The sequence below is a fragment of the Cronobacter condimenti 1330 genome, assembly GCF_001277255.1.
In the GTDB taxonomy this organism is placed as follows: Bacteria; Pseudomonadota; Gammaproteobacteria; order Enterobacterales; family Enterobacteriaceae; genus Cronobacter; species Cronobacter condimenti.
In genome coordinates this window covers 3,333,597-3,448,939 of record NZ_CP012264.1, presented here as the reverse complement: position 1 = coordinate 3,448,939, position 115,343 = coordinate 3,333,597, and the positions used below count along the sequence as shown (strand labels likewise).

The window sequence follows — 115,343 nt, the reverse complement described above, 5'->3', positions numbered from 1 at the left end:
AGGGGCTGGACGATTATATTTGTAAACGATTCAGCTTGAACTGTCCGGAAGCTAACCTGTCTGAATGGGAACAGGTTATTTATGAAGAAGCGAATCCGGCGGGCGAAGTCACTATCGGTATGGTCGGCAAGTACATTGAACTGCCGGACGCCTATAAGTCGGTTATTGAGGCGCTCAAACATGGTGGCCTGAAAAATCGCGTGACCGTCAATATCAAGCTTATCGATTCGCAGGATGTTGAAACCCGCGGCGATGAATTGCTGAAAGGTCTGGATGCAATCCTTATCCCGGGCGGCTTCGGTTATCGCGGCGTGGAAGGCAAAATCGCCACCGCGCGCTACGCCCGTGAAAACAACATTCCTTACCTCGGCATTTGCCTCGGTATGCAAGTGGCGATGATTGAGTTTGCACGTCATGTCGCCGGTATGGAGAACGCCAACTCCACGGAATTTGTGCCAGACTGTAAATACCCGGTCGTGGCGTTAATCACCGAATGGCGGGATGAAAACGGTAATATCGAGACGCGTACTGAAAAGAGCGATCTCGGCGGAACGATGCGTCTGGGTGCGCAGCAGTGCCAGCTGTCTGATGACAGCCTGGTGCGCAAGCTTTATGGCGAACCTACGATTGTTGAACGTCACCGCCACCGTTATGAAGTCAACAATATGTTGTTGAAGCAAATTGAAGCAGCTGGTCTGCGTGTTGCAGGCCGTTCCGGCGATGATCAGTTGGTCGAGATCATCGAAGTGCCGAATCATCCGTGGTTCGTCGCCTGTCAGTTCCACCCGGAATTTACTTCCACGCCGCGTGACGGGCACCCGCTGTTTGCAGGCTTTGTGAAAGCCGCCAGCGAGCACCAAAAGCGTCAGGAGAAGTAAGCAGAGTTAGAACGGCAACGCGCGACTTTATCGCGCGTTGTTTGTCTGGAGTTTTAGTTTAACTTGTACTGAGGAAAATCTAATGTCCAAAATCGTTAAAGTCATCGGTCGTGAAATCATCGACTCCCGTGGTAACCCGACTGTTGAAGCCGAAGTTCATCTGGAAGGCGGTTTCGTAGGTATGGCTGCTGCCCCGTCAGGTGCTTCTACTGGTTCCCGCGAAGCGCTGGAACTGCGCGATGGCGACAAATCCCGTTTCCTGGGCAAAGGCGTAACCAAAGCGGTTGGTGCGGTTAACGGCCCGATCGCTCAGGCTATCGTTGGCAAAGATGCTAAAGATCAGGCTGGTATCGACAAGATCATGATCGATCTGGACGGTACTGAAAACAAATCTAACTTCGGTGCGAACGCTATTCTGGCCGTTTCTCTGGCTGCTGCTAAGGCCGCTGCTGCTTCTAAAGGCATGCCGCTGTACGAGCACATCGCTGAGCTGAACGGCACCCCGGGCAAATTCTCTATGCCGGTTCCGATGATGAACATCATCAACGGCGGCGAGCACGCTGACAACAACGTTGATATCCAGGAATTCATGATCCAGCCGGTTGGCGCTTCCAGCGTGAAAGAAGCTATCCGCATGGGTTCTGAAGTATTCCATCACCTGGCGAAAGTGCTGAAAAGCAAAGGCATGAACACCGCTGTGGGTGACGAAGGTGGCTACGCGCCGAATCTGGGCTCCAACGCCGAAGCGCTGGCCGTTATCGCAGAAGCGGTAAAAGCAGCAGGCTACGAACTGGGCAAAGACATCACTCTGGCGATGGACTGCGCAGCGTCTGAATTCTACAAAGACGGCAAATACGTTCTGGCTGGCGAAGGCAACAAAGCCTTCACCTCTGAAGAGTTCACTCACTTCCTGGAAGACCTGACCAAACAGTACCCGATCGTATCTATCGAAGACGGTCTGGACGAGTCTGACTGGGACGGTTTTGCATACCAGACCAAAGTTCTGGGCGACAAAATCCAGCTGGTGGGCGACGACCTGTTCGTAACCAACACCAAGATCCTGAAAGAAGGCATCGAGAAAGGCATCGCTAACTCCATCCTGATCAAATTCAACCAGATCGGTTCTCTGTCCGAAACTCTGGCTGCAATCAAAATGGCGAAAGACGCGGGCTATACGGCTGTCATCTCTCACCGTTCTGGCGAAACCGAAGACGCGACCATCGCTGACCTGGCGGTAGGTACTGCGGCAGGCCAGATCAAAACTGGTTCTATGAGCCGTTCTGACCGTGTTGCTAAATACAACCAGCTGATCCGTATCGAAGAAGCGCTGGGCGAAAAAGCACCGTTCAACGGTCGTAAAGAGATCAAAGGCCAGGCATAATCGCCAGACCTTTCTCAAAGAGAAATGCCAGTCGAATGACTGGCATTTTTTTTATTTAAAATCGACTTCCATTTGCTGTGGAATGCTTAATCCATTCGTGGTCTGCACACAGCGATCAATATAATCGGTGAAACGCGGCGGTTTTGGCATGCCGAGCTTCAGCAGTTTATCGTTGCAAAAGCGCACATTCAGCGTGGCAAAAGCGCCATATAAACGCATCGCTTTCAGCATCAGGCGTTCATTACACGGCCCGAAAATATCTTTCAGTTCGCGGCGCATTTTCACTAACGCTTCATAACTTACCTGCGCATAATTATCAGCAACAGGTGCCTTTTTCTGTGCCTGCGCCATCGCGATATCAATATCAGCAAAGCGAACGCTATTCTCTTCTCCCGCAGAGATATGGACCACCTCGCCCCGGGCTATCTCTTTTTGCAGCAGCAGCAATAATGCCTCAGCGCAATAATCCACGGGGATCACATCCACACGATCTTCCAGCGAGCACATAAATTTCTGTAGCATCAGCCCCATGCTGAAAACCCAAAAAATGCTGGTAGAAGGCTGGCAGCCATGGTGGGTATGACCCACAACGATAGAAGGACGGGCGATCACCAGCGGCAGTTGTGGGCACTGCTGGCGCATCAGTTGTTCGATGGTTGATTTCGAATGCGTATAGGCCACCAGGTGCTCGGCATTTTCACGAAACTCTGCGCTTTCCGGCACCAGTGAATCTGGCTCAGGCGTACAGGACATGGCCGTGCCCACGTGCAGGAACCGCTCCAGACCTGCAACCTGCGCCATGCGGTGTGCGAAAGCCAGCGTCCCTTCAACATTCACTTTCCAGATAAGGGGATTATTGCCAAACGAGGCTACCGCCGCGCAGTTAATCACGTGCGTCACGCTATCGAGGCGGACGTCATGCAGGAAACTTTCCGGCTCGCCTAAATCACCGCACACTATCTGCGTGGCCGTCAGCGTCGAAAGCTGCGCTTCACTAAGGTTAAACTTGCGCATATTGTTAAGCACGCGCGCCAGCCCGGCTTCAGCATCCCCGGCACGTACCAGCAGCAATAAATTGACCTTTTCATTGCGTTGAAGAATTTTCTCTATTACTGCCCCGCCCAGAAAACCCGTTCCGCCCGTTATTAATAATGTTTTCATTTGTATTATTCCAATGGGTTAATGGGGCGGATTGTAGGAGCAGAAAAGTAAACGCCAGATAAATAACGGCGTGGCATAAAAGAGGAGAAATTAAGGTTATTTTAAGGAAAGTCGCAAAGGGGATTGTTCTCTGACAGAAAAACAAAGAAAAAAATCCCGGCGCAATAAATAAATTATTTATCTTTTTGAATGTAAAAAGTTTTTATCGCCATACCTCTCCGCGCCAGGGCGAGAAAGAAAATGGCAAACGCTAAGAAAAATTACGTTTGGTTACATTCTTATTGATATAAAAAAGGCGCTGCAGAGATTATTCGTATCCTGCAACGCCGGCTATCAAAGTAATAAAGGTAACGTTGCGCTGGCTGTCTGCTGGCTGGTTTCCCGGTAATGGCTGTCCAGCGCCATCAGCGAAGCGGTTAATAACTCGACCAGCAGCATCGCACCGACTTTGGCATTCAGCGCGCCTGCATTGAGCGGCCCTTCAGGTTTGGCGGCGACCAGCTGCATATCGCTTATTGAGGCCAGCGGGCTTCGCGGCGTGTTGCTTAATGTTAAGATGGGCGCACCGGCCTTACGGGCAAGTTTAACGGCGTGCAACAGATCGCGGGTGGATCCAGAACTGGAAATAGCAATCACCAGATCCGTCTGGCGCAACATGGTCGCGTTCATCGAGGCCCGGTGCATATCACTAAACACCTGCGCTGGTTTACCAAGACGCAATAACTTGTAATGCAAATACTCGCCCACAATCGCGCTTGCGGCGACGCCGTAAATCTGCACTGAACTGGCCTGATGCAGTACGCGCGCGGCCTCTTCCAGCTTTGCGCGGTCAAGTAGCTGGGCGGTGTCGCGCAGCGCCTGTACCGATTCTTCCACCAGCGCATCAAGCGCGTCGCCGCCTTGCGCGCGCGGCGACTGCCCGCGTTGCACATCCAGCGCCAGCGCCATTTTGAATTCGTTATACCCTTTGCACCCCAGAGTGCGGCACAAGCGAGTCACGCTGGCTTCGCTTGTCTCACTTTCGCGAGCCAGCTCCGTGATAGTCAGGTAGAGCACGCGCGCAGGGTCGCCCAGCACATACTCACCCAGTTTGCGCTGGGTAGGACTAAAGGCAGAAAGCTCCTGGCGAAGCTTAAGCAGTAAATTTTCATTGTCAGACATAACACGATCCTGATGCAGCGCCGAATAGAAATGAGTGTGCGGGAAAGCCCGCCATCGATGCTAGCCATTTTAAAAAAGTATGATCGCCTTCGCTATTGTTGATGATAATTTTCACTGAATAAATTTAATGTGATAAATATTTTCATCATAACAACAGCGGGGAGCGTACTATGGCATTTTTCAGCGGAACATCTTCAGGGCGCTGGTTCGAAAAAGCGCAGCGTTTTGGCAAATCTTTTATGCTACCCGTCGCCGTTCTTCCTGCGGCCGGGCTGTTGCTCGGGGTAGGCGGCGCGCTGTCTAATCCCAATACGCTGACTGCATATCCGTTTCTGGATGTCGGCTGGTTGCAGGCCATTTTCACTGTCATGAGCAGCGCGGGTGCTATCGTCTTTGCGAACCTGTCGGTACTGTTTGCCGTCGGTGTGGCGGTGGGGCTTGCGCGGACCGATAAAGGCACAGCGGGTCTCGCCGCGTTACTGGCGTACCTGGTAATGAATGCCACTATTAATGCGTTACTAACTCTGAGCGGGCAGCTCGCGCAAAGCAATCCAGGGGCGGTCGGGCAGGGGACGGTGCTCGGTATCCAGACGCTGGAAACTGGTGTGTTCGGCGGTGTGGTTATCGGGCTTGTGACATGCGCGCTGCATCAGCGATTCAATAAAATTGCACTGCCGCAGTTTCTGGGGTTTTTCGGCGGGTCACGTTTTGTGCCCATTATCAGCGCGCTGGCGGCTATTCTCATTGGCGCTGCGATGACGGTCATCTGGCCGCATTTCCAGAAAGTGATTTTCGGGCTGGGTGGTCTGGTCGATGCGACGGGTTATCCTGGCACACTGCTTTATGGCTTTATTCTGCGCATGCTTGGCCCGTTCGGTCTGCATCATATCTTCTATTTGCCCTTCTGGACGACCGCGCTCGGCGGCAGCGAAATAGTCAATGGCCAGCTGGTAGAAGGGACGCAGCGCATTTTCTTCGCCCAGCTCGCGGACCCGACGACCCAACAGTTCTATGTCGGGACCTCACGGTTTATGTCAGGGCGCTTTATCACCATGATGTTTGGCCTTGTAGGCGCCTGTCTTGCGATGTATCACACGGCCAGACCAGAGAATAAAAAGCGCGTTGCCGGGCTGCTGTTATCCGCGGCGCTCACCTCTTTTTTAACCGGCATTACCGAACCGATCGAGTTCTCTTTCTTGTTTGTCGCGCCGGTACTCTATGTCATCCATGCGTTTTTCGACGGGCTGGCTTTTATGCTGGCGCATATGCTGCACATCACTATCGGCCAGACTTTCTCGGGCGGCTTTATTGATTTCATTCTGTTTGGCGTTTTGCAGGGCGAAGCGAAAACACACTGGCTCTATGTGCCGCTGGTCGGCGTGCCGTGGTTTTTCCTTTATTACTTCACGTTTCGTTTCCTGATAACGCGTTTCGATTTCGCCACGCCCGGACGTGAAAAAGAGACGCAGGAGAACGTGTCGGTGACGGGCAGCGAGCGGGCGCAGGCCATTGTGGCCGGGCTTGGTGGTCATGAAAACCTGCAGGAGGTGGATTGCTGCGCCACGCGGTTACGCGTCACGGTCAATGATGGCGGCAAAGTCAGTGAGTCAGCGCTTAAGGCGACCGGCGCCCGCGGCGTGATCCTGCGCGGTAATGGCGTCCAGATTATCTACGGCCCCCATGTCACGATTATCAAAAACGAAGTGGAAGAGTTATTAAGCTGAGGTCAACGATGTTAGAGCAAATCAAAGGAAAGCTGGTGGTCTCCTGTCAGGCGCTGGAAAACGAACCGCTGCACAGTCCGTTTATCATGGGCAAAATGGCACTGGCGGCGGCGCAGGGCGGAGCGGCAGGGATCCGCGCCAACAGCGTGGCGGACATTGCGGCGATAAAACAAAACGTGACGCTGCCGGTGATTGGCATCATCAAACGGGATTACCCGGGCAGCGACGTTTTTATCACGGCGACAATGCGAGAAATTGATGAGTTGATGACAGTGGGGCCTGACATGATCGCGCTTGATGCCACCGCGCGTCCGCGTCCGGGCGGTGAGACGCTGGAATCGCTCGTGAAAACGATCCGCCGCGCTTATCCGCACGTGCCACTGATGGCCGATGTCTCAGACGTGAAAGAAGCCGTGACGGCGCAAGCGCTGGGCTTTGACTGCGCCGGCACGACCCTCTACGGTTACACGGCGCACACCCAGGGGCATAGGCTGCCGGAGCATGATTTTGCCCTGTTAAACGCCGTGCTGGCCGCTGTCACGATCCCGGTTATTGCCGAAGGCAACGTCGATACACCCGAAGGGGCGGCACGTTGTCTGGCGTTGGGCGCACATGCTGTGGTCGTTGGCGGTGCGATTACTCGTCCGCAGCAGATTACCCGGCGTTTTGCTGACGCGCTGCGTTCACCAGTTATCTGAAGCGCCGCCGCCGTCGCTTGAGCCGCCATCGCCAGAGCTCACGCTGTCGTGGCTGCTGTGATGGCTGCCACTGTCGCCGCCGGATAAATGATGAAGATGCTGATTGGCAAGCCAGGCTGACGAGTTATCGCCTGATGACGTCCCGTTGCCTGCGCTAAACAGGCGCTGGGGGAAAGCGAACGCCATGATAATCACCATGGTTAACAACAGAATCGGCGTTGAAAAACTGAGCCACAAAAACGGCACGATCCAGGGGACAAAATCGCTGGTGATGGCAAGCGCTGGCGTCAGCAGACACGACGTGCCGAAAAAGAGCGTTATTAGCGTTTTCTTTTTACGCTTGAACAACAGAACCGCCAGTGTGATGGCGAGAAACGGCAGCCCTTCCCAGTAAGAAAATCCTAACAGGAACGACTTGAGCCATAACCACGACGGCGAGGCCGCAGTCGGCAGCGATTTGCCGCTGAGCACCGCGTCGATACCGGTCAGGCCGTGCCGGATGCCTTCGGCCAGCTCGCCCGCCCTGAACCAGGGGAGCATCTGCTCTTTAATGATTTGGCTCGCCAGCGCGTTGGTCAGTGTGGTTTCCAGGCCGCGACCCACCTCGATACGCACTTTACGATCCTCCCAGGCCACCAGTATCAGCACGCCATCGTTGCGCTGCGGACTGCCCAGATGCCAGGTATTGAACACGCGCGTAGCAACGCTTTCCAGGTTATCGCCCTGTAAGGTTGGCACGATCAGTACCACCGTTTGTGCGTGGGTGCGGGTATATATCGAGGAGACGTCCTTGAGCAACGTGGCGTGCTCCTGTTCCTCCAGGATGCCAGCCGGATCGTTAACCAGGCTTTGCATCGTCGGTACGGGAAAGTTTTGCGCCTGAACGGTAAAGCCCGCAAGCGTTAGCGATACCGTCAGAAAAAATAACGTCAGTGTGCGTACCATTGCTTTTACTTGTCCTTGTTTTCGCAGGGTCGTCAGTCGTCATAGTAACCGCCGCCCGGCAAAGCTGCCAATGACCTGGAATTTAGGGGCTGTGGTGCGTAAAGCCGCGCCGCAGCGGCCAGGATGGCGCAAATGGCACATGATAGTCTGGCGGTTATCTGTAATAATTACCGTTTTGGTAATAAACCGAGTGAATCATGCAGTACCCGATTAATGAGATGTTCCAGACCCTGCAGGGCGAGGGTTATTTTACCGGCGTGCCCGCCATTTTTATTCGTCTGCAGGGATGCCCGGTAGGCTGTGCCTGGTGCGACACCAAACACACCTGGGAGAAGCTCGCGGATCGGGAAGTGTCGCTTTTCAGCATTATCGCGAAAACGAAAGAGAGCGATAAATGGGGCGCTGCGAGCCCGGAAGATCTGCTGGCAGCGATTGAGCGCCAGGGATATACCGCGCGCCATGTGGTGATAACGGGCGGTGAGCCGTGCATCCACAATCTGCTGCCGTTAACCGAGATGCTGGAAGCGCAAGGTTTTAGCTGTCAGATTGAAACCAGCGGTACGCACGATGTGCGCTGCACCACCGGCACCTGGGTGACCGTCTCGCCGAAAGTGAATATGCGCGGCGGTTATGACGTGCTGGACCAGGCACTGATGCGTGCTGATGAGATTAAGCACCCGGTTGGGCGTATGCGCGATATCGAAGCGCTGGATGAGTTGCTGGCGCGCCTGCATGACGAGCGCCAGCGCGTGATTGCGCTCCAGCCGATAAGCCAAAAGGACGACGCGACACGCTTGTGTATTGAAACCTGCATCGCCCGTAACTGGCGGTTGTCGATGCAAACGCACAAATATTTGAATATTGCATAAAAAAAGGAGCCAACGGCTCCTTTTTTTATGCGTGATTGGCGGCGGGTAAGCAAAGCGCCACCTGCCAACAGATGCTACTAAACCTTATTCGCCGCGATATACGCAGCCCGCAGTACAGGTTTCTTTGATCATCACGGCGCTCAGCAGCGGCAGGCGTGGTTTCATTTGATCCCAAATCCAGCGCGCCAGCACTTCGCTGGTCGGATTCTCAAGGCCCGGAATATCGTTCAGATAATAGTGATCCAGGCTATCGTAAATCGGCTTAAACGCGGCTTTCAGCTCGGCGAAATCGATAATCCAGCCGGTATGCGGGTCCACCTCGCCCGTAATCTCCAGGCGCACCATAAAAGAGTGTCCGTGCAGGCGACCGCACTTGTGGCCTTCAGGAACGTGGGGCAGTCGGTGAGCGGCTTCGAAGATAAAATCTTTAAACAGGGTGGTAGGCATAACACAGTCTCAGTTTTGCTAAAAAAACCGCCGCATAGTACCGGAATTGACCGTTTTTAGCATTAACGAAAACCGCCCTGTGCGATAACCCCGCTATCGGTGCGCCGTTATTTTTTTATTTCATTAATTATCAGTACCTTAATTAACCTGTTTTAACGCTCAGGCTTATTGGTAAAAGCGGTTAGTCCGTTTGGTTATTTATTATTTCCATCCCTTCTTTAATTGTTATTATCGCCGCCGTTAACCTTACTTTCTCTTCTGTTTTTGCAATGAAAAACAGCTTTGCTACTGGAACATAACGACGCATGACGAATCAGGCCCCACCGAACGCTTTGCTCCCGCTCAGCCCGGAGCAGCTGGCTCGCCTTCAGACGGCGACTCATGATTTCACCCCCACGCAGCTGGCCTGGCTTTCCGGCTACTTCTGGGGAATGGTTAACCAACAGCCCGGTGCTGCCGTGGTGCAAACGCCCGCGGCGCCTGCGTCGGTCATTACGCTTATTTCCGCTTCTCAGACCGGTAATGCACGCCGCGTCGCCGAAGCGTTGCGCGACGATTTGCTGGCGGCACAGCTTAACGTGAACCTGGTGAATGCCGGCGACTACAAATTCAAACAAATCGCCCAGGAAAAGCTGCTGGTCATCGTCACCTCCACGCAAGGGGAAGGGGACCCGCCGGAAGAGGCCGTCGCGCTGCATAAGTTTCTGCTCTCTAAAAAGGCACCGAAGCTCGACGGCGCGGCCTTTGCGGTCTTTGGGCTTGGCGACACCTCTTATGAGCGCTTCTGCCAGTCCGGTAAAGATTTCGACGGCCGCCTTGCGGAACTGGGCGCAGAGCGTCTGCTCGATCGCGTCGATGCTGATGTCGAATACCAGGCGGCCGCCCAGGCATGGCGCGCGCGCGTGGTTGAGGTTCTGAAAGCTCGCGTGCCGAAAGAGGCGCCCTCTCAGGCGGCGTTAACCGCCAGCGGCACCGTCAATCAGGTGGATTCCACGCCGTACACCAAAGAAGCGCCGCTTACCGCCACGCTTGCTGTGAATCAGAAAATCACCGGCCGCGATTCGCAAAAAGATGTGCGTCATATCGAAATCGATCTTGGCGATGCCGGGCTGCGCTACCAGCCGGGCGACGCGCTTGGCGTCTGGTATCAGAACGATCCGGCACTGGTGCAGGAACTGCTTGAGCTGCTGTGGCTGAAAGGCGATGAGCCCGTCACGGTGGGCGACAAAACGCTGCCGCTTAGCGAGGCGCTGCAGTGGCATTTTGAGCTGACGGTTAACACCGCAGCTATCGTTGAGAACTACGCCACGCTGACCCGCAGTGAAACGCTGCTGCCGCTGGTGGGCGATAAAGCGAAGCTTCAGCACTACGCTGCGACGACCCCCGTCGTCGATATGGTGCGTTTTGCGCCAGCCCAGCTTGATGCAGAGCAACTGCTCGGCCTGCTGCGCCCGCTCACGCCGCGTCTCTACTCCATCGCCTCGTCGCAGGCGGAAGTGGAAAGCGAAGTGCACATCACCGTGGGCGTGGTGCGTTTTGATATCGAAGGCCGCCAGCGTGCGGGCGGGGCCTCCAGCTATCTCGCGGATCGTCTTGAAGAGGACGGCGAAGTGCGCGTGTTCATTGAGCACAACGATAACTTCCGCCTGCCCGCCACGCCGGAAACGCCGGTCATTATGATTGGCCCTGGCACCGGCATCGCGCCATTCCGCGCCTTTATGCAGCAGCGTGAGGCGGACGGCGCCACCGGTAAAAACTGGCTCTTTTTCGGCAACCCGCACTTTACTGAAGATTTCCTGTATCAGGTCGAGTGGCAGCGCTATGTCAAAGAAGGCCTGTTAAACCGCATCGACCTTGCCTGGTCCCGCGATCAGGAACATAAAATTTACGTACAAGATAAAATCCGCGAGCAGGGCGCGGAGCTGTGGCGCTGGATTCAGGAAGGCGCGCACCTTTATGTCTGCGGCGACGCCAATCGCATGGCGAAGGATGTCGAGCAGGCTTTACTGGAAGTGATTGCGGCTTACGGCGAGATGGATGCCGAAGCGGCGGATGAATATTTAAGTGAGCTGCGCGTTGAGCGCCGTTACCAGCGAGACGTCTACTGATGAGCGAAAAATACCCAGGACCTTTGGTGGTCGAAGGAAAACTTTCCGATGCGGAACGCATGAAGCGTGAAAGTAACTTCCTGCGCGGCACCATTGCCGAAGATTTACATGACGGGCTGACCGGTGGGTTTAATGGCGACAACTTTCTGCTGATCCGTTTCCACGGGATGTACCAGCAGGACGATCGCGATATCCGCGCCGAGCGTGCGGCCCAGAAGCTGGAGCCGCGTCACGCCATGATGCTGCGCTGCCGTCTGCCGGGCGGCATCATGACGCCGCAGCAGTGGCTCTCCATCGATAAGTTCGCCGAAGAAAACACGATTTACGGCAGCATCCGTCTGACTAACCGCCAGACGTTCCAGTACCACGGGCTGCTGAAGAAAAACGTGAAGCCCGCGCACCAGATGCTGCACTCCGTGGGCCTTGATGCGCTGGCGACCGCCAACGACATGAACCGTAACGTGCTGTGTACGTCTAACCCGGTTGAGTCGCAACTGCATGCCGAGGCGTACGAGTGGGCGAAGAAACTCTCTGAGCATCTGCTGCCGCGTACCCGCGCTTATGCGGAAATCTGGCTTGATAAAGAAAAAGTGGCGACCACCGATGAAGAGCCGATTCTCGGTGCCACTTATTTGCCGCGCAAGTTTAAAACGACGGTTGTGGTTCCGCCGCAGAACGATGTCGATCTCCATGCTAACGACATGAACTTCGTGGCGATTGCGGAGAACGGCAAGCTGGTGGGCTTTAACCTGTTGGTCGGCGGTGGGCTTTCTATCGAGCATGGCAACAAGAAAACGTACGCCCGTACCGCGACCGAGTTCGGCTATATTCCGCTGGAGCATACGCTTGCCGTGGCGGAAGCGGTGGTAACGACCCAGCGCGACTGGGGTAACCGTACCGATCGTAAAAACGCGAAAACCAAATATACGCTGGAGCGCGTCGGGCCGGACGTTTTCAAAGCCGAAGTGGAGCGCCGCGCGGGCATTACGTTTGCGCCAATTCGCCCCTATGAATTTACCGGTCGTGGCGATCGCATCGGCTGGGTGAAAGGCATTGATGATAAATGGCACCTGACGCTGTTTATCGAAAACGGCCGCATTCTTGATTTCCCAGACAAGCCGCTCAAAACTGGCCTGAAAGAAATCGCGAAAATCCATAAAGGCGATTTTCGCCTGACTGCTAACCAGAACCTGATTGTGGCGGGCGTGCCGGAAGGTGACAAAGCGAAGATCGAACAGATCGCACGCGCGCATGGCCTGATGGAAAGCGTCACACCACAGCGCGAAAACTCAATGGCCTGCGTGGCATTCCCGACCTGCCCGCTGGCGATGGCGGAAGCGGAGCGTTTCCTGCCGCAGTTTATCGACAAAGTGGATGGGATCATGGCCAAACATGGCGTTGCGGACGAGCACATTGTGTTGCGCGTCACCGGCTGCCCGAACGGCTGTGGTCGTGCGATGCTGGCGGAACTGGGTCTGGTCGGCAAAGCGCCGGGGCGTTACAACCTCCATCTTGGCGGTAACCGCATTGGCACCCGTATTCCGCGCATGTACCGTGAGAATATTACCGAGTCCGAAATCCTCGATACCATCGATGAGCTGGTCGGCCGCTGGGCGCAGGAGCGCGAAGCGGGCGAAGGGTTTGGCGATTTCACCGTACGAGCCGGGATTATTCGTCCGGTACTCGACCCGGCACGGGATTTCTGGGAATAAGCTCCTAACCCTCGCCCGGGGCGAGAGCGTAACCGGCGCAGATTCAAATTAACCATGGCTGTCTTCCCCCTCTCGCTTTTAGGGAGAGGGGCGGGGGTTACCATTAAAGACGCGAGGTTTACATGTCCGTACTCGATCTCCAGACGCTGAATGCGCTTGAAAAAAACGAACGTGCCGAGGCGCTCGCTGATACCAACGCGCAGCTTGAGGCGCTTGACGCCGAAGCGCGCGTCAGCTGGGCGCTCGACAACCTGCCGGGCGAGTTCGTGCTTTCATCAAGCTTCGGTATCCAGGCGGCAGTCAGCCTGCATCTCGTCACGCAACAGCGCCCGGATATTCCGGTCATCCTCACCGATACCGGCTATCTCTTCCCGGAAACGTACCGCTTTATCGATGAACTGACGGATAAGCTCAACCTGAACCTGAAAATCTACCGTGCGGCACAAAGCCCCGCCTGGCAGGAGGCGCGCTATGGCAAACTGTGGGAACAGGGCGTTGAGGGTATCGAGAAATACAACGATATCAACAAAGTGGAGCCGATGAACCGCGCGCTCAACGAACTCAACGCGCAGACCTGGTTTGCTGGCCTGCGCCGCGATCAGTCCGGCAGCCGGGCGAATTTACCGGTGCTTGGCATTCAGCGCGGCGTCTTTAAAATTCTGCCGATTATCGACTGGGACAACCGCACGGTGTATCAATACCTGCAAAAACACGGGCTGAAATACCACCCGTTGTGGGACGAAGGCTATCTGTCGGTGGGGGACACGCACACCACCCGTAAGTGGGAGCCAGGCATGGCGGAAGAAGAGACGCGCTTTTTCGGTCTCAAACGCGAATGCGGCCTGCACGAAGGCTAACGAAAAGCGCGCCCGGGGGCGCGCTTTTTACTTCTCGGCTTTCGCGAGCGTTTTCACAAGCGGCAACAATACCCGCATCACGTCGCGACAGCGCTTCTCAATACGGCCCGGCAGCGCCTTATCCAGATATTGCAAATTATCCTCGCGGGCATGATGGGCTACCGCGCCGATGGCGTGACGGCCACGATGGCGGGTCGGGTCGTTTACTGCAGAAATCGACAACACCGGAATACCGGCTTTATCAAAGGCCGCGGCGTCGTTATCTACAGGCATCGCACTACTGGCGGCAACCGGGATGCCGAAGCGGCGCGCCAGTTTCAGCGCATTGTCGCGCGTAAGCGCTCGCACGGCCGCGGGTGTGCTCTTACCACTGGTGAAGGCGAGTTTATCGCCCGCGACCAGTTGGCTGAGGTTAATGACCAGCAGCGTCTGTTTTTTTTCAATCGCGCTCATGCGCTTAAGCAGATTCTCCGCGCCCATGCCGCCTTCTTCTTCACCGCTGGTCGCAATAAAGCGCACGCCATAGCGCGTCGGGACATCCTTCAGGCGCTCCGCCAGCTCCAGCATCACGCCTATGCCTGCCGCGTTATCATCCACGCCCTGCAGCGTCAGCCCACCCAGATTATGATCGACATCGGCGTCATTGAGTGGCGCGTAAGTGTCCAGGTGCGCCATGACGATAATCTGCTGCGGCTCGCTGCCCTCATGGGCGGCGATAACAGTGCTGCCGGTGACGTTCTGCCAGTTGGTACGGTTATCTCCGGCGGTATAGATATAGCGGCTGTGAAACGCGCGAATATCACTTCGGTAGCCAAGGCGTACGAACTGCTGGCGCAGATAATCGGCGGCAAGCATCTCGGCGGGCGAGCCGGTCATGCGGCCAGGGAACAGGGTAGCCATGTGACGAGTTTGCTCGCTGGCGATATCACCGGGATGTAGAGTTTGCGAAACAGCGGGCAGGGTGAAGCATACGCTCAGCGCCAGGCTCAGAGTGCCGCGGCGCACTGCGGAAAACATAGAATATCCTTACTCAAAAAAACACGACCAGATAATGGCGCTTAGTATGAAACTGTGACGGCGGTTACACAATTGAAATGCGGTTAAACGCCCGAAATTTCACGGCTTAAGCACTTTTTGAGATTTGTATTTCTGGTGCCTTATTCCTTTGTGGAACTATAAATGCCAATTCGTAATTTCATCTGTTATCAGCCTCCCCCTATAGTCCCCTCTGGTCCCCTGTTGTTAGCGAGTTGTATCGCCGTGGAATATCTCCCGTTATTTGCTCAACTGAAACAGCGCCCGGTACTGGTCGTCGGCGGTGGCGAAGTCGCGCTGCGTAAAATCGCGCTGCTGCGTCGGGCGGGCGCCTGTGTCTCGGTGGTGGCGAAAAAGCTCCATCCGGAACTGGCGGCGCTTGAGCAGGAAGGCGCGCTGCGCTGGCTGGCACAGGCGTTTGAACCCGCGCAGCTTGATGCCGTGTTCCTGGTTATCGCGGCGACCAACGACGCGGCGCTTAATCGCCGGGTGTTTGACGAAGCCAACGCCCGTCAGCGGCTGGTGAATGTCGTAGACGATCAACCGCTGTGCTCCTTTATTTTCCCGTCGATAGTCGACCGCTCGCCACTGATTGTGGCTATCTCGTCAAGCGGCAACGCGCCCGTGCTGGCGCGGCTGTTGCGCGAGAAAATCGAATCCCTGCTGCCGGTGAGCCTCGGACGAATGGCCGAAGTAGCGGGCAGTTTTCGCGACCGTATTAAAGCGTGCATACCGACGACCGACGGACGCCGTCGCTTCTGGGAGAAAGCCTTTCGCGGACGCTTTGCGAGCCTCATGGCCGCAGGCGACACCCAGGCTGCCGAAGCGGTGCTTGAAGCCGAACTCGACGCGCCGCAAACCGCACAGGGCGAAATTTTTCTGGTGGGCGCAGGGCCGGGTGACGCCGGGCTGCTGACGCTTCGTGGGTTGCAGGTGATGCAGCAGGCCGACGTGGTGCTCTATGACCACCTGGTGAGCGACGGCGTGCTGGATCTGGTGCGCCGCGACGCCGACCGGATTTGTGTTGGCAAACGCGCCGGCGCGCATGCCGTCGCCCAGCATGAAACCAATCAAATGCTTGTCGATTTCGCCCGTGAAGGCAAAACCGTGGTACGCCTGAAAGGCGGCGACCCGTTTATTTTCGGGCGCGGTGGCGAAGAGCTGGAGGCGGCGAAAGCCGCAGGCGTGCCGTTTCAGGTGGTGCCCGGTGTAACGGCCGCGAGCGGCGCTACCGCCTATGCGGGCATTCCACTGACCCATCGCGATTACGCTCAAAGCGCCGTTTTCGTTACCGGTCACTACAAACCCGACAGCACTCCATTCGACTGGGCGTTGCTCGCGAAAAGCCGTCAGACGCTCGCCATCTATATGGGCACCATGAAAGCGGCAGAAATCAGCCAGCAGCTTATCGCGCATGGCCGTGACGCTAAAACGCCGGTCGCCGTAATAAGCCGCGGCACGCGCGAAGACCAACGCGTGCTGACCGGCACGCTCGACGCGCTCAGCGTTCTTGCGAAAGACGCGCCGATGCCTGCGCTGCTTGTCGTGGGCGAAGTGGTGCAACTCCACCAGCAGCTCGCCTGGTTTCAACATTCAACCGACGCGGAAGACATTCGTTCTTCCGTGGTGAATCTGGCTTAAGGAAAGGTTATGGATCAAAAACGACTCACTCACCTGCGGCAACTGGAGGCGGAAAGCATCCATATCATTCGTGAAGTGGCCGCCGAATTCTCAAACCCGGTGATGATGTATTCCATCGGTAAAGACTCCAGCGTGATGCTGCACCTGGCGCGTAAAGCGTTTTATCCAGGCACGCTGCCGTTCCCGCTGCTGCATGTAGATACCGGCTGGAAGTTTCGTGAAATGTACGAATTCCGCGACCGTACCGCCAAAGCCTACGGCTGTGAACTGCTGGTGCATAAAAACCCGGAAGGCGTGGCGATGGGCATTAACCCGTTCGTGCATGGCAGCGCTAAACATACCGACATCATGAAAACCGAAGGGCTGAAGCAAGCGCTGAATAAATACGGTTTCGATGCGGCTTTCGGCGGTGCGCGCCGCGACGAAGAAAAATCCCGCGCGAAAGAGCGTATCTACTCCTTCCGCGACCGTTTCCACCGCTGGGATCCGAAAAACCAGCGCCCGGAGCTGTGGCACAACTACAACGGTCAGATTAATAAAGGCGAAAGCATTCGCGTCTTTCCGCTCTCCAACTGGACCGAGCTGGATATCTGGCAATATATCTACCTGGAAAATATCGAAATCGTTCCGCTGTACCTGGCCGCCGAGCGCCCGGTGCTGGAGCGCGACGGCATGCTGATGATGATCGACGACGATCGCATCGATTTGCAGCCGGGTGAAGAGATCAAACCGCGCATGGTGCGCTTCCGTACTCTTGGCTGCTGGCCGCTGACGGGCGCCGTGGAGTCTAACGCGCAGACGTTGCCGGAAATTATCGAAGAGATGCTGGTCTCCACCACCAGCGAGCGGCAGGGCCGCGTAATTGACCGCGACCAGGCAGGCTCAATGGAGCTTAAAAAACGTCAGGGTTATTTCTAAGGAGCCGCCATGAACACCACTATCGCACAACAGATCGCCAAAGAAGGCGGCGTGGAAGCCTATCTGCACGCCCAGCAGCACAAAAGCCTGCTGCGCTTTCTGACCTGCGGCAGCGTGGATGACGGGAAAAGTACCCTGATTGGCCGCCTGCTGCACGATACCCGCCAGATTTATGAAGATCAGCTCTCGTCGCTGCACAACGACAGCAAGCGTCACGGTACCCAGGGCGAGAAACTCGATCTGGCGCTGCTGGTAGACGGCCTGCAGGCCGAGCGCGAGCAGGGCATTACTATTGACGTGGCGTACCGCTATTTCTCGACTGAAAAACGTAAATTCATTATCGCGGATACCCCAGGGCATGAGCAGTACACCCGCAACATGGCGACCGGCGCGTCCACCTGCGATCTGGCGATCCTGCTGATGGATGCCCGTAAAGGCGTACTGGATCAGACCCGCCGCCACAGCTTTATCTCGACGCTGCTCGGCATTAAGCATCTGGTCGTGGCCGTTAACAAAATGGATCTGGTGGATTTCAGCGAAGAGACCTTCGAGCGCATTCGTCAGGATTACCTGAGTTTTGCCGAACAGTTGCCAGGTAATCTGGATATCCGCTTTGTGCCGCTCTCCGCGCTTGAAGGCGACAACGTGGCGATGCAGAGCCTGAATATGGCCTGGTATACCGGCCCGACGCTACTGGAAGTCCTCGAGAATATTGAGATCCAGCGTGTGGTTGATGAGCAACCGCTGCGCTTCCCGGTGCAGTACGTCAACCGTCCGAACCTGGATTTCCGCGGCTACGCAGGCACCGTTGCGGGCGGCGTGGTGAAAGTGGGCCAGCGTGTGAAAGTGCTGCCGTCCGGCGTGGAGTCCAGCGTGGCGCGCATCGTGACCTTTGACGGCGATTTGCAAGAAGCGGGCGCGGGCGAGGCCGTCACGCTGGTGCTGAAAGATGAAATTGACATCAGCCGCGGCGATCTCGTGGTCGATGCTTCCGGCCACGTTGACGCGGTACAAAGTGCGGCGGTCGATGTCGTGTGGATGGCGGAGCAGCCGCTCGTACCGGGCCAGAGCTACGACATTAAAATCGCCGGGAAGAAAACCCGCGCGCGCGTTGACAACATTCAGTATCAGGTTGATATCAACAACCTGACCCAGCGCGTTGTGGAGAATCTGCCGCTGAACGGCATTGGCCTGGTTGACCTGACGTTCGACGAGCCGCTGAACCTCGATAAATATCAGGAGAACCCGGTGACCGGCGGCCTGATTTTCATCGACCGTCTCTCAAACGTCACCGTGGGCGCGGGCATGGTGCGCGAGCCGCAACAGAATGTGTATCAGGAACCTTCCGCCTACAGCGCGTTTGAGCTGGAACTGAATCAGCTGGTTCGCCGCCACTTCCCGCACTGGGGCGCGCGCGACCTGCTGGGGGGAAAATAATGGCGCAGCATGACGAAAACGTCGTCTGGCACGCTCACCCGGTGACGGCGGCGCAGCGCGAGCAACTCCACGGTCATCGCGGCGCGGTCTTGTGGTTTACGGGGCTTTCGGGCTCCGGTAAATCCACCGTCGCGGGGGCGCTTGAAGAGGCGCTCCACCAGCTTGGCGTCAGCACCTATCTGCTCGACGGCGACAATGTGCGCCACGGGCTGTGCCGCGATCTGGGCTTTAGCGATGACGATCGTAAAGAGAACATTCGCCGCGTCGGTGAAGTGGCGAAGCTGATGGTAGATGCGGGGCTGGTCGTGTTGACCGCATTTATCTCGCCGCACCGCGCCGAGCGTCAGATGGTGCGTGAACAGCTAGGCGAAGGGCGCTTTATCGAGGTGTTTGTCGATACGCCGCTGACGGTGTGTGAAGCGCGCGATCCGAAAGGGCTTTATAAGAAAGCCCGTGCGGGTGAGCTGCGCAACTTCACCGGCATTGATGCGGTGTATGAAGCGCCACAGACGCCCGAAATTCATCTCGACGGTCAACAATTGGTAACAAATTTGATTGCGCAATTGTTAGACCTGCTGCGTCGCGAAGATATCATCAAATCCTGAGACCGCGCCGGGAGTGCTTTTCCCGGCCTGTCACGTCACAGGATAAGCTATGCGTAATACCACGAACATGATTGTCTCCCAGGCGGATACCGCGCCTGCCGTCGAAGAAACCACCTGGGCCTGGCCTGGCGCCGTGGTGGGCTTTATCTCGTGGCTGCTGGCCCTTGGCGTTCCCTTTCTCCTCTACGGCTCTAATACGCTCTTTTTTCTGCTCTACACCTGGCCGTTTTTTCTGGCGCTTATGCCGGTGGCCGTCGTGGTAGGCGTGGCGGTGTTCTCGCTACTGGAGCGTAAGCTGGTCTACAGCACACTCGCTACGTTAATAAGCGTCGGGATGATGTTCGGGCTGCTCTTTATCTGGCTGGCGAGCTGACGTTTCGCGTTTTTCACACTCTCTCAACAGGCGCATGCGCATCGGCGCGCTTTCTGTGGTACATTCTGCCGCTGTTTAATTTCTTAACCTGCACGTCGTAGCAAGCCGGGTAGAGTCCGGCGGGAAGTTATGGGATGATAAAGCCGTTTTTCAGGGGGCAGAATGGGTAAACTAACGCTGCTATTGCTGGCTTTGCTGGTCTGGCTACAGTATTCGCTGTGGTTTGGAAAAAACGGCATCCACGACTATTCCCGCGTAGCCGACGACGTCGCAGTGCAGCAGGCTACCAACGCCAAACTCAAAGCGCGTAACGATCAGCTTTTCGCCGAAATCGACGATCTCAATGGCGGTCAGGAAGCTATCGAAGAGCGCGCGCGCAACGAATTAAGCATGACCAAACCGGGCGAAACCTTCTATCGTCTGGTGCCGGACGCCGCAAAACGCGCCGGTGGGCCTGCGCAAAATAATCGATAACCAGAAGCGGGTTTTTCACATGGCGCCTTCCTTTGCGGACGTGATTGCCGTGGTGCCGGCGGCCGGAATCGGCAGCCGTATGCAGACGGAATGTCCAAAACAATACCTCACTATCGGGAACCAGACGATTCTCGAACACGCGGTCGCGCCGCTGTTGCAGCATCCGCGCATCAGCCGGGTGATCATCGCTATCAGTCCCGCTGACACCACCTTTGCCCGGTTGCCGCTGGCGGCGCATCCTGATGTTCAGGTCGTGCGCGGCGGCGCGCAGCGTGCCGACTCTGTTCTGGCGGGCCTTCAGGCCGCAGGCGACGCGCGTTGGGCGCTGGTGCATGACGCCGCGCGCCCGTGTTTAGACGCACAAGATCTGGTGCGCCTGCTGGCGCTGACCGAAACCAGCAACGTGGGCGGCATTCTTGCGGCTCCGGCCTGCGACACCATGAAACGCGCGGAGCCGGGCAAACCGGCCATCGCACATACGGTGGATCGCGAAAACCTCTGGCACGCGCTGACGCCGCAGCTTTTCCCGCTTGAACTGCTGCGCGACTGCCTGACGCGCGCGCTCACAGAAGGCGCGACGATCACGGATGAGGCCTCCGCACTCGAATATTGCGGGTTTCATCCGGAACTGGTCACGGGCCGCTCAGACAATATTAAAGTTACCCGCCCTGAGGATTTGGCTCTGGCGGCGTTTTATCTTACCCGGTTAACCTCAATGGAGACGGCATAATGCGCATCGGACATGGTTTTGACGTACACGCCTTTGGAGGCGTCGGCCCGATTATTATTGGTGGCGTCCGTATTCCTTATGAGCAAGGTCTGCTGGCGCACTCTGACGGCGATGTAGCGCTCCACGCCCTGACCGACGCGCTGCTTGGCGCGGCGGCGCTTGGCGATATCGGCAAACTCTTTCCGGATACCGACCCGGCGTTTAAAGGCGCCGACAGTCGCGAGCTGCTGCGTGAAGCCTGGCGTCGCATTCAGGCGAAGGGCTACACGCTTGGCAACGTCGATGTCACCCTCATCGCCCAGGCACCCAAAATGGCCCCGCACATCCCGCAAATGCGTGTGTTTATCGCCGAAGATCTGGGATGCCATATGGATCAGGTGAATGTGAAAGCGACCACCACTGAAAAACTCGGCTTTACCGGGCGCGGCGAAGGCATCGCCTGCGAGGCCGTCGCGCTGCTGATGAAGGCTGGCGCATGAGTGATTTCAACACGCTGACCTGGCTGCACGGCCAGCCGCATGGGCAGGGGCGTCTTAAAACAAGCCCAACGGATTTTCGGGTCGTTGAGGATTTAGGCTTCGCGCCGGACGGCGACGGCGAACATCTGCTGGTGCGGATTCGCAAAACCGGCTGCAATACCCGTTTTGTGGCGGATGCGCTGGCGAAGTTTCTTGGCATTGCGGCACGCGAAGTAAGCTTTGCGGGGCAAAAAGATAAGCATGCGGTTACCGAACAGTGGCTGTGCGCGCGCTTACCCGGCAAAGAGATGCCCGCCATGCGCGCGTTTACGCTTGAAGGCTGCGAGGTGCTGGAATTCGCGCGTCATCGCCGCAAGCTGCGCCTTGGCGCGCTGAAGGGCAACCGTTTTTCGCTGGTGCTGCGCGATATCACCGATCGTGACGAGGCGCAAACGCGGCTACAGGCTATTGCTGAAAAGGGCGTGCCGAACTACTTTGGCCCGCAGCGCTTCGGCATCGGTGGGAGCAACGTGCTGCAGGCAAAGCGCTGGGCGCAAACCGGGCAGCCGCCGCGCGAGCGCAATAAACGGGGTTTCGCGCTCTCTGCCGCCCGTAGCCTGATGTTTAACCGGCTGGCAAGTGCAAGACTGCAAAAACCAGAGGCGCATCAGGTGGTCGACGGCGATGCGCTACAGTTAGCCGGGCGCGGAAGCTGGTTTGTCGCAACGGCCGAGGAGCTGCCTGATTTACAGGCGCGCGTGGAGAGTGGCGATCTGCTGATTACCGCGGCGCTGCCCGGCAGCGGCGACTGGGGCCCGCAACGCGCGGCGCTGGCGTTCGAGCAGGAAACTCTTGCGGATGAAACCGAACTGTTATCGTTGCTGACCCGCGAAAAAGTGGAAGCCGCGCGCCGCGCGATGCTGCTGTTTCCACGCGAAATGCGCTGGCATTGGCAGGATGATGCCACTCTGGAGGTGAGCTTCTGGCTGCCGGCTGGCAGTTTCGCCACAAGCGTCATCAGGGAGCTTTTCAATACCTCGGACGAGCACGCGGATATCAGCGAATAGCAAACCGTTCTGCGCGGTTGTCTTAGCGACGCATTAAAAAACCGCCCCCTGGGGCGGTTTTTTGTTGCGTCGCTTCCCCGAACAATCCGCGGCCGGCTTGTTTAAGCTTGATATTCAGCCGTATTGTTGTCCCTTCCCTGAAGAGCCCTGGTTTGGCGTTCTGGAGAAAAATGAACTAATAACTGATGACGCGACGCTGGGGCATTATCGCGTTTGCTCATGTAACAACATGATCTTGCAAAAATCGACCCTACCGGACAGCGGCATCGCGCGTTAGAATGCCAGCGAGCGGCTATCCGGCCTCCTGTCTGAAAAGGTTCAGCGAAAGCGAAACAGGATAAAAAACGGACAAGCTTTAAGGGATAACACTTCAATGTTTAACACCAGAAAGGGAATAAGCGCGTTATGCGGATATTGCTGAGTAACGATGACGGGATCCACGCGCCGGGTATTCAGGCGCTGGCGAAGGCGCTACGTGAATTCGCCGACGTGCAGGTAGTGGCCCCCGACCGCAATCGTAGCGGCGCTTCTAACTCTTTAACGCTTGAATCTTCACTTCGCACGTTTACCTACCCTAACGGTGATATCGCGGTGCAAATGGGGACGCCAACCGACTGCGTATTTCTGGGCGTAAATGCGCTGATGCGTCCGGGGCCTGACGTCGTGGTTTCCGGCATTAACGCCGGGCCGAACCTTGGCGATGACGTGATTTACTCCGGTACCGTCGCGGCCGCGATGGAAGGCCGTCATTTAGGGTTGCCTGCGCTCGCGGTTTCGCTAAATGGTCATGAGCATTACGACACTGCCGCAGCCGTCACCTGCACGATTTTGCGCGCACTCGCACGCGAGCCGCTGCGCACCGGTCGTATTCTGAATATCAACGTACCCGATCTGCCGCTCGATCAGATCAAAGGCATTCGTGTCACCCGCTGCGGCAGCCGTCATCCGGCCGATAAAGTGATTCCGCAGGAAGATCCGCGCGGCAACACGCTCTACTGGATTGGCCCGCCGGGTGAGAAGCTCGACGCAGGCCCGGATACCGATTTTGCGGCGGTGGATGAGGGCTATGTCTCCGTTACGCCGCTGCATGTCGATTTAACCGCGCACAGCGCGCAGGACGTGGTGACCCGCTGGTTAGCCAGCGCCGGAGTGAGCGGGCAATGGTAAACAATCGTGTTCAGACCCTTCTGAATCAACTGCGTGCTCAGGGCATCAAAGATGAACGCGTACTTGAAGCTATCTCGCGCGTGCCGCGTGAGAAGTTTGTCGATGAAGCGTTTGAGCACAAAGCCTGGGAAAACGTGGCGCTGCCGATAGGATCCGGGCAGACCATCTCTCAGCCGTATATGGTGGCGCGAATGACCGAGCTTCTGACGCTCACGCCCGCCTCAAGGGTGCTGGAAATCGGCACCGGCTCTGGCTACCAGACGGCGATTCTGGCCCATCTGGTACATCACGTCTGCTCGGTCGAGCGCATCAAAAGCCTGCAATGGCACGCCAGACGGCGCCTGAAGCAGCTTGATCTCCACAACGTTTCAACCCGTCACGGCGATGGCTGGCTGGGGTGGCAAGCGCGCGCCCCGTTTGACGCTATTATCGTGACGGCCGCGCCGCCTGAGATCCCGACGGCACTATTGTCGCAGCTGGACGAGGGCGGCATTCTGGTTCTTCCCGTGGGCGACGAACAGCAGGTGTTAAAACGTGTTCGTCGGCGGGGGAGCGAATTTATTATCGACACTGTAGAAGCCGTGCGCTTTGTTCCTTTAGTGAAAGGGGAACTGGCGTAAACCAGGAATTTTTCCTGTGTTTTTAGCGCGCTTCTGGCGTATGGTGAGCGAAAATCGCGTCGGCCAGACGCCGAATACAGCGGTCATCATCGTTTTTATAGAGAAGTAAACCATTCCAGGGGGATAAATGAGCGCGGGAAGCCCAACCTTCACAGCACGCCGAGTCGCGGCGCTGTCACTGATTTCGCTTTGTCTGGCGGCATGTAATTCAAATAACTCCTCCGCACCGGCGCCCGTCAGTTCTGTTGGCGGCAGCGCGAGCAGCAGCGCAGGGGCCAGTTCCGGCACAGGCGGCGGGATGATTATGCCGCCATCAAATATCTCAACGCAGCCCCGCCAGCCGACTATCCAGCCGGCACCGGTTCAGCCGCAAATCAGCCAGCCGCGCCAGGCGCATGTGATCCCCGATCAGCCGGTTCAGACACAAAATGGCCGCATTGTTTACAACCGTAAGTATGGGAACATTCCGAAAGGTAGCTATACCGGCGGCAGCACTTATACCGTTAAGCGCGGCGATACGCTGTTTTATATCGCCTGGATTACCGGGAACGATTTCCGCGATTTGGCCCAGCGTAACCACATCGAAGCCCCGTATGGCCTGAATGTTGGGCAAACGCTGCAGGTTGGGAACGCGTCCGGTACGCCAATTACCGGCGGAAATGCTATAACGCAAGCGGACGCGAGTGCGCAAGGAATAGTCTCAAAACCTGCGCAAAATAGCAGCACAGTGGTTGCTTCCAAACCGACAATTATTTATTCTGAGGATTCAGGTGAACAGAGTGCTAACAAAATGTTGCCTGGGAATGTGAGCTCTGGGGCAGTCGTAGCTCCTTCCACAGCACCTGCCGTTAGCGCTCCAGAACCGACCGTAAGCAGCACGACCAACAGTGTACCTGTCGCTACCTGGCGCTGGCCGACTGAAGGCAACGTTATCGAGAACTTCTCCGCCGCAGAAGGGGGGAATAAAGGGATCGATATCGCAGGCAGCAAAGGACAGGCAATCGTCGCCACCGCAGATGGTCGCGTCGTCTACGCCGGTAGTGCGCTTCGCGGTTACGGTAATCTTATTATCATCAAACACAACGATGATTACCTGAGTGCCTACGCCCATAACGACACTATGCTGGTCCGGGAACAACAAGAAGTTAAGGCGGGGCAAAAAATCGCTACCATGGGTAGCTCCGGAACCAGTTCAACACGCTTGCATTTTGAAATTCGTTACAAGGGGAAATCCGTAAACCCGCTGCGCTATTTGCCGCAGCGATAAATCGGCAGAGTGCGCTTCTTCAGGCGCTTTGCTCAGGGATCACGGGTAGGAGCCACCTTATGAATCAGAATACGCTGAAAGTTCATGACTTAAATGAAGACGCGGAATTTGATGAGAACGGAGTAGAGGCTTTTGACGAAAAAGCCTTGGTAGAAGAGGAACCCAGTGATAACGACCTGGCTGAAGAAGAGCTGCTGTCGCAGGGTTCAACACAGCGTGTATTAGATGCAACTCAGCTGTATCTGGGCGAAATTGGTTATTCTCCTCTGTTAACAGCTGAAGAAGAAGTTTACTTCGCGCGCCGCGCTCTGCGTGGTGATGTAGCCTCCCGCCGTCGCATGATCGAAAGTAACTTGCGTCTGGTGGTGAAGATTGCCCGTCGTTACAGCAATCGTGGTCTGGCACTGCTGGATCTGATTGAAGAGGGCAACCTGGGGCTGATTCGCGCCGTTGAGAAATTTGACCCGGAACGCGGGTTCCGTTTCTCTACGTATGCGACGTGGTGGATTCGTCAGACTATCGAACGGGCAATCATGAACCAAACCCGTACGATCCGCCTGCCGATTCACATCGTGAAAGAGCTGAACGTCTATCTGCGTACCGCGCGTGAGCTGTCCCATAAACTGGACCACGAGCCGAGCGCGGAAGAAATCGCTGAACAGCTGGATAAACCGGTTGATGACGTTAGCCGTATGCTGCGTCTGAACGAGCGTATTACCTCTGTTGATACCCCGCTGGGCGGTGATTCAGAGAAAGCGTTGCTTGATATCCTGGCTGATGAAAAAGACAACGGCCCGGAAGACACCACGCAGGACGATGACATGAAACAGAGCATCGTCAAATGGCTGTTCGAACTGAACGCCAAACAGCGTGAAGTCCTGGCGCGTCGTTTCGGTCTGCTCGGCTACGAAGCGGCAACGCTTGAAGATGTGGGTCGTGAAATTGGCCTGACTCGTGAACGCGTTCGCCAGATTCAGGTTGAAGGCCTGCGCCGCCTGCGTGAAATCCTGCAGGGCCAGGGGCTGAACATCGAAGCGCTGTTCCGCGAATAACCTTTCCCATCAAAAAAGGCCAGTCGTCTGACTGGCCTTTTTCCTTTCTATTTTCCCGAAAATTTACGCTTGTCGCGTTTCATGCAGATGACGCCAGCGCGGCTCGCCTTCATGCAGTTCAAACACCACCGTAGACCAGCGCACTGTCGTTTCCTGCGCTATTCGCTGCGTTTCCCGATACCCGACCACCGCACCCGCAGGCCATTCGGCGATAAGCGACAAACTATCGACCTCAATCACAATCCCCGGTCGGCTGCCGCCCGCGCTGGTGAAAAACGCACGTAACGCGGCGGCATCAAGCGGCGCGCCGCTTAGCGGGATCATCGAATAGTCAGCGCTAAAGCGGAGCAGCAGCGACTCAACGTCGCCTTTACCCTGACCGAGCCAGCGTTCAATCGCCACATGGGCGTCCAGGACTTCCGTAAACCAGCGGTTCATCACTTCTCCTTCTCTGATAAAAATGACAGAACGACCGCCGCAGAAGGCAGTCGCCACGCGAAAAAGACCGGCAGCAGCGTCAGCGCCGCCGCAAGCGTAAAGGTGGCGCGCCAGGCGGCGGCAGGTGCGAGCAGATGCATCAGCACGTTCAGGGCGACGCTGATAAGCGTGACGCCCAAGCAGAAGCTGAGCTGGCGGTTAATATTCCACAGCGCGCTGGCGTCAGGCATATCCGCGTTCGCGGTGTGCAAGAATGCGCTGCTCTGCGCCGTACTGCTGCACAGGCTGCCGCCTGCACCCATCAAACTAAACGCGGTAACCAGCAGCGCCCACGGGCTGCCTGGCGCGATCTGCGTCAGCAGTACGATACCTGCCGCTTGCAACAGGCAGCCGGTAATAATAAGCAGACGCGGGCCGAGACGGTTAAAGAGGCGGGCGGTTGCGGAAATCGCCATAAACGACGCCACCGACCACGGCACCATCAGGGCGCCGCTGGCGGCCGCAGAGAGCCCGGCGACCGTCTGTAGCCAGAACATGCCGACCACGTTCACGCCAATAAACATGCCAGGCACGCACTGATAGACCAGCATGGAGAAGCGCATCAGCGGCTCGCCCATGAGATGCACCTTCAGTAGCGGTGCGGCGTGATGGCGGCAACGACGCAGCATCCAGACCATAAGCGCTGCGCCGCCTGCGAGCGACATCGCTGCCCGCAGCGGCTGCGCATGCTCACTAAGCCCGTTCAATCCGTATAGCAGCAGCAATAGTCCGCCCGCGCCGGAAAGCGCGCCCGCGATATCAAACGAGCGGCGAGCGGCAGGGGTCGCGTCCGGTTTCAGCCAGCGCCAGGCCATCAGCAGCGCCGCCAGCGAGAGCGGAAGACTGGCTAAAAAGATCCAGTGCCAGCTGGCGGCCTGCACCAGCACGCCACCGAGCGCGGGCGACAGCGCAGGGGCCAGCAGGCCCGTGAGCATCACGGCAGACGACAGCCGCGCGCGCTCATGCTTCGCAAACAGCTGCCACGCCAGCGCCTGGCCCGTCGGGATCAGCAGGCCGCCGCCCGCACCCTGAATAACGCGCCAGAAGATAAGCGACGACAGCGACGCTGACATACCGCAGGCGGCGGTGGCGAGGCTGAAGAGCGTCAGCGAGAGTAAAAATACGCGCCGCGCGCCCAGACGCTGCGTGAGCCATGCGCTGAGTGGAATCACCACCGTCAGCCCGGCGATGTAACCATTACTAATCCAGGCAAGCTGCGTCACCGTCGCGTTCAGCGCCTCGCCGATAGCGGGAAAAGCCACCGCCGCGATAAACATATTGATCAAGTCGAGAAAAAAGCCCAGCAGATAAATCAGTGTGACGCGGTTGCGGTAGGTCATGGTATGCCCTCAGTGGAAGAGGGGCACTGTAAACGCCCGGCGCGTCAGGAAAAACCGTGGCCGGGTTGATATACTGTCAAAACTTTTTTGACAATTAACGTAATAACGATGCTTAACTTATCGCGGCTGGCGACCTTCGTCGCCGTTGTGGATGCCGGTAGCTTTACCGGTGCCGCCGTCGCGCTCGGCCAGACCAAAGCGGTAGTGAGTTTTAATCTCCGCCAGCTTGAGGCTGAGCTTGGCGTGACGCTGCTGCTGCGCTCGACGCGTCGCCTGACCTTAACCGATGCGGGCGATCGGCTTTATCAGCGCAGCCTCACGCTTTTGAAAGATGCCAATGCGCTGCGTGAAGAGGTGCAGGCGAGCCATCAGGGTTTTAGCGGCGAGCTGCGCGTCACCACTACGCCGGAATACGCAGACCATGTGGTCGGTCCGGCGCTGGCGGCGTTCAGCCGGGCGCATCCGGCGCTGCGCATCCGCCACTTTTCTTCCTCTCAGCCTGCCGATTTAATTTCGCAGCGCGTTGATGTCGCTATCCGGCTCGGCACATTGCAGGACTCCGCTTACCGCGCGGCGCTGATTTCGCGCTTTGCCATTTTCCCGGTCGCGTCACCGGAATGGCTTGAGCGCTACCCGGTCTCGTCGCTCGAAGCGCTCAGCAAGGCCGACTGGCTGGTGCATACCCGGCTCGCGTCGCCGCTGCGCTGGGAACTCACCGGCCCGGACAACGCGCCGGCAGGGTTTGTCATCACGCGCCCGCCCGCGATTGCCGCCGACAGCGCTGGCGCGTTAATGACCTTTGCGCTGGAAGGCTGCGGCGTGGCGCTGCTGCCAGAATGGCTGGTGACCGACGCGCTGGCGCGGGGGACGCTGGTGCGTCTGCTCCCGGCGTACCGTTTTCCGGCGCAGGGCGTCTATGCGGTCTACCCCGATGCACGGCATGTTTCCGGCAAGGTACGGGGGTTTATCGATTTTCTGCGCGCCCGCGCCGCAGGCGAGTTATAGCGTTATTCGTCAATCATCCTTGCGATAAGCGCGGCGAACTGCGCCCGCTCGTCGGCGGTGAGCTTGCCTAAAAATGCTTCGTCGACGGCATCGCCTTTTGGGATGCTCGCGTTAAGCAGCGCTTCGCCCTCGGGCGTCAGGAAAATAAACCGGCGGCGTTTATCCTCCGGCGCGCTTTCACGACGCACAAGCCTCCGGCTTTCCATCCGACTCAACATCTCGGCAAGCGTCGCTTTCGTGCTGACGGCGGCCTCTATCAATGCGACCTGTTCAATTCCCGGGTTTTCAGCAATTGAGCGCAGCACCGCATATTGCGGCTTGGTCAGCTCAGGCAGCGCCAGTTGCCACTGCGACGTATGTCGCTGAAAAAGCTGGCGTAATAAGTGAAATGCTTGTTGTTTGACGGCCATGCCTACCCCGCAATCAGATTCTCCTTCCCATCATACCTGCTCATCTGCCGAAAGCTAACGCGGCGGCTTTTAACAAAAAGTGTGAACGTATACGAACGAACTTGTCAGCCTCCTCACGTCGGCGTACTTTGAATTCATAAGTTCGTGTACGAACAATGTCAAAGGGGACGCATGAGACTGATAGTCGGAATGACAGGCGCGACCGGCGCGCCGCTGGGTGTTGCACTGTTACAGGCGTTGAAAGCGATGCCCGAGGTAGAAACGCATCTGGTGATGTCGAAATGGGCAAAAACCACCACTGAACTGGAAACGCCGTTCTCCTGGCAGGATGTCGCGGGGCTTGCCGATGTGGTGCACAGCCCGGCAGATCAGGCGGCGACTATCTCATCCGGATCGTTTCGCACAGACGGAATGGTGATTATTCCGTGCAGTATGAAAACCCTGGCGGGCATTCGCGCCGGGTATGCCGAAGGACTGGTGGGGCGTGCCGCCGATGTGGTGCTGAAAGAGGGGCGCAAACTGGTGCTGGTACCGCGCGAAACGCCGCTTAGCACCATTCATCTGGAAAACCTGCTGGCGCTCTCTCGTATGGGGGTTGCCATCGTGCCGCCGATGCCCGCCTGGTACAACCATCCCGGGACGCTGGACGATATGGTCAATCATATTGTCGCCCGCGTGCTCGATCAGTTTGGGCTTGATGCCCGCAATGCCCGCCGCTGGCAAGGGTTACGCCCCGTCAAAGACTGACATCCATTTATCATGAGGAGGAATACGCATGGCGTTTGACGATCTGCGCAGCTTTTTGCAGGCGCTTGAAGAACAGGGACAACTGCTGAGAATCAGCGAAGAAGTACAGGCGGAGCCGGATATCGCCGCTGCCGCCAACGCGAGCGGACGCATCGGTGAAGGCGCGCCCGCGCTCTGGTTTGACAATATTCGCGGCTTTACCGATGCGCGGGTGGCGATGAACACCATCGGCTCATGGCCAAATCATGCGATTTCGCTGGGCCTGCCGCCCACGACACCAGTGAAGCAGCAAATCGACGAATTTATCCGCCGCTGGGACACCTTTCCCGTCGCGCCAGAGCGCCGTGATAATCCACCGTGGGCGCAGAACAGCGTGGACGGTGATGACATCAACTTGTTCGATATTCTGCCGCTCTTTCGCTTAAACGACGGCGACGGCGGATTCTATCTCGACAAAGCGTGTGTAGTGTCGCGCGATCCGCAGGATCCTGACCACTTCGGCAAGCAGAACGTCGGCATTTACCGTATGGAAGTGAAAGGCAAGCGCAAACTCGGGCTGCAACCCGTGCCGATGCACGATATTGCGCTGCATCTGCATAAAGCGGAGGAGCGCGGCGAAGATTTGCCGATCGCCATTACGCTTGGCAATGATCCGATCATCACGCTGATGGGTGCCACACCGCTGAAATATGACCAGTCGGAATATGAGATGGCAGGCGCGCTACGTGAAAGTCCGTATCCGATAGCGACCGCGCCGCTGACCGGTTTCGACGTGCCGTGGGGCTCAGAGGTGATCCTTGAAGGTGTGATCGAAGGTCGCAAACGTGAGATAGAAGGGCCGTTCGGCGAGTTTACCGGGCACTATTCTGGCGGGCGCAATATGACCGTTGTGCGGATCGATAAGGTTTCTTACCGCACCAAACCGATTTTTGAATCGCTCTATCTTGGTATGCCGTGGACCGAAATCGATTATCTGATCGGGCCTGCGACCTGTGTGCCGCTCTATCAGCAGTTAAAAGCAGAATTCCCGGAAGTGCAGGCCGTTAATGCGATGTACACCCACGGTCTGCTTGCGATTATCTCCACGAAAAAACGCTACGGCGGTTTTGCTCGCGCGGTCGGGCTGCGGGCAATGACGACGCCGCACGGGCTGGGCTACGTGAAGATGGTGATTATGGTCGATGAGGATGTCGATCCGTTCGATCTGCCGCAGGTGATGTGGGCGTTGTCATCAAAGGTTAACCCGGCAGGCGATCTGGTGCAGCTACCGAATATGTCGGTACTGGAGCTGGATCCGGGATCAAGCCCCGCGGGCATTACCGACAAGCTGATTATCGATGCCACGACGCCCGTTGCGCCGGACAACCGCGGCCATTACAGCCAGCCGGTGAAGGATCTGCCCGAGACCCCGATGTGGGTGGAAAAATTAACCGCCATGCTGGCTAACCGCAGAAAATAAGGAGTCGAGATGATTTGTCCACGTTGTGCCGATGACACCATCGAAATTATGGCGACCTCGCCGGTAAAAGGCGTCTGGACGGTGTATCAGTGCCAGCACTGTCTGTATACCTGGCGCGACACCGAGCCGCTGCGCCGCACCAGCCGTGAGCATTATCCTGAGGCGTTTCGGATGACGCAGAACGATATTGATAATGCCCCGGAAGTGCCCACCGTGCCGCCGCTGCTCTCAGAGGATAAGCGGTAATATACGCTCAGCCTGACCTCTTCCCGCAGGGAAGAGGGTGAAAAGCCGGTATGCGTAATATTACTGGGGAACGGTGGGGGCGCTGCGCTTAACCCGCCCTACAGGTATTAACAGAGGTGATGTAGAAGGCAGGGCGGGGAGCGCAGCGCAACCCGCCGTTGCGTTACACGAGGCTTTTTAACCGGTAAATCCACTCCAGCGCCTGACGCGGCGAAAGCGAATCCGGGTCAAGATTTTCCAGTGCCTCAACCGCCGGGTTTGTCTCTTCCGCAGCGCTCAACAGCGACATCTGCGTGCCATCCACCTGTGTCGCCGCCGCATTACCGGAAAGGCTCTCCAGCTCGCGCAGTTTCTGGCGCGCGCGCTTAATCACCTCTTTCGGCACACCTGCGAGCGCCGCTACCGCCAGCCCGTAGCTCTTACTGGCCGCGCCGTCCTGTACGCTGTGCATAAATGCAATCGTATCACCATGCTCAATGGCATCCAGATGCACGTTCGCGACGCCTTCCATTTTCTCCGGCAACTGGGTCAGTTCGAAATAGTGCGTCGCGAACAGTGTCAGCGCCTTGATCCGGTTAGCAAGGTTTTCTGCGCATGCCCACGCGAGTGACAAGCCGTCATACGTCGACGTCCCGCGGCCAATTTCATCCATCAGCACCAGGCTATGTTCGGTCGCGTTATGCAGAATGTTGGCGGTTTCGGTCATCTCCACCATAAACGTCGAGCGACCAGAAGCCAGATCGTCCGCCGCGCCCACGCGGGTAAAGATCCTGTCGATCGGGCCGATTTCCGCTTCTTCTGCAGGTACAAAGCTTCCGATATAGGCCATCAGCACAATCAGTGCCGTCTGGCGCATATAGGTGCTTTTACCGCCCATATTCGGCCCGGTGATGATAAGCATTCGGCGCTGCGGGCTTAACGACAGCGGGTTGGCGATAAACGGCTCGTTCAGCACGCGCTCTACCACCGGATGACGGCCTTCCACCAGACGAATGCCCGGTTTATCGGTAAGCGTCGGGCAGCGGTAGTTGAGCGTATCGGCACGCTCGGCGAGGTTTGCCAGCACGTCGAGTTCTGCCAGCGCGGCGGCGCTTTTTTGCAGGTCCGCCAGGTGTGGCAACAGCAAATCGAACAACTCATCGTAGAGCTGTTTTTCCAGCGCCAGCGCTTTGCCTTTTGAGGTCAGAACTTTGTCTTCATACTCTTTCAGTTCCGGAATGATATAACGCTCGGCGTTCTTCAGCGTCTGGCGGCGTACATAGTGAATCGGCACCATATGGCTCTGACCGCGGCTCACCTGAATAAAGTAGCCGTGCACTGCGTTAAAGCCCACTTTGAGCGTGTCGATGCCGAGCTTATCGCGTTCGCGAATTTCCAGCTTGTCCAGGTAATCGGTCGCGCCATCCGCCAGCGCCCGCCATTCGTCGAGCTCTTCATGATAGCCTGGCGCAATCACGCCGCCGTCACGCACCAGCACCGGCGGCGCTTCAATAATGGCGCGCTCCAGCAGCGTTCTCAGATCTGCGAATTCACCCATCTGTTCACGCAGCGTCTGCACAGACTCCGCGTCGATATCGGTCAGCAACGTGTTGAGCAGTGGTAATTGCTGGAAGGCGTGACGCATCCGCGCCAGATCGCGCGGGCGTGCAGTACGCAGCGCAAGGCGCGCCAGAATACGCTCCAGATCGCCCACCTGTCGCAGCACCGGTTGAAGCTCAGCGCTGTATTCCATCAGCGCGGCAATCGCCTGCTGGCGGTGGCGCAGCACCGCGGTATCGCGCACCGGCATATGCAGCCAGCGTTTCAGCATGCGGCTGCCCATCGGCGTCACGGTGCAGTCCAGCACGGAAGCCAGCGTGTTATCCACGCCGCCTGCCAGGTTCTGAGTGATTTCCAGATTACGGCGCGTTGCGGCGTCCATAATGATGCCGTCCTGCTGGCGCTCCATCGTAATTGAGCGGATATGCGGCAGGCTGGTGCGCTGCGTGTCTTTCACGTACTGCAACAGGCAACCGGCAGCGCACAGGCCGCGCGGCGCGTTTTCCACGCCGAAGCCCACCAGATCGCGCGTACCGAATTGCAAATTCAGCTGCTGGCGTGCGGTATCGAGCTCAAACTCCCAGAGCGGGCGACGGCGCAGGCCACGACGGCCTTCAATCAGCGCCATCTCGGCGAAATCCTCTGCGTACAGTAACTCTGCCGGGTTCGTGCGCTGTAACTCCGCGGCCATGGTTTCCCTGTCCTGCGGCTCGGTTAAGCGAAAACGGCCAGAGCTGATATCAAGCGTCGCATAGCCAAAGCCTTTCGCATCCTGCCAGATGGCCGCGAGCAGGTTGTCCTGACGCTCCTGAAGCAGCGCTTCGTCGCTGATAGTGCCAGGCGTGACGATGCGCACCACTTTGCGCTCAACTGGCCCTTTTGACGTAGCCGGGTCGCCGATTTGCTCGCAAATCGCCACCGATTCGCCAAGGTTAACCAGCTTCGCCAGATAGTTCTCTACAGCGTGGTGCGGCACGCCCGCCATCGGAATCGGTTCACCGGCTGAAGCGCCGCGTTTGGTCAGTGAAATATCCAGCAGCTGCGACGCGCGTTTCGCATCGTCATAAAAGAGTTCGTAAAAATCGCCCATGCGGTAAAACAGTAAGATGTCAGGGTGCTGCGCCTTGAGCTTCAGATACTGCTGCATCATTGGGGTGTGGGCGTCGAAGGTTTCGCTTGTGCTCATCGGTTTTTAATGTCCATTAGCTTAAATTTTAATGAGTGAGTGATAGTTTTTGTTCTCATTGAGTTCACTTTGTCTCACTGGACCTTATGAAATCCTACATATAAATGTTGGTTAAAGCGTCGTTTGCCAATCTACCGCCTGGTGATAAATGGCCACATACAGCACAACCAATATTGGTTTCATAAATACGCAGGGAGCATGATAACGGAGTCTTTAGGGCAGGCAAACTGTCGTCCAGCCAGCAAGACCGTCCATTGTCTCTGGCAGAGGCGGAACACCTTAAAGCGGCGCGTGTTAACTTTTCAGTTCTGCGGAAATGGCTACTGTCAGTTTCGTGAAAACCCGGGCGGCAAAACTCTGATAGGCGTCCCGGCGGCGCATAAGCACGGCTTTACGTTGCAGGCGCTCGGGTTCAAGCGCTATCGCCACGAGAGGAGCATGCGCAAAGGCCGTTTTCGCAGGCAACAATGTCGATAACGATGTTCTGCGAACGATGTCTATCACCGCGCCAAGCGCATTGGCTTCCACCACAACCTTAGGGTGAATGCCGTGTTTACGGCAGTAGTTATCGATCTGTTCGCGCGTCGCGAACTCGGTACTGAGCAAAACAAGCGATTCCGCATTCAGGCGCTCCAGCCCTACCGATTTTTCATGGGCTAACGGGTGCCCGGGGCTGACGACAAGCGCAAGCGTCTCATCCAGCAACGGGACTGCCTCAATATCGGGGCTGTGGGCGTGCTCAAAAGCGATTCCCACATCGAGTTCATCCGCCAGCAGGAGTTCTTCCATGTGTTCCTGCGAAATTTCCTGCAGGCTGAGTGTAATCTCTGGATACCGGGAGTGAAAAGCCTCGACCACCGGCCCCACCAGATAGGTGGTGAACGTGGGCGTCACGGCCACGCGCAATGAGCCACGGCTGAGGTCGCGCACGTCATGAATGGCGCGCTGAGCTTCCTGCAATTCCTGAGACGCCCGGCGAACATACTGCAGATAGGCCGCGCCGGCATCCGTCAGGCGGGTCACACGCCCGGAGCGGTCAAACAACCGGGCGCCAAGACTTTCCTCAAGCTGCTTTACCTGCTGCGACAGGGCAGGCTGAGAGACATGTAAGGCCATCGCTGCTTTCGTGAAGCTCAGATGCTCCGCGACCGCCAGGAAATACCGGATGTGTCTGGCGAGCATAGCCGCTCCTATAAGATTTTCTGATTCGCCCCATAATAATTGCGACTTTTACCTAATGTCATGCGTTACGTAATCTTTGTCTCATCCCAGAGACATCGAGATTGTGACCATGAAAGACATCATTGACGGTTTTCTGACGTTTCAGAAAAGTGCGTTTCCCGAGCGGGTAAAGCTCTTTAAGGAGCTGGCTACGCAGCAGAGTCCCAGGGCGCTGTTTATCTCCTGCTCTGACAGTCGACTGGTGCCAGAACTGGTCACGCAGCGCGAGCCGGGCGATCTCTTTGTTATTCGCAACGCCGGAAATATCGTGCCCTCGTATGGCCCGGAGCCGGGCGGTGTTTCAGCCTCTGTGGAATACGCCGTCGCCGCGCTCCAGGTCGCCGACATTGTTATCTGCGGCCACTCTGACTGTGGCGCAATGACGGCTATCGCAACCTGTAAATGCCTGGATCACATGCCCGCTGTGGCTAGCTGGTTGCGATACGCCGATTCCGCGCGTGTGGTCAATGAGGCGCGAGAGCACCAGGATCCGCTGGCGAAAGTCGCAGCGATGGTGCGCGAAAACGTCATCGCGCAACTGGCTAACATCCAGACGCATCCGTCGGTTCGTCTGGCGCTGGAAGAACGTCGCGTGACGCTTCATGGCTGGATCTATGACATTGGAAGCGGGCGCATTGATGCCTTCGATGGCCGCTCCGGCACCTTCGTGCCCCTCGCAGAAAACCCCGACGTTTACGCCGTTTCCCGAAAAGCCAGGCGTGTTGCCTGACCCCTTAACCTGCCACTCCCCAGGAGATAACACCATGATCCAGACGCAAGCCACCCAGACTGCCCGCATGGCACTTACCGAAACCATCATTCTGGCTAAAGCCCGCAAAGGCCTCTCTTACGCTGAGATAGTCGACGGCACGGGGCTGTCAGAAGCCTTCGTCGTCGCGGCTCTGCTCGGACAGCACGCGCTGCCTGCCAGCGCGGCACACGTTGTGGGGAAGAAACTCGATCTCAGTGCGGATGAAATTACGTTATTGCAGTCAATACCCGTTCGGGGAAGCGTCGTGAATACCCTGCCAACTGACCCCACCATCTACCGTTTTTACGAGATGATGTCGGTCTACGGCACGACGCTTAAAGCGCTGATTCACGAAAAGTTTGGTGACGGCATCATCAGCGCCATCAATTTCAAACTGGACGTTAAGAAAGTCGAGGATCCTGAAGGGGGGCATCGTGCCGTCATCACCCTCGACGGCAAATATCTGCCTACCAAACCTTTCTGATGGCTGCCTGATAAGCAGGCCTGGCGACTGAAAATGACCCGGGCCTGAAACACAAATCAGGACAGAAAAAAGTCACCGGGCTAAACCCCGCCTACGATTAATCCTCTCGCGTATTGTGCCTATCACTGAATGGAGCCTGTTGCTCACTCAGCGCGTTCAGAATAAAAAAGCGCTCTGCGCTTCAGCGCGCCGTGTCCAGATTGTCTGGCTGAGAAAGCCCCGGCAGGAACCGTCGCCCTGGGCCTCTCAGGAAAGTACAGCCTTACAGCCCCAGATCTGACAGGCCCGGATGATCATCCGGACGACGGCCCAGCGGCCAGAAGAATTTGCGTTCGCTTTCTTTGATGGGCATATCGTTGATACATGCGAAGCGGCGCTGCATCAGGCCGTCTGCCGCAAATTCCCAGTTTTCATTGCCATAAGAGCGGAACCAGTTACCGGAATCATCATGCCATTCATATGCGTAGCGAACGGCAATGCGGTTACCGTCGAACGCCCATAATTCTTTAATGAGGCGATACTCATGTTCTTTTTTCCACTTACGATCGAGAAAGCCTTTTGCTTCTTCACGGTTATTGGCGAACTCCGCGCGGTTACGCCATTTGGTATCCAGCGAGTATGCCAGCGAGACTTTCTCTGCGTCGCGGCTATTCCAGCCATCTTCAGCGAGCCTGACTTTTTCAATAGCCGTCTCGCGGGTGAAGGGAGGAAGTGGCGGACGAACGTGTGAATCAGACATGGTGGTGCCTCCAGTTAAAGTGGATATTTCAGTGAGTCGATTAAGCGTGGGACTCAGGCTTCTATGGCGAAGCCTGTTTCAGTAACAGCTGAGCCATGTCTCTTGCATCGTCGGCGGCGCGGTAATCACCCATCACACGTGACATAGTGATGGCGCCTTCAATCAGTATGAGTAACTGTCTTGCCAGAGGTAATGACTGCTCTTTATTCAGCTGGGCGGTAAGCTCAACGAGGTAATCCAGTAATTTCTGTTTATGCAATCTGGCAATATGACGAACCGGATCGGTTGGGTCTCCGATTTCGCCCGCCGTGTTGATAAATGCACATCCGCAGTACCCCTCTGACTCAAACCAGCCTTTAAGCACGGTGAATATATTGAGGATGCGGGCTTGCGGGGTCTCCGCTTTGTCACATTCAGTCCTGAACCATTCCATCCAGCGAATATCGCGTGCGCTCAGTGCTGCGGCCGTCACGTCTTCCTTGTTCGCGAAATACCGGTAAATGCTTTTCCGGGCCACGCCTGACGTCTTCACCAGAAGATCCATGCCGGTAGCCTGGATCCCGTTCTGATAGATGAGTTGCTCGGCAGTGGCGAGAATTTTCTCTCGGGTGTTAGTCGTGTTTTTGTTCATAGGATAAAAGTAGAACGATCGTTCTCCTTCGGTCAAGTGTTAGACAAAATCTTTTTGATTTTACGTGGCGGGTGTGTGTAAAACGAATCTGGCGTTAAGGGTGTCCGAGCGCTCTTACGGGGCGTGAGCTCGCTCAGGGCGTTCAGAAGTCCTCAGGAAAGAGGCGCTGGCAGAATCGTTATCGTGCGTAAGTGAAGGGGCGCTGGCACCCGAAACAGAAAATGTTATGCCCGCGAATGTGGTTGAAGGGGGACGGCAGCTCAGGCCCCTTGCATCGCCTGGGCCAGCTACCGCTATTTCAGAATGATAACGCTGCGCTCACCGTCCAGAGATAACGTAAACCCGCCATTCCGTGCTGCGCTGAAGCAGCGGATATGGTCTGTTACCTTTGAGGAACACTATGTACAGCCTGACGTTAGTTATCCTCCCAGAAGGATAACCAGAGCATTTTTCAAACCATTGCGCCTCGGGGAGCTTATATAACCGGATGATAAATAGCTAAAAAAACCGCATTTTGCCAGGAATTATCTCAATTCAAAATGCCCCCGAGATCCTCCGTTTGCAAAACTTTACATTAAGAGCAAAATACCGCCATTCATCTTTATAGGTTATTAATTTAATGGCATATATCGCAGTCACTCCGTCAGCCTATGTCGGTAAGTCGGTGGGGAATGGTCAATGCGTGGCGTTCACACAAAAAGCGGCGAATATGCCGCGGACGGCAGCATGGAAACGGGGCGCGTTAGTAAAAGGCAATACGACGCTTGCACCCGGTACGGCGATTGCCACCTTTGATGCCGATGGTCGATACGGTAACCATACTGATGGACGTTCCCACGCAGCTATTTATCTCGGCCAGGATTCCTCAGGGATACAGGTTCTGGATCAGTGGATGACGTACAAAAAGTTGCCTACTGGCGAACGAGTGGCGACACCGCACTGTGTCAGTAAACGCACCATACGGTTTCATAAAGCCCCGCGCGCGGAAAACAACGGAGATAATTACTATGTTGTGGAATAAGGCACTTTTGCTCAGCGCAGGATTATTTTTATCCGTGAGCGGCGTTCAGGCCACCCCAACGGTATGCCCGTCCTACCCGAAGCCGCAGGATAAAACCCATGTTTTAAACGATGCCAGTTTATTTGTCGGGCCACCGAAAGATTTAGTCGATCTGATGCCGGATAATGACCGGGAAACGGTGTGGACATTGCCTGATTATCAGGATGAAGCCAAAGAGCATAAAACATCGCTTTATTTTATATGCCACTATAAAAACACAAAGCAGACCATCGAGTTAACCGTGCCGGCGAGCGCCAAAAAATGTGCTGTTACTTATGATAAGCACAGCAACATTATCGCTGCGTGTGAATAAAGGCTAATTCAACGGTAGTGTTATTGCTGAAGAGACAATAAGGCTACCGGCTTTAAGTTGATAAAAATAACGCGTTCATTTTGACACTGACTCAACCAACGTTTCGCGGCACTGAGTCTTTTCGCATACACCTCTTTTTACCCGCCCTGAAGCGCGTCCAGATATTTTATCGGCGTGCCGCTTCCCCCCATGCAGGCCGACAAACTGACTGAAACGGTTGGGTGCTTCATCTCACTTTTTAAGCCCTGGCCAGGACAGTGACGAAGGCCGCACGAAGTTAACGATCGACGAGACGAGACAGGCTGTTATCTTTTTGTTTTAAATCATGGCGGCCCTCGCATATTTCAGCAGTGTGGATAAAGTTTGCGCACACCATTCCGATAACACCTACACAATAGCGCTCATTTCAGGGGATGGTTGATAATGGTAAAAAATATAAAAGTGGTTAGCGGGATAATTATTATCCTGTTGACCTTTACTTTATTGCAAATGGTCACCGGAAGTCTTTTTTATTCGGCGGTCAATAATGACAGAAATAATTTCCAGAACGCGACTTTACTTAATTATCAGCAGGAACAGCTAGGTGACAGCTTCCAGACGCTGGTAAAAACCCGCGTGACGGTGAACCGTGTTGCGATCCGTTTTTTGAAAAACCAGCGCGACCCGGCGTCGCTTGCTTCTATTAACAAGCTGCTGGCGACGGCGTCGACTTCACTCACCAAAGCTGAAAAGCACTTCGCGCAATATAAAGCCTCCCCGCGCCTGAATGGCCAGGATGAAGCGACAGCGGGTCAGATCGCGGAAAAATACCAGGCGCTGCATGACATTCTTCAGTCGTCTATCAGCTATCTCGGCGCCAATAACTACGAGGCTTACGGCAATCTCGACGCGCAAAAAGCGCAGGATGAGATGGAAGATGTCTACACTACCTGGCGTGCGCAGAATACGACGCTGTTGCAGGCGGCCGCGCAGGAAAACCAGCAGAGCTTTACCGGTATGCTCTGGACGCTCGGTGTCATTGCTCTCATCGTTATCCTTGCTATCGCCACCATCTGGCAGGGGTTACGTCATCTGCTGCTGGGGCCGTTGCATGACGCGATGGCGCACATCCGTGCGATTGCAGGCGGTGATTTAACGCGCCCGATTGTGGTGGAAGGACGTAACGAAATGGGTCAGCTCGCGGCGTCGCTTCAGGAGATGCAGCAGGCGCTGGCCGGTACCGTCACCGCCGTGCGCGATAGCTCAGAATCTATCTACACCGGCGCGGGCGAAATCTCTGCTGGCAGTAACGATCTCTCGTCACGTACTGAGCAGCAGGCCGCATCGCTGGAAGAGACTGCCGCCAGCATGGAGCAGTTGACCGCGACCGTGAAACAAAACAGCGATAACGCGCGTCAGGCCTCGCAGCTTGCGAAAAATGCCTCGGAAACTGCCGATAAAGGCGGGCGTGTGGTCGATAACGTGGTGCAGACCATGAAATCCATCGCCGAAAGCTCACAGCAGATTGCGCACATTACCAGCGTTATCGACAGCATTGCCTTCCAGACCAACATCCTGGCGCTGAACGCCGCCGTGGAAGCGGCGCGGGCGGGCGAGCAGGGCCGTGGCTTTGCGGTGGTAGCAGGGGAAGTGCGCACGCTTGCCAGCCGCAGCGCACAGGCGGCAAAAGAGATTAAAGCGCTGATTGAAAACTCGGTGAACCGCGTCGATACCGGCTCGGGCCAGGTGCAGGAAGCGGGCGATACGATGAGAGAGATTGTCCAGGCGGTCACGCGCGTAACGGACATTATGGGTGAGATAGCTTCGGCGTCTGATGAGCAGAGCCGCGGCATTGAGCAGGTGAGCCTTGCCGTATCCCAGATGGACAGCGTCACGCAGCAGAACGCCTCGCTTGTGCAGGAATCTGCAGCGGCGGCGGCGGCCCTTGAAGATCAGGCCGAGCAGTTACGTCAGGCCGTGGCGGCCTTTAAGGTTTCTCGCGGCGTTATCAGCGCACCGAAGAGCGCAGGCGCGCCACCGCTTGCCCGTGTTGAGCCGGTGAAACCTGTACTGGCTACACCTGCGGGCGGCGATAACTGGGAAACGTTCTGATTCGTTAACCCTGCGTCAAAAATAAAAAAGAGTGGCTTGCCACTCTTTTTTTATGCCTGTTTTCTTGCATTCAGCTAATGGAGACTTTGAAAAAACTGCTTTTGATATTGTTGGTAAACCAGCTCTCTTTCTCATTGCTCATCAGAAAGGTTTGCCAGGTCTTTGCCGGTACGCCGAGGAACTGCTCCACGCGCCCGTTGGCGTACTCAATTTCCATAATTGAACAGGTCGGGTCATAGCCCGCGCTTTTAAACGTTCTCGACTGGACAGGATGTCTTTTCATTTCAGCCCCTTGCTTTGAAAGCCATTGAGCCGTTATCGGCGCTGTTGGCGCTACGCTTGACTACCAGAACTGGCGGGGTGGCAGAATAACCCGAGAATATATTGTTGTTGCGTGACCTGATTACTATGTGTATTTTTATTCACATTGAGTGCATAAAAATGAGGGTTGCGATTATGGTTAAATCTTTGCTTAAGGCCGGTTTGTTAATGGCAGCCCTGACGGGCAGCGCGTTTGCGGCGCAGGAAACCTATGTGGTCGGCGCGGGCGGCACTTACCGTCCTTTCGAATTTGAAAACAGCCAGAAACAGCTCGAAGGCTTCGATATCGACATCATCAAAGCCATCGGCAAAGCTGAAAATTTCAATGTGAAACTGGTGAACACGCCGTGGGAAGGCATCTTCGCCACACTGGGCTCAGGCGATCGCGATATCATTATTTCCGGTATCACTATCACTGATAAGCGCAAGCAGATGGTCGATTTTTCGGCGCCTTATTTCCCGGCGGAGCAGTCCATCGTGGTGCCGACTGATTCCCGCGTGACGTCGCTTGCCGCGCTTAAAAATGAAAAAGTGGGCGTGGTGAACTCCAGCACTGGCGACATCGTGGTCTCCGACACGCTCGGCAAAAACAGCACCGCGATTAAGCGTTTTGACAACACTCCATTGATGCTTCAGGAGCTGTTTGAAGATGGCGTGAGCGCGGCCGTAGGCGACGTAGGTGTGGTGAAGTACTACATCAAACAGCACCCGGAGAAACAGTTCAAACTGGTGCCGGATGCGAAATTTGAACGCCAGTATTTCGGGATTGCAGTGGCTAAAGGCAACGACGAATTGCGCCAAAAGATTAACGCGGGCCTTGCGAAAATCGTCGCTGACGGCACCTACGCAAAAATCTACAAAACCTGGTTTGACGACAACGTACCGACCCTGCCTGCGCAGTAAGGCACCCGTTTAACCCCATCATTTTGCGGCTGACCGATTTTGTGTCAGCCGCCTCTTTTCTGGAAATGGACATGTCAGGATTTCATTGGGAGATAATCCAGGAATATGGCCCGCTCTTTGTGCAGGGCGCCTGGATGACCATCAAATGCACCATTATCTGTGTGATCCTCGGCACGCTGTGGGGTCTGACGCTCGGGCTGGGACGCATGGCCCACGCCGGGCACGGGCCGTGGAAATTTGTGCTGCGCTATCTGGTTCAGTTTCCGGTGCGCTTTTATGTCAGCGCTATCCGCGGCACGCCGCTCTTCGTGCAGATTATGGTGGTGCACTTTGCACTGGTGCCGCTGTTTATCAATCCACGTGATGGCTGGCTTGTGGAAAGTGGGCTGATGAGCAGCGAGTTCGCCCGAATGTTGCGCTCGGATTACGGCGCGTTTCTCTCCTGCATCGTCGCTATTACGCTTAACGCCGGCGCGTATGTGTCGGAGATCTTCCGCGCCGGGATCCAGTCGATTGATCATGGGCAGATGGAAGCTTCCCGTGCGCTCGGTATGCCGTGGTGGAAAACCATGCGCAAAGTCATTCTGCCGCAGGCGTTTCGCCGCATCCTGCCGCCGCTTGGCAATAACGCGATAGCGATTGTAAAAGATTCATCGCTCGCCTCCGCCATCGGCCTTGCCGATTTGGCTTATGCGGCGCGTACGGTCTCCGGCGCTTACGCAACATACTGGGAACCCTATCTGACCATTTCGCTGGTGTATTGGGTAATTACCTTCCTGCTATCGCAACTGGTGGCGCGGCTGGAAAAGAGGTTCGGCAAAAGTGATTCACGTTAATAATCTGCATAAGCATTTTGGCGCAAGCCACGTTTTGCGCGGCATTAGTTGCGACATCCAGCCCGAAGAGGTGGTTTGTGTGATTGGTCCTTCAGGCTCCGGCAAGAGCACGTTTTTGCGCTGTCTTAACGCGCTGGAAACGGCAGAGCAAGGGGAGATCACCGTCAACGGTTTCGCAGTACATGACAGAAACGCGAACGTAAACCAGCTACGTGAAGGCGTCGGCATGGTGTTTCAACGCTTCAATCTTTTCCCGCATATGACGGTGCTGGAAAACCTCATCATGGCACCAATGAGCCTGAAAGGGTTAACTCACGCCCAGGCGGTTAAACTCGCGGAAGAATTACTGGCCAAAGTTGGTCTTAGCGATAAGCGCGACGCGTGGCCTGCGAGCCTTTCAGGGGGGCAGCAGCAGCGTGTGGCTATCGCCCGCGCGCTGGCGATGAACCCGTCGGTGATGCTGTTTGATGAACCCACCTCCGCCCTCGATCCTGAACTGGTGGGCGAAGTGCTGGCGGTGATGAAAAAGCTCGCGGAGGAGGGGATGACGATGGTTATCGTGACCCATGAGATGGGCTTTGCGCGTGAAGTTGCTGACCGCGTGATTTTCATCGACGGCGGCATCATTCAGGAAGAAGGCCCGCCAGCGCAGCTGTTTACCGCACCGCAAAACCCGCGTACTGCCGCTTTTCTCAGCAAAGTTCTGTAATTCGTACGCAGGCGGTGAAATTTCCCGCCTGCGCCTTTGCGCCGCGCTTCCTCGCCTGGCCCCAGATGATCTACCATTACTGCCATTCGTTCTGAACAGCCATATGGATATCTCATGTTAAAGCGTCGCTATGTCGCCCTGTTGCCGCTGATGATGGCGCTCGCCGCCTGCAGCAGCAAGCCTAAGTCTCAACCCACCGCTCCACAAACCGCAGGCGCAAGCCAGGGCGGTTTCCTGCTCCAGCCGCAGCACGACATGCTGCTTGCGTCGGGGGATTTCACGGGAAATCCGGCTGCGGAAAATTTCATCAATATGATGGTCAGCAAGCACGGGTTTAACCGTCAGCAACTGGAGGAAGTACTTTCACAGGCGAAACGGCTTGATTACGTTCTGCGTCTGATGGACCGACAGGCACCGACCACCCAGCCTGCACCGGGGCCGAACGGCGCATGGCTGCGTTATCGCAGTAAATTTATTACGCCGGATAACGTGCAGAACGGCGTCGTGTTCTGGAATCAGTATCAGGATGCGCTGAACCGTGCCTGGCAGGTCTACGGCGTCCCGCCGGAAATCATTGTCGGGATTATTGGTGTGGAAACCCGCTGGGGCCGCGTCATGGGTAAAACACGCATTATCGATGCGCTGGCGACGCTTGCCTTCAACTACCCACGCCGCGCGGACTATTTCGCCGCCGAGCTGGAGACGTTCCTGTTGATGTCGCGCGATGAAGGCGACGATCCGCTGGCGTTGAAGGGCTCGTTCGCAGGCGCAATGGGCTACGGCCAGTTTATGCCATCCTCGTACAAAGAATATGCCGTGGATTTTAACGGCGACGGGCATATCAACCTCTGGGACCCGGAAGATGCTATCGGTAGCGTCGCGCACTACTTCCAGCAGCACGGCTGGGTGAAGGGCGATCTGGTTGCCGTACCGGCGAACGGCCAGGCGCCTCAGCTTGAAAACGGTTTTAAAACCAAATATAGCGTCAGCCAGCTGGCGGTTGCGGGCTTAACGCCGCAACAGCCGCTTGGTAATCATGCAGAGGCCAGCTTACTGCGCCTTGATATCGGTAGCGGCTATCAGTACTGGTATGGCTTGCCGAACTTCTACACTATTACGCGCTATAACCACAGCACGCACTACGCAATGGCGGTCTGGCAACTCGGCCAGGCGGTGGCGCTCGCCCGGGTTCAATAAGTCGTTTTCCCCGCCTGTCCGGGCGGGGAAAAGAAACCGCCCTGCAAACCTTGAATTCGCCTCGTAAAACCCGATGTAACTGCCTGCAACGCTTAAAAATGGCTGTGGGATGATCGGAGTTACGTTTACAATCGGAGCCGTCATGACAGATAAAGAATTAATGCAGTTAAGTCAGCAGCTTGGCGCTGCGCTGAAGGCGCAGGGAGCAACCGTGACGACCGCAGAATCCTGCACCGGCGGGTGGGTGGCGAAAGTCATAACCGACATCGCGGGCAGTTCCGCCTGGTTTGAACGCGGTTTCGTGACCTACAGTAATGAAGCTAAAGAACAACTTATCGGCGTGGACGGCGCGACGCTTGCCGACCATGGCGCCGTCAGCGAGCCGGTGGTGAAGCAGATGGCGCAAGGCGCGCTGAACGCGGCGGCGGCCTCATATGCCGTGTCTGTCAGCGGTATTGCAGGGCCGGATGGCGGCAGTCCTGACAAGCCTGTCGGTACCGTCTGGTTCGGCTTTGCCGACAACCAGGGAAGGGTAGAAACGCACCTGCAACGCTTTGATGGCAATCGAGATTCCGTGCGCCGCCAGGCAACAGCATTTGCACTGCAAACCCTGTGGCAACATTTTATACAAAACACTTGATACTGTATGCTCATACAGTATAATTGCACCAACGAAACATATTCGCAGCGTGGCGCAATTGGGCTCACCCTGCATGACAGGAGTAAAAATGGCTATCGACGAAAACAAGCAGAAGGCGTTGGCGGCAGCACTCGGCCAGATTGAAAAGCAATTCGGCAAAGGCTCCATCATGCGTCTGGGTGAAGATCGCACCATGGATGTGGAAACGATCTCCACCGGCTCTCTCTCCCTGGACATTGCGCTGGGTGCGGGCGGTCTGCCAATGGGTCGTATCGTAGAAATCTACGGCCCGGAATCTTCAGGTAAAACCACGCTGACGCTGCAGGTCATTGCCGCTGCACAGCGCGCCGGTAAAACCTGTGCGTTTATCGACGCAGAGCATGCGCTTGATCCGGTTTATGCCCGTAAGCTTGGCGTAGACATCGACAACCTGCTCTGTTCTCAGCCGGATACCGGCGAGCAAGCGCTGGAAATCTGTGATGCGCTGGCGCGCTCCGGCGCAGTTGACGTACTGGTGGTCGACTCCGTAGCGGCGTTGACGCCGAAAGCGGAAATCGAAGGCGAAATCGGTGACTCTCATATGGGCCTTGCAGCACGTATGATGAGCCAGGCGATGCGTAAGCTCGCAGGTAACCTGAAAAACTCCAACACCCTGCTTATCTTCATCAACCAGATCCGTATGAAGATTGGTGTGATGTTTGGTAACCCGGAAACCACCACTGGTGGTAACGCGCTGAAATTCTACGCTTCCGTGCGTCTCGACATCCGCCGTATCGGCGCGGTGAAAGAGGGCGAAGACGTAGTCGGTAGCGAAACCCGCGTCAAAGTGGTGAAAAATAAAGTTGCTGCGCCGTTTAAACAAGCTGAATTCCAGATCCTCTACGGGGAAGGTATTAACTTCTACGGCGAACTGGTTGACCTCGGCGTGAAGCACAAGCTCATTGAAAAAGCGGGTGCATGGTATAGCTACAACGGCGAGAAAATCGGCCAGGGTAAAGCGAACGCAACTAACTTCCTCAAAGAGAACAAGCCGATGGCTGACGAAATTGAGAAGAAACTGCGCGAGATGCTGCTCAATAATCAGGATGCTACGCCTGACTTCACCGTCGACAATAATGACGACGGCGTTGAAGAAACTAACGAAGAGTTTTAATCTCAAGGGCTGCTGATGCAGCCCTTACTTTTTCTGACGTGCCAACTGTTCACTCCTATGACTGACGCTACCCCTCGCCGTTCCGCCTATTCCCGACTCCTTGACCGTGCCATGCGCATCCTTGCTATGCGCGATCATAGCGAACAAGAACTGCGTCGCAAACTTGGCGCTGTGCTACCCGGAAGACAAGAGGATGAGCAAGCGCAGGTGACGCCGGAAGATATCGAGAAAGTCATCGCCTGGTGCCACGAGCAACGCTATCTGGATGACGAACGTTTTGCAGAGCGCTATATCGCGAGCCGGGGCCGTAAAGGTTATGGGCCGCAGCGCATTCGGCAAGAGCTCCAGCAAAAGGGCATCCCGCGCGTATCGTGTGATATCGCCTTTGCCGCCTGTGAAGTGGACTGGGAGGCGCAAGCGCGCGATCAGGCCGAGCGCAAATTTGGCGCGCCGCTGCCGCGCACCTTCCCTGAAAAAGCGAAAGTGCAGCGGTTTTTGCTCTATCGCGGCTATTACATGGAAGATATCCAGGCGATCTACCGAAATTTTGAGTGATGACCCCATGCGGGGTTTTACTTCCCTGTAAAGAAAACTTATCTTATTCCCACTTTTTTCCGTTGAGCTCGGCCTGGCGGCAGCGTGCTGCGCCATTCGGGCGACACATTTCGTTAGCTTGATTTCAGGATAATTATGAGCAAGAGCACCGCTGAGATCCGTCAGGCGTTTCTCGACTTTTTCCATAGCAAGGGACATCAGGTAGTTGCCAGTAGCTCTCTGGTCCCTAATAACGACCCGACTCTGCTGTTTACCAACGCCGGGATGAATCAGTTCAAGGACGTGTTCCTTGGTCTCGATAAGCGTAATTATTCCCGTGCGACGACCGCGCAGCGCTGCGTGCGCGCCGGTGGTAAGCACAACGACCTGGAAAACGTCGGTTACACCGCCCGCCACCACACTTTCTTCGAAATGCTGGGCAACTTCAGCTTCGGTGACTACTTCAAACACGACGCCATTCAGTACGCCTGGGAACTGTTAACGGGCGCGCAGTGGTTTAACCTGCCAAAAGAGCGCCTGTGGGTAACCGTCTACGAAACCGATGACGAAGCTTACGAAATCTGGGAAAAGGAAGTTGGTATCCCGCGCGAACGCATTATTCGCATCGGTGATAACAAGGGTGCGCCTTACGCGTCTGATAACTTCTGGCAGATGGGCGATACTGGCCCGTGCGGCCCGTGCACCGAGATTTTCTACGATCATGGCGACCACATCTGGGGCGGTCCTCCGGGAAGTCCGGAAGAAGACGGTGACCGCTATATTGAGATCTGGAACATCGTATTCATGCAATTCAACCGTCAGGCTGACGGCACCATGGAACCGCTGCCGAAGCCGTCCGTGGATACCGGTATGGGCCTTGAGCGCATTACTGCGGTATTGCAGCATGTCAATTCTAACTATGAAATCGACCTGTTCCAGAAGCTGATTGCGGCTGTGGCGAACGTCACCGGCGCGACAGATCTGAGCAACAAATCTTTGCGTGTTATCGCCGATCATATCCGCTCTTGCGCATTTCTGATCGCCGATGGCGTTATCCCGTCTAATGAAAACCGCGGCTATGTGCTGCGTCGCATCATTCGTCGTGCGATTCGTCACGGCAATATGCTCGGTGCGAAAGACACCTTCTTCTACAAGCTGGTAGGACCGCTGGTAGAAGTAATGGGCGCGGCAGGTGAAGAGCTACAGCGCCAGCAAGCTCAGGTTGAGCAGGTGCTGAAAACCGAAGAAGAGCAGTTTGCCCGCACGCTGGAGCGTGGCCTGGCGCTGCTCGATGAAGAGCTTGCGAAGCTTAAGGGCGATACGCTCGATGGCGAAACGGCTTTCCGTCTGTATGACACATATGGCTTCCCGGTTGACCTGACCGCGGATGTCTGCCGCGAGCGTAACATCAAAGTTGACGAAGCGGGCTTTGAAGCAGCCATGGAAGAGCAGCGCCGTCGTGCGCGTGAATCCAGCGGCTTCGGCGCGGACTACAATGCGATGATTCGTGTTGATGGCGCCTCCGAATTTAAAGGTTATGACCACACTGAACTGACCGCCAAAGTGACCGCGCTGTTTGTCGACGGTAAAGCCGTTGAGCAGATCGCCGCCGGTCAACAGGCAGTCGTTGTGCTCGATGAGACGCCGTTCTATGCGGAGTCTGGCGGCCAGGTCGGCGATAAAGGCGAACTGAAAGGTAACGGATTCACTTTTACCGTGAACGACACACAAAAATATGGCCAGGCTATTGGCCATATCGGCGAACTCGCCAGCGGTGTCCTGAAAATCGGTGAGGGCGTTAAAGCGGAAGTGGACGAAGCGCGCCGCAACCGTATCCGTCTTAACCACTCGGCGACGCACCTGATGCATGCCGCGCTGCGCCAGGTGCTTGGCACCCACGTTGCGCAGAAAGGCTCCCTGGTAAATGACAAAGCGTTACGTTTCGACTTCTCCCACTTTGAAGCGATGAAGCCGGAAGAAATTCGCAAGGTTGAAGACCTGGTGAACGCGCAAATCCGTCGTAACCTGCCTGTTGAAACTAACGTCATGGATCTGGAAGCAGCGAAGGCGAAAGGCGCAATGGCGCTGTTCGGCGAAAAATATGAAGACCGCGTACGTGTATTGAGCATGGGCGATTTCTCAACCGAGCTTTGCGGCGGTATCCACGCCTCGCGTACGGGGGATATCGGCCTGTTCCGCATCGTGTCTGAATCCGGTACGGCCGCAGGTGTTCGTCGTATCGAAGCCGTTACGGGCGAAGGCGCACTGGCACTGGTGCATGCACAGAATGATCGTCTCAATGAGCTGTCCCATCTGCTGAAAAGCGACAGCCAGACGCTGAACGATAAAGTTCGTGCGATGGTTGAACGTACCCGCCAGCTGGAAAAAGAGTTGCAACAGCTTAAAGAGCAACAGGCGGCGCAGGAGAGTGCGAATCTCAGCAGTAACGCTGTCGACATCAATGGTGTGAAGCTTTTGGTGAGTGAGCTTCATGGCGTTGAGCCGAAAATGCTGCGTACCATGGTTGACGATCTGAAAAATCAGCTCGGCTCTGCGGTAATCGTGCTGGCAACCGTGGCAGAAGGCAAAGTCTCGCTGATCGCGGGGGTATCGAAAGATGTGACGGATCGCGTGAAAGCTGGCGAGCTGGTGGGCATGATTGCTCAGCAGGTTGGCGGCAAAGGCGGCGGTCGCCCGGATATGGCGCAGGCTGGCGGTACCGATGCCGCGGCGTTGCCTGCAGCGCTTAGTAGCGTTGAAAGCTGGGTAACCGCGAAGCTGTAACAATCGAAACGGCACGACAGACGCCATAACCCTTTGTTGTTATGGCGTCTTTATCTGTGTCGGAACTATAACGATAAAGTCGGGTTGATTTTTTTCTGGATCGGCTAAACTTAGGTTTAACAGAATGTAATGCCATGACCGCTTACTCATCAGGTGTTTGTCATCGCTTACTTTTTGGCGTTATATGATGGATAATGCCGGGATACAGAGAGACCCGACTCTTTTAATCTTTCAAGGAGCAAAGAATGCTGATTCTGACTCGTCGAGTTGGTGAAACCCTCATGATTGGGGATGAGGTGACCGTGACAGTTCTTGGGGTAAAAGGCAACCAGGTACGTATTGGCGTGAACGCCCCCAAAGAGGTATCTGTACACCGTGAAGAGATCTACCAGCGTATCCAGGCTGAAAAATCGCAACAGTCCAGTTACTGAGTTGTCGCGTCTCGCTCACACAGGCGAGGCGCATCCCCTTTCTTGATTTTCCCTTTCTTTTACCGTTTCTTGTGTTCCCCCGATGCCTTTTTCCGCTTTTATCTGCGCGGCCATTTACGGGCGTACCATTGCATTTGCGTTGATAAAACAGCCTTTTTGTTGGTAAAGCAGGCGGATTGGGCGGTAAATGTGCAAACGATGCAGAGTCGGGAAAAATTGTTTGACTTATAAGTCTCAGAAAGTAATATGTGCGCCACGCAGCGACGATGAGACGAAACAAACTCTTCGAAGCACTCGTAAGAGGCGTGTGGTGAGGTGGCCGAGAGGCTGAAGGCGCTCCCCTGCTAAGGGAGTATGCGGTCAAAAGCTGCATCCGGGGTTCGAATCCCCGCCTCACCGCCATTTTGCATCCGTAGCTCAGCTGGATAGAGTACTCGGCTACGAACCGAGCGGTCGGAGGTTCGAATCCTCCCGGATGCACCATATTTATTCATGATGTCAGCTATGACGCGTGGATCCGCAGTAAAGCAGTAATCCCGATGCATCCGTAGCTCAGCTGGATAGAGTACTCGGCTACGAACCGAGCGGTCGGAGGTTCGAATCCTCCCGGATGCACCATATTTATTCATGATGTCAGTAATGACGCGTGGATCCGCAGTAAAGCAGTAAATCCCGATGCATCCGTAGCTCAGCTGGATAGAGTACTCGGCTACGAACCGAGCGGTCGGAGGTTCGAATCCTCCCGGATGCACCATATTTATTCACGATGTCAGCAATGACGCGTGGATCCGCAGTAAAGCAGTAAATCCCGATGCATCCGTAGCTCAGCTGGATAGAGTACTCGGCTACGAACCGAGCGGTCGGAGGTTCGAATCCTCCCGGATGCACCATATTATCCGCGGTATCAGCGATGGTGACGTGACCTGGTGAGCGATGATTATCGCGATTATCCAGGGAGGATAACGCTGCTTCAGCAGCAGCCCGCAGGGTAAGGCGAAGCCGAATAATCCTCCTGGATGCACCATATTTATCCACGGTATCAGCAATGATGACGTGAGCTGGTGAACGATAATTATCTCGATTATCCAGGGACGGTAGTACTGCTCCAGCCGCGGCCCACACGTTAGATGAAGCCGAATAATCCTCCCTAATGCATCAAACTCTCTTCCTGACAAACGCTGCGCTTCTCCGAATACATTCCCCCCCCTTGTTAGATTCCAGGTGTTGCCCACTTTAAAAGTGTTTTCAGGCGGTTACCTTTCACACTATCGTCATTTTCATCATTATCCTCTCCCTGATATCCGTGCCTTCCACTTGCCTTAACAGCGACAAAATTAATGGTTTAAGCTAAAGTAACAATCCTTGCGGTCAGGTAATGAGGACAAGATGTACGAGCGTTACGACGGGCTTATTTTTGACATGGACGGCACGATCCTCGATACCGAGCCTACGCACCGGAAAGCCTGGCGCGATGTTCTCGGCCGCTACGGCATGCAGTTTGACGAACAGGCGATGGTCGCGCTGAATGGCTCACCCACCTGGCGTATCGCGCAGGCCGTCATTGAGCTAAATCAGGCTGACCTCGATCCTCATGCGCTGGCGCGTGAAAAAACGGCAGCGGTACAGGCGATGTTGCTGGATACCGTACGTCCGCTGCCATTAATTGACGTCGTCAAAGCCTGGCATGGTCGCCGTCCAATGGCTGTCGGTACCGGCAGCGAAAGCGCGATGGCAGAAGCGCTGCTACAGCATCTTGGGCTGCGTCACTATTTCACTGCGGTGGTCGCCGCCGATCATGTGCAACACCACAAACCCGCTCCCGATACTTTCCTGCGCTGTGCGACGCTCATGGGCGTTGCGCCTGAAAAATGCGTCGTGTTCGAAGACGCGGATTTTGGTCTTGAAGCGGCGCGGCTCGCGGGAATGGATGCCGTGGATGTGCGTCTGCTGTGAGCGACGCACTGTCGCTTTTTTCGCTCTTCACCAGCAGTTTTTTGAGCGCCACGCTGCTGCCGGGCAGTTCCGAAGCTGTTCTGGTGGCGTTGCTGATAAGCGCAAAAAGTACGCCCTGGCTTTTAGTGATAACCGCAACAATAGGTAATAGCCTTGGAGGGTTAACTAACGTTATTCTTGGGCGGCTGTTTCCGCTGCGCGAATCGTCGCGCTGGCAAGCGCGGGCGCAGGGTTTACTGCAACGCTTTGGTGCGCCGGCGCTGCTGTTAAGCTGGCTACCTCTGGTCGGCGATCTGTTGTGCCTGCTGGCAGGGTGGTTACGGCTTCCCTGGGGGCGGGTGATTTTTTTTCTGTGCCTTGGAAAGGCGCTGCGTTATATCGTCATCGCGGCAGCGACTTTACAGGGGATGACGTGGTGGCACTAATTGGATTGTTTGAGCGACCTTTCATCGTCAACCTTTACCATTACAATTATGCTTAATAAAAATATTTTCGACACGACAGGCGGGAGGTCAATTTGATCCCGGACGTATCACAGGCGCTGGCCTGGTTAACCGAGCATCCTGAGGCATTAAAAGGCATTCGCCGTGGGCTGGAGCGCGAAACGCTGCGCGTCACGCCTGAAGGTGAGCTGGCGACCACGGGGCATCCGGAAAGCCTGGGTGCCGCGTTAACCCATAAGTGGATCACGACGGACTTTGCCGAAGCCCTTCTGGAATTTATTACGCCCGTAGACGGCGATATCGACCACATGCTGACAGTCATGCGTGATATCCATCGTCATAGCGCCCGCGCGCTTGGCGACGAACGTATGTGGCCGCTCAGCATGCCTTGCTATATCAAAGAAGGGCAGGATATTGAGCTTGCACAGTATGGCACCTCGAATATCGGCCGCTTCAAAACGCTGTATCGTTCGGGGCTGAAAAACCGCTACGGCGCGCTGATGCAAACGATCTCCGGCGTTCACTACAACTTCTCGCTGCCGCTGGCGTTCTGGCAGGCGAAGTGTCAGGTCGAAGATGCTGAAAGCGGCAAAGAGGCGATTTCAGCCGGTTATTTCCGGCTCATCCGCAACTATTATCGTTTTGGCTGGGTGATCCCGTATCTGTTCGGCGCGTCGCCGGCCATCTGTTCGTCTTTCCTGCAAGGCAAGCCGACCAAACTGCCGTTTGAGAAAACCGACTGCGGCATGTACTACCTGCCTTACGCCACCTCGTTGCGCTTAAGCGATCTGGGTTATACCAATAAGTCGCAAAGCAATCTCGGGATTACGTTTAACGATTTACACAGTTATGTGGCAGGATTAAAGCGCGCTATCAAAACCCCGTCTGAAGAGTATGCGAAGCTGGGGCTTAAGAAGGATGGCGAGTATCTGCAAATCAACACAAACATTTTGCAGATCGAAAACGAGCTGTATGCGCCTATTCGTCCGAAGCGCGTAACACGTGATGGCGAATCGCCGTCGGATGCCCTGCTGCGCGGTGGCATCGAATATATCGAAGTGCGCTCACTCGACATCAACCCGTTCTCGCCAATTGGCGTGGATGAAAACCAGGTGCGCTTCCTGGATCTCTTCATGGTCTGGTGCGCGCTGGCGGATGCGCCAGAGATGAGCAGTGATGAACTGCTTTGTACCCGCACCAACTGGAACCGTGTGATCCTTGAAGGCCGCAAGCCAGGGCTTACGCTTGGCATCGGCTGCGAAACCGCACAGTTTCCGCTGGCACAAGTGGGCAAAGACCTGTTCCGCGATTTACGCCGCGTGGCGAATACGCTCGATAGCATTCATGGCGGCCAGGAATACCAGCAGGTTTGCGACAGACTGGTCGCGTGTTTCGACGACCCGGATCTCACCTACTCAGCGCGGATCCTGCGCTCAATGATTGAGAACGGTATCGGTGGCACGGGCCGGATGCTGGCGGACCGTTATCGCACGATGCTGCGCGAAGAGCCGTTACAGGCGTTGCAGGAAGAGGATTTCCGCAAGGAACAGGCAGCGTCGCTGGCGCGTCAGCGTGAGATTGAAGCGGCGGATAGTGAGCCGTTTGATGAATGGCTGGCAAAACAGGCGTAACAGAAAAGAAAAAGGCCACATCGCTGTGGCCAAATTGTCATCTCTGAACTCAGTGATGATGATAACAAATGCGCGTCTTTCATAAGTTCAGACCCGGCCCGCAAACATTAGTTCATTTTTATTTTAAAAAATCACTTATCGGAGGTGATCAGATGCCATTGCTTGATAGCTTCACTGTCGACCATACCCGTATGGAAGCGCCTGCGGTGCGTGTGGCGAAAACCATGAACACGCCGCATGGCGATACTATCACCGTCTTTGACCTGCGTTTCTGCGCGCCAAACAAAGAAGTGATGCCGGAAAAAGGCATCCACACGCTGGAGCACCTTTTTGCGGGCTTCATGCGCGATCATCTGAACGGCAACGGCGTTGAGATAATCGACATCTCCCCGATGGGCTGCCGCACCGGTTTTTACATGAGCCTTATCGGTCAACCGGACGAGCAGCGCGTTGCTGACGCCTGGAAAGCGGCGATGCAGGATGTATTGAAGGTGAAAGAGCAAAACCAGATCCCTGAGCTGAACGTATACCAGTGCGGTACTTACGAGATGCACTCGCTTGATGAGGCGCAGGACATTGCCCGCCACATCATCGAGCGTGGCGTTGGCGTGAACAGTAACGATGCGCTGGCGCTGCCGAAAGAAAAATTGCAGGAACTGCACCTGTAAAAATAAAAGCGAAATAATAAAAAAAGGGAGCCTGACAGGCTCCTTTTTTATTATATGATTGCCACGACGGTTATATTTATTACGCGCGATGCAGCTTTTACGACTTAAAACAAATTTTTATCCAGACCGTCAGAAATAATCGCCAAATAAACTATCGCATTAACATTATTTACACCCTTAACGATAACGAAGCGTGGTGACGGGCCGCGTTCCCGCTTCGCATAGCGTCAGTTTTACTGTTGCCGTTACAGTAAAACCATGAGCAAGAATATATGCTGCAAAGCAGTGCCGTCGCGGTGCGCAGGATCTTTCACGGGCGTCATAATCACTATCTAAGTAATAACAGACTGGGATCGAGGAATGAGAGGTTTTTTCAGGCGCGGCGCTCTTGAGCTATCGGTTAACGAGACGGGAAATACCACACGTTTTATTCGGCGTGCATTGCTGTGCATGGGCGGCCTGCTGGGGCTATTTTTTCTTATCGCCATTCTTTCGCTGTTGCATATCTCGCACGATATTAATGAACGAACCGATGCCCGCAGCCGCCATCTGTTTTTAAAAGCCCTGCAAAATCGCCAGGATACTATTAAAACCAACCTCAACGACTACTCAGACTGGGGTGAAGCGTACCTGAAGCTTCACCAGACCATTGATGTCCACTGGGCATGGGATCGCGGTAATCTCGGGCAGTCGCTCTATGAAATGTTCGGCTATGACGGCGTCTTCGTGGTGGATGGCAATGATGTCACCCGCTACAGCGTTGTGAACGGCAAGCTGCGCAACCAAAAAGCCGAACACTGGGTGGGTGAGCCTATGCTGAAAAGCCTGCGTATCGCCCTTGACGGCACCGACGGCGCGGCGATTGTCACGTCGATGGAATACCACGGGCAGCCTGCAATAGTGACAGCGGCCTGGATACGCAGCGGCGGCGACAGTGTTATCGAGGCTACGCAGGGCAATCCTTCTCTGATGATATTTATCGATGTGCTCACCGCAGACGAACTCGCGCGTGCAGGACGTGAATATGGCATTGATGAGCTACACGTACGTAAACCCGGCGAGGCATCGCCCGATTACCGGCAGGTGACGCTGTCGCTGCCGCTCGGCAACGGGCAGGTGACCATGGCCTGGCGTAGCGAAGATCCGGGGCACGACCTTATCGTCGTGATCCTGCCGCTGCTGATTTTTCTGTCGCTCTTTACGGCGCTGGTGGCGGGTATCGCTATGCGCAACGCGCTTAACAAGGCGCGGCTTAATGACGAGAACGCTTTTTTACTGGAGCAAAACCGGCTGGCACTGGCTGCAAGCGAGCGGCGCTTTCGCGATGTGGCGGAAGCGACCACCGACTGGATCTGGGAAACCGACGACGATCTGCGGTTCATCTGGCTTTCTGAACGGTTCCCGGTCATTACGGGGTATCGCATCGCTGACTGGATCGGGCGTAGGGTCACGGAGTTTATTCAGGAAGACCGGGCGACGCTGGAGGAGTGGTTCCACCAGCCGGGGCACGGCGGGCATCGCAACATGACGCACTGCCGCTATCTTTCCGCGCAGGGTCATCAGCGTTACTGCAATCTGGTCGCGAAACCTATCGCCACGCCGGAAGGCGGGCTGAGTTTCCGCGGCACCGCGACCGACGTTACGCTTGAGGTAGAAGCCCAGGCGCGCGTGCAGTACCTGTCCCTGCATGACGAACTGACCGGGCTGCCAAACCGGGTGCGCATGAAAGAGTTCCTTGAAGGCAAATTACAGTCGCGCCCGACCCGTGAACACCCGCTGGCGATGATAAGCCTCGATCTCGACAAGTTTAAGCCGGTCAACGATCTGTTCGGCCACGGCGTGGGGGATGAACTGTTGCATCAGGTGTCGGCGCGCCTGCGTGCCTGTCTGCGTGATTTCGATCTGGTGGCGCGCCAGGGCGGCGATGAATTTATTCTGATAATCCCGGACATCGAACGCAAGGAGGCGCTGGAGCAGCTTTGCGAACGCATTCTCAGCGAAATCAACCGCCCGTTCAGCGTGCAGGACCATGAAATTTTAATCGGCGCCAGCATGGGCATTGCGCTCGCGCCACAGGACGCGGTCAACGCCACCGATCTGCTGCGTTTTTCCGATATCGCGCTCTACAAAGCGAAAAGCAGCGGGCGCAACGGCTGGGTGTTTTATAACGCTGACATGGCCGAGCAAATCGTCCAGCGCCGGGAAATGGAAAACAGCCTGCGCGATGCTATCCGCGACGCGCAGTTCCAGCTGGTTTATCAGCCGCGCTATGACATGAACGCGGAAAACGTGGTGGCGGTAGAGGCGCTGTTACGCTGGCATCATCCGGAGCTTGGGCTACTGATGCCGGATCAGTTTATTCCGCTCGCGGAGGAGACCGGCCTGATTATTGCCATCAGCGACTGGGTGCTAAATGCCGCCTGCCGCGATGCGCAGCACGAGATGCCGGGCATTGCCATCTCGGTGAATATCTCTGCGGTGGAGTTTCGCACGCCGGGTCTGGTGGAGCGGGTCAAAGAGGCGCTGGCGACGTCGGGCCTGGCCCCTGAGCGTCTGGAGCTTGAGGTCACAGAAAACGCCACGCTCTCAAGCCCCGAGGTGAGCCTTGAAATAATGAACAGCCTCAAGGCGCTCGGCGTGCGGTTGCTGATCGATGATTTTGGTACGGGTTACTCTTCACTAAGCTACCTTCGCACGTTTCCGTTTGATGGCATCAAGCTTGATAAATCGTTCGTGGCGGGTATGCCGCACTCGGATAACGCCAACAGCATCGTGGAGAATATCATCGGGCTTGGCAAAGCGTTTTCACTCAGCATTACGGCCGAAGGGGTTGAAACGCCGGAACAGCTGGCGCAGCTTAAGATGTATCAATGCGATGAAACCCAGGGCTACTTTATGTGTCGCCCGTTGCCGCTTTCGCGTCTTAAAGCGCAGCTGCGCGAGCAGGGCATCGCGCCGGGCAATGACGCTGCATCGTGAATAAAAAAGGCCCGCCAGAGCGGGCCTTTTTATGCGCGGATCAGTGAGCGCCACCGCCGCCGCCACCGGCGCCGAAGGGCGGTCTGGCAAACCAGATAAGCCCGAGCAGGATCAGGAACACGCCGGCGGATGCCCAGAAAATCTCATTTGCCGAGATAATCAGCCCCTGGTTGGTTATCTGCTGAGCGATATACCCGGACGCCTGCTGTTGCGTCATCCCCATGCCCTGAAGCTGGTTATACATCTCCTGCGCGTTGGGGTTAAACGGCGTGATCGATTCAGTCATCTGCGCATGGTGCATCGATTCCCGGTTGGTCCAGAGCGTCGTGGTAATCGACGTACCGATAGAGCCTGCGAGCGTCCTTAAGAAGTTGGACAGACTCGACGCCGCCGCCAGCCGCTCAGGCGGCAGGCCGGAGAGCGTTATCGTGGTCAGCGGCATAAAGAAGCAGGCCACTGCGAAGCCCTGAATAAACTGCGGCCACGCCGAGGCGCCAAAATCCATACCCGGTTCAAAAGTGTATGCGCGCCAGTAGAAACAGACTGCATACATAATGAAGCTGAACGTCACCAGGCGGCGCATATCCAGACGGTGCGCAAAGCGTCCGATAATCGGCGAAAGGATGACGGGAATAATCCCGACTGGCGCTGAGGCGAGCCCCGCCCAGGTGGCGGTATAGCCATAGACCTCCTGCAACAGCTGCGGCAACAGCACAATCGAGCCGAAGTAGAGCATGTAAGCAAGACTGATGCTCAGACAGCCGATCGTGAAGTTGCGTGACTTGAAGAGCGAGAGGTCGACTATCGGGTGTTCGTCGGTCAGTTCCCAGACTATCAGGAAGCATAGCGCGACGACGGCCACCACCGTCAGCACCACGATTTCAGTCGAGTTAAACCAGTCGAGCTCTTTGCCCTGATCGAGCATCACCTGCAAACTGCCGATGCCGATAACCAGCAGCCCCAGCCCCACGGCGTCGATGCGCCGCTGTTCGGTACGTGTTTCGCGTCCGCGCAGCGATTGTAGCGTCATCAATACCACGACGATGCCGATAGGCACGTTGATAAAGAAGATCCAGCCCCAGTGATAGTTATCGCTGATCCAGCCGCCGAGAATCGGCCCGCAGATAGGCGCGACGATAACCGTCATCGACCACAGCGCCAGCGCAATAGAGCGTTTGGCGGGCGGGTAGTTGCTCAGCAGCAAGCTCTGTGAAAGCGGGATAAGCGGCCCGGCCACAATTCCCTGAATCACGCGGAAGAAAATCAGCATGTTCAGGCTATTGGAGACGCCGCACGCCCAGGAGGCAATGGCGAATGCGATGGTCGACCAGACAAAGAGCCGCACCTCGCCGACGCGTCTTGCGAGCCAGCCGGTTATCGGAATAGAGATAGCGTTCGCCACCCCGAATGACGTAATCACCCAGGTGCCCTGACTTAACGAGGCGCCCAGGTTACCGGCGATAGTCGGGATCGCCACGTTAGCGATGGTGGAATCCAGCACCTGCATGAACGTGGCAAGCGAAAGGGCGATGGTCATAATGACCAGTTGCGCCCCTTCCAGCGGTTTACGTTGCTGCATACAACCTCCGCGGTTAACCCGCGTTCGCCTGCACGATATCGTTAATCAGCTTGTTCACGGGCTCCAGGCTGATTTCGCGTGCGTTACTTTCATACGCAGGTTGCGAGCGGGTCTGGGTAGCCAGCACGCCGCCGTCGAGGTTGCTGGTATTCACTTTAACCAGCGTGGAAAGCCCGATGCGCAGCGGATGCTGTTCCAGCTGCTTCGGATCAAGCTCGATACGCACCGGCAGACGCTGAACCACTTTGATCCAGTTACCTGTCGCATTCTGGGCAGGCAGCAACGAGAAGGCGCTACCGGTACCCATATCAAGACCGATGACCTTGCCGGTGTATTCCACATCATCGCCGTAGATATCGCTAATGATGGTCGCCTGCTGGCCAATACGCATATGCGCCAGCTGGGTTTCTTTAAAGTTCGCGTCCACCCACAGTCCGCTCGCCGGCACAATCGCCATCAGCGGCGTGCTGGAGCTAATCTGCGCGCCTACCTGAACGGAGCGGCGTGAAACATAACCGGTCATCGGGCTGACGATTTTGGTACGTTGCAGCGCAAGCCAGGCGTTACGCACTTCAGTCGCGGCTTGTTTTACGGCAGGCTGATCTTCAAGCGTTGTGCCGAGGATCATCGCCTGGTTGGCGTTGTACTGTTGGATGGCAACATCAAGCTGCGCCTGGGCGCTGGCAACCGCATCGCGCGCATGCTGGAGCTCTTCACGACCGATCAAATTGGCGCTACCAAGCGGGACGCGACGGTTTAAGTCACTCTGGGCTTGCGCCAGTGCCGTTTTCTGCACCTCAATATTCGCCGCGTACTGCTTGCTGTTGATCATCAGCTGGCGGGTCTGGCGTACGCTTGAGGCAAGCTGAGTCTGGGCTTTTTCAAAGGCCTGTTGAGCGTCGGTTGGATCGAGGGTGACCAGCACGTCGCCTTTTTTCACAAAGTCAGTGTTCTCTACCCACACTTTAGTGACGCTGCCGGAGACCTGCGCCATGATTTGAACCTGGTTTCCTGCCACGTAAGCGTCGTCAGTCTCTTCGTAATGACGCGCCACTAAAAACCAATAAACCCCGTACGCCACGGCAATAACAACAAAGAGCAAGGTCAATAACAGCAGGGCGCCTTTGCGTTTGCCCTTCTTATTATTCACCGGTTGCTGCGGGGTCGTATTCTCCGCATTTGCGCTCATGTTTATCTCCACGTTCTTATTGTTGTTGTCGGCAGCAGCCGACCTCTGTTGTCAAAAAGGCCAGCACGAAAATGCTGGCCTGTCAGTGTAGCGGTTTCCTTGCAACAGCACGTTTGCGAAACGAGCGCTTATTGGCGCTTTAGCGAACGGCCTCAAGCAGCGTATTGTCCTCTTCCATCTGGTCAAGACGGTCAAGCAATTTGCGGGTTATCTGCTCCAGCTGTTCCTTTTCCTGGCCGCTTAATGAAGACCAGAGCTGATGCAGGCAGTTATGCTGCGGCGGCAGCACCTGACGTAAAAATTCCTGGCCTTTTTCGGTCAACTGTAAGTGCAGGCAACGGCGATCGTTATCGCTTTCGCGACGTTCGATCCAGCCGCGTTTTTCCAGCTCATCGGCAATGCGGGTGGCGTTCGTGCGCGACGATCCCAGTGCGCAGCTCAGCTCGCTTGGCTGAATACTGTGATTCTCCTGAGATTCCAGGGTCAGCAGCGCCATAAACAACGTCTCGTTAATCCCCTGAGCCTTCAGCATCTTATTGCGGTTTTCCAGCAGCTTGCCCTGCATATGCATGCACAGGCGAGTCAGCAGGATTTCCTGATATGGAAAATCCTCATAGCGACTGGCGCGAAATTTAAGCATCTGTTCAATGGGCGTAAACGAACTATCCATTTGGGTATAACCTCATTAATTGCAGCCGATATAGTAACGACGGTAACAAATCATGTAAATCTATTATTCAGATGAATCACTAAAGGCTACGTTACCGTCATGAGCTTCCGGACTATTCCATACTCCGGAGCGCCCGCCGCCTTGCCGGATGGCGCTGCGGCCTGGCGGGCATGAGAAAAGAACGACGCACTGGCGCTTCGCGTATCGGCGGAAAACGGGGCAAGCCGGTCGTCGTTTATATAAGTAACGGAAATGTAAAAAGTCGATTCGGATGATGTCAAACCAGGCGGTACAGCACAGAAACGCGGGATGAGCGCCACGGACAAGCCGCTGATAAATGATGGCAAAGTGTGGCGCAGCCTGCCTGCCAGCGAGAGCCTGTGAGAGGGCAGGGTATGGCGTAAAGATGTGGGTATATCCATATACGTTTTTGATATATTGCCGAAGTTAAAATCACTCGAATAAATAACTCAGCATAACCTTAACAGAGTGTTACCGCCCTTAACACCCTTCGCGGGTATTCAGGACGGCAAAGGTGCGACGCAGACCTCACTCTGTCCCGCTGTGGCGGTGATAGCCCCGCCACCACACTACCAGATTTAGTAGTGAGATAATCGCGCCCGCGGCGCACACGCCGTTCCATCCGGCATGTTGCCACGCAAAGGCAGAGATAAGCGAACCGGCCGCGCCGCCAATGAAATAGCTGGTCATATAACCGGCAGTCAGGCGGTTACGGGCGTCCGGGTGAATGCGATAAATCACGCTCTGGTTGGTGATATGCACGCCTTGCACCGTGAGGTCGAGGATCAGGATACCGATAATTAGCGCCACCACCGAGAACTGGCCGAGTGCGACGGCAATCCAGGACAGCAGTAACAAAACCAGCCCCCAGGTCGTCGTCAGGTGCGCTTTGCCTTTATCCACAAAGCCGCCCGCAGGCCGTGCCGCCAGCGCGCCTGCGGCCCCCGCGAGGCCAAACAGCCCAATGACACCCTCTGAAAAATGAAACGGCGCGCCCGCCAGTAAAAACGCCATGGAGGTCCAGAGGATGCTGAAATTGGCGAAGGTCAGGCAACCCAGCAGCGCGCGGGTGCGCAGGAGTTTATCGCGCGTAAAGAGGCTGAAAATGGAGCCGAGGAGCTGCGGATAATTAAGCGTACTGGTCTGTTTCACCGCAGGGAGGCCGCGCCAGAGCGCCAGCGCCATGATAACCATCAACACCGTCGCCACCCAGTACACGGTGCGCCAGCCGCCGAGGCTTGCCAGCGCGCCCGAAACCGTTCGCGCCAGCAGAATACCGAGCAGCAGGCCACTCATGATGGTGCCAACCACCTTACCGCGTTTTTCTGGCGCGGCGAGCGTGGCGGCAAGCGGCACAAGGACCTGCGCGACGACAGAGAACAGACCGGTCAGCGCGGTGCCGAGGATCATCATCGGCAGCGTATGGCTGCTCGCGGTGATGAGCATCCCGGCCGCGGCAAGCAACGTCATCACGACAATCATGCTGCGACGCTCAAACATGTCGCCGAGCGGTACCAGGAACAGCAGGCCGAAGGCGTAGCCAAGCTGTGCGGCGGTCACAATAAAGCCCGCCTGGTTGGCGGTAATGGCGAAAGCATGGGCAATGGTGTCGAGGAGCGGCTGGGCGTAGTAATTGCTCGCGACCACCAGCCCGGTGGCAACGGACATTAATACGGTCAGTGAGGGGCTAAGCCCTTGAGGGTGTCTGGTCATGGTTTTGTGGGTTACTCAAAATGAAGGGCATCAATCGCTTGCCGAAAGCCATTATGATAACGGAACCGCACCACAGCGCCAGATTGTTGAGGAATTGTTAAGTGTCGGATTGTGCGTTTTGCACAGGGATGCGGCAACGGTGCGGTGACAAACCGTCGGGCAGGTCAGCCACGCGCACCCGCCATATCAAAAAACACCCGCCGGGCGGCGGGTGTTGTTTCATCGCGTTAACGCGTTTATTTCTGCGCCGCCAGCGCGTCGTTAATCCATCCATCGAACTGCTGCTGGTGCGCTTTGATCCAGCCATCGACATGGCCCTGGATATCCGCCTCACTGGCTTTGCCGCTGTGCATCATCGCATTCTGGGCGTTGATATCGGTAATCGGCAGTTTCATCACCGAGAACAACTTCGCCGCTGCCGGGTTTTTCTCCGCCCATGCTTTGTTCGCGACGATATGCATTGTATTCACCGGGAAGCCAAAGTTATTGCCGTTGGCGAGTTTGGTATCAATCCCTTTCTGCTTACCGGGCAGTGAAGAGAACGGCACCTGCAGCCACACCACATCTTTGCCAGGCTTCAGCACGTCGCTCACCCAGTACGGCGTCCAGGTGTAATACAGCACCGGTTTGCCTTCTTTATAACGGGCGATTGTGTCGGCCATCATCGCTGCATAGTTGCCGTGGTTCACTGTCACCGTTTTGGCGAGGTCGAACGCCTCGTTCTGGTGGTTAATTACCGCCTCGCAACCCCAGCCTGGCGTACATCCCATCATGTCCGCTTTGCCGTCGCCGTTGCTGTCAAACAGCTTCGCAATCTTCGGGTCTTTCAACTGCGCAATATTCGTAATGTGGTATTTCTCGGCGGTTTTACGGTCAATCAGATACCCTTGCGCCGCGCCCGTGACGTAGGTGCCTTCACGGTAAAACTTCTTGTCGCCGCCCGCCGCCGCGTACATATCATCATGCAGCGGTTGCCAGTTTACGGCGGTAAACGTAGCGTCGCCGGAGGCGATTGAGGTATAGCCTACGTTGTAATCCACTTCGCTGGTTTTATTGACCGTATAACCGAGCTTTTCCAGCGCGCGGCTGACTAACAGCGTCTGGAAACTCTCTTCGGAGATGGTGCTCTGCACCGGCTGGACGGTAATCCCTTTGCCCGGCAGGGACGCGGCAAAAGAACTGGCGCTAACGAGTGTGGCAAAGGCTGTGGCGAAAAGAACAGAATGTCGCATCGTTATTCCTTTTATTGAGGTGAGAGAAAGCGGGCGGCCTGCGCCGCCAGCGCTTTATTTAATGAATGGACGAGTGATAAGGCCAAGCGGGCCGCTTGAATACCAGCGGCGGTTGCCGCGGCTTCGTGCGTCGCGGCCCACCGCCTGCGTCAGGCGGTCAAGGATAATCGCGAGGATAACAATCCCCACGCCGCCGACTGTGGCAAGCCCCATATCGAGGCGGCCAATGCCGCGCAGCACCATCTGACCAAGCCCGCCGACGGCAATCATCGAGGCAATCACTACCATGGAGAGGGCAAGCATGAGCGTCTGGTTAATCCCCGCCATAATGGTGGGCATGGCCAGCGGTAACTGAACTTTGAAAAGCATCTGACGCGGGCTTGAACCAAACGAACGCGCCGCTTCGATGAGATCCTCCGGCACCTGGTTAATCCCAAGGATAGTCAGACGCACGACCGGCGGCAGGGCGAAGATAATGGTCACCACCACGCCCGGCACGTTGCCAATGCCAAACAGCATCACAATCGGCACCAGATAGACAAAAGCAGGCGTTGTCTGCATCGCATCCAGCAGCGGGCGAATAATTTTCGCCGCACGCGGGCTTCTGGCAAGCCAGATCCCAAGCGGTAGCCCTATCAGCACGCAGAACAGCAGGGCGGTCAGTACCAGTGCCAGCGTCACCATCGCCTGCGACCAGGCGCCGATAGCGCCTATCAAAATCAGCGATATCAGGGTGGCAACACCCATACCGAGGCCGGAAATCTGCCAGGCGATAAGCGCGAAAATCGCTATCGCCACTGGCGCTGGCATCCCCAGCAGCAGTTGCTGGAAGGCGCTCAGAATGTAATCCACCGGCACGCGAATGCCCTGGAAGAGCGGGCGGAAGTGCGACACTACCCAGTCGATGCCCTGTGTCACCCAACTGTCGAGCGGAATAAGCGTCTTATGGAACGGATCCATGATATTAAAATGTTCCGGCGCGGGTGCCGGCGCGCTGTTCAGCCAGTCGGCGGTATGACCGTCCGGCGCAGGCGTTGGGCTGCCCCAGGCGTCTGCGCTGCTGGCATTATTGGCCGCTGCGTCAGCGGTGCCGGTACCCCACGGGTTTTGCGTCTGATCAGTCATGCGTGGTCCCCTCGCGATCTAAAGCCTGTAGCAGTACCCCTTTCGAGATAACGCCCACATACTGTTGCTCCTCACTCACCACCGGGACGGCGCAGGGCGCGATCCCAACAGGCGAGAGCAGTTCGCTTAACGACGTATCGGCATTTACTGCCGCGGGAATGTCCAGCAACGCGCTGTCCAGCCCCTGGCCTGCCGCCAGCGCCGCTTTCAGAGAATCCACCGAGACGGTGCCGACAAAGCGGTTGCCGCGCTCGACAACGTACCCAAATTCGCGATCTTCATCCTGCAATAATTTGATAGCTGAGCGCGGGCCAAACCCGGGTGTTTTACGCAGCAAGCCGCCGGGGCTTCGGCGCGCAATATCTTTGGCGCTGAAGACCTGGCTGATATCGACGCCGCGGAAAAACGTGCGCACATAATCATTCGCCGGATTATTCAGAATTTCATCGGGTGTGCCGACCTGGACGACTTCGCCGTTTTGCATAATCGCGATGCGATCGCCAATTCGCATGGCTTCATCAAGATCGTGGGAAATAAAAACGATAGTGCGCTGGTGGCGCGCCTGAAGCTTAATTAATTCATCCTGCATTTCACTGCGAATTAACGGATCGAGCGCCGAGAATGCTTCATCCATTAACAGAATGTCGGGATTAATTGCGAGCGCGCGGGCAAGCCCGACACGCTGGCGCATCCCGCCCGAAAGTTCATCGGGATAGGCGTGGGCATAATTCTCAAGCCCGACCTGACGCAGGGCGTCGAGCGCTTTTTCCTGACGCGCTTTCAGCGGCACACCGGCTAATTCCATGCCGAAGGCGGTATTATTTAAGACCGTCATGTGCGGCATCAGTGCAAATGACTGGAAGACCATCGCTATCTTTTTCTTGCGCACCTCGCGCAGCGCAGCATCTGATATGCGGGCGATATCTTCACCGTCAATCAACACCTGGCCGCGGGTGGGTTCAATCAGGCGATTGAGAAGGCGGACCATAGTGGATTTACCCGAGCCGGATAATCCCATGATGACAAATATCTCGCCTTCTTCAATGGCCAGAGTGGCGTCTTTTACGCCGACAGATAGCCCTGTTTTTTCCAGTATTTCCGCTTTTGAAAGCCCTTTTTCAATATATTTAAAGGCCCGCTGCGGGTGCTCTCCAAATATTTTGTATAGATTTTTAATCTCTAATTTGATTGCCATGCAATAGCGTGAGTCCTGTTATATTTTGCCGTTAAGATGATTCCTGCAGGAAATAGTTACCGGGCCATACCCTAGCATACTGAGATTCTGAGACAACCCTGAATTTCCCGCGCGCGCGGTGAAAGGTGATGACGAAATGGCGCTATTTCCCGGTATTGCTGGGCTGAGCGGCAGAGAATTGAAGACAATATTTTTCGTTTTGCACAACGAAATGACGGGTGAATCAGTGCGATTCACCCGTTAATGATAAGAAATAGAAGTGTAGAAGTGAGCTGAGATATTTTCGCGGATGTTACCTGTTTGCAGCAAATAATTCGGCTGCCTGTTCACTATTTATTTCCACGCGAAAGTGGGCTAAAAATCCCAGTCCTCGTCTTCGGTTTCTACCGCTTTACCCATGACATAAGACGAGCCGGATCCGGAGAAAAAGTCGTGGTTTTCATCCGCGCCGGGAGAGAGCGCCGCCAGAATTGACGGATTCACCTGTGTCATCTCAGCCGGGAACAGCGCCTCATAGCCGAGGTTCATCAGCGCCTTATTGGCGTTGTAGCACAGGAACGCGCCGACCTCTTCAACCCAGCCCACATCCTGGTAAAGCGCTTGCGTATAAGCGAGTTCGTTATCATAGAGATCCATCATCAGCTCCAGCGCGAATGCTTTAAGCGAGTCGCGCCGCGCGTCGTCGACTTTCGCCAGCGCCTGCTGATATTTGTAGCCGATGTAATAGCCGTGTACCGCCTCGTCGCGAATGATGAGACGAATAAGATCGGCGGTATTAGTAAGCTTGCCGCGGCTCGACCAGTACATCGGCAACCAGAAGCCGGAATAAAACAGGAACGATTCGAGAAACACGCTCGCGATTTTTTTCTTCAGCGGATCGTCCTTGCGATAATGCGCGAGAATAATCTGCGCTTTGCGCTGAAGGGGCGCGTTGTCTTCGCTCCAGGCATAGGCGGCGTCGACGTCGCGGGTCTGGCAGAGCGTAGAAAAAATCGAACTGTACGAGCGGGCGTGCACAGCCTCCATAAAACTCACGTTCGACAGCACCGCCTCTTCATGCGGCGTCAGCGCGTCCTGCATCAACGCGGGGGCGCCAATAGCGTTCTGAATGGTGTCGAGCAGCGTCAGACCGGTAAACACGCGTATCGTCAGCTGCTGTTCGGACGCACTGAGCGTTTGCCACGCCGGAATATCATTGGAGAGCGGCACTTTTTCCGGCAGCCAGAAATTGCTGGTGAGCCGGTTCCACACCTCCAGGTCTTTCTCGTCCTGGAGTTTGTTCCAGTTAATGGCGCTAATACGGCTTAAACGGGTCATGAGAATTCCTTACAGGGCGCAGGAGACGCAGCCCTCAATTTCGGTGCCTTCCAGCGCCAGCTGGCGCAGGCGAATGTAATAAAGCGTCTTGATACCTTTCTTCCAGGCGTAAATCTGCGCTTTGTTGATATCGCGCGTGGTGGCGGTATCCGGGAAGAAGAGCGTGAGCGACAGCCCCTGGTCCACATGGCGCGTCGCCTCGGCGTAGGTGTCGATGATTTTCTCGGGGCCAATTTCATACGCATCCTGATACAGCGCCAGGTTGTCATTGGTCATAAAGGGCGCCGGATAATAGACGCGACCGATTTTGCCTTCTTTGCGGATTTCAATTTTCGAGACAATCGGGTGGATGCTCGACGTCGCGTGGTTGATATACGAAATAGACCCGGTCGGCGGCACGGCCTGTAAGTTGCGGTTGTAGAGCCCGTGATGCATGACGTCGTCACGAAGCTGTCGCCACATCGCCGGTGTGGGAAGCGTAATGCCAGCGGCTTCAAAGAGCGCGGCAACGCGCGCCGTTTTGGGCGCCCAGGTTTGCGTCAGGTATTTTTCGAAATAGTCGCCGCTGGCGTAACGGGATGCCTCAAAGCCTTCGAAACGCTCGCCGCGCTCGCGCGCAAGCTGCATGGAGGTATTCAGCGCATGCCAGGTCACGGTATAAAAATAGAGGTTGGTGAAATCGAGTCCTTCTGGCGAGCCGTAGGCGATGCCTTCGCGCGCGAGATAACCGTGCAGGTTCATCTGCCCAAGACCAATGGCGTGCGAGGCGGCATTGCCCGCTTCAACAGAGGGCACGCAGCGAATGTGGCTCATATCAGAAACCGCCGTCAGCGCGCGTACGGCGACATCGACGGTACGGCCAAAGTCGGGCGAGTCCATCGTATGGGCGATATTCAGCGAGCCGAGATTGCAGGAGATATCCTGGCCTGTCGTCGCGTAATCGAGGTTTTCGTCGAAGGTGGACGCGCTGTTGACCTGTAAAATCTCTGAGCACAGGTTGCTCATGTTGATGCGCCCGGCAATCGGGTTGGCACGGTTTACCGTGTCTTCGAACATGATGTACGGATAGCCGGACTCAAACTGGATCTCCGCCAGGCGCTGAAATAACTCGCGGGCACTGATGTAATGCTTGCGGATGCGCTCGTCTTCCACCAGTTGTGTGTAAAGCTCGCTGACGCTGATGTCGCCGAACGGCTTGCCGTAAATGCGCTCCACGTCGTAAGGCGAGAAGAGCGCCATCTGTGCGTTAACCTTGGCCAACTCAAAGGTGATATCGGGGATAACCACGCCGAGCGAGAGCGTTTTAATACGGATTTTCTCATCGGCGTTTTCGCGTTTGGTATCCAGAAACCGCAGGATGTCCGGGTGGTGCGCGTTCAGATACACGGCACCGGCGCCCTGGCGCGCGCCCAACTGGTTGGCGTAAGAGAACGCGTCTTCCAGCATTTTCATCACCGGGATAACCCCGGAAGACTGGTTTTCGATGCGCTTTATCGGCGCGCCCGCTTCTCGGAGGTTCGACAGTGAAAACGCTACGCCGCCGCCGCGTTTGGACAACTGAAGCGCAGCGTTCACCGCGCGCCCGATGGACTCCATATTGTCTTCGATACGCAGCAGGAAACAGGAGACCAGCTCCCCACGCTGTTTCTTGCCGCAATTAAGAAACGTGGGCGTCGCGGGCTGGAAACGGCCGCTTAAGATTTCTTCCAGAATCTGGCGCGCCAGAGTTTCATCGCCACAGGCAAGCGTCAGCGCGACCATACAGGCGCGATCCGGGAAGTGCTCCAGATAGCGTTTGCCATCAAACGTTTTCAGCGTATAGCTGGTGTAAAACTTCCAGGCGCCGAGAAACGTTTTAAACGTGAAGCCGTAGCGGTGCGCCTCGTCAAATAATCCGGCTGCGAAAGTCATGTCGTAGCGCTTCAGCACGTTTTCGTCGTAATAGCCTTCGTTCACCAGCCAGTCCAGACGCGCGCGGGCGTCGGCAAAAGTCATGGAACGCGGCCCGGCGTGAGCGGCCATAAAAGCGGCGACCGCCTCGTGGTCTTTTTCAAACTGGATACGGCCGGAGGCATCGTAAAGATTAAGCATCGCGTTCAGCGCGTGATAGTCCGGCGGCGTTTGCGGTACGGCGTCGCCTGTTAGTGATGTCGTTGCCAAAATTCGTTGACTCCCTTACGCACATTATCGATGTCTTGCCCGGTGCCCATCAGCTCGAAACGGTAGAGAAAGGGCACCTGACACTTGCGGGCGATGACGTCACCGGCGCGGCAAAACCCTTCGCCGAAATTACGGTTGCCTGCGGCAATAACGCCACGCAGCAGCGCGCGATTGTGTTCATCGTTAAGAAACTGGATAACCTGGCGTGGCACAGCGCCCACGGTTCCACCGCCGCCGTAAGTCGGCACTACCAGGATGTAGGGCTCGTCTGCCCGTAGCCGCGCATCCTCTGCAAGGGGAATACGTGACGCCGGGAGACCCAGCCGCGCGATAAAACGATGGGTGTTTTCCGAGCGGCTGGAGAAGTAGATAAGCGAGCTCATGCGTTCGCTGCAAGCGAGGTGGCGCGCAGGCGGTTGATCATATCCGGGCGAAAACCACTCCAGCTGAGATCGCCTGCTAACACAACGGGCAACTGGCGAAAACCCTGGGCGCGCAGCGTGTCGACCGCCTCTGGCTGTTCATCCAGATTGATGGTGTCAAACGCGATGCCGCGGCTTTCCAGCGCGCGTTTGGTGGCGTGACACTGGACGCAATCATTTTTTGTGTAAATAGTTATGCTCATGATTCGTATTCTCATCAATGAATTAAAATCGTCACCGCAATGCAGTGTGGATTGGGGTGGTTTGATAAGAAAGATACTAGATGTAGTTGTGATAACTTTCAACTACGCAATATATAGGGTTTCTGTCAACGCAACGAGAGGACATACCCTACAGGCAGGCAGCGCGCCATAACGAGACGTTAAAGGGAAAAAGGGCGGCAGGGGCATTACTATAGTAAGCGGATTGCTATGAAGAGGAATTCAGAAAGCGGAGAACGAGACGTAAAAACGTTCCCCGGCAGCGCCGGGGAAAAGCATTGAACCGTGCTTCAGACGATTAACGGCGAGAGATAAGCAGCGCACCGAGGAAGATACCGACGGCTGCGCCAATCCCGATGCTTGAAAGCGGGCGTTCGCGGACAAAGGTGCTCGCACAGCTCACGGCGTCGCGCGCGGCCTGATTCACATGGCTTCTGCCATGCATACGTGCGCGGGTTTCACGCAGCAGAGATTCTGCTTTGCGGCGCGCTACGTCCGCTTCGCCTTTGGCATCGCTGCCCCAGGATTTCAGAACGCCTTCCAGCGTATCGGCAAGGCGGCTGATGTCGTTATTGATGTCATCTACACCAGCGTTCACGTCACTACGGTTGATTCTGTTAAACATAGCATTCTCCCTTTTGTGTTCACTTCATCACAGTATAGAACAAAATGTGAGCCGCTTCGGCGCAGTGGGCCGTCTGAGGGCGTTTCTGGACTTTTCCGAAAGCCCTGCTAATCCTCCTAATGTAAGGTTTCCCCGCAGTCTGAAGCAGATGAGGAAAAGTTATGTATTTACGACCCGATGAGGTGGCGCGCGTACTGGAGAAAGCCGGGTTTACCATGGATGTGGTGACGCCAAAAACTTATGGTTATCGTCGCGGCGAGAATTATGTGTATGTGAATCGCGAAGCGCGGATGGGGCGTACGGCGCTCGTCATTCACCCCACGCTCAGGGAACGCAGCCAGTCGCTGGCGGACCCGGCTTCAGAGATGAAAATGTGCGATCATTATCAGCAGTTCCCGCTCTGGCTGGGCGGCGACGCGCAGGAACATTACGGCATTCCGCTGGGGTTTAGCTCCCGCATGGCGCTGGAGCGTTATCTGAACGGTCTGTTTGGCGAACCGCAGTAATCCGTCCCTTCTCAGGCCTGCGCGCTGACCGGCGCTGCGGGGCTTACCCGGAACAGACGGCGGCAGTAATCGAGGAAATACCCGTAGGCCGCCCCCATCATCATCGACACCACAATATTGGAGCTGACCGCAGCGATGATCTGCGGGATATCCGCGCCGACAAACAGCAAAATAGCGGCGTAAACGGGTGACTGAAACGTGATATAGGCCAGCACATCCGCAATATTCTTCACCAGACGGCCCCTGCCGAGGCGCGCCGCAACACGCATAAAGGCGTCACGGTATAGCCCGTAAGGCCAGGCGATCACCATATTGACCGGAATCGCGACCAGACGTGAGGAAAGGGATTGCTCGAAGCTCATTCCGGAGACGAATATCTCAATCATCATCCCCACGACGGAGCAATACACTACCATGGCAAACGTGTCCGCTACGGCGTGACGCAAGCGAGAATGCGGCGAAAACATCGGATTAAGCTCCTGAACCATCAACAGGGAAAACGGGAAAGGTACGAATAATGCTGGCGATATGCCTGGCATTTTGCGTTGATGGTAGAGTATATGTCTGGTTTAATCCTTTCAATTAGCGATAAATTTTTATTTATCGCCGCTTTGTTAATAAAATCCTCTGGAAAATCAAAAATGTGCAGCGGCTCGCTATTTTTCGCGGGGTGGATTTTATTGTTATTTATTTTCAATAAGTTAAGTGATGCATGGATGACGGCAATGCCTGCCAGTTGGCAGAGAATGTTTTACGAGGCATTTTTTGCGACCGCGCGGAGTTTCAGATAGCGCATTAACTAAAAATCCAGTGGATTATGCTGTTTTGGCTTGTGGCGGCGAATGTGCGCGCGTGGCATACGGCCCGCATTTATCGGTGTGATGAATATGATTAGCGCCCCGTAAAAAGGTTTTAACCATTATTCAGCCCACGTTTAGCGAGTCACCGCGATAATGCCTGCCTGTTTTTTAGAGGTTTCAGCAAAGATCATGAATGCACTTCGCGACGTGTTATACCAGCTTGAACAGGGCGTGCTGGCGCTCACCGGGGAGGGGACGCTGCACAAAAAACTGCTGCGCTGCTATTTTGAGGTGCTGGTCGATATTGCGCCCGCAGCGCTGCCGCAAGCGCTACAACCATCGCTGAAAGCGCTGCAGGACAGCTTCAGCGCACCGCATTCGCGCCCCCTGGCGCAGTGGCACGATGATGAGTTGCAGGCATTACTGAAGCGCATTCTCGGCTTTTATCATCAGCTCAGCGAACACGCATACCAAGATTAAAGCTTGTTTTAGGGCGGCTAAGCGCAGCGCACCCGCTATCGGGCGCGCGCGTAAACATTAACAAACGCCGAAATCGCCGTCTTCTTTATATAAAGCTACATCGGCGGCTTTCAGCGTCACCTTCTCGCCGTGCTCATCATCCGGACGCACCGCGACAATCTGATCGTCATGTACTTCAATCACTTTTAACTTCGGGCCGCCCAGACGTGGTTGCACGATATCGCCTGCTTCAAACATGATGTCCTCCTGAGTATTCACACCGTTTATTTAACATAGCAACAGTAGCCCAGCCTGCCGCCTCCTCACAACCGAATTGATCGGGTTTTGTTGGTAAATTGTTAAACGCAGGGTTCTGTATAGCCATGTTAAGGCGGGTAAAGTCCTGTATGAAAGGTAGCGATTTGCGGTTTAGCGACTAAACTTAATAAAAATAAGCAACTTACAAAACCTGCAAAAACCACTACAGGAGTAACTATGGGATTCTGGAGAATCGTTTTTACTATCATACTGCCGCCACTCGGCGTACTGCTGGGAAAGGGTTTCGGCTGGGCGTTTATCCTCAACATTCTGCTGACGCTATTGGGTTACATCCCGGGCCTCATTCACGCCTTCTGGGTACAGAGTAAAAGCTAACCCACACCGCTTTTTCAAAACCCGCTTCGGCGGGTTTTTTGCGCCTTGCCCTCCCGAATTTTCACCCACCACACGCGCGTGAGAGCCTGCTCACTCTTTAGCCGTTTCGTTGCATTTATTTACTTATAAACCGTGCGGTTTAACTCACGCTTAACATTATTTTAGTAAATGAACTGTTTTTACCGACAATTTTGCCGATAACAGAGGGGCAGGGAGGAGTATTTCTCTGAATAATTTGAATTATATAGATAAAAAGAGGCCACCATGGGGATCCTGTCAACATTAATAACGGGTCCAGGACGGACGTTTTCGGCGCAAAGCCCCCGTAGCGGTGTCTATCGCTGCAAAAAATTACCTGCATCGTTACGGGAAGCAGGCGTACCGGATAAGCCGGGCATCTTGATGGTATTTGTACCGCCCAATGCGAGTTTCCAGGCGGTAAGTCAGGCCTGGCAGCGCTTCGCCACGCCGGAACGTACCGTACTGGTACTTTCTTCCACCGGCACCCTGTGCCAGCAGAATAAAGCCACGGTCTATTGTGATATGGAAAGCGACGAAGGGAGCTGGTTATTGCTGCCGAAAGCGCTGATTGGTCGTCATGAAGTGCATTCGGTCGATCTCCACACCCGCATTCCTGGCGCTGCGCAGCGTGTAGAAGCCATCTCGCACGATCTTAGCGCGCTTGATGTGCGTATGCCGCTCAGCGCCGATCGCACCTTCGCGCTGATTTACTGCGACGGCCTTGCCGCCTCGGAAGGTTTTCTGATGCAGGCCTGGTATAAATCCGGGCGTTTCCCGTGCCTCGCGGTTGGCGGGGCGGCGGGCGGCAAGCTTGATTTCAGCGGCACCTGGATGAGCGTCAATGGACGCATGATGGACGGGCGCGCGATTGTCGTGCTGTGTGAAATGGCGGCAGGCAAATCTTTCGCACCGTTTAAAAGCCAGAACTTCCAGCCGACCGATAAAAGCTGGCTGGTGGCGCACGCCGACCCTGTCGCGCGTACCGTCACATCGCTGTTTGATGCAAAAGGTCATCAACAGCCCATCGTCTCGTATCTGGCAAGCCAGCTTAACTGCAAACCCGATCAGCTCGGGCAGGCGCTGGAAGGGTATACCTTCGCGGTAAAAGTGGGCGACGATTACTTTATTCGCTCCATCGCCCAGATTGAACATACGCAGATCCGCTTCTTCTGCGATCTGGAGTTCGGCGACAGGCTGTATCTGATGAAGGCGACGGATTTTGTCGCGCACACCGTGCAGGACTGGCAAAACTTCACGCGCCGCTACGGCAAACCGGCCGGGATGCTGCTTAACGACTGCGTGTTGCGTCGTATGGGCAACCTCGCGACGCTGCCACGGGCAGATTTCTTCCGTGAGCTCCCCGCCGCCGGTTTTTCAAGCTTCGGGGAGATCCTCGGCGTGCCGATTAACCAGACGCTTTCCGCGCTGGTGTTCTTCGATAAGCCTAACCAGGCGATGAGCCAGTTCCCGGTGGAGTATGCGGCCTATGCCGCGCACTACGCCCAGCGCACGTTGCGCCGCTGGGAGGCGATGCACCGTATGCAATCGCAGGTGATTGAGCAGGTGATAAGCTACCAGCAGGAGTTATCGCCGCTGCTCTCCACGCTGCCGCTGCTGGAGCACGCCACCTCGCAACAGACTGAAACGCTGGATATCGCGCAGGGCAATATTCGCTCCATGAGCAACGCCGCCCGTGACACCCGAGAAGCGCAGGATCGTCTGGAGCAGGGCTTAAGCGATCTGGAAAGCATCTCTGATGGGATAACGAAGATAACCAGCGGCATTCGTTCTATCGCCGACCAGACCAACCTGCTGGCGCTCAACGCTGCGGTAGAAGCGGCGCGCGCCGGAGAATCGGGGCGCGGTTTTGCGGTGGTTGCGGGCGAAGTCCGTCGTCTTGCTCATTTGTCGCGCGAACAGGCGGAAGCGACGGCCAAGAGCATCAACGAATCCGTCGAGACCATCGCGCGTATTCGTCAGGTCACCACCGAGACGGTCAACGCGACACAGACGATGGCAGACCGCAGTATCGAAGCCGCGGATCGTATTGCCTCGATGAGCGAGCAGACCAGCGAAGAGCGTGAAAACGTCTCCCAGAGCCTGGGCCGCCTGAAAGTGGTCGCTAAAGGGATGGACGCGATGCAGGAAGCCGTCGCCCAGCTGCGTACGTTGCAGGAGCTGGCGAAGTAACATTCGCTATTTCTGACACCATCACAGGCGAGACGGGATAATACCCTCTCGCCTTTTTTATTTTGTTCCGTGCGACAGGAGATTTACACCGCCCGGCGCGTTATCCTGATGATGCGCAGGCATATCCGCCGATGTCAGTACGACGATGCTTATCAGGAGATCCCAGGATGGAAAGACATTTCTTCGATGCGGTTTATCTTATCGTGGGCATCGCGATGTTATTTCTGTTATGCCGGGCAGCCTTATGGATACGCCAGTGTTTTATCGAGGCCGATATTATGAAAAACGGCATCGCCGCCAATGCCGATATCGTCTCGATCCACCGCGATAATCACCTGCACCGGTATAACGTAAAATGCGTCATGGTCGTCAGATTTAACACCCGCGACGGGCGAGAGGTGCAATCGCGCCTGGTTCAGGTGATGTCTGTCAGAGAATATAAACGTTTTGCCTCCGGCACTGGCGTGACCATTAAATATGCCGCCACCCGGCCGGAGCGTGTAGTGCTTTTCGATCGCCCACTGGTGTTGGGCGAGCCTTAAAACGTAATAAGGCGAGTTACTCACAACCTGCGTGGAATATGTTTTTGCTATCACCAAACCTGGCCATGCACTGGCTTGCCGTTTCAGGCACTACGAGGTTAACCGTGCGCACGGTATTGTCATACCGGCAAACCAACCAGAGCGGTAAATGCATTTTCTTGCCGTAATCCTGATACGTTTTCAGCGTCCAGACGATGTGCTTATCATTATCCGGCATTAGCTCACCCTGTTTTTCCGGCGGCCCCTGAAACAGACTGACGTCATTTAAACGGTGCGATAGTGCCGCATCCTGTAACACGTTCGGGCATGTTATTTTTTCGGCGCTGACAATGGCGGAAAGGCTAAGCAACGCTGTGTACAGCAATAATGGTTTATTCCATGACATAATTGTTATCTCCGTTGTTTTCTGCCCGGGGCGCATGCCGAAAAAAGTGTAGGCTGGCTGACGGCATTATATTGCGAAGCTGAGCGGGTTACGCGCCGACATTTCTCTTTTTATTTGTTACCTGAGGTTATTAACGCAGGTGGGAATTCTTTCAGGAATGCGCTTGCTTTGATGACAGGCAACGCTCGTCTCTCGCGACATATTCCATGGTCATCGGTTTACATTTTGTTCTGACCCGCTCTGCATGACCGGCGCAGGGCTCTATAAAAGGTTAACCTGCAAGGCAGGCGTGACCTCTTGTAATCAATAGTACGGTCGCTACCAGTCAGACAGACGACGCGGCAAAGCTCGCGGGAGTTTGAAATGAAACACGCTATCGTTGTTTCCTGACATATAACGCGTTATTAAGCACCGCATACAGTGTTCGGTTTCTGGCTGTGGTAGAGGCCGAACGGGCTAGAGAATAGTCTCTTGATCCGCTCTAATTTTAGGGTATCTAAAGGAAAACTCGTCCAATATAACTCCAATATAACAAGGTGTATTGCAGTGTTGTTCAGCACAGTAGTGTAAATGTAAGCGCTGGCCTCGAAACCTCCATGACGCTTTCTACCGTGCAAGAGAGCTCGCTATAATCGCGCATTAATGGATGGGCTTTCGGTAAATGGTGTCGAGTCAACATAAATAGCTATGCAGGATTGCTAATACTCCAGAGGTGCAGGTAGTCCGCAAAAAAGTATGTCTTAGTCATTTATTTTGAACGTTATAAAGCTGTTATGGTTTTTTGTTACAGTTTTTTCTGATGACGATTTTGTCTTTAACCTTGCATAATAGTAAAAAAATCTTTTGACGCGTTTAGGGATAAGGGAGTGTTCATGGGCAGTCAAAAAAAATTCAGGCCACATATTATCCGGATTGACTCCACTGTGGGGGAGTGCGGCGGCAACAAGCCTGAAGAGGTGTTATGGTTTCAGCAAACGCTCAGTGAGTCCGGCTATCAAGAACTCACCGGGCGAGATGTCAAAATTACTGGCAAGTGTGACAAAGATACAATTGACGGCATCCGTTGGTTTCAGAATATGCTCTCTATGAAGCCTACGGGTATGATCCATCCCGGAGACATCTGGCTTCAGGAGGCGATAAATAATGTTGTTTTACAGCCCTGGCGTAAAACTGTCGGGGCGGTACAGGTAAGTGTGCCTGAAGGCCAGGTTACCTTTGCTGCTGAAGGGAATGATTATGTCTTTCCGGATTATGCCCCCAAGAAAGCGCCTAAAAAAACGGGATTTTTTTCCCGGATACTGCATTGGCCTGGTGAGGTATCTGGGGTCACACCAGGGCGCGGTTATGACATGAAAATGCGGACTGCCGGCGAGATTTTCTCAACATTGCGAAGTATTGGTATAGAAGAATATCGCGCAGTGATTGCATCAAATGCTGCATAGCTTAGCGGAAGGCAGGCAAAGCTTTTTGTCAAAACCACATGGCAGTTATTTGGGGAGATAAGCTATGCTCAGCAAATTGAATTATTCAAGCGTTCTTATTTAGAGAAAAAGAATTACGCAAAGCACTTTTACGTCAAAACAGCAACAACAAAACCGAACGCACCATCATGGGATGATCTCGATCAGAAAATTAAAGATGTTCTTGTCGATATTTTTTATCAGGGCACACGATATCCAGCCAGCTTAGTCGAGGCTGCATTAGCTGGCAGAACAGCGCTTATAAAGTTCATTCGGGAAGATCCAGCCCTGATGCGTTATGAACCTTCAAGACAAAGAATCAGGTATTTACAATGAAAAAAATATTGATAACAATTATTTTAATGACCTTGATTCCGTCAGCTTACAGTACTGAGAAATTAGACATTACAGCTGGGCCGGAAATTGATAATTGTTGGCGTAATAATGCTGGCCGAGGAAAAGCGTCTGAATGCTTACACGCTCTTAGTGATAAAAGCAATAAAGATATGGACGAGTTAATTGCCAAAACAGTCAGGCAAATTAAGGAGAACAATAGTGGTCCCGTTTTCAAAGGTGAGGATCCTCAACAGACTATTGGTGACGTCTTCAGTAAGCTTTTCCTTGAATCGCAAAATTCCTGGAAGGAGTATCGTAAGAATCTCTGTTTAGGCGTTGGTTCGCAAATCGGGAAAGATGCCTACGACTACTGGCCTTATATTTATCAGTGCCAGATCAACCTAAATAAAAGGCATGTTGAAGAGATTAAAATGATTCATGCAGATGAACAGTAAAAGACTCATAAAGTTATTGCGGTTGTGTGCGAAGTGAATATTTATAGTTCAGCTGGTTTAAGGGACTTTAAGCCAGCTAATTAATTTATTTGATGGCATGATGTTATCGTAATAGTGGTTGGGGATATATGTTCCCCATCCAATAATACAAAGGAACGTCCGTCTCGGGCATTGAGCAGTCTGCATCGTCACAGGTAATCCAGGTACTTCTGAACGATTGATAATATTTTTTATATTGTGTCGATGACATCCCATTATTCACACTATGCCGATGCTTGCTTTATAAAAAATGTTGATGTAATCAAAAATATCGTGCGGTTTTCCTCCCGCGTTCCGTAGTTCTTTTGTTTATCTGTTCGTTTTTCAGTTGCAGAGACTCATTTACAGCGTAAGCCCGTCACCATCATACAACTAGTAATTAGTATCTTTAGGCTTGACGGCTTTGTTTTCTGTATCGGTTAACGGTTTAGTTTTCCTTGCCAGGGGGAGTCTCTATGAGTGTAGGCCCAACGAAAATAATAGAGCTTTCCGTTGAGCCGAGGCTGTTTTGATAACAGGCGGGCTGAAACAACACGCTCCTTAATGATTGGCTCCCTGGTCACGTACTCTGTTACGAGCCTCTTATCATCTTATTCTTTCCAGACATCCATCATCAGTGTTGGGTTGTTAAGAAGATTAGCCAGGAAGGTAGAAGCATCTACCTCATTAAGAATTATAAAGATCTCCTCTAGGCTGGATCTGAATTCCTTTAAAACCTGAGCAATCATGGAATGCCAAAAATAAGATTACCCTTATTTTTCATTGTTACAAGAGGAGTAGCATCGCACCATTTTGTATTGTGTTGATTTTTTTGGGGGTTATACAAGGGTTTATATGGGATGGAATAAAGAAGCGGCTGTCGATTATATAATCAAACATGCTATGGCTAAATCTCACTCTGAATGTGCAACATATACGCGACTGGCAATAGCCGCGGGGGGAATCAACCTTAAACGAGTGGGTGACGCAAAAACTATGGTGATTCTCTGCTAAAGGCAGGTTTTATCGCATTACCCCAATCAGCCGCACCTGAAAAAGGTGATGTGGCGATTATACAGCCCTATCCTGGAGGCAACATCAGCGGTCATATGACGATGTTTGATGGAAAAGTATGGTATTCGGATTTTAAACAAAGAGACATGTATCCGGGGCCAGGATATCGTAGGTATCACCCACCTTATGTTATTTACAGGAAACAATAATGCGTTTTCTCTTGACTTTGTTATTGGCAATTTATCTTCCTGTTGCCAGCGCAAACACTTAGACTGATATTCAGCAAGATATCACTCAGTTTTACACCTACTATTTGAATGAATTTGGTAAAACGCCTCCAGACGACCTTATCAAAACGAAAGCATTGCATCAGTGGGCATCCAAAAAACTACTCGCGCGCATGACCACTATTTATAATATGCCCGAGCAGGAGTTGCTTGGTTCGGATTATTTTACGTATTGCCAAGACTATGATCCGGAGTGGATAGGGCGCTTGAAGATTTCTCCTGCTACTCCTGATGGAACCAGTATGAAAATGGATGTCTGGTTGGGTATTGAAGACAACAAATCCAAGCATCTTCAGGTCTGGACTCGTAAGGAAGATGGCCGGTGGAAAATTTGGCGGGTAGTTGATAAAGGTAATAACTACGAACAAAAAGTCTACTGACACTCGACATGAAATAAGCCCGTCAGGTTTGTGCCGAGCGGGGCGCTTAAGCGCTTCGGTGACTGACCATGGTGACTATAAACCACGGTGCGGTTGCGATTAAAAGCTTGGTTTTTCTTGCCATGGGGAGTCTCCATGCGTTTAGGCCCAACGAAAACAATAGAGCTTTTCGTTGGGCCTATCAATGGGCCTAAAAGGTTCGGATTTAATTAGTTCTCTTCGGACTTCGCGGGACAAATTGAAGGCACAAAAAAGCCCGCAGGGCTTGCGCCGTGCGGGCTCTTAGGACTTCATCGGATGACTCTGGTAATCACCGATGGAGAATTTTGGTGGGCTGGCGGAGTCTGAATTGAGTTTGTAATGAATTGAATTTATTAAATTAATGTCTAATTCAACTTTTCGGTGGTGCCTAAGAAGGTGCCTAAAATTTTTACCATCTTCTTTTGATGAGAAATGAGTAATTGGTTTGCAGCACTTAGGGACTCGTAAGGCTTCGATCTTTGCTCATGATAAAATGAGAATTATTATCAATAGTGATTTGATTTTTTTTAAATGTCAGATGCGATGCCGTTGCTATTTCCGCTACAGTAGCGGAAATAGCAACACTGAGCAGCATGTACTTAGAAAAATTTAAGATCTGGGCAACAGCCCGATGCTCTTTTTGGCACGCAGAATATCCGTTGCGGTAATGAAGGGCGTTTGCTCTCGCCATGTAAATCCCTTGCGGTCGATACGAACCAGTTCGTACTTTTCGACCAGGAAATTAACCGCATCGGCGAGCGTTATTCCCGCATCGATATGCTCCTCAATGGTCGCGTCGTCGTGGAATGGCGTGTCGCTAAGTGTCAGGCCGTAATGGTGCTCCAGCAGATACGTTAACAGTTTCTGCCAGACCTGTACGGGCGACAGGTGTGACGAAACCGGCACCGTGGCCGGTACAGATGCAATGTGCATGAATTGAGTCCTGATAAAAGTAGAGAAGGTGTTACCTAGTTGCAGATGCCTGAGGATAAATAACGATGTAAACATAGCCGTGAGAGCCGAGAGTATCGGCCTCGCAGGTGAGTCCGTTATGATGCAACGTGACGCAATGCTGATGGCGCGGATTCAGTTCACCGGTTGTCAGCATCAATTCAAGCTGTTTCATCACTAGCGGAAATGCCTGATCCAGACGAAGAGCCTCCCCCTCGTTAAACGCACCGCTAATACCTGCACGGTCTGCCAGAAAATGCAGGCGACAGCCTTCCTGCACAAGCCTTGCACCGAAACACGGCGAGATGTCGCGCTTCAGTCCCCATGAATTTTGCATTTTTCTAATCCTTATTAAATGTCAGTTGGTGGTTATGCACATCAGGCGTGTATACGGACCGTGGTTGTCACGACGGCGTTCTGCATAAACCGCCAGCACACCGGAAATTTCCGCAACATCCTGACCGGTGTAATGACTGGCGCTGCCGTACCATTGGTATTTGCCCGTGCAGTAGCGAAAGATCCGGGAATTCGGATGCTGTCGCTGAATCGCCATCGCGGCTTTTTTATCGATGATTTTCATGGTTAGCCTCATAGCCAGCCACGTTCAGCAAAAGAAAGCACATCGATGCCAACAATAAGATGGTCCAGCACCCGCACCTCTACCATTGCCAGCGCTTTCACTAGATGTTGAGTGATATTTCGATCCTGTTTACTCGGTTCTGTCTCTCCGGATGGATGGTTATGGGCCAGAATCACAGCAGCAGCGTTATGTCGTAGTGCCAGTTTCACCACTTCGCGTGGATGGACTTCGGTATGGTTAATCGTGCCCGTAAAGAGCGTCTCGCATTCCAGAAGACGGTTATGATTATCGAGATATAAAACAAGAAAAACTTCGCGCTCCTGCAGGGCAAGACGCAGTTGCAGCCAGGTTTTCGTGAAGGTAGTAGAATTAAATTGTTCGCCAGGCTGGCGCTGATATTTTTCCAGTAAGCGGAGAGCATGACGAATAGTGCGTGCTTCAGTTACCGGAAGATCAGGAGGTAGATTTATCTCTGACATGACAGGGCCTTACAGGTAATAGTAAAAGTCGTTTATGAAGCAAGTTGAAGCATATTTTCAGCCATCACCCACAGAGCGCGATTGAGCTTTACATCTCCGTCGATACCTTTGACAGCACGGGTTTGAGCACGCTGACCTTTCGTCGTCCGTCCTGACAGTCCGCCTTTTATCAAGTTCTCCTGAATGCGTTGGTAAGTGGTCCACAGATCGTTGCTTTCATCCTGCCAGCGGCGCGGGGAAAGGATCTGCGATTCCGTCACCGGCTGATGCTCTTCACCAAAGCGATAGGTTAATGCCGCTTTCGCCATCGCCTGCTGTGCTGGTGACGGTAACAAAAGCGACTGCATGGCATCGCGCTTCTCTTCCACCCGGTCAAAAATCCCGAGCACTTCGTAAGCCCCTTCAATGACTTTCTCCACCACGTTGCCTTTATGCGGCACACGTACCTCACCAAAACTCTCACCGCAAATCAGCCCGTTCTGGCAAACTGCACGAAATAGCCCCGGCAACATCTGGTATGAGCTGGAGCCGTCATGGCTGTTAAGCAGAATAATTTCCGGTACTTGTTTGCCAGTAATCTGGCCTTCACGGCGCAGGCGCAGCATGTGTTTGGTGTGCTCTCGCTTACTCTGGTCGCGCACTCGGGTCTGGCAGGCAAAGAACGGCTGGAAACCTTCCTGTTTCAGGCTATCAAGCAGTGTGATTGTTGGAATGTAGGTGTAGCGGTCCGAGCGGGATTCGTGTTTGTTGGTACCAAATACACTGGGTACATGGGCCATCAACTCGTCATTTGTCAGTGGACGGTCGCGGCGAATCTGGTTAACTCGGCCAAAGCGACTGGCTAATTTCATGATAAAACTCCTTTTTGATTAATGGCATAAATTCAGAAAGGCCGCGCTTCCGGTGAAGAAGCGCGGCCTTTCTGCATTGATTTGGTATTGCAGGGGAAAACTCTTTGTTGTTGGGGGATGCAACAGCTAGCTAATGTCTGCTATGAGCGAAGAGCGGAAGTAGCTTATCGTGCGGCAATGATCACCCTACAGGGAAGCAAACCAGCAAAGGGATCTTATGCTGTGAGCTGTAGTTGGCTTTGGTAGATAAAGTACCAGTATGATCTTGGTTTTTTTGGTTGCATCAGTTGGTTCAGCTAGTTTAAATTGCTTTTAGAATCAAAAGCCCGTGATAAAAAATGAGACACTATCAAGTGTTTTTCAAATGACTTACATGAATAAGTAATGGAATTGTTATCAGTTCTTTCTGAACTGTTGACTGAGGCATGAAAATCGATGAAAAGGAATGAAAATGGCAAATAACTTATTAGTAGTTGACACACAAAGTGTCACAACTGTAGTGGACCAATTTAATACGTCACTTGCTGTCTACCTAACAAGTCTAGACTTGCCCACAAATAATGTTCTCGTAGAGAATTCAGAACGTCACAGAGTTATTTCAAATCTTCCCGATGTCATAAGTAACATGACGGCACAAACCCGGTCTGGGTCATTATATTTATCGAAATTCGTCGCGGCATGCGGCGCTGGTCTTTTTGATGCTGCTCTGAATTTCCTCTGGAATGAGACTGTAACCAATTTGAGATGGAAGGTTTCATTAAATGATATTGATTATTTTTACGACAGCATAATAACCGATCCTAAAAGACGAGATAAATTAAAATCCATTGATGATCTTGTAAAGGTTGAGGAGTGGGAATTAATTAGGGGATGTCACCTAACAGGTCTGCTTTCAGATTTAGGATTTAAACACTTAGATTACATTAGGGATATGCGAAATTGGGCAAGCGCAGCACACCCTAACCAGAATCAGCTAACTGGTTTTCAATTAGTTTCCTGGTTAGAAACATGTATAAAAGAAGTGATATCAAAGCAACCTGAACCTGCAGCCTTAAATGTAAATCGATTTCTGCTAAGCATCAAACAAGAGTCTTTAGATACGACTGCCATAGCCCATATCAAAACAGGCTTACAAACTCTACCTTTAGATGCTCTAAATTCTCTCCTGCGAACTATATTTGGAATGTATACAAATGATTCTGCATCGGTGCAAATTAAAAACAATATTAAAGGTATTGCAAATGATTGTTGGACCTTAGCATCTGATAGTGCGAAATATAACTGCGGCATTAAATACCAGTCATTTGCTACTAATGGCGAGAACTCTCGGCGTGATGCAGCAAACGAATTTTTGACTATTGTTAGTGGGTTGCCATATTTGCCTGCAGATACATTATCAGTTGAAATGTCGATAAAGATATATAATCTATATCAAGCTCACAGCGGATGGAATAATTTTCATAGTGAACCGCCTCATGCTTCAGCTTTGGCTGCATATATATCCAGCACCGGAATTATACCTGATGCAGTAAGAAAGGATTACGTCAAAACCATAATTATGTGTAAATTGGGCAATGGATACGGCGTTTCAAATGGGGCTGTATATTATTACGATCAGATGATTGCTAAGTTTGGTGACAACGAATTAAAAGAGTTTGTAAGACTTGTCTTAGATAGTGAATTTGCATCCAGAGTTTCTATAGCTAGATGTGCTGAGAGTTATAAAAATCTAGCTGCAACATTTACTTCTACTAATCAAGTTGTAATTCAAGCTCTGGGTTACATCGCAACAGCAACACTGCCTCAACTCCCTAATCTTGGAAAAGTTTCTGCTTATCAACGTTTGGTTAATTCATAGAGAAAAGCATAACAGTTAGGTAACGTACTTTTTTCAGCCGCCAACCCTGCCTTAGAGTGAGCGGCTGGATGCGTTTACTCATTTTCTAACACTATGGGTGAATCCGGCTCGATGATAAGAAGAGATATCTGAACGGCTATTTTTAGGTATCGTTCAGCTTCATCTTTTGTGAGTTCGAAATCTTTCAAATGACTCGCTTCATTTCGTAGCTTTCTCATCCTATCGACCAATATAGCGGTTGATTTATCAATTTTTCCTTCTCTTACTAACCATTCAATAAATAATAAAGGATTGATTCGTGGAATAGATGCTCCTTGAACAAAACCTGCTTTTCCTGCCGCTTCTTCAATTAGTAACCATGATTCCATAATTGCGGCCCTAGGCGATACATCCGCAATGCGCTCTAACTGCGACATACGTTTAGAAAACTCGATGCCTTCCTCATGTAGATCTTTTGATGCTTCAAGCAAGGGAGCTCCATTAGCTAACTCTTCCGCGGCTTTTAATCCTAAAGTAAATTCAGCTTCCGCATTTCCAAATTTTACTTTAGATAGCCGGAGAATTAGCTCTTTAACATCATTACCATATTTCTGAACAAACCATACAAAAGCTAATGGCCAAGCTAAAGCTGATACTAAATCTGCAACAGTAGACATCATTCTCCCTCATGTCCTCGATCTTTTCTTTAGCAGATTATACATTTTTGAAATAGATGAACAGGAGTTTAAGCAACTATTGAGGACTAACCTTAAGCATTGAATAGCAATATGTAAAACGTCCTCTTCTGGCACAAAGCAGTCAGACAAGCAGTGGTAGGATGCTAACATAATGAAATAATGAGATATATAGTATGGCGAATCCTTCATAAGGGGAGGGACCTTACGGGGGAGGGGTTTATAATGGCTATTAATACGCAGTATTAATACCTGATTTCTTTGATATTACGACTGATAGTACAACAGGGTCTGACAACAGATTGTCAGACCAGATATTGTTCAATCGAAACTAGTACTTCATCAGCCAGTCCCCCTGACTGGTGATGACGTTAATCTCCGCCACACTGCATGGGCCTTTAATGTAGACGGCAATCTCTTTCCCGTAAGGCAATGTTGAAGGTACCAGTGATACAGGCTTGCTGCCTGCGTAGACGGTGGGCATCTTCTGAATAGGGCAGTTACCTCGGTTAATGACAATATCCTTAATGGTGACGTTATCAGTCAGCGACTGAACATGAACACGCTGCTGATGTAGATTCGGGTAATACGGATTTTTAACCTGCTCAAGACCAATCCTGAGCGGGGCCTCTGCGGCGTGCAGTAGAGGTGAAATCATCAGTGCCACGGCGAGGGCACTCATTGTTGTTTTCATTATTTTTTCCTTATTTTTGTTGAAGCAATAAAGGCTCACATGCGTGTCAGACATCCTGACTTATCAAACTCAGGCAGAATCTTTGCGGCATTGCTGAAGGTGAAGGTGGCGGAGGGCAGCCCGGTCGCCGTTATATGGATACGATGGGATTTTCTGGCAGCATCCCAGAAGGCTTCGAAGTTACTGCCACCGGCATCAGAAAACGTGTCGTTAATCAGGAACGTATCGCCGCTGTCGACCTGTGCCTGAACGCTGCGCCCATCATCATTGCCGCTGGTGAGCGTTTTGCCATCAGGCGCGGAGTACTGCACGAACGCATTGTCATCCGGTGAACAGGTCAGCAGCAGTTCAGCGCCATCTTTCCCCTGTATGCGGTATTCCGTGACACCCTGAACCCAGGTTCTGGTCCACTGGTTTACAGTTGCATCAGCCTGTGTGGAGGCTAGAAGCATCAGTAAAAGTGTTATTTTTTTCATGGTTTTCCTTCTGTTGCAGTATCAGCCAGTACTTTTCGCAAGTACTGAAAGTGGGGTAAAGAACGAATAAAATGTGGATCGGTGGTCAGCGCATCAATTTGCCGCCTGCGCAGAAATTGCCTTTTCGTCAGACAGACATCTGCGATGCTTTCTAGTCGGAAGACATAAGCCTGCTGCTGGTATTCGCCCAGCAGATACCAGCTGTTTTCGAAATAAATCAGACGATAGGGGGCGAACCAGCGGTACTGTTCTGTATCCACGGTCAAGTCCAGTAAAGTACGGTCGAGGATCGCCTGTGTAATGCGCCAGAAACCACCAAAGGGTGTCGGTTTACGCCCTGGAGGCGAAAGCCAGACGATATAGGGCGACGGGATGCTACTGTCGGTCAGCACCGCTATCAGCTTGTTATCCATTGCCGGAAACAACTGCTCTATGCTGGTGGCACGGGCAAAGTGAAGGATCGCTCTGTTGGTGTGAATGCCGGAAAGAGGCTGGGCCAGTGACCAGTTTCCCTGTCGGTATGTCAGTTCCAGACAACTCAGACGCTCTCGAAAGTCTCGACGAAGGGTACGTTCAGAGATCTGAAACTCCAGAGACAACGCCTGTACCGATAATTGTTCCCCCATCAGCAGGCGACTGATGATGATCGCCAGCCGTGATGCCATGCGATCGTGTTGTTTTTCTTCCGCAGACATAGTGAAGGATTTCCGTTTGGTTACTGTGAGTGGTGCAGATACTTTTGACGTAGACAGGCGACCAGCAGGCAGGCCGGAACCGTGACACGTCGGGCTGGGCCTGCCATATCAACAACCAGCCAGCCAGTGCTCAGTGCCATACCAACCGGTCCCGCCAGGACGGCGATGGAGCGGCTCAGTGTCAGATAGGCCACCATCGGCAGAGAACGCCCAAGTACCACTCGTGCCAGCGTACTGAGCATCACTACTGATAGGCGATAGGCTGCAAAGCCCGAGGCCCGGACGGCAGTCCGTATGGCCATTAAAATCAGCGGTGCTGTCGGTACGGTCAGTTCAGTGCCCATACTGTCAGCAAACTCCTGCAACTCTTCGGCTGACATCTCACTGAGACTTTTTTCAAGTAACGCCAGCAGCAGGGAAAGCTCAATGGCCTCGGTTGTTTCCTCCTTCCGGTATTTCACACTCGTATGCTCACAGACATCGCATAACACCTCCCGGTACAACACGCCTTTTCCACCCCTGAACACACTGGTAATACTGCTGGCACCAAAGGTCTGGATTTCAGCGGCAATCTCCTGCCAGTAATTACGGTGCGCCGGGTAAAAACGTTTGTAGTTGTCGCTGCCGGACAGCGTTTCCGTCCAGCGCAGGGTTTTATCCCGTGGGTCATGGGTAATGAGGCTGACCAGTAAATCCAGGTCCTCATTCTCGCAACCCCCCAGGAATCGCAGGTCAGTATCTTCGCGATAAACGGCCATGTCCCCTCCATTAAGGTCTGTATCGTCAGGACAAAAACGATAACAAACCCGACTGCAAGGACGTGGCCGAAGCATCAGAAAAATCAGTGTGTTACTCTAAGAGAGCCGGACAGGTGATGTCCGAAAATGAAATACGGAAGATTATGCTGTGTAGGGTGGACTTGGTGGTGAAAGAAACAGACGAATGGCGAGTTGCCCAATCAGGCGGGTCACCAGCCAGGCTGCACCGCCGTTTATTACCCCGCCCACTAACGGAACCAGCAGACCTTCTTTCGGTAACAGGCCTCCGCCTTTCATCAGCAACTCACTGCGCACCGCAGTCAGCAACGCGCCTTCCGCTTCCGGTAGGGTTAATGCCTGGTTCATCAGGCGAGTGAGAATGCCACAGGCAATATCCGCACAGACATCACCGGCAACCGCCCCCCAGCATAGTAACCGTACTCGCGGATCAGCAGTGGAATGCCCGCCAGTAACCGCCACGGCTACACACAGGCGCATCTGAATAAACAGCGAAGAACAGACATCAGCAGTCACTGCCAGCGGCAATAGTGCACCACCAGTAAGGCTACAGACAAAACCCGAGCCACAAGCTTTAAGAGATTCACAGGCCACTAGGGATTCTGCGGCTTTAAATGCGCTCTCAGAAGAAGCCAAGTAGTTCTCTGCCAGCTCGTTTGCTGAGTCAGTAATAGCGGTGCCTTCAACGGCTAGGCCGTACATCTCATCAAACAGTTGACGTAGTATATTGATATCCAGATAACCTCCTTAACGACAACCTCTGTTGGTTGTCGTTAAGGTGATATGTGTCTGTATTTTTCTTATTTGAGTTTTTTTACTATATGTTTGGTAATTAACTGAATATTAGTCTTATCTATAAAATTCCGATAAGGCAGGAGAGAGCGTGATCCTGCCGGACTTCACTGCAGACGACATCTCACAGCCAACGCTAGCTTCTCCAGACAGAGCTGTTCGGTGAAGCAACCATGAGTGAACCAGCTAGGTTCTCACGGATGAACCAAGTTTTCCCAAACTGAAATAGGATAATCTTTTCCTGTTCGACTAGTACGGAGAGTAACTCATCTACTCTTTCCTTGTTTCTTAGGCGGTTTGGCCCTAATTGTAAAATACGGTTTTTTCTAAACATATACCTATATGACTTACGGCATTCATTTTGTATCCATGCAAAAAGCTCATTTAAATCCCTTTCAAAGGACTGATATTCATCAGGATGAACAAAAAGATCTGTGTATTGGTTACCGTACCAGTTGATGATGGCGATTGCAGCGTCAACAACTTCGGTAGATATATTGTTATCAAAACCACAAAAGTGATGGAGTAACGCGGCAACACGGGCCACGTTTTCCGCAACTTTAGATGCATAATCTCTGACGCTGACAAGATTACCGTCGCTACCTATCCTGCTCTCTATGTCATTATGAAATTCAATCCATAGATTTTCAGCTTCCGGAGAAAATGTCAGACCTTTGCGACTTTGCCCGTTATGGGCAAGACTTTCAGTAGCTATGTCCATCAGGCGGCGATGGAATACTGGCAGATATTCCCGTGAGATAACCGGTGATTCGATCAGACGGGTTCCCTGTGTAGATGTCGGTAAACAAATCAGGCTGCGGGCAAAGAAACCCACACCCTTAGCCTGTTCTCCCCGCCGTTCCAGATAGGCGGTGAACATCTCCGGTTGAACCATCAGCGACAGCGTCATTCGGGCATCGTGGATGGTGGCCTCGGGCTCATTTTTTCGATCAACGGTAAATTTTCCGCCGTCCCACATTTTATTGATAAAAGGCAGATCGTTCAGAGTGTGGCCGTTAAATATCGTTCCTGCCTCGTCCGACATAATACCCACCGATTTCCAGCGTTCTTTACACAGAAATTCTTTAATTGCGGCTGGAGTTGCGTCATTGAATGTCATTTTGTATTTTTCAGGGGGCTCCGGGAGTGATTTATGCGCGTCTTTGAGTGCTTTTTTTATCTCCAGTGTGTCTTCTTTACGCCTAACTTGTGCCCTCAACTCAGTATTCAGGGCTTTGATCTCTGTTTTTACCGCATTTAGCTCTATCAAATAGTCACTATATTTTTCCAAATAATCTTCGTTCAGCTGTTCTTCAAAACGTCTTAATGGCTCCATTAGCAGATTATCGACAGTAGTTTTACGCTCACCAGACCCTGCTAGCGTCAACAGAAAAAGTGATACCGGTCCACGAAGATTGCCTGGACGGATGACATCAATCTGACTTTGGCAAACAAGGGAAATAGTACCCAAGACAGATGCACCAATCAGAGGTATAGGGGCCTTTGTTATCTGGTGTACTTCATAAATTGTGCTTTTAATAAGTACTGGAAGCAGATCAACAGGAAAATCATCATACTTTTGCATTGTGCGCTTTCCATAGAGAAAAAATAAAAGAAAGTTGTCCTTATCAGTTGTGATGCCAAATCGCATCACAACTGATACAGAGGAATAAATCATCCCTCAAACCTGCGGGCAGCATTCCTCCAGCCATTTATCGATTTCAGATTCCATCCAGCCAACAGAGTGCATACCCAGGCGGCGCTGTTTAGGGAATGTTACGTCATAGCGTGGCGACTTCGGATTTAGCCAGTCATAGATTGTTGAGCGGCTGATTCCAATTTTTTTCACAAGGGCGCTGATGCGCAGAATTTTTACCGATGGGGTAATACAGGTCATTACGTCACCTCATTGTTTTAAATAGTTAATATTTTGTTTTCTTACCTAACACCGGTGTTTTTTGTGTACGGAGGGGATTGTAATGAAGTTCTTTAGTGTCTAAAATTTCAAGTTATGAGCTCCTTTTTTTGACACTAAAAATGCCAGCGACGACACCTATCCAAAAAGCAGCTTTTGATGTGATCGATACCCTTCACTTCACTCAGGTTGTGATGAGTGAGGTATGTAAAGATCCCATTGCAGAGTGGTATCCCCGTATTATCCTCAAAATCAACAATATGCTGCGAGAAGTCGGAATGACGGGAAAGCAGGCTGCGATAGCTAAGCACTATCTGCTGGAGGCACTGGAAATTTATCTATCTGTAGATGGCAAACTTTCTTCAGCCATTGCTGAGTATTCTGAACAGTCCGATACAAATACGCTTTTTGAAGAAGGGACTATTTATGACGAGAGTACTCAAACGGCGAGTAATTTTAGTCTTACAATGTTATACGCTGCTGCGGAGAACAATGGTGTGCAGGGTGAGTTCATTGATAGAGCTGTTGAAGAGTTGGTAAATGATCAAGATCTAGAATTATCAGCAACACCCTATCTCATTAGATATCGTCTTGTCGAATGCTGCTATGCATTGGAATATACAGAGGCCCCTCTTGCGTTTTATCGGGAGCTGGTAAGTCTTGGTATTATCTCATGTGGGAAATATTCTCTAAATATTGACACATATGCGAAAAAAAATGAGTCAGGGGTGTCGTTGTTGTTTCTCAGAGCATGTTTGCTTTTCGAGTTTAAGATACTTCAACGAGCGGTAGCGGTAATATTATCGCTAAAAAACAACAATACGATTGCGTTACCATCTCCTGACCCAAGAATGTCTGCCTTAGAGCAAAAAAATATTTCTGATTACTATAAAAGGTTAGTGGATGACTGGTTTATGGGGGAGGGGAGGCAATCTTTTGTGAGTTTTCAATGCAAAGGCGATATTTCGATTAAGGATGTAGAGGTTTTTCTTGGGAATATAAATAAATATTATCTTCATAAACGTATGTTTAGCGGAACCCAAGGCAGTTGGCTGGGAACGCTGGGGGCATTTGATATTGCATGCGAACATGATGAAGAACCTGAGGTGGCCATTTATTATGAGGAAGATAATAGTCGGACTATTTCAGAAGAAATAAGATTGAAGTATTTGAGGTATGGTTTTAGTGTATCAGCCCGGAGCCTATATCTTCGGTATAAATCTGTAAAAAAAGAACGTTACTCCCAAGTGAAGTATTATTGCTTTCTTTTGTTGAATCAAAATTTCATAACTCCTTGGCATCTTGATAAGAATAAATATTACGATATGGCCTTGAGTTTCGATAGTACAGAGATTAGCGAATGAAAGTTCCAATAAAGAAGAAGTAGCAGGTATGGTGCTAGCATCTGCCGATATGTACCATATCAACGGTAATCGGTACGCCATCCTTGGCTTTCTAGGTAAGCATGGATATTCGCTTTGGGCGAAGAATAGACGTTTGCGCCCATTGTGGTCATTAACTATATGAATTCAATAATGATTATTAAAGGCACCTCAAAAACATTAGGCAGCCTGAATTTCTCTCATTGATCAACCATGTCCTAATCCGAAAGGTTAAAATATCCCCATAAAAAGCCTTATTGCGATGAACTAATCATCTGCATTCTCCGCTAAGGACGGTTAGAAAAGATCCGCCTGTTCTTGTACTGAGGATGTATCCAGATAGATATTGTTTATATTTTTACCTTACCCAACCAGCCTGGAAAGTTGTGGATCGTTGCGCAAGCGAACGCACCATTTCGCCACTGATGAAAGTTCGGTTTCAGGCTTAGTAAGACAGAGTATGTCACGTGCTGCGGCCTTCACTTGCTCACGGGCAACCGCAGAAGTTCGAGTACTAGCCAGTGCCTGAAAATACTTATTTATCAGCTTTGTAGTTCTTTGCCAGACCTTACGACGTTCCTCTGCCAACGCTTGATGTTCGGAGAGTTTTAAGCGGTCTACGGTACGTCTAACCCTGATATTATCCCAACGAGAAATACCTGGTGCAGGCACCGCTTTCCCTTCTTCGTCAAAAGCGAGTAATGTAACGTCATAAGCATTTGTAGGATCTATGAAGTGCGGAATCTCATCTCCTTCACAGCGGTGCGCATAACTTGAACATGGTGAGCCATAGCGGAGAGGGAACCACGCGCCCTTCTTTCTATTAGGTACAGTGCCAGCAATGCGGAAGTTCATATAGTCGAAGGCCAACCACCAGTACCCATCTCGTTCGGGTCCCTTAACATTACGAGAAGCCTTCTTCGGGCGAAAATGTTCCACGTCTAAATGCGAAGCAATATCTCGCGCTTCAGTAAACCAGCATTTTCCATCCGATAGTGCAAGAAGCCATGGTTTCAACTTTCCCCAGTGGCCACTTTGCTTATCAATCAATTCATTACGTTCTTTGATTTGGCCTGCCTCATTGAGCTTGGCAAGCTCACCAATCAAGCGAACAGACTCTTTCTGCCAAGCGTTCCAATCAGCCTCGCTCCAGCGAACATCAGGATGCAAATCCATATCCGTTGGAAGCTTATTTTCCAAGTCGATGAAGATCATTGTCCATCATCCTCACGTAAAATCTCATCGATGATTGAGTCGGCAATTGTATCCTGCTCAGCTTGTTCCTCCGGCGTAAGAACTGGTTTGTGGAACTTAGTGTGTTTGGCCATTCGTCGTACAAACTTAGCATAGAAAGGGTCTTTGAAATCTGCATTTGAAAAGCCTAAGTCTGCCAATTCTGAACTCAAACGGCGTAGTTCATCATCTTGTTCATGAGTTCTTTCATCGAGAGCAAAAAGTTCATTACGGCGAAACAAGCGGCGCTCGGTTTCGATATCCAATGTGGATGACAATCCAAACAGCTCACTTTTAAGCAACCCGGTTACACCCATTCCTTGCGGATGTTCATCAGGGCTATCGACAAGCGTAGTATTACCATCGCGACGCAGTATATGTACCTGTTCACGCTTCAGACTGCCAACCATCATTGGGTCATGGGTTGTAATGAGTATTTGGGATTCGCTCTGTAGTAGAGCTGTATCATCCGAGCTGAGTACACCTTCTATATCGTCGAAGTAGCGCAATTTCCAGATCGGATTCAGATGGGTGTCGGGTTCGTCAAGCAGGAACAAGCAATTATCGTCTCGGGCGATCCGCATCAAACCGAGCACGGTGAGCATTTGTAATTCTCCTTCAGAAAGGTGAGTAAAGCTTACCTTACCACCATGTTCATCACGCTTTTTAACCACAATACGTATTTCATCGATCAGATCACCAATATAGGCTCCTTCAGCGTAACGAAAGAAACTGTCAGTGCTGCCGATCGACTCTCCCAATTGTTTAAGCTTCTCTTGGCTTGAGACAAACAAGTACAGTTGATTTTGCTTCTCTGTGCGACCACGAAAATCAATATGTTTAGTCGTCTCCTGTTCAATGGGGGCCCAAGCCACCTTCCAGAGTTTGTCAAGAAACTCGCTGACCACATTACTGCGAGCGTACCAAAAGCGTGGGTCACCTTCATTCAGTTCCTGCACTTCGAACTTGCCATTGCGGCGTTTTTCACGCAGCCGGTGCGGCTCTTTCAAAACGAATAGAGCGGATTCTAACGATTCGATGTGGAGGTTCTTTAGTACCTTTTGAAACACAGGGTCGTCCGACAGCAGACAAGCCAGAAGTACCAGTTGGCTGTGTCCACCACGACAATAGAATAGGCGTCGCAGACGATCATCGCCCACATGTTTCAGCCGCACTTCACGGCGGCGTTTGGCCTCTTCAATCGCACGAATATCCGCGTCGGTGCCAGTAAAGTTTTCCAGAAGCTGTTCGGACAGGACTTCGTTAGTGGTGATTTCCTGGCGCTGATTAAAGCGTCGCTCATGTTCATGAAACAGAGCTTCAATACGCTCATTGCGACCTGAGTAATAAGCAAAAATATGTGCTGGCAGTAACTGGCGGTTTTTGAGCAAAAAGCCCTGTGATGCTGCTTTATCATCTACCCATACATAGGGGCGTTTCTGCTTGGCAGAATCGGCTTCAATACGCACAACATGGCCGTGGATACTGTATTCCAGTGTATAATTGAAGGCTGCTTCACGATCGAGATCGACATCACGGAAGATGGTGATCAGCCCCTCAATCAGATTGGATTTGCCAGTGCCATTTTGGCCAATCAGCACGTGACTTCGAATGGGTTTGGGCAGTGCATTTATCGCACTTCCCGAAGGCTGTAGGTGGGTATCGAAAGCTATGTCTAGATCACGCAGATTGCGGAAGGCTGGGATACGAATGCGAAGCAGTTGCATATCAAGCACCCACCGTGTTATCTGGTTTTTCACGAACTTCGGCAGGAGTCGGTTCCTTAATCCAGCCGTTGGCCACTTCAGTTTTCAGTTGTGCATAGAAGGCATCAATCTCACCGTTGAATCGCTGCCATAAATCCTTGGCGTTCATTTCACCATTATGACGGGCCAGAATGGTGGCAAGCGGGGCTTGATCTTTGATGTCGGGCGCTGCGCCCAAACGTAGTAAGGAGATCAGCTCGGTTTGAGGGGCTTTCATGGGTTCCTCTTCATGTTCAATTGCGATTCCGGTGAGACTCGCGATGGTACTTGCCGCAAGTTGTGTGCTCAGTTTAATGCGAGAAGCTGCCTGCTTTTCTAATGAGTCGCAATATTGAAGCAAGCGACTTAAGGTAGATAAAATTCGCTCCTGCACTCTCAGAGAAGGGAGAGGAATCGGTAATTCATGGATAACTTGGCGTGATACATTGCGCATCGAGTCACTAGTGCCAGTTGCTCGTTCCTTGTAGTAAAAACGAGCAACTTCCGAGTTGTTGACCAAATTTACCCAAGGTTTCAGATCATTGTCGAGGAAATTCAGACGGACAATTTTATCGCTCATTAAGAGCTTCTTTGGGCAGCCATCAGGCACGCAAACACTGCGCGCAACTAATTCGGCGGTATTTGCACGGGATAGAATGAAATCGCCAGGCTTTACTTCGCACTCAGTTCTAGCCTCAAGCGATAGCGGAAGGCGTTTGTTCTCGTTCGGATCGAAAACTCCCCATGTCACGGCACTAACTTTAAGCACCCCCCATTCACCTTCACGGCGAGGTTCTGCTTCACATTTGGGACTCCATCCTGATTCTGAATCAGACAACAAATCTTCTAACAGAACCCAGCGCCATCCATTTGGCAGTGAAAATAATTCGTCCGGTTGAATAGATTTTGCGAATCGTTTGCCTGACTTCTTTCTCCCTAATTCAGCCAAATAGACATCAACTGTTGATTCGTTGGTTGGCCCGCTGTAAGTATCAAGTACACCACGAATAGCAAGTTCTGAAGACAGTTTTCTGAGTTCGGCAATATCCTCTGGTGTACGAAACAGCCACCCAAAGTTGTCTGCAAGGAGCATCCAGTTGGTTTGCAGTTCCTGCGCGCTGTTGGCCCTGGCAATAGCCTGCAGGATTGATTGACGCAATGCGTTTTGAAGTTTACGACGACATTGCAACTGCTCTTCAAACTTGTCGCACAAGGCCATCAGCTCATCGACTTTGGCGACGATGCGAGACTGTTCGTTATCGTTCGGAACCCTAAGCTTCACGGACGAAAGCTCCGACTTGCCTATGACTCCTTGTGCTGAACCACGCGAACCACTGCGAAGTTGTAACGTAAACGACATCAACATGTAGTATAAGTATTTGGTTTTCAATCCATCGCGGGGGCGAATCGCCGCTACACTTCGACCAATCGCGCAGTCAATCGCAAGATTTAGTTTCCCAACTGTTGCACCAACTACGCAAATTAATACGTCACCTTGCTTGGCAAACCTCAGTGGCTTTGTTGTCCATTCACGAACAATTGGATAGAGCTCACCGAACTCACCGGTCTTGACAAATATTGTCCCTTTGCCCGTTGTATTGCATTCATTTCCAGGGGGGGCCTGACCCATTACAAAGTCGGCCACTTTGTCTAAGTGAGTTTTTTCTATAAGCTCGCAGTCTGGAATCAACTTGCCATCAGATGCAAGGGAAAAAATTAGTTCACGTAGTCGTGTTACACCACCTGGTGCATTAGCAATATGTCCAAATTCAGCCAAAAATTGTTTCGCGTCCATCAAACATCCTCACCAGAAAAATGATGAGCCAAGGCTGCGGCTAATTCGCTTTTGAGCTGATTTTCTGTTTCTTCAATCTCTCCCAACAACTTCTTGTATTTAATCAAAAGTTCTTCAGGATCAATGGATTCCTCTTCTGGTACATTAGGGTTTTTAAGGTCAAGATTAAAAATTGGCCAATAGTGGCCATCACCAACCGCTTGGGCATCACGTGCTTTTAAGCGTAGGCCCTCACTTTCATAGCGTAAAATTTCAATATCATCTTCAACAGCTTGACGCTGGATTTTATCGCTGACACCTTTAATAGAATCGCGCAAATCACGGATGCGGCAATCCAATTCTCTAGCTTTGTTGTTGAGCATTTCTGCGAGTTGCCAATGCGGTTGCGCATCAGTTTCAGCCTGCTCACGTTTGGCTTTGAAATCCACCTTCCAAGCGAATTCGTTTTCTACCCGGTCGGCAAAATCGTTGGCCTCGCTACCCCACCAATTTCGCTCGGATTCAAATTCTTCTAGCCGGATGGGCTTGGTTTTGGAGTAGCTTTTGTAACCTGGTGGATAGGGGTGCTCGTAAAACCAGATGGTATCGGTGTGGAAGTATTCAGTGCCATTGTCCACCGAGTTGCCTTTGGTGAAAAACAGAAGGTTGGTCTTGATGGTAGTATACGGCGCAAAAACACCTTTCGGTAAGCGGATGATGGTATGCAATTTGCAGTCGCGCAGTAGTAGTTTTTTCAGCGTGCTTTTGATGCCATCGCCAAATAAAAATCCATCCGGTAATACCACTGCGGCGCGACCATTTTCCTTCAGTAGCTTTTTAATGATGAGCGCCATAAACATGTCGGCGGTTTCACGGGTACGCAGGTCTGCAGGATAGTCGCTGCCCACTCCATCATCTTCATACCCACCGAATGGGGGATTGGTAATGATACAGTCAACCTTATCGTTGTCACCCCATTCATTCCAACTGGTACCTAATGTGTTTTTGTGCTCGATCTGGCTAGGCACATCAATACCATGCAATAGCATATTGGTGGTGCAGAGCAGGTGCGGCAACTGCTTCTTTTCTATGCCGAGGATCAGTTTTTCAATAGCTAGCTTGTCCTCAGGATGCGATGATTTCATTATCGCGAGTTGATTGCGGAAGTGGTCTATTGCGGCGGTCAAGAAGCCGCCTGTTCCACAGGCTGGGTCCATGACTGTCTCACGCTTGTCTAGGCGTGGGTTGACTCTATCCGCCATAAAGGCCGTGATAGCACGCGGCGTATAAAATTCCCCAGCATTACCTGCGCCACGCAGGTCATTGAGCATTTGCTCGTACACATCACCAATATTGGCGCGGATGGTAAAATCGTGAAAATTGATAGCCTCTTCTAACTTCTCGATCACAGCCAGCATTTGCGGGCCGGATTTCATATAGTTATTAGCATCCTCAAAAACACTACGGATCACTTTGTGCCGGGGGCTCTTATTGGCATCAATTTCTTTAAGAGTCGGGAATAACTCGTTGTTAACGAAATTGATCAGTTCACTACCGATGATCTGTGGTTTCTTTTTGCCGTCAACATCTGCTTTATAGGCAGCCCAGTTACGCCAGCGATACTTTTCTGGCAAAGGGGATTTATACGCTGGGTCGCTTTCCTCCCATTCCTCTTCTCGTTGATCGAACACTTTGAGGAACAGCATCCATGTTAGCTGACCAAGACGCTGTGCGTCTCCGTCGACGCCATCATCCTTGCGCATGATATCCTGAATGGATTTAATTGTGCTGCTGAGATTCATCTTACTATTCGCTTGTCGAGGGCCTATTATTTAATCAAGCCTGTTTTGGTTCAACGATTTTGTAGAACGCCTGTTCCAGTATGGCTTGGGGGCTGCTCTACACTACCAAAAATGCCCCGCAGGATTTGTATTTTACTATTAAATCGTTCAAAAGGTGGAAACTCTAACACTTTGGCATCTACTATGTCTTGCTCCCGTGCTTAGCAAACCTTTCGTGTATAGCCTTGGCTTGTAGCGGTTTACTGAATTTGACCACCTGAATAGAGATTTAAAACACCCACCTCTGGCAGTTACTGGAATGAAATGTACTGTGTTAACAAGTTCAGAGTAAAAGTCTGAACTGTGCTTAGCTCCCCACTAAACGCATTCCTTTTGTCCCTACCTCAATGGTACTTCCACGCTCTGCCACCATGACAAAATCAGCCCACCACTGCATCATCGCTCGTCGTTGCTCAAGGTAATCGCTACGATTATAAGCACGACGAACCTCATTCTTATCCACATGGGCTAATGCCGCCTCAATCACATCTGGAGGGAAGTTTTTCTCATTAAGGGCTGTACTTGCAATAGATCGCAGCCCGTGTGAAACGAGCACCCCACCAAAACCTGCGCGTTTTAGCGATGCGTTAACGGTCTGACTATTCATTGGCTGGTTGGGCTTGATACGACTGGGAAAGATAAATTCTCGATTGCCGCTTAATGGCTTCATCATTTCCAGCACAGCTATTGCTTCATTTGATAATGGGACAGTATGGTCACGGTTCATTTTCATCCGTGATGCGGGAATTTTCCATTCTCGCGCTTTCAGATCTACTTCGTCCCAGCGAGCCTCAGCTGCTTCGGCAGGGCGGGTAATGGTAAGAAGTTGCCACATAAACAGGCAGCGTGTGGAAAGGCTAATGCTGGCTGTTCGCATCGTCTGCATCAGTTGAGGTAGCTGATCCGGTCGAATGCTTGGCATATTTTTTTTCTGCGGCTTCTCAAAGGCCTTGCCAATGTTGACACTGGGTACCGCATCAATCAGCCCCGTATTTTGGGCATAGATCATGATCTCATTGATGCGCTGGCAAAGGCGACGGACGGTTTCCAGTGCGCCTCTGGCCTGAACAGGTTGAACGGCCCGAACCAGTGTATGAGCTTTAATATCTGTAACGCTGACGTCGCCAATCGCAGGAAAAACATCTCTCTCAAGAGAGCGCCAGATATCTTCTGCGTAGTCCTCGGTCACACTGGCCTTCTTCACATTCCACCAACGTTCAGCCACGAGCTGGAAAGTATTGGTTTTGGCTTCCAGCGAACTGCGAAGTTGTTCTTGCCGATGCTCCTGTGGATCGATTTGTTTCGCGAGGAGTGAGCGAGACTCTGCCCGATAGTTTCTGGCATCGGCAAGGGTAACTGATGGGTAGGGGCCGATGCTCTTCTTCGCGCGCTTCTTGGTGACAGGGCGAATATAGCGAAACTGCCAGATTTTACTCCCGCTGGATTTGATGAGTAGCTCAAGGCCATCACCATCATAGAGAACGTAGTCCGCTTCCCTGGGTTTAGCAGATTCGATTTCTTTAACGGATAGAGGTTTGGTTTGTCTTGCCATTGCCGGGTTTCCATAGTTTTAGGCACCTCAAAAACAATAAAGCTTTATGAGGTGCCTAACAAGGTGCCTAAAAGGTTCGGATTTAATTAGTTGGCATCAGACTTCGCGGGACAAATTCAAGGCACAAAAAAGCCCGCAGGGCTTGCGCCGTGCGGGCTCTTAGGACTTCATCGGATGACTCTGGTAATCACCGATGGAGAATTTTGGTGGAGCTGGCGGGAGTTGAACCCGCGTCCGAAATTCCTACATCCTCGGTACTACATGCTTAGTCCAGTCTTTACATTCGCCTGGCAGCTGCGGACGGACACGCCACTACCAGACTAGCCTGATTAGTTTTAACGCTTCAACCCCAGGCAGGGTATCCACGCGATCTCTTTTGGGTTTGACCTCTCTTGATCCCCGTCCTAAGAGCGGAGGCTAGGGAGAGAGGGCTCTAAGCAGGTTATTAAGCTGCTAAAGCGTAGTTTTCGTCGTTTGCGACTATTTTTTTGCGGCTTTTTACGAGGCCAACCGCCCCTCGGCATGCACCTTGGGTTTCGCGAATCCCGTCGAATCCAGAATCAGCCCCAAAAGTGTACCGCTGAGTATAACAGAGTTTACCCACGCGTGACCAGTCCATATCGTTTCGTCGTCCGGGTGCTGCTTTTTTGCGCATTTTCATTGCTGTGGATGCAGTTACAACACAAGGTGATTTGCCTCACGAAATTGCCGCTGCGCTTAAAGAATGTACGAGCAAATAACCCCAGAATTCCTGGTAAATAAAAAGGAAATAAAAAATAGAATATATTTTTACGATTCTTTAAGAATAGGATGATTAATTCATTTTTGATGATTGCAAAGCAGAGTAATAACGCTACTGGCACTTTTTTATTTTCCGTGACTTAGCTGCCCATTAACTGGGGTAGACCACGCGTATATATTGCGCAAGCGCTCTTTTTTTTATGTTTTCTTTGCCAAACCGCACCGTGTTGCTTATACATTTTGTTAAGTATTTGTACATATAAACCGCCTAGCTTGCGATTAACTCACTGTTTTTTATTGATTTGACAATTGTTGCAACACATTTCGGGAAAACGTATCTCCCCGGCGTCGCCCTGTTCGGCGTGGGTAATCCATAAGTGTCCATTAATAGACGCTTATGCAGCGCAGCTTGCTTCCCCAGTCAGAGGAAATGAAGAATGGCCGTTCAAAATAGTCTTTCGCCTACCGTGGATATTCTCAACCAGAATACCGGAGACGTGATTACCCATTATTCCCAGAATGCGGACCGGGTCGTCAATTTATCCCAGACCAGCATTGTGAGAATAAACGCTTCTCCCGAAACGGTTAATTTCTACGAACGGCAGGGGAATGACCTGATTGTCCATATGAAAGATGGGACAACGGTGCGCTACCAGCATTTCTTCTTACTTGATGCCGAAGGCCAGCATAGCGAGCTTATTTTTGAAGATGACAAAGGTGTGCATCACGCGCTGTTCCCGTTTGCCTCTGAACCCGGCCCGGCGGTGGCCGAGGCGATTGTGCCTTCCATGGCGGATACCACGCTTGGCGCGCTCACCGGTGCAGAAGGGCTGACCACGCTTGAGGTGCTGGGGGGCATTGCGGCGGTTGGCGCTATCGCGGGTGTGGCGATCGCCGCCAGCAACAGCGGTGGTGGCGGCGGCGACAATAACAACAATGGCGGCGGTGATAATGGGGGCGGGGACAACGGCGGTGGCGACAACGGCGGCGAAACGCCGGACCCGGCAGAAATCGCGTTCGATCCGCTGACCGACGATAACGTGCTCAACAGCAGCGAAGTGCTGCAAGACCAGATACTGAGCGGCGTGGTGGACGCTGCCAACGCGGGCCGTACCATTACAGTCACGCTTGGTGGCAATACCTACACCGCTGTTATCGGCGCGGATGGCAGCTGGAGCGTGACGCTCCCGGCAAGCGCCCTGCAAGCGTTGCCGCAAGGGCTTAATACCATCGGTATTACGCTTGTCGATGTAAACGGCAACACGATTAGCCAGACGGTTGATATCAACGTCGATACCGTCGCACCCGCCTTACAGTTCATTCCTTTTACCAATGGTTCGCTGGGCGGCGAGCAGACGACGACCGATCAGATCCTGCGCGGCTTTACCGGTGCGGCGGAAGAAGGGCAGACCGTCACCATCACTCTGAATGGGAAAACGTATACCGCGACCGTGGGCGCGGACGGCAGCTGGCAGGCGAGCATTCCGGCAGCGGATCTTCAGGCGCTGCAAAACGGTCAGGAGTATGTGCTAAACGTCAGCATTACCGATCTCGCGGGCAACACCAGCAGCAGCGAAACGCGCTTTACGGTCAATCTTGACCAGCCCGCGCTGACGCTCGACCCGCTCACGGCAGATAACGCGCTGAATGGCGCCGAGCTTGGCAACGATCAGATTCTGAGCGGCACCACTGAAAATATCGCAGCGGGGGCGGTCGTCACCGTCACCCTGAACGGCGTGAACTATTACGCGACCGTCGGCGGTGACGGCACCTGGCAGGTCACGCTCCCGAGCGGCGATCTCCAGGCGCTTGCCAACGGCAACGCAGCGCTCACCGTCAGCGTACCGAACGGCACCGGCACGCCGCTCACCGTCACGGATACTATTGTTGTAGACCGTGCCCCGCCGTCCGTCTCGATAGCCATTCTCTCCACCGACGATTATCTGAATGCGGCAGAGGCGTCGTAGCCGCTTGAGATCCGCGGCATCACGACCGTGACCGCGCCGGGCGCGCAGGTCATCGTGACATTCAACGAAAAAACGTACACCGCGGTGCTCGACAGCGCCGGTAACTGGAGCGTGGTGATCCCGCCAGCCGATCTGGCCTCCCTGGGCGACGGCCCGCGCACTGTCACGGCGACGGTCACCGCAGGGCAGGCGACCGCCACGGCTGACCGGGTAATAACCGTCGCGATTAATGACCTGCCGGAGCCGACTATCGCCACGCCGTTTGGCGACGGCTCGCTTAATGCCGCAGATCTCCAGCAGAGCCAGACGCTTACCGGCAACACGGGCGTCAGTGGCAGCGGCCAGACCGTCACCGTCCAGCTTGGCAACCAGACTTACACCACAACGGCAGGCGCAGATGGCGGCTGGAGCATTACGGTACCGGCCTCACAGTTGCAAACGCTGCCGACCGGGCAGACGCCGGTTGTGGTCACCGTGACGGACGGGGCGGGCAACAGCGCAAGCAGCAGTGCTACGGTCACGGTTGATACCACCCCGCCTGCGCTCTCGCTCTATACGCTGACGGACGATGGCAAGCTGAACGCCCAGGAGCTCACGACCGATCAGGTGCTCTCCGGCAACAGCTCTGAAGCCGGGCAGACGGTCACGGTGACGCTCAACGGTCAGACCTACACCACCACGACCGGCAGCGACGGTAACTGGCAAATCACGCTGCCTGCCGCTGATCTCGGTCAGTTACCGCCCGGCACCAGTCCGGTTGTCGTGACAACGACAGACGCGGCGGGCAACACCACCACGGTGACCGATGCCATCGCGGTGAAAACCGCGCAGCCATCCGTCACCGTCACGCCGTTTACCGGTGATAACGTACTGGATGCGGCGGAAATCAAAACCGCACAGCCGTTGCAGGGCAGCGTTGCCAACGCCGAGCCAGGCAGTCTGGTCACGGTCGCTATCGGTGCCTGGAGCGCCACCGCGGCTGTCGACGCGGCGGGCAACTGGCGCGTTGACGTACCTGCGGTCGTGTTGCAGGGGCTTTCAAACGGCGCAAACGCCATTCAGGTGAGCATCACCGATACCTGGAACCAGACGCAGACTATCCAGGCGCCGATTACGGTCGATAACGCTGCCTCGGGTGTTGCCATCAGCATCATCGCGGTGGACGATTTTATTAACCGTGAAGAAGCGAATTCACCGTTAACCATCAACGGCACCAGCGCCGGGCTTGCGCCCAACACCGAAATCACCGTCACGCTTAACGGCGAAACCTATACCGCGACGGTAGACGCCAGCGGCAACTGGCAGACCACGGTGCCGGCAGCCGTGCTGCAACAGCTCCCGGATGGCCCCTATGAGGTGACCGCCACCGCGCAAAATGGCGGCGTCAGCGACAGCCATACGCTGACCGTTATCATCAATAACCTGCCGAATATCACCACCGATCCGCTGTTTACCGACGGCACGCTAAGCCAGGCGGAGGCGGGCGTGAATCAGGTGCTGACCGGCACTACCGGCAGCACAGGCGCAGGCCAGACGGTCACCGTCACGCTCAACGGGCAAAACTATCAGGGGACGGTGGATGCCAGCGGCAACTGGTCGCTAACGCTGCCTTCCGGGGCGCTCGATGCCCTCACCGGCAATGATTCGCCGGTGCCGCTGCAAATCGTGGTGCGCGACGCGGCAGGCAACAGTCAGACCCGGACGGTCGATTTCACGGTGGATGTCGAGGCACCGACGCTGACCCTCAATCCGTTTGCGCAGGATGACGCGCTGAACATCACCGAAGCAAGCCAGGCGCAGCCGTTCTCCGGGGTCGCCGCAGGAGCCGCGCAGGGCGACAGCATTGTTGTGTCGCTAAACGGCAAAACCTACAACACCACCGTTACCGGCGCGAACGGCGAATGGTCGGTCGATATTCCGGCGACGGATTTGCAGGCGCTGCCAAACGGCCAGGTGCAGTTTAGCGTCACGATCACCGACGCGGCGGGGAACAGCTCAACGGCTACACGTCCGGTTACGGTGGCGGTCGATCCGGCGCGTGCGCCGCTGCTGACCGTCGACCCGGTAGGCGGCGACGGCGTGATTGATGCGGGCGAACGGGCAAGCGGCGTAACGCTTACGGGTACCGCGACTAACGTCACCGCCGGGCAAACCGTCACCATCACGCTTGGCGATGACACCTTCACTGGCGTGGTGGACTCCGCAGGGCGCTGGGAAGCGGATGTGCCAGCCAGCGCCTTAACGGGCCTGACCAACGGCGACTATACCCTGACCGTCGGCGTGAGCGATGCGGCAGGCAACAGCGTGAGCCTCGATCGCGGCTTTAGCGTTGATACCGATATCAGCGCGCTGACGGTATTCCCCATCACTGGCGATAACCGCGTCTCGCTGGACGAAATAGCGAATGGCCTGGTACTGAGCGGCACCAGCGTTAACTTCGCGCCGCAAACGACGCTGACCATTACGCTCAACGGCAAACAGTACACCGCCACAACCGGTGAGGACGGCGGCTGGAGCGTCACCGTGCCGCGTGCCGACGCGCTGGATATCAGCGACGGCAAAACGACACTCACCGTCTCCGGCACCGATGAAAACGGCGCGGTTGTCTCGGGTAATCAGAACTTCACCATCATCACCACGGCGCTGCCGAATGTCACCGTCAACACGCCGTTTACCGATGGCATTATCAACGCGGCGGAAGTGAGTACAGGCGGCGCGCTGAGCGGCTCCACCGGCGTGAGCGGCGCGGGGCAAACGGTGACCGTTCAGTTTGGCGGCGCTTCTTATAACGCGGTGGTGGACAGCAGTGGTAACTGGTCGGTTACGCTGCCGCCAGCGGCGCTACAGGGCCTGACAGATGGCGATGCGCCGCTCACCGTTACCGCGACCGATGCGGCGGGCAACCAGAACGTGGCGCAAAGCACGGTCACGGTGGATCTCACCGCGCCATTGCTGACGCTTGATGACATCACCGGCAATAACATCGTTAACGCCACCGAAGCCGCGCAGCCGCTCACCATCAGCGGCAGTGCCACCCCCTACGATCCGGTTAACCCACAAACGGTGCTGGTGCAGATTGGCGGCCAGAGCTACAGCGCGCTGGTACAAAGCGACGGCACCTGGAGCGTGACGCTGCCTGCGGGCGCGCTCACTACGCTGCCGGACGGCCCGGTCAGCGTCATCGCAACGGTTAGCGATGCGGCGGGCAACACCACCAGCGAGCGCGTCTCGCTGACGCTGGATGCCTCTCCGGCCAATGCGCCGCTGGTGACGGTTAACACCGTCGCGACAGATAACTTCATCAACGCCACCGAGGCGCAGTCGCCCCTGCAAATCACCGGGACGACCACCCGCGTGGAGCCGGGCCAGTTCGTGACCGTCACCCTGAACGGCCAGAGCTACAGCGCGGAAGTCCGGCCGAACGGCACCTGGACTGCCACCGTGCCCACGAGCGCGCTGGCGCAGGTGGCGGATGGCCAGCAGATTATTGGCGTAACGGTCACCGATGCCTCCGGCAATCAGGCGTTTGTTCAGTACCCGGTCACTTTTGCCGCACAGCCTGGCTCGCAGCCGCAGGTGGCGCTGAACCCCATCGCGGGCGACGACATCATCAACAGCCAGGAGAGCGGCCAGGATCTGACCATTTCCGGCACCTCGACCAACCTCGCGCCAGGCACGATTGTCAGCGTGGTGTTTAATAACGTCACCTACACGGGCACCACTGATGCCAACGGCCTGTGGAGTGTCACGGTGCCCTCATCGGCTATCGCGAACCTGCCAAATGACGGCTATACCGTCACGGTTACGGCGAACGATGCGGCGCAGAACCCTGCGACCGATACCGGTAATGTCACGGTGGATACCTCACTGCCCGCAACCGGCATCAACCCCGGCAGCTTCCTGGATGACGGGATCCTGAACGTCAGTGAATCCCTGACCGAACAGGCCATCGGCGGCACCACGACGGCAGGATCGACGGTGGAATTAACGGTCGGCGACCAGACCTATCAGACGGTGGCGGGTAACGACGGCAACTGGAGTATTACTATTCCGGCTGCGCAACTGCAGGCGCTGGAGAATGGCCCGCAGGAACTGACGCTCACGGTGACCGACCCGACCGGCAACCGCGACAGCCAGCCGCTGCCGGTGACCGTTGGTAATGACACCACGCCGACCGTCGCGCTCGGTACGATTTTCACCGACGGCCTGATTAATCTCGCAGAGATCCAGAACGGCGGCACCATCAGCGGCACCTCGACCGGGCTTGTGGCCGGTACGGCGATTGCGGTCACCCTGGGCGACGTCACGCTAAACGGCGTGGTCGGTGCAGGCGGGGCATGGACGATTAACGTCGGCGCAAATGAACTGTCGTCGCTGCAAAACGGCCAGTACACGCTGACCGTCACCGCGCAGGATGCATTCGGCAACCCGGCGACGGCGGGCGTCTCTGTGGATGTGCTGCGCACGCCGCCGACCGCCGCCGTGCCGGATCTGCTCTTTGGCGATGGCATTATCAACCAGAATGAGGCGGCGCTGGGGCAGCAACTTACCGGCAGTACCGGCGTGACGGGCGCGGGCCAGACGGTGCAAATCAGCATCGATGGCGGCGCGGCAATTACCGGCACGGTCGATAACAACGGCAACTGGACGGTGGCGCTAACGCCTGCGCAGCTCAGCGCGCTGGCGGAGGGCAATCACACGATCACCGTGACCGCGTCAGACCGCGCGGGCAACTCTGCCACCAGCCCGGAGGCTAACTTTGTCGTCTATGCCGATCCGCTCCCGACGCCTGTTGTCGCCACACCTTTTACCGACGGCATCCTGAACGCCAGTGAGGCGGCGCAGGGCGCAACGCTCACCGGTACCACCGGCCTGCCCGCCGATCGTATCGACACCGTCATGGTAAGCCTGAATAACGGCACGATGGTGCCCGCGACGGTCAACGCTGACGGTAGCTGGTCGCTGGTGCTTGATCCCGCCACACTCACTGCCCTGCCGGACGGTACTGTCCCGGTCGCGGTTGTCGTGACCGATACGGCGGGCAATACCAACACCGGCACCGACAGCTTTGAATCGCGCATTAACACTATCCCGGATGCCACTATCACTACGCCGTTTATCGACGGCGCGCTGAACAATGCCGAGGCGAGCGTCGCCCAGACGTTTACCGGCAGTACGGGCGTCAGTGGGGCAGGGCAGACCGTTAATATTGAGTTTAATGGCAACACGTATACCGGAACGGTGCAGGCAAACGGTGACTGGTCGGTGACGCTGCCGCCTTCTGCCTTTACCGGCCTGCCGCAGGGCACGACCCAGAACTTTACCGTGAATGTGGGGGATGCTTTCGGCAATACCGACAGCGCGCCAGGATCGTTTGACGTGCAGACCCAGTTACCTGCGCCGACGGCCGCCGCCGCGTTGTTTGGCGATAATGCGATTCTCAACATCAGCGAGGCCAACGGACCGCTGACGCTTAGCGGGACGACCGGGATCACCGGGAACAACCAGTATGTCACGGTCACGATTGACGTGAACGGCACGACCTATGTGGCGGGTGTGGATACTGCAGGCAACTGGACGCTGGATCTGCCGGCGGGCGCGCTGGCGGGGCTGACGCCTGGCAGCCATACGCTGACCATCGTGGCGCAGGATAACTTCGGCAATAGCCAGGATATTGATGTGACATTCCAGGCGGCGCTGACGCCGTCACAGGTCGCCGTGACCCAACCGCTGTTTGGCGACGGTTATGTGAATATCACCGAGGCGGGCGCGGCCGGGACTATCAGCGGCACGCTGACCAGCGATTTACCTGCGGGCAGCCAGATAACCGTCACCATCGGCAACCAGACCTTTGGGCCGGATCGGGTGACCGTTACCGGCACCAGCTGGACGCTGAATCTGACGGCAGACGACTGGACGAGCGTGCCAAACGGCCTGCAGGCGGTAAACGTGAGCCTTGTAGACGGTGCGGGCAACACCGCCACCACTACGGCCCCGCTCTATGTGTCGCTGGCGGCACCGACGTTGACCGTGGACGCGCCCTTCGGCGGGGACGGTCTGAGCGGGGCGGAGAGCCAGCAGAGCCAGACCCTCACGGGGACGGTGACGAATGTGGAGCCGGGGCAGACTATTACCGTGAGCCTGGCGGGGCAGACCTTTACCACCACGGTACAGAACGGCAATACCTGGTCGCTCCAGCTTTCGCCTGCGCAACTGGCGACGCTTGCGAACGGCGATCAGACCCTTAGCGCGACGGTCACCGATAAAGCAGGCAACGTAGCGACGACAGGTTCAACGCCGTTGGCAATAGACACCACGCCGCCAACCGTCGCGGTCGGCATTAATCCGGTCACCGGCGATAACATCATTAACGCGGGCGAACTGGGCGAAACCGTCGCACTCACGGGGACGACGCTTGGCGACGTGACCACCGTCACTGTCACCATTAACGGCGAGAATGTCGGCACGGCCACCGTTCAGCCGGATGGTACATGGTCGCTGGACGTGCCTGCTACGCAATTCCCAAACCAGGATACCTATACCGTTATCGCGACAACCGATGGCGGCACGCCAGCCACCACGACGGTGAGGGTGGCAGTCGATACCGTACCGCCAGTGGTGACTGTGGGCACGATTGCGGGCGATAACATTATTGATGCCACCGAAGCCAGCCAGCCGCTGGTGCTGAGCGGCACCGCCAGCACGTCAGAAGCGGGCCGTCAGGTGACGGTCACCTTCAGCGGTGAAACCTATTACGCGGTGGTCGGCGCTGACGGCGCATGGAGCGTCAGCGTGCCGCAAAGCGTGGTTTCTGGCCTGGCAGACGGCAACTATACCGTGACGGCCACACTCGCCGATGCGGCGGGCAACATCGATACCGACTCCCGTACGGTCACCCTTAATGCCGATGGTCCGCTGCTGACGGTAGATGCCGCGGGCGTGCCCGCAGTGCTTAACACCGTGAATGCGGCGGGCGGCCTGCTGCTGCAGGGCACCGGCGAGCCGGGCGAGACCGTGACGCTGCGCCTCGGGCCGTTGACGCAAACGGCAACCGTGGATCAGGACGGCAACTGGAATTACACCTTCCCACAAGTCGATCTCACCACGCTTACCGACGGCGCGCAGGTCATTAACATCACCTCCACCGATGCGCAGGGCAACACCTCGACCAATAACGTGGCGCTTAATGTGGCGCTGAATAAAGGGCTGGGTGTGCTGGTCGACGATCTGTTTGGCGGCGACGGCATCCTGAACGTGGCAGAATCGCTGGTGACCCAGACGCTGACCGGGCAACTGAGTGGCGACTATCGCGGCGCGACGGTTACCGCCACGCTCGTCGGCACCGATATCAACGTGCCGCTGGATGTGCTGGTGGGCGGCGACGGGCGGATCTCAGTCGATTTCCCGCCGAGCCTCTGGCAGGGCATCGTCGATAACACGCTTGCGGTACAGTTGAACGTCACTGACGCCTTCGGCAACGTGCGCAATGAAATCATCGACATCAACCTGGCGCTGACGGATGTACCGGTGGTAAGCGACGTTATCGTCGGCGCGGACAACCTGATTAACTTCGCCGACAGCACCGTTAACCAGACTATCAGCGGTGTGGTCAGTAACGCGGCCAACGTCTCATCGGTAATTGTTAACTTTGCAGGCCAGCGCCTGACAGCGGTGGTGGACGAGACCGGACGCTGGACGGCGACGCTGCCGTCCACGCTGTTCGGTTCACTCCCGGACGGCCAGGCCGCCTTGCAGGTGGTCGTCACCGATAACGCGGGCAACGTGAATACCACCGGCGCGACCTTCAACGTTGCGATCAATAACCTGCCGACAATTAACCTCGGGTCGCTGTTTGGCGACGGCACGCTGAGTATTCCTGAGCTGTTGCAGGGCGCGCTCAGCGGCACCGCCACCGGGCTGGCCGGCCAGACGCTGACGATTCAGATTGGCAGCACGCCGGCGTTTACGGCGACGGTCGGCCCGAACGGCGTCTGGAGCGTGAACCTGCCGGGGGCGGTGCAAAGTGCGCTGACCGGCATCGCGACGGGCAACCAGACGGTTACCGTCACGGCGACTGATACGAACGGCAACACCGCCACGACCAGCGGCTCGCTGACGCTGGATCTGGTCGCCCCGGCGCTGAGTTCGCTCTCGGTCTTCGGCGATGGCCTCCTGAACGCCACCGAGGCGCTGGTGAGCCAGACGATTTCCGGCGTGGTGAGCAACGCGACGGCGGGCTCTACGGTGAGCGTGGCGCTTGGCGCGCGTACCTTTAACGGCACGGTGGGCAGCAACGGGCGCTTCAGTATTCAACTCAACCCGACCGATCTCGCCTCGCTGGCGGAAGGCTCGCTGACGCCGCGCGTGACGATCACCACCCCGGACGGCAACACCGCCACGGTCAACGGCGCGCCGGTGGTCGTTGGGATCACCTCGCTGCCGACGGTGGCTATCAATACGCTCTTTGGCGGCGACGGCTGGCTGAACGCGGCGGAGGCGAACGCCGGGCAGGTCATTAGCGGCACCAGTAACCTTGCGAACGGCACCGTCACGCTGAATGTCGGCGGCAGTGCCTTTACGGCGACCATCAATAACGGCGCCTGGTTGGTGAATGTGCCGGCGGCAACGCTTAAAGGCCTTCAGGACGGCACGCTGACGGTAAGCGCCAGCGTCACTGACCCGGTCGGCAACGTGGCGACCGGCTCGCAGGTGGTGGGCGCGATAGTTCAGGCGCTGCCGCAGGTGACGGTTAACCCCATCTTCGGCGACGGCATTCTGAGCTTAAGCGATCTGTTAAGTCCGCAGCTTATCAGCGGGACTGCCACCAACCTGGCGGCGGGCAGTGCGCTCACCGTCACCCTGGGCGCGCTGACGTTTAACACGACCGTACGCGCCGACGGCACCTGGCAGGTTTCGGTACCAACGGCTTCGCTGCAAGGGCTGAGCGATGGCCCGCTGAACGTCAGCGTCACCGCGCGCGACCCGGCAGGCAACACCAGCAGCGCCAGCGGCGGGCTCAATGTGAATATCGGCGCGCTGCCGACACTCGCCATCACCTCGCTTTTTGGCGATAACGGCCTGAACGCCACCGATATCCTGAGCGCCCAGACGATTAGCGGCACCAGCACCAACGCCGTCGGCTCGCAGGTCAGGGTGTCGCTGGGTGGGAAAAACTACGTCACGACTGTCGGCAACGACGGCACCTGGCAGTTGTCGGTACCGAAGACCGATCTTAGCGGGCTGCTCGACGGCACGCTTTCGGTCAACGCCAGCGTTACTAACCCGGCGGGCAACAGTACCTCCACCAGCGGCGTGCTGAACGTGATTACGCACTCGTTGCCGACGGTCTCGCTCACCTCGCTGTTCGGCAACGATGGTTACCTGAACGTCAGCGAAGCGGGCAGCGGGCAGACGCTCAGCGGGAAAATCAGCGGCGCGGCGGACGGCGCCTCGGTGAAAGTGACGTTAGGCACTAATTCCTACAACGCCACGGTCGGCAGCGACGGCACCTGGACGCTGCCGGTCACCAGCAACATTCTGCAGGGGCTGACCAACGGCGCGCTGAAAGTGGGCGTGTCGGTGACGGATAAAGTAGGCAACGTCAATAGCACCAGCAGCGACGTGACGGTGAAACTCACGACCCCGACGCTGTCGTTTACCCCGCTTGCAAGCCTGAACCCGTTCACGCTGCTCTCTTCGGGGCT

At 54.3% G+C, this 115,343-nt stretch carries 103 protein-coding genes, 5 tRNA genes, 1 other RNA gene and 2 pseudogenes (2 of these 111 cut by a window edge); 62 read left to right on the top strand and 49 right to left on the bottom strand.

Translation table 11 applies throughout. The features are described from left to right. Together pyrG and eno are read left to right on the top strand one after the other, a co-directional pair. On the top strand, positions 1–878 hold the 3' portion of the coding sequence (pyrG, locus tag AFK62_RS15730; protein WP_053532022.1) for a glutamine hydrolyzing CTP synthase. 760 nt of this gene lie to the left of the window's left edge; the window shows 878 of its 1,638 coding nt (coding positions 761–1,638); its start codon lies off the left edge, out of view; its stop codon occupies positions 876–878. A gap of 82 nt (positions 879–960) precedes the next feature. After that, entirely contained in the window at positions 961–2,259 is a 1,299-nt protein-coding gene (gene eno, locus AFK62_RS15725) for a phosphopyruvate hydratase (RefSeq protein ID WP_053532021.1), read from the top strand. A gap of 51 nt (positions 2,260–2,310) precedes the next feature. Here the strand turns inward: eno and AFK62_RS15720 are convergent, their stop codons facing one another. Continuing rightward, the gene (locus AFK62_RS15720) at positions 2,311–3,420 is read right to left on the bottom strand and encodes an SDR family oxidoreductase (RefSeq protein ID WP_053532020.1); all 1,110 of its coding nucleotides are present in this window, start codon (positions 3,418–3,420) and stop codon (positions 2,311–2,313) included. 333 nt (positions 3,421–3,753) lie between these two features. Then, positions 3,754–4,581 (bottom strand): MurR/RpiR family transcriptional regulator, encoded by an 828-nt coding sequence (locus AFK62_RS15715; protein WP_007663612.1) that lies wholly within the window; start codon positions 4,579–4,581, stop codon positions 3,754–3,756. Positions 4,582–4,751: 170 nt separating this feature from the next. Between AFK62_RS15715 and AFK62_RS15710 the strand changes: the two genes are divergently transcribed. After that, entirely contained in the window at positions 4,752–6,305 is a 1,554-nt protein-coding gene (locus AFK62_RS15710) for a PTS transporter subunit EIIC (RefSeq protein ID WP_007663609.1), read from the top strand. An 8-nt stretch (positions 6,306–6,313) separates the two neighbouring features. Beyond that, positions 6,314–7,003, top strand: coding sequence for an N-acetylmannosamine-6-phosphate 2-epimerase (locus tag AFK62_RS15705; protein ID WP_007663607.1), 690 nt, complete (start codon positions 6,314–6,316; stop codon positions 7,001–7,003). Here AFK62_RS15705 and AFK62_RS15700 read toward each other — a convergent pair. Then, the gene (locus AFK62_RS15700) at positions 6,989–7,948 is read right to left on the bottom strand and encodes a TPM domain-containing protein (protein ID WP_007663604.1); all 960 of its coding nucleotides are present in this window, start codon (positions 7,946–7,948) and stop codon (positions 6,989–6,991) included. The genes AFK62_RS15705 and AFK62_RS15700 overlap by 15 nt on opposite strands. 197 nt (positions 7,949–8,145) lie before the next feature. On the opposite strand from AFK62_RS15700, the gene queE reads away from it, so the two are divergent. Beyond that, positions 8,146–8,817, top strand: coding sequence for a 7-carboxy-7-deazaguanine synthase QueE (gene queE / locus AFK62_RS15695; RefSeq protein WP_007663600.1), 672 nt, complete (start codon positions 8,146–8,148; stop codon positions 8,815–8,817). 84 nt (positions 8,818–8,901) lie between these two features. Here the strand turns inward: queE and queD are convergent, their stop codons facing one another. Continuing rightward, the gene (gene queD / locus AFK62_RS15690) at positions 8,902–9,264 is read right to left on the bottom strand and encodes a 6-carboxytetrahydropterin synthase QueD (RefSeq protein WP_004387911.1); all 363 of its coding nucleotides are present in this window, start codon (positions 9,262–9,264) and stop codon (positions 8,902–8,904) included. Between the two features lie 305 nt (positions 9,265–9,569). On the opposite strand from queD, the gene cysJ reads away from it, so the two are divergent. From cysJ to cysH, 3 genes are all read left to right on the top strand, one after another. Then, complete coding sequence (gene cysJ / locus AFK62_RS15685; RefSeq protein ID WP_007663591.1) at positions 9,570–11,372, top strand: NADPH-dependent assimilatory sulfite reductase flavoprotein subunit; 1,803 nt, start codon at positions 9,570–9,572, stop codon at positions 11,370–11,372. Further along, positions 11,372–13,084: an assimilatory sulfite reductase (NADPH) hemoprotein subunit gene (gene cysI, locus AFK62_RS15680; RefSeq protein ID WP_053532019.1), complete on the top strand. Its 1,713-nt coding sequence runs from the start codon at positions 11,372–11,374 to the stop codon at positions 13,082–13,084. Before cysJ ends, cysI begins: the two co-directional genes overlap by 1 nt. A 122-nt stretch (positions 13,085–13,206) precedes the next feature. Then, positions 13,207–13,941, top strand: a complete 735-nt coding sequence (gene cysH, locus AFK62_RS15675; RefSeq protein WP_007663587.1) for a phosphoadenosine phosphosulfate reductase — start codon at positions 13,207–13,209, stop codon at positions 13,939–13,941. Between the two features lie 27 nt (positions 13,942–13,968). On the opposite strand, the gene AFK62_RS15670 is transcribed toward cysH, so the two are convergent. Next, positions 13,969–14,958, bottom strand: a complete 990-nt coding sequence (locus tag AFK62_RS15670) for an aminopeptidase (RefSeq protein ID WP_007663585.1) — start codon at positions 14,956–14,958, stop codon at positions 13,969–13,971. 243 nt (positions 14,959–15,201) lie between these two features. On the opposite strand from AFK62_RS15670, the gene cysG reads away from it, so the two are divergent. From cysG to AFK62_RS15615, 11 genes are all read left to right on the top strand, one after another. After that, positions 15,202–16,617 (top strand): siroheme synthase CysG, encoded by a 1,416-nt coding sequence (cysG, locus tag AFK62_RS15665; RefSeq protein ID WP_007663583.1) that lies wholly within the window; start codon positions 15,202–15,204, stop codon positions 16,615–16,617. A gap of 9 nt (positions 16,618–16,626) precedes the next feature. Further along, positions 16,627–17,535, top strand: coding sequence for a sulfate adenylyltransferase subunit CysD (gene cysD / locus AFK62_RS15660; protein WP_007663581.1), 909 nt, complete (start codon positions 16,627–16,629; stop codon positions 17,533–17,535). Positions 17,536–17,544: 9 nt separating this feature from the next. Next, positions 17,545–18,972, top strand: coding sequence for a sulfate adenylyltransferase subunit CysN (gene cysN / locus AFK62_RS15655; protein ID WP_007663578.1), 1,428 nt, complete (start codon positions 17,545–17,547; stop codon positions 18,970–18,972). Continuing rightward, a complete protein-coding gene (cysC, locus tag AFK62_RS15650) occupies positions 18,972–19,577 on the top strand; it encodes an adenylyl-sulfate kinase (protein ID WP_007663576.1) in 606 nt (201 codons plus the stop codon). Before cysN ends, cysC begins: the two co-directional genes overlap by 1 nt. A 49-nt stretch (positions 19,578–19,626) precedes the next feature. Continuing rightward, positions 19,627–19,950, top strand: coding sequence for a DUF3561 family protein (locus tag AFK62_RS15645; protein ID WP_032983868.1), 324 nt, complete (start codon positions 19,627–19,629; stop codon positions 19,948–19,950). 162 nt (positions 19,951–20,112) lie between these two features. Next, complete coding sequence (ftsB, locus tag AFK62_RS15640; protein ID WP_007663569.1) at positions 20,113–20,424, top strand: cell division protein FtsB; 312 nt, start codon at positions 20,113–20,115, stop codon at positions 20,422–20,424. A 19-nt stretch (positions 20,425–20,443) separates the two neighbouring features. Beyond that, positions 20,444–21,154 (top strand): 2-C-methyl-D-erythritol 4-phosphate cytidylyltransferase, encoded by a 711-nt coding sequence (gene ispD / locus AFK62_RS15635; protein ID WP_007663564.1) that lies wholly within the window; start codon positions 20,444–20,446, stop codon positions 21,152–21,154. Continuing rightward, a complete protein-coding gene (ispF, locus tag AFK62_RS15630) occupies positions 21,154–21,633 on the top strand; it encodes a 2-C-methyl-D-erythritol 2,4-cyclodiphosphate synthase (protein WP_007663563.1) in 480 nt (159 codons plus the stop codon). Before ispD ends, ispF begins: the two co-directional genes overlap by 1 nt. Beyond that, positions 21,630–22,679, top strand: coding sequence for a tRNA pseudouridine(13) synthase TruD (truD, locus tag AFK62_RS15625; RefSeq protein WP_007663561.1), 1,050 nt, complete (start codon positions 21,630–21,632; stop codon positions 22,677–22,679). Before ispF ends, truD begins: the two co-directional genes overlap by 4 nt. Before the next feature lie 405 nt (positions 22,680–23,084). Next, a complete protein-coding gene (gene surE, locus AFK62_RS15620; protein ID WP_007663554.1) occupies positions 23,085–23,846 on the top strand; it encodes a 5'/3'-nucleotidase SurE in 762 nt (253 codons plus the stop codon). Further along, a complete protein-coding gene (locus AFK62_RS15615; RefSeq protein WP_007663551.1) occupies positions 23,840–24,466 on the top strand; it encodes a protein-L-isoaspartate(D-aspartate) O-methyltransferase in 627 nt (208 codons plus the stop codon). Before surE ends, AFK62_RS15615 begins: the two co-directional genes overlap by 7 nt. Here AFK62_RS15615 and AFK62_RS22915 read toward each other — a convergent pair. Continuing rightward, complete coding sequence (locus AFK62_RS22915; protein ID WP_226991859.1) at positions 24,443–24,754, bottom strand: hypothetical protein; 312 nt, start codon at positions 24,752–24,754, stop codon at positions 24,443–24,445. The genes AFK62_RS15615 and AFK62_RS22915 overlap by 24 nt on opposite strands. Here AFK62_RS22915 and nlpD point away from each other — a divergent pair. Together nlpD and rpoS are read left to right on the top strand one after the other, a co-directional pair. Further along, positions 24,639–25,733: a murein hydrolase activator NlpD gene (gene nlpD, locus AFK62_RS15610; RefSeq protein ID WP_226991857.1), complete on the top strand. Its 1,095-nt coding sequence runs from the start codon at positions 24,639–24,641 to the stop codon at positions 25,731–25,733. The genes AFK62_RS22915 and nlpD overlap by 116 nt on opposite strands. A gap of 59 nt (positions 25,734–25,792) precedes the next feature. Continuing rightward, complete coding sequence (gene rpoS / locus AFK62_RS15605) at positions 25,793–26,785, top strand: RNA polymerase sigma factor RpoS (RefSeq protein ID WP_007663544.1); 993 nt, start codon at positions 25,793–25,795, stop codon at positions 26,783–26,785. 63 nt (positions 26,786–26,848) lie between these two features. Here the strand turns inward: rpoS and AFK62_RS15600 are convergent, their stop codons facing one another. Further along, complete coding sequence (locus AFK62_RS15600) at positions 26,849–27,223, bottom strand: hypothetical protein (protein WP_007663541.1); 375 nt, start codon at positions 27,221–27,223, stop codon at positions 26,849–26,851. After that, positions 27,223–28,602, bottom strand: a complete 1,380-nt coding sequence (locus tag AFK62_RS15595) for an MFS transporter (protein ID WP_053532018.1) — start codon at positions 28,600–28,602, stop codon at positions 27,223–27,225. Before AFK62_RS15595 ends, AFK62_RS15600 begins: the two co-directional genes overlap by 1 nt. Positions 28,603–28,710: 108 nt before the next feature. Between AFK62_RS15595 and AFK62_RS15590 the strand changes: the two genes are divergently transcribed. After that, entirely contained in the window at positions 28,711–29,607 is an 897-nt protein-coding gene (locus AFK62_RS15590) for a LysR family transcriptional regulator (protein WP_007663530.1), read from the top strand. A 2-nt stretch (positions 29,608–29,609) separates the two neighbouring features. Here the strand turns inward: AFK62_RS15590 and AFK62_RS15585 are convergent, their stop codons facing one another. Then, on the bottom strand, positions 29,610–30,017 hold the full coding sequence (locus AFK62_RS15585) for a MarR family winged helix-turn-helix transcriptional regulator (RefSeq protein WP_007663527.1): 408 nt from the start codon (positions 30,015–30,017) through the stop codon (positions 29,610–29,612). 171 nt (positions 30,018–30,188) lie between these two features. On the opposite strand from AFK62_RS15585, the gene AFK62_RS15580 reads away from it, so the two are divergent. From AFK62_RS15580 to AFK62_RS15570, 3 genes are read left to right on the top strand one after another with little or no spacing between them, the layout of a single operon-like run. Next, entirely contained in the window at positions 30,189–30,764 is a 576-nt protein-coding gene (locus AFK62_RS15580) for a non-oxidative hydroxyarylic acid decarboxylases subunit B (protein WP_071884390.1), read from the top strand. Between the two features lie 28 nt (positions 30,765–30,792). After that, positions 30,793–32,223 carry a non-oxidative hydroxyarylic acid decarboxylases subunit C gene (locus AFK62_RS15575; protein WP_007663519.1) on the top strand — a complete coding sequence of 477 codons (1,431 nt, stop codon included), beginning with the start codon at positions 30,793–30,795 and terminating at the stop codon, positions 32,221–32,223. Between the two features lie 9 nt (positions 32,224–32,232). Next, positions 32,233–32,469, top strand: a complete 237-nt coding sequence (locus AFK62_RS15570) for a non-oxidative hydroxyarylic acid decarboxylases subunit D (protein WP_007663517.1) — start codon at positions 32,233–32,235, stop codon at positions 32,467–32,469. Positions 32,470–32,632: 163 nt separating this feature from the next. On the opposite strand, the gene mutS is transcribed toward AFK62_RS15570, so the two are convergent. Together mutS and cynR are read right to left on the bottom strand one after the other, a co-directional pair. After that, positions 32,633–35,194, bottom strand: a complete 2,562-nt coding sequence (mutS, locus tag AFK62_RS15565) for a DNA mismatch repair protein MutS (RefSeq protein WP_053532017.1) — start codon at positions 35,192–35,194, stop codon at positions 32,633–32,635. A gap of 294 nt (positions 35,195–35,488) precedes the next feature. After that, the gene (gene cynR / locus AFK62_RS15560; protein ID WP_007663506.1) at positions 35,489–36,376 is read right to left on the bottom strand and encodes a transcriptional regulator CynR; all 888 of its coding nucleotides are present in this window, start codon (positions 36,374–36,376) and stop codon (positions 35,489–35,491) included. 109 nt (positions 36,377–36,485) lie between these two features. On the opposite strand from cynR, the gene AFK62_RS15555 reads away from it, so the two are divergent. Together AFK62_RS15555 and cynS are read left to right on the top strand one after the other, a co-directional pair. Next, positions 36,486–37,145, top strand: a complete 660-nt coding sequence (locus AFK62_RS15555; protein WP_007663503.1) for a carbonic anhydrase — start codon at positions 36,486–36,488, stop codon at positions 37,143–37,145. A gap of 34 nt (positions 37,146–37,179) precedes the next feature. Beyond that, a complete protein-coding gene (gene cynS, locus AFK62_RS15550; protein WP_007663497.1) occupies positions 37,180–37,650 on the top strand; it encodes a cyanase in 471 nt (156 codons plus the stop codon). Between the two features lie 262 nt (positions 37,651–37,912). Here the strand turns inward: cynS and AFK62_RS15545 are convergent, their stop codons facing one another. Next, entirely contained in the window at positions 37,913–38,389 is a 477-nt protein-coding gene (locus AFK62_RS15545; RefSeq protein ID WP_007663495.1) for a nuclear transport factor 2 family protein, read from the bottom strand. 61 nt (positions 38,390–38,450) lie between these two features. Beyond that, complete coding sequence (locus tag AFK62_RS15540; protein WP_007663493.1) at positions 38,451–39,020, bottom strand: TetR/AcrR family transcriptional regulator; 570 nt, start codon at positions 39,018–39,020, stop codon at positions 38,451–38,453. A 619-nt stretch (positions 39,021–39,639) separates the two neighbouring features. Here AFK62_RS15540 and AFK62_RS21525 point away from each other — a divergent pair. The 3 genes from AFK62_RS21525 (at position 39,640) to tcp (ending at position 42,484) form a co-directional block, all read left to right on the top strand. Next, positions 39,640–40,041, top strand: coding sequence for a BPSL0067 family protein (locus tag AFK62_RS21525; protein ID WP_071884348.1), 402 nt, complete (start codon positions 39,640–39,642; stop codon positions 40,039–40,041). Beyond that, positions 40,028–40,393 carry an STY0301 family protein gene (locus AFK62_RS15535; protein WP_007663489.1) on the top strand — a complete coding sequence of 122 codons (366 nt, stop codon included), beginning with the start codon at positions 40,028–40,030 and terminating at the stop codon, positions 40,391–40,393. The genes AFK62_RS21525 and AFK62_RS15535 overlap by 14 nt, the downstream gene beginning before the upstream one ends. A 423-nt stretch (positions 40,394–40,816) precedes the next feature. Next, positions 40,817–42,484: a methyl-accepting chemotaxis citrate transducer gene (tcp, locus tag AFK62_RS15530; protein WP_007663487.1), complete on the top strand. Its 1,668-nt coding sequence runs from the start codon at positions 40,817–40,819 to the stop codon at positions 42,482–42,484. Positions 42,485–42,554: 70 nt separating this feature from the next. Here tcp and AFK62_RS15525 read toward each other — a convergent pair whose 3' ends face one another. Beyond that, positions 42,555–42,767, bottom strand: a complete 213-nt coding sequence (locus AFK62_RS15525; protein WP_032983867.1) for a KTSC domain-containing protein — start codon at positions 42,765–42,767, stop codon at positions 42,555–42,557. A 173-nt stretch (positions 42,768–42,940) separates the two neighbouring features. Between AFK62_RS15525 and AFK62_RS15520 the strand changes: the two genes are divergently transcribed. The 19 genes from AFK62_RS15520 to AFK62_RS15430 all read left to right on the top strand — a co-directional run bounded on the left by AFK62_RS15520 (position 42,941) and on the right by AFK62_RS15430 (position 59,666). After that, the gene (locus AFK62_RS15520; RefSeq protein ID WP_007663481.1) at positions 42,941–43,708 is read left to right on the top strand and encodes a basic amino acid ABC transporter substrate-binding protein; all 768 of its coding nucleotides are present in this window, start codon (positions 42,941–42,943) and stop codon (positions 43,706–43,708) included. A gap of 71 nt (positions 43,709–43,779) precedes the next feature. After that, on the top strand, positions 43,780–44,544 hold the full coding sequence (locus AFK62_RS15515; protein WP_007663479.1) for an amino acid ABC transporter permease: 765 nt from the start codon (positions 43,780–43,782) through the stop codon (positions 44,542–44,544). After that, entirely contained in the window at positions 44,531–45,253 is a 723-nt protein-coding gene (locus AFK62_RS15510; protein ID WP_007663476.1) for an amino acid ABC transporter ATP-binding protein, read from the top strand. Before AFK62_RS15515 ends, AFK62_RS15510 begins: the two co-directional genes overlap by 14 nt. 114 nt (positions 45,254–45,367) lie before the next feature. Continuing rightward, positions 45,368–46,450, top strand: coding sequence for a lytic murein transglycosylase B (mltB, locus tag AFK62_RS15505; RefSeq protein ID WP_007663475.1), 1,083 nt, complete (start codon positions 45,368–45,370; stop codon positions 46,448–46,450). Between the two features lie 142 nt (positions 46,451–46,592). Next, entirely contained in the window at positions 46,593–47,090 is a 498-nt protein-coding gene (gene pncC, locus AFK62_RS15500) for a nicotinamide-nucleotide amidase (RefSeq protein ID WP_007663474.1), read from the top strand. An 88-nt stretch (positions 47,091–47,178) separates the two neighbouring features. Next, positions 47,179–48,243: a recombinase RecA gene (gene recA / locus AFK62_RS15495; RefSeq protein ID WP_007663473.1), complete on the top strand. Its 1,065-nt coding sequence runs from the start codon at positions 47,179–47,181 to the stop codon at positions 48,241–48,243. A gap of 57 nt (positions 48,244–48,300) precedes the next feature. After that, on the top strand, positions 48,301–48,798 hold the full coding sequence (gene recX / locus AFK62_RS15490) for a recombination regulator RecX (protein ID WP_032983878.1): 498 nt from the start codon (positions 48,301–48,303) through the stop codon (positions 48,796–48,798). Positions 48,799–48,933: 135 nt separating this feature from the next. Beyond that, positions 48,934–51,561 (top strand): alanine--tRNA ligase, encoded by a 2,628-nt coding sequence (alaS, locus tag AFK62_RS15485; RefSeq protein WP_007663471.1) that lies wholly within the window; start codon positions 48,934–48,936, stop codon positions 51,559–51,561. A gap of 245 nt (positions 51,562–51,806) precedes the next feature. Next, on the top strand, positions 51,807–51,992 hold the full coding sequence (csrA, locus tag AFK62_RS15480) for a carbon storage regulator CsrA (RefSeq protein ID WP_000906486.1): 186 nt from the start codon (positions 51,807–51,809) through the stop codon (positions 51,990–51,992). 309 nt (positions 51,993–52,301) lie between these two features. Beyond that, positions 52,302–52,394 (top strand) — tRNA-Ser (locus AFK62_RS15475). Positions 52,395–52,398: 4 nt separating this feature from the next. Continuing rightward, a tRNA-Arg gene (locus AFK62_RS15470) sits at positions 52,399–52,475 on the top strand. A 58-nt stretch (positions 52,476–52,533) separates the two neighbouring features. Then, positions 52,534–52,610, top strand: a tRNA-Arg gene (locus AFK62_RS15465). Between the two features lie 59 nt (positions 52,611–52,669). Continuing rightward, positions 52,670–52,746: transfer RNA gene (locus tag AFK62_RS15460), tRNA-Arg, on the top strand. A 59-nt stretch (positions 52,747–52,805) separates the two neighbouring features. Next, a tRNA-Arg gene (locus AFK62_RS15455) sits at positions 52,806–52,882 on the top strand. 496 nt (positions 52,883–53,378) lie between these two features. Next, entirely contained in the window at positions 53,379–53,945 is a 567-nt protein-coding gene (yqaB, locus tag AFK62_RS15450) for a fructose-1-phosphate/6-phosphogluconate phosphatase (protein ID WP_007681695.1), read from the top strand. Continuing rightward, on the top strand, positions 53,942–54,370 hold the full coding sequence (locus AFK62_RS15445) for a YqaA family protein (RefSeq protein ID WP_007681693.1): 429 nt from the start codon (positions 53,942–53,944) through the stop codon (positions 54,368–54,370). Before yqaB ends, AFK62_RS15445 begins: the two co-directional genes overlap by 4 nt. 92 nt (positions 54,371–54,462) lie before the next feature. After that, positions 54,463–56,019 carry a glutamate--cysteine ligase gene (gene gshA, locus AFK62_RS15440; RefSeq protein WP_007681691.1) on the top strand — a complete coding sequence of 519 codons (1,557 nt, stop codon included), beginning with the start codon at positions 54,463–54,465 and terminating at the stop codon, positions 56,017–56,019. Between the two features lie 152 nt (positions 56,020–56,171). Continuing rightward, a complete protein-coding gene (gene luxS / locus AFK62_RS15435) occupies positions 56,172–56,687 on the top strand; it encodes an S-ribosylhomocysteine lyase (protein ID WP_032984939.1) in 516 nt (171 codons plus the stop codon). 360 nt (positions 56,688–57,047) lie between these two features. Further along, positions 57,048–59,666: a bifunctional diguanylate cyclase/phosphodiesterase gene (locus tag AFK62_RS15430; protein WP_053532016.1), complete on the top strand. Its 2,619-nt coding sequence runs from the start codon at positions 57,048–57,050 to the stop codon at positions 59,664–59,666. Positions 59,667–59,706: 40 nt separating this feature from the next. On the opposite strand, the gene emrB is transcribed toward AFK62_RS15430, so the two are convergent. The 12 genes from emrB to AFK62_RS15370 all read right to left on the bottom strand — a co-directional run bounded on the left by emrB (position 59,707) and on the right by AFK62_RS15370 (position 73,135). Next, entirely contained in the window at positions 59,707–61,245 is a 1,539-nt protein-coding gene (gene emrB, locus AFK62_RS15425; protein WP_007681686.1) for a multidrug efflux MFS transporter permease subunit EmrB, read from the bottom strand. 13 nt (positions 61,246–61,258) lie between these two features. Beyond that, positions 61,259–62,434: a multidrug efflux MFS transporter periplasmic adaptor subunit EmrA gene (emrA, locus tag AFK62_RS15420; RefSeq protein WP_007681685.1), complete on the bottom strand. Its 1,176-nt coding sequence runs from the start codon at positions 62,432–62,434 to the stop codon at positions 61,259–61,261. Between the two features lie 139 nt (positions 62,435–62,573). Then, on the bottom strand, positions 62,574–63,104 hold the full coding sequence (mprA, locus tag AFK62_RS15415; protein ID WP_007681681.1) for a transcriptional repressor MprA: 531 nt from the start codon (positions 63,102–63,104) through the stop codon (positions 62,574–62,576). 549 nt (positions 63,105–63,653) lie between these two features. Then, entirely contained in the window at positions 63,654–64,838 is a 1,185-nt protein-coding gene (locus AFK62_RS15410) for an MFS transporter (protein WP_032984932.1), read from the bottom strand. Positions 64,839–65,074: 236 nt separating this feature from the next. After that, the gene (gene proX, locus AFK62_RS15405; RefSeq protein WP_007681675.1) at positions 65,075–66,070 is read right to left on the bottom strand and encodes a glycine betaine/L-proline ABC transporter substrate-binding protein ProX; all 996 of its coding nucleotides are present in this window, start codon (positions 66,068–66,070) and stop codon (positions 65,075–65,077) included. Positions 66,071–66,124: 54 nt separating this feature from the next. Then, positions 66,125–67,195, bottom strand: coding sequence for a glycine betaine/L-proline ABC transporter permease ProW (proW, locus tag AFK62_RS15400; RefSeq protein ID WP_007681672.1), 1,071 nt, complete (start codon positions 67,193–67,195; stop codon positions 66,125–66,127). Further along, the gene (proV, locus tag AFK62_RS15395) at positions 67,188–68,390 is read right to left on the bottom strand and encodes a glycine betaine/L-proline ABC transporter ATP-binding protein ProV (RefSeq protein WP_007681660.1); all 1,203 of its coding nucleotides are present in this window, start codon (positions 68,388–68,390) and stop codon (positions 67,188–67,190) included. Before proV ends, proW begins: the two co-directional genes overlap by 8 nt. A gap of 354 nt (positions 68,391–68,744) precedes the next feature. Next, complete coding sequence (nrdF, locus tag AFK62_RS15390; RefSeq protein ID WP_007681657.1) at positions 68,745–69,707, bottom strand: class 1b ribonucleoside-diphosphate reductase subunit beta; 963 nt, start codon at positions 69,705–69,707, stop codon at positions 68,745–68,747. Positions 69,708–69,716: 9 nt separating this feature from the next. Next, positions 69,717–71,867: a class 1b ribonucleoside-diphosphate reductase subunit alpha gene (gene nrdE / locus AFK62_RS15385; protein ID WP_053532015.1), complete on the bottom strand. Its 2,151-nt coding sequence runs from the start codon at positions 71,865–71,867 to the stop codon at positions 69,717–69,719. Next, the gene (gene nrdI / locus AFK62_RS15380) at positions 71,849–72,250 is read right to left on the bottom strand and encodes a class Ib ribonucleoside-diphosphate reductase assembly flavoprotein NrdI (RefSeq protein WP_007681653.1); all 402 of its coding nucleotides are present in this window, start codon (positions 72,248–72,250) and stop codon (positions 71,849–71,851) included. The genes nrdE and nrdI overlap by 19 nt, the downstream gene beginning before the upstream one ends. Continuing rightward, positions 72,247–72,492 carry a glutaredoxin-like protein NrdH gene (nrdH, locus tag AFK62_RS15375; protein WP_007681650.1) on the bottom strand — a complete coding sequence of 82 codons (246 nt, stop codon included), beginning with the start codon at positions 72,490–72,492 and terminating at the stop codon, positions 72,247–72,249. Before nrdH ends, nrdI begins: the two co-directional genes overlap by 4 nt. Positions 72,493–72,808: 316 nt before the next feature. After that, entirely contained in the window at positions 72,809–73,135 is a 327-nt protein-coding gene (locus tag AFK62_RS15370; RefSeq protein WP_007681645.1) for a DUF883 domain-containing protein, read from the bottom strand. Positions 73,136–73,296: 161 nt separating this feature from the next. On the opposite strand from AFK62_RS15370, the gene AFK62_RS15365 reads away from it, so the two are divergent. Then, the gene (locus AFK62_RS15365; protein ID WP_007681643.1) at positions 73,297–73,641 is read left to right on the top strand and encodes a DUF2002 family protein; all 345 of its coding nucleotides are present in this window, start codon (positions 73,297–73,299) and stop codon (positions 73,639–73,641) included. 11 nt (positions 73,642–73,652) lie between these two features. Here the strand turns inward: AFK62_RS15365 and AFK62_RS15360 are convergent, their stop codons facing one another. Beyond that, positions 73,653–74,108 (bottom strand): L-alanine exporter AlaE, encoded by a 456-nt coding sequence (locus tag AFK62_RS15360; RefSeq protein WP_007681640.1) that lies wholly within the window; start codon positions 74,106–74,108, stop codon positions 73,653–73,655. A gap of 522 nt (positions 74,109–74,630) precedes the next feature. Here AFK62_RS15360 and AFK62_RS15350 point away from each other — a divergent pair. Continuing rightward, a complete protein-coding gene (locus tag AFK62_RS15350; RefSeq protein ID WP_007681634.1) occupies positions 74,631–74,921 on the top strand; it encodes a hypothetical protein in 291 nt (96 codons plus the stop codon). Between the two features lie 57 nt (positions 74,922–74,978). Here the strand turns inward: AFK62_RS15350 and AFK62_RS15345 are convergent, their stop codons facing one another. Beyond that, positions 74,979–75,158 (bottom strand): hypothetical protein, encoded by a 180-nt coding sequence (locus tag AFK62_RS15345; RefSeq protein WP_007681631.1) that lies wholly within the window; start codon positions 75,156–75,158, stop codon positions 74,979–74,981. 237 nt (positions 75,159–75,395) lie between these two features. Here AFK62_RS15345 and AFK62_RS21515 point away from each other — a divergent pair, with 237 nt between their 5' ends. The 3 genes from AFK62_RS21515 to AFK62_RS15335 all read left to right on the top strand — a co-directional run bounded on the left by AFK62_RS21515 (position 75,396) and on the right by AFK62_RS15335 (position 78,307). After that, positions 75,396–75,554 carry a YqaE/Pmp3 family membrane protein gene (locus AFK62_RS21515; RefSeq protein WP_007681616.1) on the top strand — a complete coding sequence of 53 codons (159 nt, stop codon included), beginning with the start codon at positions 75,396–75,398 and terminating at the stop codon, positions 75,552–75,554. A 402-nt stretch (positions 75,555–75,956) separates the two neighbouring features. Further along, positions 75,957–77,765: a methyl-accepting chemotaxis protein gene (locus tag AFK62_RS15340; protein WP_007681608.1), complete on the top strand. Its 1,809-nt coding sequence runs from the start codon at positions 75,957–75,959 to the stop codon at positions 77,763–77,765. Between the two features lie 167 nt (positions 77,766–77,932). Beyond that, complete coding sequence (locus AFK62_RS15335; protein WP_007681607.1) at positions 77,933–78,307, top strand: DUF3592 domain-containing protein; 375 nt, start codon at positions 77,933–77,935, stop codon at positions 78,305–78,307. 16 nt (positions 78,308–78,323) lie between these two features. On the opposite strand, the gene AFK62_RS15330 is transcribed toward AFK62_RS15335, so the two are convergent. Then, positions 78,324–78,692: an STY0301 family protein gene (locus tag AFK62_RS15330; protein WP_007681606.1), complete on the bottom strand. Its 369-nt coding sequence runs from the start codon at positions 78,690–78,692 to the stop codon at positions 78,324–78,326. A gap of 872 nt (positions 78,693–79,564) precedes the next feature. Here AFK62_RS15330 and AFK62_RS22710 point away from each other — a divergent pair. After that, positions 79,565–80,134: a peptidoglycan-binding protein gene (locus AFK62_RS22710; RefSeq protein WP_053532014.1), complete on the top strand. Its 570-nt coding sequence runs from the start codon at positions 79,565–79,567 to the stop codon at positions 80,132–80,134. Between the two features lie 350 nt (positions 80,135–80,484). After that, on the top strand, positions 80,485–80,943 hold the full coding sequence (locus AFK62_RS21910; RefSeq protein WP_050555061.1) for a lysozyme inhibitor LprI family protein: 459 nt from the start codon (positions 80,485–80,487) through the stop codon (positions 80,941–80,943). Between the two features lie 414 nt (positions 80,944–81,357). Here AFK62_RS21910 and AFK62_RS21500 read toward each other — a convergent pair. Beyond that, positions 81,358–81,426 (bottom strand): annotated as a pseudogene (locus tag AFK62_RS21500) (integrase arm-type DNA-binding domain-containing protein); the annotation flags it as partial. A 390-nt stretch (positions 81,427–81,816) separates the two neighbouring features. Between AFK62_RS21500 and AFK62_RS22910 the strand changes: the two are divergent. Together AFK62_RS22910 and AFK62_RS21490 are read left to right on the top strand one after the other, a co-directional pair. Then, positions 81,817–82,184: pseudogene (locus AFK62_RS22910) on the top strand (hypothetical protein). 68 nt (positions 82,185–82,252) lie between these two features. Then, complete coding sequence (locus AFK62_RS21490) at positions 82,253–82,642, top strand: DUF3828 domain-containing protein (RefSeq protein ID WP_226991959.1); 390 nt, start codon at positions 82,253–82,255, stop codon at positions 82,640–82,642. 630 nt (positions 82,643–83,272) lie between these two features. Here the strand turns inward: AFK62_RS21490 and AFK62_RS15315 are convergent. From AFK62_RS15315 to AFK62_RS15295, 5 genes are read right to left on the bottom strand one after another with little or no spacing between them, the layout of a single operon-like run. Beyond that, positions 83,273–83,596 (bottom strand): TA system toxin CbtA family protein, encoded by a 324-nt coding sequence (locus AFK62_RS15315; protein ID WP_007665155.1) that lies wholly within the window; start codon positions 83,594–83,596, stop codon positions 83,273–83,275. Between the two features lie 31 nt (positions 83,597–83,627). Next, the gene (locus AFK62_RS15310) at positions 83,628–83,951 is read right to left on the bottom strand and encodes a type IV toxin-antitoxin system YeeU family antitoxin (RefSeq protein WP_007665153.1); all 324 of its coding nucleotides are present in this window, start codon (positions 83,949–83,951) and stop codon (positions 83,628–83,630) included. A gap of 21 nt (positions 83,952–83,972) precedes the next feature. Then, positions 83,973–84,194: a DUF987 family protein gene (locus AFK62_RS15305; RefSeq protein WP_007665151.1), complete on the bottom strand. Its 222-nt coding sequence runs from the start codon at positions 84,192–84,194 to the stop codon at positions 83,973–83,975. A gap of 8 nt (positions 84,195–84,202) precedes the next feature. Next, positions 84,203–84,673, bottom strand: a complete 471-nt coding sequence (gene radC / locus AFK62_RS15300; RefSeq protein WP_007665150.1) for a RadC family protein — start codon at positions 84,671–84,673, stop codon at positions 84,203–84,205. Between the two features lie 32 nt (positions 84,674–84,705). Next, positions 84,706–85,524, bottom strand: a complete 819-nt coding sequence (locus AFK62_RS15295) for a DUF932 domain-containing protein (RefSeq protein ID WP_007665148.1) — start codon at positions 85,522–85,524, stop codon at positions 84,706–84,708. Between the two features lie 451 nt (positions 85,525–85,975). On the opposite strand from AFK62_RS15295, the gene AFK62_RS21485 reads away from it, so the two are divergent. Then, positions 85,976–87,382, top strand: a complete 1,407-nt coding sequence (locus tag AFK62_RS21485) for a hypothetical protein (RefSeq protein ID WP_007665146.1) — start codon at positions 85,976–85,978, stop codon at positions 87,380–87,382. A 74-nt stretch (positions 87,383–87,456) separates the two neighbouring features. Here the strand turns inward: AFK62_RS21485 and AFK62_RS15290 are convergent, their stop codons facing one another. The 8 genes from AFK62_RS15290 to AFK62_RS15255 all read right to left on the bottom strand — a co-directional run bounded on the left by AFK62_RS15290 (position 87,457) and on the right by AFK62_RS15255 (position 93,386). Continuing rightward, complete coding sequence (locus AFK62_RS15290) at positions 87,457–88,041, bottom strand: DUF4145 domain-containing protein (protein ID WP_226991864.1); 585 nt, start codon at positions 88,039–88,041, stop codon at positions 87,457–87,459. Positions 88,042–88,387: 346 nt separating this feature from the next. Further along, positions 88,388–88,750 carry a hypothetical protein gene (locus AFK62_RS15285; protein WP_007665145.1) on the bottom strand — a complete coding sequence of 121 codons (363 nt, stop codon included), beginning with the start codon at positions 88,748–88,750 and terminating at the stop codon, positions 88,388–88,390. A gap of 35 nt (positions 88,751–88,785) precedes the next feature. After that, positions 88,786–89,226 (bottom strand): hypothetical protein, encoded by a 441-nt coding sequence (locus AFK62_RS15280; RefSeq protein ID WP_007665141.1) that lies wholly within the window; start codon positions 89,224–89,226, stop codon positions 88,786–88,788. Then, entirely contained in the window at positions 89,223–89,921 is a 699-nt protein-coding gene (locus AFK62_RS15275) for a helix-turn-helix transcriptional regulator (protein ID WP_007665138.1), read from the bottom strand. Before AFK62_RS15275 ends, AFK62_RS15280 begins: the two co-directional genes overlap by 4 nt. A 20-nt stretch (positions 89,922–89,941) precedes the next feature. After that, complete coding sequence (locus AFK62_RS15270; protein WP_007665136.1) at positions 89,942–90,679, bottom strand: DUF3944 domain-containing protein; 738 nt, start codon at positions 90,677–90,679, stop codon at positions 89,942–89,944. A gap of 141 nt (positions 90,680–90,820) precedes the next feature. Then, positions 90,821–91,399 (bottom strand): hypothetical protein, encoded by a 579-nt coding sequence (locus AFK62_RS22285; RefSeq protein WP_144420970.1) that lies wholly within the window; start codon positions 91,397–91,399, stop codon positions 90,821–90,823. Between the two features lie 226 nt (positions 91,400–91,625). After that, positions 91,626–93,074 (bottom strand): YfjI family protein, encoded by a 1,449-nt coding sequence (locus tag AFK62_RS15260; RefSeq protein WP_007665131.1) that lies wholly within the window; start codon positions 93,072–93,074, stop codon positions 91,626–91,628. 96 nt (positions 93,075–93,170) lie between these two features. Further along, positions 93,171–93,386 carry an AlpA family phage regulatory protein gene (locus AFK62_RS15255; RefSeq protein WP_007678426.1) on the bottom strand — a complete coding sequence of 72 codons (216 nt, stop codon included), beginning with the start codon at positions 93,384–93,386 and terminating at the stop codon, positions 93,171–93,173. Positions 93,387–93,481: 95 nt separating this feature from the next. Between AFK62_RS15255 and AFK62_RS15250 the strand changes: the two genes are divergently transcribed. Continuing rightward, positions 93,482–94,768, top strand: a complete 1,287-nt coding sequence (locus AFK62_RS15250; RefSeq protein ID WP_235509459.1) for a hypothetical protein — start codon at positions 93,482–93,484, stop codon at positions 94,766–94,768. A gap of 381 nt (positions 94,769–95,149) precedes the next feature. Here AFK62_RS15250 and AFK62_RS15245 read toward each other — a convergent pair whose 3' ends face one another. From AFK62_RS15245 to ssrA, 6 genes are all read right to left on the bottom strand, one after another. Continuing rightward, positions 95,150–96,001 carry a hypothetical protein gene (locus tag AFK62_RS15245; protein ID WP_032984772.1) on the bottom strand — a complete coding sequence of 284 codons (852 nt, stop codon included), beginning with the start codon at positions 95,999–96,001 and terminating at the stop codon, positions 95,150–95,152. After that, positions 95,998–97,746: an AAA family ATPase gene (locus AFK62_RS15240; RefSeq protein ID WP_007678432.1), complete on the bottom strand. Its 1,749-nt coding sequence runs from the start codon at positions 97,744–97,746 to the stop codon at positions 95,998–96,000. Before AFK62_RS15240 ends, AFK62_RS15245 begins: the two co-directional genes overlap by 4 nt. A 1-nt stretch (position 97,747) precedes the next feature. After that, on the bottom strand, positions 97,748–99,559 hold the full coding sequence (locus AFK62_RS15235) for a restriction endonuclease subunit S (protein ID WP_007678435.1): 1,812 nt from the start codon (positions 99,557–99,559) through the stop codon (positions 97,748–97,750). Further along, positions 99,559–101,340, bottom strand: a complete 1,782-nt coding sequence (locus AFK62_RS15230) for a class I SAM-dependent DNA methyltransferase (RefSeq protein ID WP_007678436.1) — start codon at positions 101,338–101,340, stop codon at positions 99,559–99,561. Before AFK62_RS15230 ends, AFK62_RS15235 begins: the two co-directional genes overlap by 1 nt. Positions 101,341–101,686: 346 nt before the next feature. Continuing rightward, the gene (locus AFK62_RS15225; protein ID WP_050863238.1) at positions 101,687–102,931 is read right to left on the bottom strand and encodes an integrase; all 1,245 of its coding nucleotides are present in this window, start codon (positions 102,929–102,931) and stop codon (positions 101,687–101,689) included. 204 nt (positions 102,932–103,135) lie between these two features. After that, positions 103,136–103,499, bottom strand: a transfer-messenger RNA (tmRNA) gene (gene ssrA, locus AFK62_RS21480). Positions 103,500–104,109: 610 nt separating this feature from the next. Here ssrA and AFK62_RS22905 point away from each other — a divergent pair. Both AFK62_RS22905 and AFK62_RS15220 read left to right on the top strand, forming a co-directional pair. Beyond that, complete coding sequence (locus AFK62_RS22905) at positions 104,110–105,639, top strand: Ig-like domain-containing protein (RefSeq protein ID WP_007681602.1); 1,530 nt, start codon at positions 104,110–104,112, stop codon at positions 105,637–105,639. Between the two features lie 9 nt (positions 105,640–105,648). Then, a protein-coding gene (locus tag AFK62_RS15220; RefSeq protein ID WP_321029373.1) for an Ig-like domain-containing protein crosses the window boundary here: on the top strand, positions 105,649–115,343 show its 5' portion. 934 nt of this gene lie beyond the right edge of the window; the window shows 9,695 of its 10,629 coding nt (coding positions 1–9,695); it begins with the start codon at positions 105,649–105,651; its stop codon lies off the right edge, out of view.

Bases quoted from the DNA above. Each gene is read 5' to 3' on its own strand.
- eno (WP_053532021.1), top strand. From the start codon at position 961: ATGTCCAAAATCGTTAAAGTCATCGGTCGTGAAATCATCGACTCCCGT.
- AFK62_RS15720 (WP_053532020.1), bottom strand. From the start codon at position 3,420: ATGAAAACATTATTAATAACGGGCGGAACGGGTTTTCTGGGCGGGGCA.
- AFK62_RS15715 (WP_007663612.1), bottom strand. From the start codon at position 4,581: ATGTCTGACAATGAAAATTTACTGCTTAAGCTTCGCCAGGAGCTTTCT.
- AFK62_RS15710 (WP_007663609.1), top strand. From the start codon at position 4,752: ATGGCATTTTTCAGCGGAACATCTTCAGGGCGCTGGTTCGAAAAAGCG.
- AFK62_RS15705 (WP_007663607.1), top strand. From the start codon at position 6,314: ATGTTAGAGCAAATCAAAGGAAAGCTGGTGGTCTCCTGTCAGGCGCTG.
- AFK62_RS15700 (WP_007663604.1), bottom strand. From the start codon at position 7,948: ATGGTACGCACACTGACGTTATTTTTTCTGACGGTATCGCTAACGCTT.
- queE (WP_007663600.1), top strand. From the start codon at position 8,146: ATGCAGTACCCGATTAATGAGATGTTCCAGACCCTGCAGGGCGAGGGT.
- queD (WP_004387911.1), bottom strand. From the start codon at position 9,264: ATGCCTACCACCCTGTTTAAAGATTTTATCTTCGAAGCCGCTCACCGA.
- cysJ (WP_007663591.1), top strand. From the start codon at position 9,570: ATGACGAATCAGGCCCCACCGAACGCTTTGCTCCCGCTCAGCCCGGAG.
- cysI (WP_053532019.1), top strand. From the start codon at position 11,372: ATGAGCGAAAAATACCCAGGACCTTTGGTGGTCGAAGGAAAACTTTCC.
- cysH (WP_007663587.1), top strand. From the start codon at position 13,207: ATGTCCGTACTCGATCTCCAGACGCTGAATGCGCTTGAAAAAAACGAA.
- AFK62_RS15670 (WP_007663585.1), bottom strand. From the start codon at position 14,958: ATGTTTTCCGCAGTGCGCCGCGGCACTCTGAGCCTGGCGCTGAGCGTA.
- cysD (WP_007663581.1), top strand. From the start codon at position 16,627: ATGGATCAAAAACGACTCACTCACCTGCGGCAACTGGAGGCGGAAAGC.
- cysN (WP_007663578.1), top strand. From the start codon at position 17,545: ATGAACACCACTATCGCACAACAGATCGCCAAAGAAGGCGGCGTGGAA.
- cysC (WP_007663576.1), top strand. From the start codon at position 18,972: ATGGCGCAGCATGACGAAAACGTCGTCTGGCACGCTCACCCGGTGACG.
- AFK62_RS15645 (WP_032983868.1), top strand. From the start codon at position 19,627: ATGCGTAATACCACGAACATGATTGTCTCCCAGGCGGATACCGCGCCT.
- ftsB (WP_007663569.1), top strand. From the start codon at position 20,113: ATGGGTAAACTAACGCTGCTATTGCTGGCTTTGCTGGTCTGGCTACAG.
- ispD (WP_007663564.1), top strand. From the start codon at position 20,444: ATGGCGCCTTCCTTTGCGGACGTGATTGCCGTGGTGCCGGCGGCCGGA.
- ispF (WP_007663563.1), top strand. From the start codon at position 21,154: ATGCGCATCGGACATGGTTTTGACGTACACGCCTTTGGAGGCGTCGGC.
- truD (WP_007663561.1), top strand. From the start codon at position 21,630: ATGAGTGATTTCAACACGCTGACCTGGCTGCACGGCCAGCCGCATGGG.
- surE (WP_007663554.1), top strand. From the start codon at position 23,085: ATGCGGATATTGCTGAGTAACGATGACGGGATCCACGCGCCGGGTATT.
- AFK62_RS15615 (WP_007663551.1), top strand. From the start codon at position 23,840: ATGGTAAACAATCGTGTTCAGACCCTTCTGAATCAACTGCGTGCTCAG.
- rpoS (WP_007663544.1), top strand. From the start codon at position 25,793: ATGAATCAGAATACGCTGAAAGTTCATGACTTAAATGAAGACGCGGAA.
- AFK62_RS15600 (WP_007663541.1), bottom strand. From the start codon at position 27,223: ATGAACCGCTGGTTTACGGAAGTCCTGGACGCCCATGTGGCGATTGAA.
- AFK62_RS15595 (WP_053532018.1), bottom strand. From the start codon at position 28,602: ATGACCTACCGCAACCGCGTCACACTGATTTATCTGCTGGGCTTTTTT.
- AFK62_RS15590 (WP_007663530.1), top strand. From the start codon at position 28,711: ATGCTTAACTTATCGCGGCTGGCGACCTTCGTCGCCGTTGTGGATGCC.
- AFK62_RS15585 (WP_007663527.1), bottom strand. From the start codon at position 30,017: ATGGCCGTCAAACAACAAGCATTTCACTTATTACGCCAGCTTTTTCAG.
- AFK62_RS15580 (WP_071884390.1), top strand. From the start codon at position 30,189: ATGAGACTGATAGTCGGAATGACAGGCGCGACCGGCGCGCCGCTGGGT.
- AFK62_RS15575 (WP_007663519.1), top strand. From the start codon at position 30,793: ATGGCGTTTGACGATCTGCGCAGCTTTTTGCAGGCGCTTGAAGAACAG.
- AFK62_RS15570 (WP_007663517.1), top strand. From the start codon at position 32,233: ATGATTTGTCCACGTTGTGCCGATGACACCATCGAAATTATGGCGACC.
- mutS (WP_053532017.1), bottom strand. From the start codon at position 35,194: ATGAGCACAAGCGAAACCTTCGACGCCCACACCCCAATGATGCAGCAG.
- cynR (WP_007663506.1), bottom strand. From the start codon at position 36,376: ATGCTCGCCAGACACATCCGGTATTTCCTGGCGGTCGCGGAGCATCTG.
- AFK62_RS15555 (WP_007663503.1), top strand. From the start codon at position 36,486: ATGAAAGACATCATTGACGGTTTTCTGACGTTTCAGAAAAGTGCGTTT.
- cynS (WP_007663497.1), top strand. From the start codon at position 37,180: ATGATCCAGACGCAAGCCACCCAGACTGCCCGCATGGCACTTACCGAA.
- AFK62_RS15545 (WP_007663495.1), bottom strand. From the start codon at position 38,389: ATGTCTGATTCACACGTTCGTCCGCCACTTCCTCCCTTCACCCGCGAG.
- AFK62_RS15540 (WP_007663493.1), bottom strand. From the start codon at position 39,020: ATGAACAAAAACACGACTAACACCCGAGAGAAAATTCTCGCCACTGCC.
- AFK62_RS21525 (WP_071884348.1), top strand. From the start codon at position 39,640: ATGGCATATATCGCAGTCACTCCGTCAGCCTATGTCGGTAAGTCGGTG.
- AFK62_RS15535 (WP_007663489.1), top strand. From the start codon at position 40,028: ATGTTGTGGAATAAGGCACTTTTGCTCAGCGCAGGATTATTTTTATCC.
- tcp (WP_007663487.1), top strand. From the start codon at position 40,817: ATGGTAAAAAATATAAAAGTGGTTAGCGGGATAATTATTATCCTGTTG.
- AFK62_RS15525 (WP_032983867.1), bottom strand. From the start codon at position 42,767: ATGAAAAGACATCCTGTCCAGTCGAGAACGTTTAAAAGCGCGGGCTAT.
- AFK62_RS15520 (WP_007663481.1), top strand. From the start codon at position 42,941: ATGGTTAAATCTTTGCTTAAGGCCGGTTTGTTAATGGCAGCCCTGACG.
- AFK62_RS15515 (WP_007663479.1), top strand. From the start codon at position 43,780: ATGTCAGGATTTCATTGGGAGATAATCCAGGAATATGGCCCGCTCTTT.
- mltB (WP_007663475.1), top strand. From the start codon at position 45,368: ATGTTAAAGCGTCGCTATGTCGCCCTGTTGCCGCTGATGATGGCGCTC.
- pncC (WP_007663474.1), top strand. From the start codon at position 46,593: ATGACAGATAAAGAATTAATGCAGTTAAGTCAGCAGCTTGGCGCTGCG.
- recA (WP_007663473.1), top strand. From the start codon at position 47,179: ATGGCTATCGACGAAAACAAGCAGAAGGCGTTGGCGGCAGCACTCGGC.
- recX (WP_032983878.1), top strand. From the start codon at position 48,301: ATGACTGACGCTACCCCTCGCCGTTCCGCCTATTCCCGACTCCTTGAC.
- alaS (WP_007663471.1), top strand. From the start codon at position 48,934: ATGAGCAAGAGCACCGCTGAGATCCGTCAGGCGTTTCTCGACTTTTTC.
- csrA (WP_000906486.1), top strand. From the start codon at position 51,807: ATGCTGATTCTGACTCGTCGAGTTGGTGAAACCCTCATGATTGGGGAT.
- yqaB (WP_007681695.1), top strand. From the start codon at position 53,379: ATGTACGAGCGTTACGACGGGCTTATTTTTGACATGGACGGCACGATC.
- luxS (WP_032984939.1), top strand. From the start codon at position 56,172: ATGCCATTGCTTGATAGCTTCACTGTCGACCATACCCGTATGGAAGCG.
- AFK62_RS15430 (WP_053532016.1), top strand. From the start codon at position 57,048: ATGAGAGGTTTTTTCAGGCGCGGCGCTCTTGAGCTATCGGTTAACGAG.
- emrB (WP_007681686.1), bottom strand. From the start codon at position 61,245: ATGCAGCAACGTAAACCGCTGGAAGGGGCGCAACTGGTCATTATGACC.
- emrA (WP_007681685.1), bottom strand. From the start codon at position 62,434: ATGAGCGCAAATGCGGAGAATACGACCCCGCAGCAACCGGTGAATAAT.
- mprA (WP_007681681.1), bottom strand. From the start codon at position 63,104: ATGGATAGTTCGTTTACGCCCATTGAACAGATGCTTAAATTTCGCGCC.
- AFK62_RS15410 (WP_032984932.1), bottom strand. From the start codon at position 64,838: ATGACCAGACACCCTCAAGGGCTTAGCCCCTCACTGACCGTATTAATG.
- proX (WP_007681675.1), bottom strand. From the start codon at position 66,070: ATGCGACATTCTGTTCTTTTCGCCACAGCCTTTGCCACACTCGTTAGC.
- proW (WP_007681672.1), bottom strand. From the start codon at position 67,195: ATGACTGATCAGACGCAAAACCCGTGGGGTACCGGCACCGCTGACGCA.
- proV (WP_007681660.1), bottom strand. From the start codon at position 68,390: ATGGCAATCAAATTAGAGATTAAAAATCTATACAAAATATTTGGAGAG.
- nrdF (WP_007681657.1), bottom strand. From the start codon at position 69,707: ATGACCCGTTTAAGCCGTATTAGCGCCATTAACTGGAACAAACTCCAG.
- nrdI (WP_007681653.1), bottom strand. From the start codon at position 72,250: ATGAGCTCGCTTATCTACTTCTCCAGCCGCTCGGAAAACACCCATCGT.
- nrdH (WP_007681650.1), bottom strand. From the start codon at position 72,492: ATGAGCATAACTATTTACACAAAAAATGATTGCGTCCAGTGTCACGCC.
- AFK62_RS15370 (WP_007681645.1), bottom strand. From the start codon at position 73,135: ATGTTTAACAGAATCAACCGTAGTGACGTGAACGCTGGTGTAGATGAC.
- AFK62_RS15365 (WP_007681643.1), top strand. From the start codon at position 73,297: ATGTATTTACGACCCGATGAGGTGGCGCGCGTACTGGAGAAAGCCGGG.
- AFK62_RS15360 (WP_007681640.1), bottom strand. From the start codon at position 74,108: ATGTTTTCGCCGCATTCTCGCTTGCGTCACGCCGTAGCGGACACGTTT.
- AFK62_RS15350 (WP_007681634.1), top strand. From the start codon at position 74,631: ATGAATGCACTTCGCGACGTGTTATACCAGCTTGAACAGGGCGTGCTG.
- AFK62_RS15345 (WP_007681631.1), bottom strand. From the start codon at position 75,158: ATGTTTGAAGCAGGCGATATCGTGCAACCACGTCTGGGCGGCCCGAAG.
- AFK62_RS21515 (WP_007681616.1), top strand. From the start codon at position 75,396: ATGGGATTCTGGAGAATCGTTTTTACTATCATACTGCCGCCACTCGGC.
- AFK62_RS15340 (WP_007681608.1), top strand. From the start codon at position 75,957: ATGGTATTTGTACCGCCCAATGCGAGTTTCCAGGCGGTAAGTCAGGCC.
- AFK62_RS15335 (WP_007681607.1), top strand. From the start codon at position 77,933: ATGGAAAGACATTTCTTCGATGCGGTTTATCTTATCGTGGGCATCGCG.
- AFK62_RS15330 (WP_007681606.1), bottom strand. From the start codon at position 78,692: ATGTCATGGAATAAACCATTATTGCTGTACACAGCGTTGCTTAGCCTT.
- AFK62_RS22710 (WP_053532014.1), top strand. From the start codon at position 79,565: ATGGGCAGTCAAAAAAAATTCAGGCCACATATTATCCGGATTGACTCC.
- AFK62_RS21910 (WP_050555061.1), top strand. From the start codon at position 80,485: ATGAAAAAAATATTGATAACAATTATTTTAATGACCTTGATTCCGTCA.
- AFK62_RS15315 (WP_007665155.1), bottom strand. From the start codon at position 83,596: ATGCACATTGCATCTGTACCGGCCACGGTGCCGGTTTCGTCACACCTG.
- AFK62_RS15310 (WP_007665153.1), bottom strand. From the start codon at position 83,951: ATGCAAAATTCATGGGGACTGAAGCGCGACATCTCGCCGTGTTTCGGT.
- AFK62_RS15305 (WP_007665151.1), bottom strand. From the start codon at position 84,194: ATGAAAATCATCGATAAAAAAGCCGCGATGGCGATTCAGCGACAGCAT.
- radC (WP_007665150.1), bottom strand. From the start codon at position 84,673: ATGTCAGAGATAAATCTACCTCCTGATCTTCCGGTAACTGAAGCACGC.
- AFK62_RS15295 (WP_007665148.1), bottom strand. From the start codon at position 85,524: ATGAAATTAGCCAGTCGCTTTGGCCGAGTTAACCAGATTCGCCGCGAC.
- AFK62_RS21485 (WP_007665146.1), top strand. From the start codon at position 85,976: ATGGCAAATAACTTATTAGTAGTTGACACACAAAGTGTCACAACTGTA.
- AFK62_RS15290 (WP_226991864.1), bottom strand. From the start codon at position 88,041: ATGATGTCTACTGTTGCAGATTTAGTATCAGCTTTAGCTTGGCCATTA.
- AFK62_RS15285 (WP_007665145.1), bottom strand. From the start codon at position 88,750: ATGAAAACAACAATGAGTGCCCTCGCCGTGGCACTGATGATTTCACCT.
- AFK62_RS15280 (WP_007665141.1), bottom strand. From the start codon at position 89,226: ATGAAAAAAATAACACTTTTACTGATGCTTCTAGCCTCCACACAGGCT.
- AFK62_RS15275 (WP_007665138.1), bottom strand. From the start codon at position 89,921: ATGTCTGCGGAAGAAAAACAACACGATCGCATGGCATCACGGCTGGCG.
- AFK62_RS15270 (WP_007665136.1), bottom strand. From the start codon at position 90,679: ATGGCCGTTTATCGCGAAGATACTGACCTGCGATTCCTGGGGGGTTGC.
- AFK62_RS22285 (WP_144420970.1), bottom strand. From the start codon at position 91,399: ATGTACGGCCTAGCCGTTGAAGGCACCGCTATTACTGACTCAGCAAAC.
- AFK62_RS15260 (WP_007665131.1), bottom strand. From the start codon at position 93,074: ATGCAAAAGTATGATGATTTTCCTGTTGATCTGCTTCCAGTACTTATT.
- AFK62_RS15255 (WP_007678426.1), bottom strand. From the start codon at position 93,386: ATGACCTGTATTACCCCATCGGTAAAAATTCTGCGCATCAGCGCCCTT.
- AFK62_RS15245 (WP_032984772.1), bottom strand. From the start codon at position 96,001: ATGATCTTCATCGACTTGGAAAATAAGCTTCCAACGGATATGGATTTG.
- AFK62_RS15240 (WP_007678432.1), bottom strand. From the start codon at position 97,746: ATGCAACTGCTTCGCATTCGTATCCCAGCCTTCCGCAATCTGCGTGAT.
- AFK62_RS15235 (WP_007678435.1), bottom strand. From the start codon at position 99,559: ATGGACGCGAAACAATTTTTGGCTGAATTTGGACATATTGCTAATGCA.
- AFK62_RS15230 (WP_007678436.1), bottom strand. From the start codon at position 101,340: ATGAATCTCAGCAGCACAATTAAATCCATTCAGGATATCATGCGCAAG.
- AFK62_RS15225 (WP_050863238.1), bottom strand. From the start codon at position 102,931: ATGGCAAGACAAACCAAACCTCTATCCGTTAAAGAAATCGAATCTGCT.
- AFK62_RS22905 (WP_007681602.1), top strand. From the start codon at position 104,110: ATGGCCGTTCAAAATAGTCTTTCGCCTACCGTGGATATTCTCAACCAG.